The following is a 101,192-nucleotide window of genomic DNA, read 5'->3' as shown; positions in this document are numbered from 1 at the left end:
TATTAAAAGCAATAGGCTTGAAAATCCCTCCGAAAATTTTGCAGTAGCGAATGAAAATGTAGTGGCACAAACCACTACAGCTCTTGTTATTCGTCTAGCTATCAGTAACTATGGAATTTTATCTGTCAAACTCGGGAGGGTTGGTGGTGGAAAGTTTTTTATGTCTTTAGTTAAGAACGGCGCATAGTCGGCTCAAAATAGTGAGCATCTATTGGGTTTTACATTTCTACTGATGCATTAAGCAGATATTAGAGTCGATCGAAACTGAAGTTAATATGAGTAAAATATGAATTAAGCAACTCGCAATTGGGTAATTGTTATAATGCTGGATGGGAGGTAAATACTTAATTATAATAAAAGAGGCTCCAAGTAGGAGCCTCTATATTGTTTTAGTTTTTACAGCCACTACAGCATTTTTTCTTTTGCGAGCTACACTCCCCTTCTTTTAACTCTTCAGCTTTAAAGTCTAGTTTTTCAAATGCCTTTACTAAGTTTTCTTTGGTAGTTTTATCCTCACGATACTTTACAGTAACCGTTTGTCCTTCCATATCCACATTAAGATCTTTAACGCCTTTTTCGAATGGGATATTCTTCGTTATTTTATTGACACAACTCTGACAATCCATTTCTACTTTGTAAGTTACTTCACTTACTTTCTTCTTTTTTTCATCCGCAAATGTATTGACAACCAACATTGTCAACATTGCTACAACTAGTAATTTCTTCATGATATTATTTTTAAGATTATTATTTTATTCTCTATCTATTGAAAAACGCAATCCAAAATACACCCGACGCCCCATAATTGGACCCCAAATTAGTGAGCTATCAAAATAATCGCCAAAAGGATCATCGCCTGCTATAATTGGATTATCTTGTTTAAAGTTCCCCAGGTTTTCAACACCAAGGTATACGTTCCATTTACGGAAGTACTTTGTCACTTGTGAATTAACAATTTGATATGGATCAAATGCATCTTGCCTTTGATACTCAACCGGGTTAGTTGCTGTTGATGGCACCCTACCTTTTCCATTAAATTGCGTTGTAAAATCAAACTGCCACTTTTTTAATGGTGTTGAGTAAGACAAGTTCACTAAGCCTTTCGCTCTACTAATCAATGGACGATCCTTCAACTCACCACTATAAGTTGCTTTCACATCGTTTAAACGCCAGGCGGCTACCAGATCAAGCCCCCGTAATAACTCATATTTACCTTCTATCTGGAAGTTATTCGCATATGAATCTCCATCAAGATTATAAAAATAGACAGCATCAACACTTTGATCGGCATCAACAATCAATTGATTGGTAAAATCGGTTCGATAGAATTCGGCATTTAATGTCAACTCTCTTCCTGCAACATTAATATACTGTGTAATGTTAGCGCCATAGTTCCAAGCCTCTTCCTGATCGAGATTGTTAGCTATGTTGATTTGTCGCGAACTTGCCAACAAGTAACTATTTTCAGCTAAAACATTAGGTGTGTGATAGCCTTTCCCAGCTGATGCCCTCAGTATAGTATTAGGAGCAATGTTGTATTTGGCATGAATTCGTGGTGTAAAGAGAGTACCAAAATTATTATGGAAATCGACTCGACCACCCGCGATAAGCGTAAATCGGTTGGGCACATTATAAGTATACTGAAAAAAGGCACCCGGCACAATTTCTTCACGGTTTAGCAGTTGCCTCTGATCGGGCTGTTGAAAATCCATCGTTAATACCTCATCGAACTCATCTGATTGAAAGCTAAGTCCCGTACTATATTTATTATTTTCATTTCCTATGATGGATTGAAAAATTAAATTAGCGTAAAAAGACCGTTGCTCGGCATCGTATTGTTTTCGACCATAAAAAGAGTTCTGCTCATGATAAGCATAATTAGCTACCAAAGCCACACTGGACATTTCATCATCAAATAAGTATCCTGCTTTATAAAACCCTTCGTAGCGACGTGTGTCTATATTAATACCATATAACTGGTTGGGTAAACCAACATTCTGGTCCGATGGCTGACTGCCTTCAAACCCCCTTTGACCTCCAAGTCGATTTTCATCCAGCACTTTAATGCCTATCTGGGAAGTAAAACCTTTTTTATTATTGTAGTCCCAACGGTTAATAAAGTTTAATTGCTTCAACAATGGTTCATCGCGAAATCCATCATCATTATCATCGGTTGACTTTTGATCTTCGGAGTAATGGGCTAATATTGCCGTTGTCCATTTATCGTTAAGATGGATAGAGCCGTTAACATTACTTTCCCATCGTCCCGTATTATTAGCATACAGGTTAAGAAAGAACTTCTCTGAATTTACCGGCTTTTTATATTCGACATTAATCTGTCCGGTTAGCGCTTCATAACCATTTATAACGGTAGCAGTTCCCTTGGAAATTTGGATAGATTCCATCCAGGCCCCGGGAATGTAATTTAAACCATATAAAGTAGCCAGCCCTCTGAAGTTTGGAATATTCTCAGTCATCATCTGCACATAATTGCCTGACAAACCCAGCAATTGAATTTGCTTAGCACCTGTTGCAGCATCGGAATAAGACACATCGACTGATGCATTGGTTTCGAAACTTTCACTCAAATTACAACATGCTGCTTTACACAATTCTGCACCAGTGATATTCACCTTTGTCATTGGATCGAGACGCGACATATGAGAACCAGCTTTTTTACCAGCGACCAATACCTCATCCAACTCATCACTTTTAAGAACCACTTCGAAATGCTGCTTATCTGTTACATGGATGGTATCAGCTTGATAGCCGATATAACTTACTACTAATAATTGATTCCCACTGGTTTGTTCAATAACAAACTGGCCATTAAAATCTGTTACCGTACCTGTTTGCGTATTGGCCCAATACACATTAGCACCAACTAACTCGGTAATTTTATTTTTATCGTTGGCTTTAACTACACCAGTAATTTCTTTGTTTGCTTGCGCAAAACCCGAAAAACCGGTTAACAAGAATAGTATTGAAACTATAATAATTCGATTCATCCTGATATGATTAGCGATATTTGACGCACACAATAGCCAAACATCAACTTTAGGTTACTATACAACTAAGGTTGTTTGGTTAATCAATTACCTCAAGCAACTTATAGTTTAAAAGCTACTTAGGCATGGATGAATGGATCATAACAGAAAAACGCAATTCATCTCCGGCGAAGGCTCGTCGGGAATCTTCTGAATTACATCGTAATGAAGTCTTAATGGTTTATCTAATTCTGATAATACATCAGCATATAAATTGTTATTAAACAACAAATCAACAGCACTTGCTTCGAACTTTATTTTAGCGGCTGTTGTTTGCGCATCAAAAGACGCTTTTTTAAACTCATGCTTACATGCGCCATCTTCAGGCAGATGATGCACATGGTTACCGACCTCCTCGGCACAGCTTTGGCACGCATGTTCGCAGGTACAATCAGAGCAAGCATGCTCGTGGTCATGCATGGTGGTAATGATGCGGGTTATCGTTTCATCCTCATCGCAACCTGTGCAATGGTGTTGAAATATATGCACGCCAAGTATCGATGGCAAAATAGCCACTACCAAGGCAAAACTTATTGCTTTATATTTCAACTGAAGATTTCTCATCAGCTACAAAAGAACTAAATTCTGCAAACCCTTACAAAATTTTAACATCTGATTTACATCACTTCTCAATTGACAAGTGTGCCATCCCAACCACTAATCCGAGCCAATATCCACCACATGGCATATGCTTTTCGGTTAGAAGTGATATGCTGTGTTGTATGTGAACCAAGCTCTACGTCTCCTCCCGGTTTACTTTTATTTAAATAATAATCGATGCCTTCCTGATGGCTATTTTGCCAATCTTCATAATAGTTACCGCCATAGCTGCTCGACTTGCCATTATCACCAGCATCTTCCCAATAATGATCATTCATACAATGGGTATCAATACTATAATAATCGAGGCAGAGTAACTTGTTTTTATTACAGAAATCATTAATTAGAGTCGCTTGTTCGGCAGGATTGCCTTCTCCGGTGTTGCTTCCCCTATTGGCATGCCCAGTCATAAAAACGAAATAAACAGCTTGCTGACGCTTTCCTTCTCCCTCGCCAATTTTAGAACCTCCTACTCCATATTCATCAATGAGTGTTTGCATTCCGGGAAGGTAATTTCCTTCAACATCATGACCTGCAATATTGCACCAAGCCCACATCACCACATTTACTTTTTCGTTTTTCGAATCATCTAAGAAATTTCGCGTAGCCTGAATGAAAGCTGTTTCATCGCGACTTAAATCGACTGCTCTCCTCCCATCCTCAGCATAATCTTCAATTGCATAGTCAAGAAAGTCCAGAACTCCTGTTTTAAAATCATTTCGAACAATACCAAATAACGCATCATCACCTGCTTTATAGTCTGGCAAGCCATACAAACCACGACTCACATGCGTTCCGTGCGATGTGTGCTGATATGCAACACAAAGATTCTCTCGTGCACTATTAATGTATTCTTCCGGAATACTACGCAAAACCGACTCTTTGGCCACAGTATAATCAGCAATAAACTTATTCCCTTTTAACTCCTGAATGATAGAAGTTACTTCAGGCTCTTTAAGCTCTTCTTCTTTTTGAGTATTATCTGCACTGCATCCATTAAAAGATAATGTGCATCCTAGAAGTATCGTTATAAGTTTTGAATTCATATCCTTCATTTTTTTTGAGAAGATATTTAAGAAATAAGCATTAGTCAAGTCTAATGGCTTGTAATACCCCCAATTATTTATATTAAGCCATTACTTTTGTAGCCAATGGCCAACTTATTTATATACAATCCAACGTGTGACATGGCAGTTGAAAATGGCACTTTCAGTTTTATGCCATCCAAACTGTTATCTAAGTTTGAACACGACATTAGCCCTTTACTAGCTTTCATTGGAAAACCAGACGACTTTCTATTAAGTGAAATCGCCAATCATAGCTCATTTACTTCTTTTTGGACCAATTTGGGTTTTGAATTACCTCAGCTAATTTCAAACAAAAAGCTTGAGAACGTTAACATAGATGCTTTAAAACCCTGGGGATGGAGCCAACTAATTAAGCATAAATATGGGAAGTACATTAAGCACTTTAACGAAATGCCATCCTTTAAAACACCGGATTTGTTAAAAAGCTTTTATAGCCGAGAGACTAGCCTGAGATTAATCAATGAATTAAATACGCATAAGCTTCCTGATTTCGTTTCCATTCCGCAATTACCATTGCCTGTATCCAGCATGAAGTCAATTGTCGAGCTTTTTAAAAAAGAAAATGGCATTGTCTTAAAAACCCTATGGAGTTCATCGGGCAGAGGTTTAATGTTTATTAGAAATAAGAAGCAGTTAAATGATGCAAGCAACTGGATTAATGCTCAAATTAAAAAACACGGAGCGCTAATAGTTGAAACCATCTATAACAAAGTTCAAGATGCTTCATTACAATTCGAGATTGATGATGGCGGTACTGTTCGATTTTTAGGCCTTAATTTTTTTGATGCTGACAGACAAGGCCATTTTAGTAAAGAGTATTTTCATACGCCTAGCGCTATTAAAGACTTATTGCCCAATGATGATACCTGGATAGAACAAACAAGCAAAGCCATTATTAAAAGCATACAGTCACTTAGCATTCACAAACAATACACCGGTCCCATTGGTGTCGATACCTTATTCTTTAAGAATGTAAATAATGAATTAAAGTTTTATCCATTTGTTGAAGCCAACCTGCGGTGCAACATGGGCTTGGTGAACCTGCACCTCAAAGACTTATTGGCTCCTGACACGAAAGGAACCTGGCTGATCAGGCATTTTAAAACTGGCGAAGCGCCACTATTCTATCAAGAAAACATTAATAATTACCCGATAAAGGTCGAGAATGGAAAAATTGCTAAAGGTTTTTTCCCTCTTACCCCATTTAACACTGACACACAATTTGCGGCCTGGGGCCTTTCGTATTAAATAAAACAGCCTCCACTTAACTAAATGGAGGCTGCTAATTATATTTTTCTTAATTACTTTTTATAAAGCAGAAGCGCCGAATAGGTAGCTACGCCCTGATCGGAATGACCACTGAATTTAATATCAATTAAATTCTCGGAATTAATGCCTTCTTTTCCAATAAAATCATTTATTTGATCGTCTAAGGACTGGTCAAAATCATCTGTTCCTGTATATTGAAAATGTTTAGTTAAAATATTACTCATATCACCTTTTTTTTAAAAAATTCTACATCATTTTCTATCTCCTACGTTAGAGTCCTATTTAAGATACAAAAACCTTTTTATTTTTTAAGAATTATAAAATTATTCCTATTAAGCAATGGTATTTCGAGAGCCTATTTTCTTACTGCAATTCCATCCAGTTGATAAAGGCATTAAATGCCGACTGGTTATCACCAACCCATAATAACACTTCAGGGTTATATTTAGCACTGCATATAAAATAGGCAAATGATTCGCTATGCCCGGCTATTTGCATCTGATTGAAAAAATCGAGATACTGAATATCAAAAAAGTCCATTTCGCCAGTTTGCTCCTCGCTTAACATCGATAAAAGCGAAAGGGTTTGATTAACGAAACGATAAGGTTCATCTGGGTTATTCGCTTCAGCCTCACGAGCAATGGCATTGAGTTTTCCCTCAGCAATACGCAGCCCCGAAACAGAGGAGTGCTGACTTATGGGCTTACTACTTGCAGGTCTTTGAACTTTGGCTACATGCCAGCGCACTTGTAAATCCTCCAGTAATTCCTTTTTCTTTAATTCATCCACTTCAAGTAACAGCGAATAATAGATGGGCAGCATACTCTTTAGCACTTCGCCTTTTTTCTTCATCATCTCGGACAATAGCAAATGACTCGGAATATGATTCTTATTCATTCGCAAACAAGTAATCAAACACTGTTCGGCCCTGCTCACCTCATCAAGCACAAGGTAACTTTTAGCCATATTGTAGTGCAACAGGTACTCATCGGGATATTTCTTCAGTGCCTTTTTGAATTCACGAATAGATTGTTTGGCATTGCCTTTTTCATTTAACACAGCACAATAAATAAGTAGCGCATCGAGGTAAAACTCACTTTCTTCGCCTAATACATTTCGACTATAATGCAATGCTTCATCATAATCGTTTATGGTCAGATAGGTATAAGCCAACTCGTAATGTGCTTCCATACATTTCTTATCAAACGTGATGGCTTGCTTAAATTTACCAATGGCATCCTTGTATAAATCGTGGCTCAACAAGGTTTGTCCTTGCTTTATCAACTTCTCGGTTTCTGTTTGCTGGGCCTGAACGGTAAAAAAGCCCATCAATAACAACACTGCTAAATATCTCATGCTGTAATGATAGACTTTTATTCTTTATTCATCAAACTATTTCAACAAGTGGAAATGGTTTAACGCTTCTTAACAAGATATGAGCTTTGACATCTTATACCAAATGTATTACAAAACGCGCTTTAAGTCGTTTTGCTAATTACATTGGTTAATGCCGATATTAGATTAATTGAGTTTTATAAAGCGAAGTGAAATAAAGCTCATTTTAATGTTTAATCGGTATTATTCGCTATTCTCCTTTTCCGATCCGCTCATTTATCAGTTTTTCAATTTCTTCGAGCTGACCAAGCGGAATAGAATTAATGGTTTTTACCATGTCAACTTTTTGATCGGGGCGTTTAATTAAATTAAGTGGATGTTCTGCATCAATTCCGGTTGTATCCGAAGGCTTCCACTCCATAATATCGTTAGGCGTACACCTTAAAACCAGGCACAACTTCTCGAGGTGATGCAAATTAAGTCGTGATACCCGATTGTTTTTTAGCCTTGAGGCAAAATTATCTGAGAAACCATGTTTCTTTAAAAAACTAAAGGGGCGTGCTATTCCTCGTGCTTTAAAAATTCTGTCGAAACTATATTTAATCATAACAATGTAGAATATTTTCTCTAAGTTAATGATTACTTAGTTATTACTCCAATAAAAATGCGATGATTTATTACCTCCTAATCAATCATATTTGCCGTTACCAAATGATTAATTACTGCCATATCACTTGTTGCTATTGATATAACTTGGTAATTATTGCTACACTACTAATTACTTCTTATATCAAATGATTATTTATCTTTTAATTGACTTAACATTCTTTTAAGCACATTTATTCCCCTCTTAATAAAACTTTTTGTCGATATACATTTGTATTAGAACTATTTTATCTCCGGAGTTTCTAACACAGTTTCAACTTCATCATATATTATAGCGTTACTTTTCTTATTAGAACCAATCCTTTTTCTGTATCTTGAACAACATATTCTAATTTCTCTTTATTTTCAGTAGTAAGATGTAAAATTGCCATTCGTGTATAATCTTCAGATTCCTGAACCCAAAGTACCTCAAATTTTCCTTGAAGTTTATCGGCATATTCCTTGATTTTTGTCTGTTTTAAGCCCAGTTCTAAATCAGTAACGATGACTTTATCATACTTAAGATGGTAAAATAAACAAAAGCTTTGATCTTTATAAAGCTCAAGTCTAGCCGTGCATAGTTTATTGTTTTCTTTGAAAATTGTTATTGTATCTTGATTAAACGTTCCGAAATTTATATTGTCTGATGACAAGTAATATTTCTTTACTACTTCTTTTTGTGCGGTAGAATCAACTGGAATCATTGTGAATGCTACAAGCAACACTGAAAAGGTTATAATCCCAGATAAGAATGATATGTTTTTCATTGTATCTTTTTTAAATCAAATAAACTTAAATTCTTCACACGCCACAGGGCTATCGCTTTTAAAAATTTCATTGTACTTAGCTTATTTCCTCAAGCCGGAATGGCTTCTACTTTTTGCCTCCAGCCCAAAAAGTAGACAAAAATGTCGTCGACTAAAGCATTCGCTTACCCATTACGTCATTGTTGCGGGAAAAATTTAAAGATTTATAAATCATGCCTCAAATTTTTCTTCCCTCCACATACGACGATGGGGCCCAAGCTACATTGCTTAGGTCGATATTACTTAAAGCGATTTCCCTGTCACGCAACTTTGCTCCTCTTTTTTTTAGAAAAGCATTAAGTTTATGAGCTAAAATCTTTCATTAAATCAATTCACTTCCAATGTTTTCAACACGGCTTCCACTTCGCGCATATAAATAGCTTTCTTGGGTTTGGCAGGCGCATATACATAACCACTAAGCATTACGAGTTGATTATTCTCTTCATCTTCATAAAAATAATCGATAAAGGGGCCACCCATAAAATCACCACTTACTTTCCAGAGGCCACGTAATTCGGTCCACTGACGATCGGCAAACTTTGTTCGTTTAATCGAAACAGGGAAATGTTCCTCCGTCGTCATAAAGGAACCAATATTTTCACCCGGCACTTGATTACGAAGCAAGTTGTTACGAAAACTCAATAGAGTCTGCGCATTAAAATCTCTAAGCGAGTCGAGCGAACACTGGTATACAAAAATACCTAACTGGCTTCCGAGACGTTGTGCGTCGAACCACGAAAAATGCCCTTCAGACTTCTTCAAGTGAAAACCCTTAGGAAAATACATGGTAAAGGGATAATTGTTTTGAACATGCATAACCGCTTCTGGCTGATAAATTTTATGGTATGAATCGGCCATTGAGTTAATATCGCCCTGGTGAAAAAATCCTTTTATGCGAGGCCATTTCTGCTTCAGCAAGCTTGCCAGTTCTTCGGGTGAGCGTGCAATTACTTTCGCTACACTTTGGCCAATTGCCCACTCCTGTCGGCGATATTCAACACGGTTAGAGCTTTCATCTTCTTTAATTGAAACCAACAATACATTGCGATAAGTTCTAAAGTGACGCTCAAACTGCTTATAGGCAATTCGTGTTTTCTTGAAAATAGCTTCTTCCTGAGGTAAGGCCGGAAATTCATCCTTCAGTAAGGCTTTTAATTCTTGCCCGGCACAAGTATTCCAGTGGTCATCTTCCATCACTACGAGTAATTCACCCGGCGAACCAATGGCACGAGGTTTAAACCCCGATGGTTTATCAGTGCATGCAGCCACAACGATTATTGAAATAACAACGACTATAGCCAGTAACCAGACTTTACTATTTATATGATTTGTATAATTCTTCATAGGTTTAAGTTTAAAATGTTAACGGAAATAAGTTTCACTATTCCCTTTGGACAGAAGGGTGCATTCGGTTCTTTATTTGGCATACATAAGGCAAAACGACACTGATTGAGACTTTTATAATCGCTTAATCTTTAGGCACGGATGAAACAATACTATTACATCTCAACCAGCGTCGATTCTATATATAGATTGGTTTGAAGAGCTAATTCAAAACAAAGTTAACCGGGATGGTATAAGCAACCCTAACAGCTTTGTCTCTTTGCTTTCCTGGCGTCCATTGTGGCAAGCCGCTTATCACTCTTAATGCTTCTGTCGATAAATTAGCATCGGGGCTACGAACCACTTTTGCTTCAACAACATTACCTTTTTCATTCACTACAAACGATACGTACACTTTGCCTGTCACGCCTGCTTCGGCGCAAATAACCGGATACTTAACATGCTCTGCTATGTACTTTAATAAGGCGCTTGAGCCTCCAGGAAATTGAGGCATCTTCTGCACATTATAAAAAGTCATGGGCGTATCATCAATTTCCTCTGCCATCTCAGGAATTAAGACGGGTTCACCGGTATCTTCCGATGAAAAATCAGGCAAGTCATCCACTACTGGCGTGGTATTATCAACAATTATTATCTTCTCTAATGGAATAGGTTTTGGTAAAGCTGTCTTTGGTTCTTCAGGATGCGTAATTGGTATCATCTCCACATCCTCAACATATGGATCTTCATCTATAGGCTGGGCCAATATATTTGAATCGGAACCCCATTCGAAAGCTGCTAATGATGCTCCTAAAGCCACTATTAAACCTATCTGAAAAAAGATGCTTCGCTTATTCTCTAAATCGGCGTGTCTATGTTTTTTTACTTTCATGGCGGTATATTTATGAGGTTACTAATGTTAGTTGATAAGTATATCCCAATAGGCGTTCCACTTCTTCTTCCTTTGTTATAAAAAACAAACCACCCCACCAGTAACACCTGTATATGTGATGTTTACACGTGCATTTTTTTGATTATAATATTTTCATAGTCAAAATAAGCACTATAAACATTCGCCCTCCTGGGCGATTATGCGTCACCTCATCGCACAAAATCGCACACCAAAGCCGATGTTCCATTTATTCGTCTTTCAATTCGAAGTTGCAGGGTCATGCTGGACACATCGGCTTTAATTCTGAAAAATTTCTCGAGAACGTTTTCCCGATAAGGTGTTGTTAATTAAACTTTTTCTTCATAAAAATAATTTCTAATACAAATGTTAAACATGGCTGCTATTGCAGCTTAAATCTCACTGGTACCGAGTACGATACCTTTACAGCTTTTCCGCGTTGCTTACCGGGCTCCCACTTGGGCATCGATTTTACAACACGAATTGCTTCTCTTTCAAGATTTGGGTCAACGCCCCTAAAGGCCTTAACATTGGTTACATCTCCTTTTTCATCAATGACAAATGATACGCTCACCATTCCCTGAACGCCATTTTCCTGACAAATAACGGGGTACTTCACATTTTTGGCAATGTACTTTAGCAAAGCTCCAGTACCGCCAGGGAATTCTGGCATATCTTCTACAATCATAAAAATTTGATCCTCTGTTTCCTCCTCTTGCATTTCAAATTCCGATAAATCAATTTCTAAGTCCTGATCCATATCGGTATCTTCAATTTCCAACTCCTCGTCCAGCTCAACATCATTATCTACAATCTGCAATATATCGGCCGCTCTGGGTGGTGGCGGAGGTGGCGGAGGTTGAATTTCCTCTTGCCGTGTAATGGGCGGTGCTTCTTCTTCCAAAACTTCTTCATCGACCATGGTCAGGCTGTTTGATGAAACATCGGTACTGCTCCACTCAAACGCAACTAATACTACACCGAGTGTTACAATTAATCCAATTTGAAAGAACAAGGCACGTTTTCGCTCCAGGTCGGCTTTCTTACTCTTTTTCACTTCCATAGGCTTTTATTTTGAGGTTTAACATTAATATTGTTGGTAAGCTAAAGCCAAGTAACGTACCACAATAAGGAAGCCTTTATAAATCGCCTAATCACATCATCAATACACCGCTGACTCACTGCCCCTTACAAGCTTTAATTAATAATGTCAGAAATCATCTGTGTCATTTATTCCATATCGAATACGCGCCCATATGGGCGAAAACAGAGCTTTCTTAATTCACATATCATTTCAAAAGATTAATTTTACCAACTGTATCGAATAATTATCCAACCAGGTTACACCATGAGCTCAAGCAACACCAGTAAATCTCAAACAATCATTATCTCCGAGGCGTTGCAATCTTTTGTTACAAATATGGACAGTGCATCTTTTAAATTAGTTGTAACAGATGCTCAAGGCTTAATCGTTCAATTACATGGAAATCTCACCTTTTCAAAACGGTATCAATTAAGCAATGATCAAAACTGGCAAATTGTAGCAGACCGCATACAATGGGAGCAGAAGGAAGACTGTGGCATTATTCATTTGGGCAGTTCGGTTTATAACCTGGTAAAATACAAGAACAGCAAGAACAGCCGCATACCCTTTCAAATTTACCTTATATCTTCCATTGATATTGAATTTCCCTGGTTGCATATGGCCATGGCGGCCCTTGATACAAACATTAAAGCAAGGCTTAAGGATGTATGCATGCAAAAGCAGATGGATGACACACATCAATTTACTTTTGCCATGATGAATGCTTTAAAAATCGGAGTACTCTCTGTGAATATTACAGGAGAGATTAAATATGCCAATAATCTGGCTTGCCAATGGGTTAACATCAGAAGACGCGATCTACTAAAGATTCCGGTTAAAAACCTGATACCTGTCTGGAGTAACATTTATCAATTGGTAAGTTCAGGTGAGAAATTTATTAACGAAGAAATTGCCATTAATACAGCCGATAAAAAAGCTAAATTTAATGTGACGGTAACACCTATTTTAGATCAGGAGCAGGTTAAGCTGATTGGATTAGTTGTAGCCATTCGGGAGCTTGAGAATGTATATCACCTGGTAAATAAGTACACCGGCATGCAGGCACGTTTTACCTTCAAAGACATTATTGCCAAAAGCCAAAAAATGCGAAAGTTGGTAGATTATGCGAAAAACATATCAGACAGTCCGTCAACCATATTAATTGAAGCAGAGAGTGGCACCGGGAAAGAAGTGTTTGCACAAAGCATTCACAATGCCAGTAGCCGGCACGATAAAGGTTTCGTTGCCATTAACTGTGCTGCTATCAGCGATAACTTAATTGAAAGCGAGCTATTTGGTTATGACGATGGAGCTTTCACCGGCGCCAAGAAAGGTGGACATCCGGGTAAATTTGAACTAGCCAACGGCGGAACACTTTTTTTAGATGAAGTTGGCGATATGAAACCCGAAGTGCAGGTGAAGCTATTACGTGCCATTCAGGAAAGTGCCATTACACGTGTTGGTGGAGAAAAAACAATACCCGTTGATGTTCGCATTATTGCGGCCACCAATAAAAATCTGAAGGAAGAAGTAGACAAAGGGCGTTTCAGACTTGACTTATTTTACCGTCTGAGTGTTATTCCTTTGAAGATACCGGCACTACGAGAGCGCATGGAGGATTTACCATCATTAATACGCTTCTTCTTAAATAAAAAATCGGTTCGCTTGCAAAAAGACGTTCCACAAATCCGCTACTCAACACTTCAGCAATTTCTTGATTATGACTGGCCAGGCAATATTCGCGAGTTAGAAAATGCTATTGAACAATACGTCATTCTTGATGGGGACATCTCTTTTGAGAATCTTAAGAAAGAAGCATCAAACAACAATCAAGAACCTCTCACTGAAGTTACTCCACATCAGACTGTTCAAAATACACCATTAACTACCGTTCGCGAAATGGAACGTGAATTGATACTCAAAACGATTCATCATTTCAATAATAACATGACCCACTCTGCCAACTCTCTTGGCTTTAGCAGAAATACCTTATACCTCAAACTCAAAAAGTACAATTTAGTTTGATTACTCAGGCGTGTTGTTTTATGACACTGTATTGTTTTATGACATAATCATCTCGATGATGTACTATTTTATGACACTTTCGTTCTCCTCTTTGATAACACCATAAATACCAAAACTGCATCCACATAAACACCAATGACTTACACTCATTGGCACATTCTTCGATTTAGGCTATCACAAATAATTGAACAATGGATGCACGTGTTACTCACAAAATATTGATATGCCTTGGCAGCTCATGTCATTCGCGCGGCAATGCTGATAATTTAAAAATTATCAAGGATTTTTTAAAAGAAAGACAAATTGAGTCAAGAATTGATTTCAGAGGCCACTTATGCAACGAAATGTGTAAACGAGGCCCTGTTATTGAAATTGATGACATTGTGTTTGAAGGTATTACTCAGAGTAATATCAATTCTATTTTAAGTAACCACTTTGATAAAGCCGCATGCATTTAAAACCAATATATACAGAAACCAACGACTGTAAAGATTGCTATAAATGCATCAGGGAATGCCCCACCAAAGCCATTAAAGTGTGCGACAACAGGGCTTCTGTAATAGATTCTCATTGCATTTATTGTGGTCATTGCGTAGCCATCTGTCCGTCTGATGCTAAAAAAGTCCGTGACGGTATTTCCAGAGCTAAACAACTCATTAAAGAGAAGAAGCAGGTATACGTTTCATTGGCTCCGGCGTATGTTGCCGAGTATGGCACATCTCCACACTCCGTAATTGAAGCACTTACCTCCCTTGGCTTTAAGGGAGTATCAGAAACAGCATTGGGTGCCCAAGAAGTCTCCAAACAAATCAGCCAATATTTAAAAGTACGACAAACAGGCACGTATATATCGTCGGCTTGCCCTGTAGTTGTTGAGCTCATTAGAAAATACTACCCACAACACACCATGGCCATCACACCGTACATGTCACCCATGCTAACACATGCCCGCATGTTAAAGCAATGGTATGGCGATGATATTGGCATTGTTTTTATAGGCCCGTGTATCGGTAAAAAATCTGAAGCCGATGACTCAGACTTGGTTGATGTATCACTTACATTTAAAGAATTAAACGATTGGTTGGCAACCGAAAATATAAGCCTATCAACTACACAAACAGATAATAAGCCAGACTTTAAACCCCACCAGGCTCGTGAAGGTGTTATCTACCCACTTGATGGCGGCATGGTTGAAACTATCAAACGTGAAAACAATAGTGGCGAAAGCACTTTCATAAGTTTTACCGGCCAAAATATGGTGCGAAATGTGCTTGATAATCTGGAAGAATTTGGTAAAGATAAACCCTTGTTTTTGGAATTGTTAGCATGCGAAACAGGATGCCTTAACGGACCGGGCATGAGTGAAAGCAATAATATTGCAGGCAAGCACCTTAATATACGTCAATGCTATACATGTCGTTCTGAGAGTACAGGCGACGTAATTAAAGAAAGCCATACTTTTAATATTGAACGTGACTTTTTTAATATTGAATCAGTTCCCAACGAACAATTCAAAGCCGAACAAATTAAAGAAGCCCTGCACAGCATTGGAAAAAACAGTGTAGCCGATGAATTAAATTGTAGTGGTTGCGGTTATGACACGTGCCGCGACTTTGCACATGCGTTATTAACAGGCAATGCCGAAACAGCTATGTGTGTTTCATACATGCGAATGGTTGCTCATCACAAAGCCACTATTCTATTGCAAAAAATACCATCAGGCGTGGTTATTATCGATGATAATTGCAAAGTAGTTGAGATGAATGCCAGTTTTGCCCGCCTACTAGGGACTGAGACTGAATTATGCTACGAAGCCAATCCTGGCATGCGAGGTGCTGAAATGAACAAACTATGCTCGTTTGCCAAACTATTTAAAACCGCGCTGTTAACAGGAAAAGAATATTACAACTTACCAGCTGTAGAAAACGAGCAAAATCTTCAATTATCCATCTTTAATATACAAAAACACAAGCTAGTTACCGGTATAATCCAAAGCGCGCAACAACCCGAATTCAGAAAGGAAATTGTTGAAAAACGCACACGCGAAGTGATTAAGAAAAACATGGAGACAGTACAGAAGATTGCTTTTTTGTTAGGTGAAAATGCCTCATTTACTGACTCTTTACTCAACTCTATTTTAGATAGCCAAAAGCAGGAAAATGCATAATAAGTGTTTTTACATAGAAGCTGAATTATGCCAGGAACGAAAGGCACATGAGAATGTATGTGGCGACTCCTGCGAATCGAGAAAACTAAAAGAAGAAGATCGTCTTATAACCGTTTTATCAGACGGGTTAGGCTCGGGCGTCAAAGCCAATATATTAGCAACCATGACAACAAGCATGGCACTTCAGTTTACTGCGAAGAATGATTCCTTGGAGCATGCCGCTGATTTTATCATGAAAACACTACCTGTAGATTCAAAACGACAAATTAGTTATTCTACTTTTAGCATTCTTGATATCAACTGTTTTGGCGATGCCAGCATTGTTGAATATGACAATCCACCTGTTCTTATCTTTAGAGATGATCGATTTGTAAATTTAGAAACCGAGTCAAAATCTGTCAAACGTCCTGATTGCATCGCAGCTGAAGTACAATACTCACACCTTCATCTTCAGAAAGAAGATCGCATTATTATGGTTTCCGACGGTATTACGCAATCGGGAATGGGCACGGCAAAAACACCATTTGGCTGGGGTATAGATGGGTTAAAATCATTTATCAAACAAAGTATAAAAAACAATCCTGAACTATCGGCACGACAACTGGCTCTCAAGATTATGCAACGCGCTAAAGCCAATGATGCAGACAACTTTAAAGATGATGCCACGTGCCAGGTTATTTATTGTCGTGAGCCGCGAAAATTGGTACTTGCTTCTGGCCCACCGTATCATAAAAATTGCGACAGCATGTTAGCCGATCGCATTGATAGCTTTAATGGTAAGAAGATAATATGTGGCGGAACAACATCAAAAATTATTTCGCGTGAATTAAAGCGTAACATCCACATCGAACTAAACAATTACAATCCTGAATTACCACCAGTAGGTGAAATGCCTGGAATTGATCTGATTACAGAAGGTATACTTACACTTGGAGCTGTTTCATCAATACTGGAGCAATTGCAAAGCAACACCGTAAAAGGCACAGGACCAGCAGAACAGATGGTGAAACTATTCCTAAACAGTGATTCTATATTGATACTGGCAGGTACTCAAATTAATAATGCGCATCAGGATCCAAACCTGCCGGTAGAGCTGGAAATACGTCGTAATATCATTAAAAAGATTGCTTCAACACTCGAAGAAAAGTTTTTTAAAACCATTGAAATAGAATACTTATAGCCAACACTCAATGATTGATTCAATCAAATACAAAATTCAAATTTGCTGTGGCACGATGTGTTACATCATGGGAGGTGCCGAACTACATCTGCTTAACGATCATCTGCCCTCAAACCTAAAAGACAAAGTAAGCATCGAAGGCATTCCGTGTATTGGTAAGTGTGATACCAAAGAAAAGCATCACCCATGCGTAAAAATTAATGGTGAGGAATTAAACAACGCCACAAGTCAAAAAATCGTCAAACAACTTCTAACTCTCGAAAATAATGACCTATTATAACAATGCTGTTATAACCAAACACGAGCTACTTGTTCGTTTAATTCAATTGCTTGATACGAACAAGTTATTGGATGACATTGATCGTATACCATTGGAGATGAGGCCACGCACCAACTCACCAATCCGTTGCTGTGTTCACAAAGACAGAGCTGTAATCAAATATAAATTAATGGCATTACTTGGCTTTAATATTGCCGACGAGCAGCATGAGTTGACACCATTAAAAGAATATGCCGAGCAAGCTTTGGAAGGCTATACTCAAAATGGAAATTTCCTTACCGTAGTTGATGAAGCCTGCAGTTCGTGTGTGCAGGTTAATTATACAGTTAGCAACCTTTGCCAGGGCTGCGAAGGACGACCTTGTCAGGTTAATTGCCCTAAAGACGCCATAATGGTTCTTAATGGCAAAGCTAATATCGATCACCAAAAGTGTGTTAATTGTGGCATTTGCCAAAAAGCTTGTCCATTTCATGCTATTGCTTATCTACCGGTCCCTTGCGAGGAATCGTGCCCGGTAAAAGCCATCAGAAAAAATGCCGATGGTATTGAAGAAATTGATTTTGACAAATGCATCCATTGTGGTAAATGCATGACAGCCTGCCCCTTTGGTGCCATATCTGAAAAGTCACAGATTCTTAACCTCTTCAATAACATCAAACACAAAAAAGAAAAGACGGTGGCCATGGTGGCACCTGCCATTCTAAGTCAGTTTAAAGCATCATCGGCACAAATACTCAACAGCATTAAAGCCGTTGGTTTTGATGAAGTAATGGAAGTGGCCGAAGGCGCCAATATGACAACCGACCACGAAACCAATGAATTACTCGAGAGACTCAATAGTGGTGCCACTTTTATGACTACATCGTGCTGTCCATCGTACATTGAATTTTCAGAAAAACATGCACCAGAACTAAAACCCTTTATTAGTGACACGCCTTCGCCTATGGCCTATACTGCAATGCTGGCAAAAAAACGCTTTCCGGAACATAAAGCAGTATTCATTGGTCCATGCCTGGCCAAGCGAACTGAAGTCTATCAAAATCAGAACATCGATTATGTGATTACGACTGAAGAGTTAGGTGCTGTGTTTGCAGCTTTAAAATTTGATTTAGTAAAAACTGATGATTCGCCTATTGTTTCTAAGGTAGTCAGGCCAGAAAGTCGTGGCTATGCGGCATCGGGTGGAGTGACCAATGCTATAAAAACCATTCTTTCGAGCGAGCATAATATTACAACTGAATTAATAGACGGCATTGACAAAAAAAGCATTCGATTGCTTCGTTCATTACCAAATAAAAAAGTGACCGATGCGTCATTTTATGAGGTTATGGCTTGCGATGGCGGTTGTATCAATGGACCGGTAAACGTATCTCCATTAAAAGTAAGTCAGAACAAACTCAAAAAAGCCATACAGGAGATTCAGTCTGAGGAGGCAGCTGTTTAGATTACACACATAAGCGACTGGTTGTTTGCTAACGAGCAACAATTTAGCCACTCGATTATTTTTTATACATTCCTTTTGGTTATATAAACCCATCCGACTTCCACATGTCGGGTGGGTTTATTTTTTGATATAGAATACCATATTAGATAGGTAGATTATAGGCCTTAGTATCGACTTAATCTCAATCACCTAACATTCTAATCTCCTATACCTTTGATGATTTCTATTTCAAACTTTTTAATCTTGCGCTTTAAAGCATCACGGCTAACACCTAATAAAGTAGCTGCCTGAGTTTGATTAAACTCTGTTTCCTTAAGTGCAGCCTCGATTAATTGCTTTTCATTAACATCAATATTTAGATTCCCATTCGACACAAAAGCTTTGCTGTGACTATCTTCACCTCTGAGCGGAAAATCCTCGGGTAACAAGCTGTCATTATCAGATAGAATCATGGCTCGTTCAACCATGTTACGCAACTCCCTTACATTACCCGGAAAGTGATATTTCTGTAGTTTATTAACCAGCGATTTAGCTATACCGGGTGCTCTTTTGCCTTTTTTCTTAGCAATGCTCTTAATAAAATGCTCCAATAATGGCTGAATATCTTCGGGGCGTTCGCGCAATGGAGGAATATTAATCTCAATCGTATTAATTCGATGAAATAAATCAATGCGGAATTGCTGTTCACCTATCAGATCTTCAATGTTTTTATTGGTGGCGGAAATGATGCGGACATCCACTGGAATTTCATTGTTGCTACCAACACGTTTTATTCGATTTTCTTCGATTGCCCGCAGAAGCTTGGCCTGCAGAGCATATGGCATGTCTGCAATCTCATCTAAAAACAGTGTCCCTTTATTGGCCAATTCGAAATAACCTTTTTTCTCATCTCGCGCATCGGTAAATGCACCTTTAACATGACCAAAGAACTCACTTTCGAGCAAAGATTCAGGAATAGCCGAACTGTTAACCGGCGCAAACACCTGCTTTTTACGCGGGCTTCCAAAATGAATAATTCGCGAGATAATTTCTTTCCCTGTGCCATTCTCACCGGTCACCAACACATTCACATCACCATCTTCAGCAGCTTTCAGTGCCATTTTCAACACTTTCTTAATCTGCTCACTTTCACCAACAAAATCCTTCTCAATTATTCCCTCCAGTTCCTTTGACACCAGAACACCACGATTCTCGGCTGCTTCCAGTTTAGATTGCATCAGTAGAAATTTCTCAGTGCGCTCAATGGCCAATTGTATATCCATAATCTGAAATGGCTTTCGGATAAAATCAGACGCTCCCTGCCTCATCGCCTGAATGACCATGTCCATATCGCCATAACCGCTTATCATGATAATTTCCAGATTGGGATATTCTTTTTTCACTTTTTGCAGAATATCCAAACCATTCATCCCCGGCAACATTACATCCAATATCAACACACCCGGACGCTCTCTTTCGAGCAAATCAAAGCCTTCGTTTGGTGTATTGGCGGTATACACTTTAAACTTTCTTTTTTCCAGATGGTATTTAAGCTTTTCTGTAATTCTGGATTCATCATCCAGTATAAGTACTTTTAAATCATTCATTCAATACTCTTTCTATAAGTTTTCGGCCAAGGGCAAAATAACAACCATTGCCGTACCTTTATCTTTTTCACTCTCTACCTCAATATGTCCGCGCATTTCTTTAATTAGACTATAAGAAATAGATAAGCCTAATCCGGTACCTTTTCCCAATTGTTTGCTCGTAACAAAAGGCAAGAATATATCCGTTTTCCTATTTTGTGAAATACCCACACCGTTGTCGATTATACGAAGGTATACCTGCTCATTTTTGTTATACGTTTCGATTTTAACCTGCATTTTTAAATCGGACTGTAGAGCCTTTCGCTCCTCTACAGCATCTTTTGCATTTGATAGTAAGTTATGTATCACTTGCTCCAGTTTGTGCGGATTACCCAGCACACAAGGCAGATTATTTGACAATGTCATGCTTAGCTGAATATGATGATTGGCATATTGATTACCAATCATAGATGCCGCAGCCCTAACACATTCACTTACATCAAACTCCTCTTCCACCTCATCTTTTTGTCCGCTGCTAAAAATTCGAATGTGATCCACAATTTGTCGCACACGCACAATATCTTCGAATATTTCATTGACTGATTTGTTTAAAAAGCCATGGTCAACCTTTTCTTCTTCCAATTCATACTTGATACTTTCGGCCGACAAGGAGATATTTTGAACCGGCTGATTAATTTCGTGTGCAATACCAGCTGCCAGTTCACCCAAAGAGGTTAAACTACTCTGATGCATAATTATTTGTTGCTGTTCCTCCTGCTTTTTTAGTGCTTCAGCAATTCGTTGTTCCAGATTTTTATTTTCCTGTCCCTTCAGGTAATAACGATAATAAATAATAAAGACCGAGAGCGCCATGATAATAATTGTAAAACCAAATGACAAGCGCCATCTTACCAGGTTTTCTTTTTCTAGCTCAAGTAAAATATTCTTATTTTTTGTTTGAAGAATTTCATTTTCTCTTTGCTTTTCTTCTACAGCCTTTGCAGATAATACATTGGCAAAATTTGCAATATTTTCGTCCATTACCATTGCTTCAGATAAATCGGAATACTGAATCCGATAATGGTAAGCCTTTCGATAGTTTCCTAGAGCCTCATATGCTTCTGACAGCACCAGGTAATTATCTCGTAGTAATTCATTTGCTTCGGCTACTTTGGCCAAACGAACACTTTTATTGTAGTTTACAATAGCTAGTTCATATTTATTTCGTTGTGCTTCAATCATACCAATACGCATCAAGCTCATTGCCGCTTCCCAATGGCTATTGTGCTCAATTTGCATCTTAAGTGCTTTTTTATAAAATGCCTGTGCCTTTATGAAGTCACCCTTCGAATAATAGGAGTTAGCAATATTACTTAAGACAATGGACACATTCTGATTATCTCCCCTCTCTTCAAGCATCTGCTTCATACGGGTAAAATAAACGAGGGCTGTATCGTATTCATTCTGGAAAAAATAAATCTGTCCGATCTGATCCAACAACCGGATTACTTCGCCCTTTGAAGCATCACCACGTTCTCTTTCTACTATTTTCAGAGCTTCTCTATAATAATATAAGGCCTTTGAATAATCGGTAATATTCTTATAAACATCGGCCATATTCTTATACGTTTCTCCCATTTTCTCCCAGTTCTTTTCATCGATATAAAGCAGGAGTGATTGTTTGTAGTTTTTTAAAGCCTTTTCTGACTGGTTCAATCTAAAATATGTGGAAGATAAATTTGATATACTTTGATTATCACCAATGGAGCGATATTCAGATAATGATTTTCGATAATAATCACGTAATAACTCGTATTCATCAGCAAAATAATAACACAGTCCTAAATTATTGTATGCTTCGGCCTTCCCTCTTTTATCCTCCATTCGAACGGCGGCCTGGAGTGCTTTCTCCGCGTACTTGATGGCCATCTGAGGATCATCATACATTTTTAGCCTCGCTAACTTATTATTGAGTTTAATCTTTTCTTTATTATTAGCATTTTTTAATCTATCCAGCAACTCTCGCTCCGTTTCTTCTTGCGCGAAGGCAACTACAGCCATTAATAAACATATAACTAGAAGAATAACGCGGGTTAAAAACTGCTTAAAATAGTCCATCTGAGCACACGAAAGAGTAAGTGATTGTTGTTTAAAAGTAGAAAAGATTTTGTAATTAAAAGATGTGTTTGATCAAAAGTTTCCCAATGCGCGTCTTATCGTCGAACTCAACAATTTTTAACACAGCGATTTTTATCATGTTTTAAGCCTTATAATGTCATTGTTTTCAAGTAGTTCCCAAGCTATTTTTGCGGCGATTTTATCAAGTACAAGTTTAAAGGGAACAGAATGAAAAGGTTAGTATTAATAACGATAGGGGTTATTATTGCATTACAGCTCAACTCACAAAACAGCCTGAGTTTTGATTGGGGAAATACCACCAATTATATTGCGCATGGTCGTACATTGAGTGCTAATCAGGCGTGCTTTCAGCCAGGCATCTACTATGGCATTAATAAGGGCCCAACAATAATGGCATGGTTTAGTCTTCCATACGACCGTCAGTTTAGTGCTTTAGATGAGTGGGATATTATCATTGATCATAACATCAATCTTTTAGATACAGACAAGAAATGGAATGTAAATCTCCATGGCTATGTCAACTATTGGTATTTGCCGGTGAACAATGAATCAGATAAACAAGATTATTACCAAGGGATGAAGTATAATGCAGGAATACACTTTCCTTATTTCATCTCAGAAGATTCTGATTTTAAAATAACAACTGGATATGATTTTTATTTTTATCACCAACTAGGACGTGATATGAACATAAGAGCAGCTGGTATTCATGAATTTTTAATAAAATTTAACAAAACATATAAAAAGGTAAGTGTCGAAGCTAAGTCGGTGATTAGCAACAATCAAGGCGCTGTAAGCTATGCTATTGATCCAGGTTGGGGCTTCTTCTCGCAACATTTGTCATGTTCCATCCCTACTAAGCTGGTATCTTTGCGCACAGGTATTAATTACCAGCGCACGCTTGATGCACTTGAACCAACCGGAATGGATAAAAATTTGGTATGGTTTTCGCTTGGCATTAGTAAGAGTTTTAAAATGTAATTTCTTTTCATACCTAGCAAAGGTTAGGTTAATAATGGTGATAAAGGTGTAGAGTTGGTTCTGGCGAGCCAACTCTATTTTTTTGACCATACTTGAGCAACCAGTTTCTGTAGAAAATCTCGTGTGTAATAATCTTCGTCTGTTATTTCATTGTCATACACCACTATATCCAAGTCAATCTCACGAGGGCCAAACTTGGGTCTGGAACGATTGCGCCCCATTTTATCCTCTATCACTTTGAGCTTTATGTTTAAGATATCGAAATCATCATCTGTTTGAAGTAAAACTGCACTGTTAAAGAAATCATCCTGATTGGTAATTCCGATTGGTTTAGTGATTAATACTTCAGAAGATTTGAGTACTTCACCAATTTGTTTCAACTCTTCAATAGCTGCAGGTATGTTTTGTTCTGCATTTATATTGGAACCTAAACCAATTACAACATGAATTTTTCTCATTTTGTTGCTGCTAAACTTATTGAAACACTTTCAGAAAAACGCAAGGCATGTAGTTTATCAATCTCAACTTCAGCCGCCTGCACACGTTCATGTGCCATGATTGTATCCAATACCATTCGCGCCAAGGCCTCCAATAAATTAAATTGGCTATTTTCTACTTTGTCAATGATTTCTTTGGTGATCGTCCGGTAGTCGAGTGCGTCTTCTGGCTTATCACTCAATTCTTCCTCTCCTGAGCGATAGTCGATTGTAATATTGAACATCAAATCCTGACGCTTTCCTATTTCATGTGGATTAAATCCCACATAGCTTCTTAGTAACAAATTTTTTATCCTCAGTTTTCCCATCATCAATGATTTGGTCTAAGAATAAAACGAATTACTATAACAAATGTTGACCCGAATCGCAATTGATAATTTGCCCCGTTATGTTTTTATTACCCAGAATAAAGTCAATTGACTGAGCAATGCTGCTTAAGTCGATTTGCTTTTGTAGGGGTGTCTTTTCTACAACGCTTCTAAAAAATTCATCGCTCTTACCTTCAGGAGGTAATACCGGGCCTAATGCCAAGCCATTAACCCGAATGTCAGGTGCCCATTCGAGTGCTGCCATTTTGGTGTATTCAGCTAACGATTTTTTGGCAAGCAAATACATGGCGTGACTTGAGTGATTGCTTGTAATGGCCGTATCGAGTATGGATATGATATTCCCTTTTCCATTATGCTGCCGATATGCTTTATCAATTATCATGGGCGAAAAAAGGTGAATGCCCATCATGTTTTCCATATCATCAGCTTGTGTGCTAGCTAGATTTCCACTTAAATAATAACTCGCATTATGGATTATGACATCGGGCAAACCAAATTTCTCAAATACTTTATTTATAAAATCATCTAAGCTTCTCCACTCCTTAAAATCGTGTTTAATAAGGCTAAAATTCTGTCCAGGGTATTTTTTTTGAAGTTCAGCAACCAATCCTTCACCAACGGCCATACTGTTATTCACATGTATAAGCACATCGTAACCAATGCCGGCAAAATAATTAGATAAGCTATATCCTACTCTTTTGGCTCCCCCTGTTATCAGAACTTTTCTCTGCATCAGCTATAAATTAGTGCTACAATTTTTTCAAGACCCGTTTTATCGGCTTCGTCAAAAGAATCAAAATCCTTACTATCAACATCAAGTACAGCCACTACCTCTTTTTGCTTATTAAACACTGGCACTACAATCTCAGAATTACTTGCTGATGAGCAAGCAATATGCCCCGGGAAATCGTGCACATTTGGTACAATAACTGTTTCCTTTTGATTAATACCAGCCCAACAAACCCCCGTATCTTTCTTTAGTTTCAGACAGGCTACCGGGCCTTGGTAAGCACTCACTATTAAATCACCTTTTATCAGTTCATAAAAGCCTGTCCAATAATAATTATTGAATTTATGGTGTAAAATGGCGTTTATGGTTGCCATTCTGGAAACCGGGTTATCAGTTGCTTCAATTAATTGTTTAATCTGTTCGTATATACGTTCGTAGCGTTTGACCTTACTTTTCTCATTCATTGCACTAAAGAATTTGTCTTAATTCGACTTCTGAATACTCAATAACTTACATTTGATTCTTATAAAATAAAAACCGGTGTAATTTACAAAATTACACCGGTTACCATTATATCACATCACTACTATTTGTCCTTTAACATTTCCTGTAATTTCTTACGTGTAAAGAAAATACGGCTTTTAACAGTACCTATCGGCAAATCCATCTTCTCAGCAATCTCTTTATATTTAAAGCCTTGCGTATGCAATTTGAATGGTATTCTGAATTCATCATCTAGTTTCTCAACTTTTGAATTCATTTCCATTACTGCATATACATTTTCAGGCGTTTCGGATGCGTAATTCCTTTTATAAGCCACACGAATAGCATCGTCGGTACTATCAAATGTATTTCGTGTCTTTTGATCGCGACGATAATTATTTATAAAGGTATTCTTCATAATGGTGAATACCCAGGCTTTAAAGTTGGTATTATTAACAAACTGTTCGCGATACGTAAGTGCCTTTAAAGTTGTCTCCTGAAGCAAATCGCGTGCATCATCATCATTAGCCGTCAGGCTCAAAGCAAAGTACAGAAGCTTGTCCTGCATGCTTAATAATCGTTGGTCAAACTGAACTGCGGTCATATCGTTGTGTTTTATCTCGTTACGTAATTGTTGAACAAATATACATCAATTCACATGACTTTCCAATATTTTAAGATGCTTTTATCTTTTATTAACTCTTAATTCTAAATAATCTCTGATTTAACCCTTTAATTTTCAAATAAATTAAACAGCAAACATTGTTCATTCTAAATTATTTTTCAGACACTATCAGTTAAACAAAAAAGAGGCACCAATGGCGCCTCTTTAAAATATCTATTTAGGAAAGCTTAACGACAAATAATCTTTTTCTTATAAGTCTTTCCGTTAATGTTCAATGTAACAATTAATGCGCCTTTTCTTTGATTGTTAAAACTAATCCTATCACTCCATCTATCCATATCTTTATAGGCATCCTTAACAGCAACTAACCTACCTGACATATCGTAAACAGCTAAAGCAATATCACCACGTTCCTCTGAATCAATTACAACATCAATATAATTTGTTGCAGGGTTAGGACCAACGGTAAATGTTGCACCTGCTGTTTCATCAACATTAACTGAAGTGCCTGTTTCTTGGATAATGATATCATCTATCACCCATCCCCAACCAGTTGCATTAGCATCTGAGAATAATCTGAAACGAATTAATATAACATCACCTGCTTCAAATGTATCATGAAGATTTATAGTATGCTCTTCAAAAATAGTTGCCGAGCTTGGTGTTTTATTAATATTACTATAGTCATTATCTGCATCGGCAAAATCCTTCCACTTGTCCGAATAATTGACATCATAACCATCGGCTAATGGCAACCAGTTTATACCATCCTTGGTTCCTTCAACAATAACGTAATCCCAGTATTCATCATCACCAAAGCTTGTACCTGCCTCTCCTGATTCAATAAGCGCAATATCACGATATGACATGATAGCATTATCACGATTATCTAATACTGTAATTGGATAGCTCAATACATAAGTTGGATTAACACTTGCTTCATATACTTTATCACCATCATCATTTTCTTTTCGATCAATATGAATACCCCAATCATCAAACAATTCTTTTGAAATTCTGAAATCAGAACCTATAAAGTCATATCGTTCTGATGTAAAAGGATTCATGTACTTTTCGATTGGTTCTTTTAAATTGTAATTCTCCATGATGACATAGTTTGATATAACTACAACAATATCAGAAGACGCCTTAGCTTGAACTCCAAGTTTACTTTTAGTAATTTGGGTTTCAATTTCATCTGATAGAATTCCAGCAGTAGTATTGTTGTAAGTCGCTACGACTTCATCGTCTATGTACAAATCAACTTTGTCAAATGCTTGTTCAAGCTCCAATTTAAAAGCAATTTTCCCTGTTGGAGATTTACCTGAACTCAGAAATGGTTGTTTAATATTTGTAGGCAGCTCAGGCATATCAACTGTCCATACACCTCGACCATGTGTTCCAACAACTACTTGTTGTCCTACAATTTTCATATCCCAGATACAAACCGCCGGAAGACCATTATCAGCATACAACCAATTAGCTCCACCATCTATTGATTCAAACAAGCCAATTTCGGTACCTGCCCATATAACATTGGTGTTATGAGGCATAACGATTAAGCTATAAACTGCCACATTAGGAAATCCGTTAGAACTGCTTCCTGCAGTTCCAAAACCTGATAGTTCATTCCAGGTTTCTCCTAAATCACTTGTTACAAACACTTTTGGAGCACCATATAACGAAAACAGTACGTAAGCCGAATTCTCATCAGTTGGATGGGCTACAATTTTTGAAATATTAGCTGAATGTGTATCAAATGGCGTATTTACCAAGCCAAATGTTTCTCCTCCGTCTTTAGATAATGCTAAAGGATGATTCGCAGACACTTTTGTTCCTGCCCAAATATATTTTGAATTAACGGGACTTATAGCAGTATGTGGATTATAGCCACCATCACTCCATGCACTGGCCGGAACTGAAATTAATTTCCAACTTAATCCAAAATCTTCTGATTTTGAAATACCATTAGCATTTCCAACTAATAATAAATCCGGGTTACTTTTTGAATTCTCAATTCGTGTAATAAAAGGTGAGATTTCATCATCATTATAGCCATCAACCCCCTGTATACTTACCCAGTTTTCACCTCCATCGTATGAACCAAACAACGTATTATAATAGTAACATCCAACAATTTTATCAGCATCACTCTGGTTCCAGATAGTAGAGAATCCATCACCACCGGCAACCTCACTCCATACCGTTAATTTCTCTGGATTTTCTATTGACATCCATGTACCATTATCCTGCAAACCACCTGCATATTGATTTAATGTTGGGTGCTTGGCTACTCCATAAAATTGAGATGTATTGTAGCCATTATTAGGACTTGACCATGATGTACCTGCGTTATCAGAAAAGGCAACACCACCGTCGTTACAACTGATTACCCTAAAGGGTGCTCCTTGTGTATCATCAACCAAAAGGTTATGATGGTCGGCATGCACATAGTTAGAGGCGCTAGTGTTTGCACTCCAATCACTAAGCTTCTCATAAGTCATTGACTGTTCTTTAATCTCAACCTTGTTTAAGCTTAAGGTTACATTTACAAAACCCGTCGGATCCCAGCTAATACTTTCCTGCATTCTTGGATGTACATAAGCCACCTGTTCAGTAACAACTCCCCCATCAACTCCTATTATAGCAGAAGGATTATCACTGCTATAACTACTACTATGAACAATTATCTGCTCTATACTGGTATCTGTCAAATTAAAGGCTCCATTATCATCACTATCTCTAAATGAAACCATTAATTGTTGGTTATTTTCTGTGTCCCATACTTCAAAAGGCACATCTACATAGTCATTATATATAAATGTGCTTTCATCTACTACAGCCTCAGAACTACTCACTGTAAATCGATGAGCTTTTTGAGAATTCGTACCTCCAAAGCGCATTTCAACATTCCCGATGCCGGCAACGTTTCCATTAGTCATTTTAACACCACCGCCAAGGTATTGCCCTTCAACATCAGTATACTCAAAGTAAGCTGTTGTATTATCGTTTACATCGAAGCCAATTACTCCATTAGCAGCACCCACTTCGGTAGTAACTCTATACAAATCTACTCCTCCAATAAATAACTTTGTTTCATCATCAGGGTAGGCAACTAAGGTATTATTGTACCACCCCTGACCAGAAAGGTATTTTACTTCCGTTCCGGAAAAGCTAACATCAACCCAATTATCTCCACCATCTACCGACATAGATAGGTTAGATTCGGATGTTAGCGCGTACATTACATCCGTATTATATTCCGAAATTCCGACTTCAACACGACCTTGTGTTTTGGGGTTAACGAGCTTCCAGCTTTTACCTTTGTTAAATGATTGTATAACGCCATAATCATTAACACCTGCGATTAATATACTTGAATTATCGGGTGACATCTTTAAATCCTGCACCCTTCTGGCACTGCTTTCGTTATTATAAAGCTCTTGAAATACCTTATTCCAACTTGAGCCTCCATCTGCTGTTTTATAGATGCCCCAATTTGTAGCTGCATAAACAATATTCTCATCATCAGGATCAACAACCAAACGGTTGACAAAACGAAAGGCACCATTAGACTCGATTGAACTTAATAAGCTCCAGGTAGCTCCATGATCAGTTGATTTAAATATACCATTACCCATAATGGCATCAAGATTCCAGAAACCCTCACCGGTACCTGCATATAAGACATCGGAATTAGAAGGTGCCATAGCCATACTGCTAACCGCCAGGTTCGGCCAATTATCAGAAACAGTTGTCCAATTCTGACCAGCATCAGTGGTTTTCCATATACCACCACCAACTGAGCCGGCAAACCATGTATTCCCAGTGTTATCGGTAGGGTCAATTATAAAACCACGGGTTCGCCCTCCAACATTACCCGGACCTCGTTCGATCCAATTAAGGTCCTCTTTGGCCGATTTAAGCTGAGCTGATTTGAGCTTTGCACTTTTGAGTTCATTTAGATGATGATTGTGTGGATATTCCTTACTTGGATCGTTATTCGTCTTTAAATAATAGAGATAATTCAAATATTCATCTGGCTTATCTGGCTTAGCATAGCCAGCTTCACGACGTTTTAATTTCTTTTGAATCTCTTGTGCCCTTAACTCTTGCGCAGTATAAGTTTTTTGCCCTTTTAACGGCGACTTTGTTTCATTAGGAACAAAGTAAAACACAGTGGCTGAAAGCACCAGTGCTATTAAAATGGGAGTAAAGTAACGTTTCTTCATTCAAATTAGATTATAGGTTTAAATGTGGGTTTAGACTTTTATTTCTCGATACTATATACTTTCTCTAGCGTATTAACATTGATATAATACCTTGACATCTTCTTATTTTCTTCACGATTTATTGATTGTACTTCAGGTTTTGAATTGACAACAACATACTCAGCATTATGCCATTCAACGGAGCCGTCTCTTTTTTGTTCCTCAAATACGATCTTACTGTTTTTGACATCGTAAATCATGTACTTCAAAGGTGTCAATGGTCCTTCTGCCTTTTCATTTTTTGAGTAAATTAAGGCATAGGTTTTAGGAATATTGTATGTTACTGTAGCATCCGTTCCCAATTGCTCTAAAGCAACGTTTTCGGCACTCTGACTTGATGATCTTAAACACTGGCAACTTACCAGAATAACTGAAATGCAAATTAATAAGATATATCTCATAAGGCTTAATATTCTAACAACAAGCGCATAAAGGTAGGAAAATTTCACAAAGGTAAAAGTGATAAATGTTGGCAAAAAAAAGCTGCCAAAAGGCAGCTTTTTAATGATATCAAATCATCGAAATATTTTTCCCGACCACTTTCATATTTATGGAAAAACAAGTACTTCAGGCCAAGCTCCCCAAGAATGTACATCTGGAATATAATGCTCAAGGCTCATAGAAAAAACCTTTTTACCTTCACCATTAGTTGAAACCGTTCCGCTACCAACTACGAATACCTGATAACCCGCACTATGATACCACACCTTTTGATTTGGTATTGAAACTGTTCCAGCAGTTACATCTTCTATTACAAGAATATCAGATCCTTCTTCGTATAATCCAGGCAAGCTATAAATATCCAATCCATCAGCTTTAAGTATTTCCTGTGGCCAATCTCCAGGCCAAAAGTCTGAAGTAAAATGACCATCTCCCATGGAAACCAGAGTCAGCTCTAGCTGCCCACTAAATTCTGCCGTATTGTATAAAGGTGAAGCATTATCACCTGTAACTTTTAAGGTAAATGAATAAATAGTAGCTGGATCAATTAACGAGGCATCAGTTGGTTTTACAATGGCATATGCCATTCCTTCTCCATCTGTAAAACTAAGTTGTGCTGTCTCTAACTCAAAGACACCAGTACCCTCAGTAAGCTCAAGGTTTGCAACTGTTCCGGCTGCATTTTTATCTGTACGATGAATTGGAAACATGATGGAATATTCATTATCGCCATTTAAAGCATACGCTCCATCTACAAACGTAGTCCCTACAGCAACATAATCTACACCTTCCGCATCAAAAAGAGGCCCTTCAACGTCTTGATCACATCCAACCAAGACGCCCATTAATAACAATATTGGTAATATTATTTTCTTCATGTCAGTTTTTTTAGTCATACAACATTTTACCATGGATTCTGATCTTTGTCTTGGTCCATCGCTTCATTACCATCAAACTCAGCCTGAGGAATAGACATTACCCAATCAGGACATAATGGATTTTCAGTATCAATACCACTAATCTTGTTAGAATGATTACTTCCTGCAAAATCTCTGGTAAAACCAGTTTTCTTACGTTTCACATCGTAAATACGAGGATGTTCCCCCCATAATTCAATACGCTTTTGTAAGAAAATCTCATCCAGAAGAGTCAAACTTCCAACACTTGGTGTCGTTGGTCCGTTAGCATCACCCGTAGTAAGTATTTTAGAATCTGTTAATCCTGAAATGTCATATCCAGCCAATCTTTCATCCATCAAATCAGATAATATCTGACGGGCGGCAGCATAACGCTCAAGCATACACTCAGCCTCAGCCATGATTAACATCATTTCTTCATGACGCATAAAGATGTAATCACCTGCGCCAGTAGAAACATTTCCAAATTGAAACTTAAATTGATTATAACTCAAGTTGGTGCCAGAAGGTTCATCTTCGGCAAGAGCACCATTCCACCAACTTTTACGAACATCGCCATTATCAACTTGATCATATAACCAATTACTGATACAAACTCTCGATTTAAAAGCATAATAGTCATCAGCACTTGCATCCATATGCCCAAATATTCCAGCACGTCCTGCACCTGGCACCTGATCATCAATTACTTCGAACCCCCACAATACAGAATTACTTGAGATATCATTGAAAGCGAAACCACCACTGATATCAGACTCAGATAACATTGACGTTGAACCTGTTAAAGCTTCAGCTGCGGCATCATATGCCTCCTGCCAACGCTCTTGCTCAATCATTACCTGCGCTTTAATTCCATTTGCAGTGTAATAATCAATATTAGAAATATGAACCTTCTCAGCAGCTCTATCAGGATGTAAACGGTACAATGCACTATCAATATCTGCATTTACTTGTATATACACGTCTGCAAGCGTCCCACGTCCTTTACCTTCTGTTGCTATCGTTGTCGGTTCAGTATAAATAGGCACACCTGGTAAATTTTCATTACCAACATAAGTTTGCTGATAAAAACGTGCAAGGTTAAAATAACAGAACGAACGTAATGCAAATGCTTGTCCCATCAAAGAATTCACTTTACTAGGCGCACCTGACAAGGTCTCCTTTGAGGCTAATATTGAGTTTGCATTCGTTATTAAAGTATAATAGAAGTTCCAGGTAGAATATGGTCGTCCGGCAGTATGTGTATAATCCGACTTCACCTGATACTTATAATCATAGTAAAACCAGCCACTACCTTGTTCATTTTGCACCATATCTTCAGCCATTAAAGCACCACAGTGCATAAGGGCTACATGACCAAATTGCTCATGTTCCCATCCACCACCCCATCCGGTTTGGAACATAGCTCTATAAAGGCCATTAATGGTACTCATTGCTTTATCAACATCTGAAAAAAGCTCTGGTCCTGAGGCTTGATCGGTGGGAAATGTATCCAGATTATCCTCACAGGCTAAAAAGCCGGCAACCAGAAATATAGCTAATAATAATTTATATAATTTCATAATTTGAGCCATTTTAGAATTTAATATCAAGACCAATAAGCGTTGTACTTACAGGTGCATAAACAAAATCGGTTGAACCTGAGAAGTTGTACTGAGGATCCATTCCGTCAAGATGTGAGAATAAGGCCAGATTATCCATCGTTAAATAGATACGAACTTTTTCCATACCAATTCTTGCACCAATATCTTGAGGAAGTGTATAACCAACTGTGATATTCTTAATTGCAAAATAAGAAGCATCAATTAGGTCTGCATTAGTCTGAGCACGGTCAAAACCGGTACCATTTTCAATTCTTGGAACATCAGTTAAATCTCCTGGTTGTTTCCAAGCACGTTCAATATTTTTGTGGTAATTGGCACCAACATATGTTGGGTTCATTAAACCTCTGTATACGCCATCATAAACATCACCACCCATCGAGAATGTAGTTAAAAATGAAGCATCAAAGTTTTTAAATATCTTAAAATCACTTCCAAATGAACCATAGAAGTCAGGAATACGACTTCCCATAATTTTGCGAGAATTTACCGCTTCATTTTTACTATCAGAGATAGAGTAAGTACGATTACCATCTTCATCCTCTTCGTAAACGCGATATAACTGGGCTCCACTTGTTGGATCAACACCAGCACTTTCTGACAACCAGAAAGAATTAATAGCCTCGCCAACTTTGTTAATTCGTGTTCCATTTATTATCTGATCGGTTTCCCCATCAAGTTTGAGAATCTCGTTATGAACAGTCGATAAATTAACAATTGCAGACCATTGGAAATTTGAAGATTTAACCACATCTACCGTTGTACTAAACTCAATACCTCTATTTAGCATTTCACCAACATTATCCCAATAACTGGCAAACCCAGTTGAAAGAGGCATTGGTTTTTGCATTAGCATATCAATCGTCTTACGGTTGTAATATTCAACTGTAAAACTTGCTGTATTAAAAATACGAGCTTCAACACCTATATTAAAGTTAAGGTTCTCCTCCCATTTAATATTTTCATTACCAAGCGAAGCTAGTCGAGCGCCTCCCAGTGTTGCATTAGGCACATCCAAATTATACAATGACTGCCATGCATAATAATTGTTTGATGTTGAAGTGCTGATATTATCATTCCCTTGCAAACCATAACTGGCTTTTAATTTCAGGTTATCAACCCAAGATACACCATCCATAAAACTTTCTTCAGAAACTCGCCATGATGCACCAACTGACCAGAAGTTACCCCAACGATTATCTTTATGGAATCTTGAAGAAGCATCGGCGCGGAAACTTGCACTAAAATAATAACGGTCTCTAAAATCGTAAGTCAAATTAGTGAAATATGACTCAATCGCGTAATTGTCTTCATAAGATGTTAGATCAACCGTAGTTGTACCAGGTGCTAATTCAATAATACCAGGAAATGGAAAGCCAGTTTTAGTACCTGTCATGTAGTTATACTTATAGGCGTAATTTTCATGCCCAAGAAGTACATTAAGGTTGTGCTGTCCAAATTGCTTTTGATAGCGAACTAGTTGATTCCATGTATAGGCAAACTTACGGGTATTTAACTTTTCAAGTCGACCATTTGAACTTACATAGTTACCAAAATCAGGATTATAGTACTCATATTGATTGGCAGTAACATAATCGAAACCTAAATTAGTAACAACACTTAAGCCTTTTACTGAATTATGTATTCCGTCTCCTAAAATATCAATATGGAAACGTCCTGAAACGTTATCATACTTAACCTTACTCTCATCTTCGTATAAGGTTGCAACGGAGTTAAAGTTTGGTTGAGCTCCACTTGGGCGATTAATACCGTAGTCAAATTGCTTACTACCCGTTTCAGAAAGAACCAAACTACCATCACGATTACGAATATAAACAGGGTACAAAGGCGCCATAAATTGTGCCGAATACCAAACATTGGATGTTGATGTTCCGGTAGAGGCAAGAAAATCAGTAGTGGTTTGAGCAAAGTTAAGGCTACCTCCATACTTAAACCAGTCTTTGGCATCTACTTCGGCGCCAACTCTACCTGAGAACCTTTGAAAATTGGTATTCTTTAACAAACCTTCTTCATCTAAATAAGAGAATGAAGAAAACATTTTGGTTTTTTCAGTTCCGCCATTTACCAGGATCTGATATTCCTTTCGTACAGCATTCTGGTTAGTCACTTCATCCAGCCAATCACTTTCATTAGCAATGCTTGCGTTTGGATTGACTTGACCTGTCATCGGATCTATTAATTGAGCCACCGGTACATCATAGAAATTGTATTGCTCATCAACACCAAAAATACCAGCACTACTTCCCATCATATCAACAGCCATTTGACCTGCCAATGCCGGGTTGACGTTATCCTGATAGATGAATTGATTTTTATACCCTTGATAAACAGCTTCAATGTATTGCTCAGAATTTAATGTTTCGTAAGGTTTAATGGCACGATTAGCAAAACCATGAGAAACTTTTAACTCGACAGAAGTTTTACCTTCTTTACCTTTTTTGGTGGTGATTAAAACTACACCATTGGCTCCTCTTGAACCATAAAGTGCTCCGGCAGAAGCATCTTTTAACACAGTAACCGATTCAATATCACTGTTACTGATAGCATTAAGATTACCATCGTAAGGCACCCCATCTACAACATAAAGTGGTGCATTACTAGAGTTAATAGAACCAAAACCACGAATACGAATGGAAGCTCCTGAACCTGGTTGACCAGAACCAGATGTTGTTTGAACACCAGCAATCTGACCATCAATCGCTTTTGTTACGTTGGCTGCAACACGTCTCTCCAGTTTCTCAGCAGCAACAACTTCTGCTGAACCTGTAAAAGATTCTTTTTTCGCAGTTCCGTAGGCCACAACCATCACTTCACCAACATCAACAGCATCACTTTGCATGTTAACATCGATATTAGTTTGACCTGTGTACGCAATTTCTTGCGGAGTCATACCCACAAAGGAAAAAACTAAGGTGGTTGCATCATTAGGAACAGCCAAATTGTAGGTGCCATCAGGTGTAGTTACAGTACCAATGGTGGTTCCTTTTACGAATACTGACACTCCTGGTATAGGGTTACCATCACTGGCGTCAGTCACTTTTCCGGTTACATTTGTGGTTTGAGCTAAAACTTGCAAACCAACCATAACCATAATCGAAAGTGCAAATAGTACTTTCTTCATAGACTAAAGGTTTAAATTAATAAATAGGACAATTTAATTGTGTCAAAAATAACATTTTCTATTGTATTTTAAAATTTTTTAACATTAGATTCTAATATTTGTATGCTCTGGAAACATATTCAAATTGAAAAAGTGGGAAGAAAATCTGTGTAAGTATGGGTGTTTAATCATAATGCATTTACCTACCAACCATAAGGCACTATCAAATTGATTTCTCTGTAATCACTTATACATCTTCTCTTTTTCATTTGAAAGTACCTATTTGAAATTGTATAAAGGAAAAGGCGCCCTTTGGGGCGCCTTTTCCTTTATATGCTAGAATTTAAAATTCTATTAATATTTATTCTGATCATCTTCGGTTAAATTTGGATTGGAATCAATCTCTTCTTGAGGTATTCTCCAAACCCACTTAGGATTTTCAGAAGCTTTTGGCTGTTTAAATCCATCTTGATAAAGAACAGATGCGGCACCTGAACCTGTTTGATCCAATGCTTCATCCCATCTAATCTTATCATGAAAGCCAAATCCTTCACCCCAAAGCTCGACGTGACGTTGAAACTTTATCTGATCCATTAGCTTAGCTTGGTCATCAAATTGTGCTTCATCGAATGCACTATCTCGCTCATCACCAAGAAGAGCCAGAGCTGTTTGTGCTTCAGGTATCATGTTCTGCATTGCGTAAGCCTCTGCCTCAATTAGTATCATTTCAGAAGAACGCATGTATGGTACATCATCGGGATCGATTGTACCTCCATTTTTACCAAGAAACTTCACTGACATGTATGGGTGCGTATGGTGACCGGTTGTCATCTTATAAGTAGAAACAACATTAGACCATGCTGCCCAGAAATCATCATCATTGTCATAATTTGGATCTGTTGTAGAACTACCACCTTGCTCATTTGATGCTGATGCATTGGTATTAGGAGCTAGAGGTAACCACAACTTAGTACGATAGTCAGTCGCAGGTAATGCGTTATAAATAGCATTGTTAATCATTTTCGGATTACCTCTATTTTGACTACCATTAAAATTAGTTCCTAAATAATAAAAATATGCTGCGTAATAGTTCGTTTCTGAGTCGATAACACGACCACCCCAGATTACCTCAGATAAATCATATGTATTGAACCCGCTTGTATAAGCCGCTTCATCCATTAATGGATATCCCTGACGCGCTAATTCAGCACTTTCTGCAGCATCTGCCCAGTTTCCACTAGACAATGCGATACGAGCTTTAATACCGTAGGCTGCATTCAAAGAGATGTGAGATTTATTATTAGGTGAACTGGCATCCTTTAAGTATGTAATTGCCTGATCAATGTCTAATTCAATTTGATCATAAATAGCTTGCACAGATGCACGTGGCTCACTCGTATATGGCGCTTCAGTTTTGAACAACAACGGCACACCTGGTTGTGTTGAAGGATCAGCACTTACTAAGTATCCTTTTGCGTATGTCGTCACCAATTGATGATAAGCCCAAGCACGATAAGCATGTGCCTGACCAAGGATATTATTCATCAACTCATCTTTCACCATTCCAGCTTCCTCAACCTTATTGATAATAGAGTTTGCACTCGCAATAAAATGATAACGCTGATACCAAAGGTTCCGAGGCGTTGAGTAATCAGAACGAATGTGTGTTTGCCATTGCAAATCAGAACGCATCCAACCATTACCCGGTGATGTATGAATAACAATACCTCCCATGGCATCTAAAGATGGCATAAAATGACTCTGTCCTGTACGCGACCACGAAGCATCGGGAAGAGGAGACTGTGCATACATTTGACGATGCAATCCATTTAGGACTAACATCATGTTATCTGGAGATGACAATGCTGCTTCTGCAGAAATAGCATCAGTTGGTGTTCGATCTAAGAAGTCATCAGCACAACCAACAGTTAGCATCACCGATAAAACCAGTAATAATATATTAATATTTCGTTTCATATTGTTCTTGTTTTATCATTAAAAATTAGAAGGAAACATTTACACCCATTGAGAATACTCTCGCTGGATTGTAGTCATAACCGTCAGGTGTTCCTGCCAAATTGTACTGTGGATTTAAGCCTTTACGAGCACTTGACAAAAATAAGTTTTCTCCTACTACAAATACTTTTAAATGTCCAATGCCTGCATTTTTCACCCATGGCTGACGGAATGTGTATGATAAGTTCACATTCTTCAAAGCAATATACGATGCATCTGTTAAGAAACGCGTCGACATCGTCTGAAGTAATGTAGTTTCGCCATTTTCCATACGAGGAACATTTGTAACATCACCTGGTGCTTTCCATGCATTCATAATATCAGGATGTAATGACTCACCATATTCTCCTTCATGCATCATATTGGCGTACCCATAGTCCAAAATTTCTCCTCCAATTCCATAAGTAAACATGAAATTAAGATTAAAACCTTTATAAGAAAGGTCATTTCTTATTGAACCGAAAACCTCAGGCTGAGAGGTTGCACCTGTATATCCTTTACCAACATCGTTGTAATCGTTGTAAGTTACAAACTCACCATCCTCATCAACTTCACGTTCAAACTTGCCAGTTCCTATTCCATTTTCATCTTGAACTTCTTCCCAATTATAATATAATGCATCTCCATTATCTGCATCAACACCAGCGTAGTCATAAATAAAATATTCATAACGCGAACGACCTTCGGCCCAACGCTTAGAACCAGTAACAACAGGATCTGGTATTTCGGTAATTTCACTTTTTAAGGTAGAAATTTGTAGGCCTAGATTCCATTTCAAATCTGAGTTACGAAGAATCGCACCCGTTAATCCAATTTCAAAACCTTCGTTATGCATAGTCGCAATATTCTCTGGTTTCACACTTAAACCATTTGACAATGGAATAGGCACATTATACAATAAGTCAGAGTTTATCTTCTTCCAATACTCAATAGAACCATCAATACGACGATCTAGTATGGCGAATTCTAAGGCTACATCCCAGCTTTCAAGAACCTCCCATGTCAAGTTATTATTACCAAGATCTGACCAATAGATACCTGGTTCACCAGCATTAGGAAATAATGAGTAACGGGGTTGAGAAATATAATAATCACCTAGATTATCCATACCAACCTGACCAAAAGATGCTCTTAACTTTAATTTATCGATTACAGAAATGTTCTGAATGAACGTTTCCTGATCCATACGCCATGAGCCACCTAAAGAAAAGAAATTACCCCAACGAACATCTTTATCAAATACAGAAGTACCATCACGACGCGCAGAACCACTGAAATAGTACTTGTCATTAAAGTTGTAATTTGCTCTTAAGAAATAACCCTCCATTGCTTTATCTGTTGTTGAACCAGATAAATCAGAGACTTTTGAGAAATTATCGAATTCGAAAATACCAGTAGCCGTTTGAGTGTTTTTCATACCCGAATTATAGGTATATTCTCTCTCAAAACTTTCATGACCAAGCGTAACATCAAAGTTATGGCCATTCTCAAAGCGTTTGTTATAAGTTAAAATCTGATTGAAGTTTTCAACCGTTCTTCTATAACGTAGTTCACTGTATCGTCCTCCAGGTGCTCCATCACCTACAACATTATTCTCATATTCTTTATTCATGTAATCTTGAACATCTGCTCCGTAATTAACAGATAACTTCAACCCATCAACAATCTGAAAATCTGCATAGTAGCGTGTTATAAAACTATTTTGTCTTGTAACATCACTGTTCCAATTGGTTTCAGCAATCGTATGGCGACCAACCAATGTAGGACGAGCTTTAATTCCATACTCTGGGTAACCTTCTCCAAGATCATATTGTTTGTTACCACCTTCATCTAAAATATAATCACCAGTAGATGGGTCAACAACATGCACAGGATATATTGAGCCAATTGATTTAGCAAAAAAGAATGGGTTAGCATAGGCTGTACCACGTGACATAGGTCCTGCCTGTTCAGACATTGACAAATTTAATGAACCTCCAACCTTTAACCATTTCTTTGGCTGAAAATTCGCTTTTAAGAAAGTTGTTAAACGATCATATTCACTGGTAATTACATATCCTTTTTCATCAAGGTAAGATGTCGAGAAGTATACATCATACTTCTCGTTTCCTCCAGCTAAATTAATAGAATACTGCTCACGCTTACCTTTTTGAGTCAATGCATCGTACCAATCCAAACTCTTAGCAATCACCTGGGCATTTGGATTTAATACACCATTTACATCAACAATTTGATCATTAGGCACATTAAATGGATTATAAGCTAAGCGATCGGCAATCTTTAAAGAAGCTTCCAAAGCAGGATCCCCGGTAAATTCATCATCAGCTGCCAAAGCATTTTTGTACCCTTGAAACATTGCTTCATAATACTGACCAGGGCTAACTTCATCATAGTTAGGTACAGCCTGTGAAATTGTTCCATAGCTTGCACTTACATTTACTTTGAGGCCTCCATCACCTTTTTTACCACTCTTAGTAGTAATTACAACTACGCCATTAGCAGCACGTGCTCCATACAAAGCAGTTGAGTTGGCATCTTTCAATACGGTCATGGACTCAATATCTTCCGGATTAATATTGCTTAACCCACCTTCATATTGCACACCATCCACAATGAACAACGGATCAGACACACCATTAAGTGTTCCAACACCTCTAATAACGATTTGCGGAGAAGAACCTGGTTGACCAGAAGATGACAGCACCTGCACACCAGTCGCAGAACCCTCAATAGCCTGAACTGCAGAAGTTACTGCTCGAGTTTCCAAATCTTTTGCTCCAACAACGGAAGCAGAACCTGTAAATGCTTCTTTGGTAGTAGTACCATATGCAACTACCATTACTTCTCCAACATCAACGGCATCACTTTGCATAACCGCATTAATAGTTGTTTGTCCAGTATAAGCAACTTCTTGAGTTGTCATACCAACAAATGAGAATACGATTGCTGTTGCGTCATTTGGAACTGCTAAATTGTAGGTACCATCAGGCGTAGTAACCGTACCAATTGTTGTTCCTTTTACAAATACTGAAACGCCAGGAATCGGACTACCATCCGCTGCGTCAGTCACTGTACCGGTTACATTTGCGGTCTGGGCAATAGCCTGCAGACCAACCATAACCATAATCGAAAGTGCAAATAGTACTTTCTTCATAGACTAAAAGGTTTAAAATTAATAAATAGGACAATTGTTATTTTCAAAGGTCCAAAAATAACACAATGAATTTAATTTTAAAATATTTTAACATTTAAATTTAATGACAAAAGTCAGAACCACCAAGAGAAATAACAATTTATTAGCAACGAGACATTATTCTCTTTTTATTTTCCCATATTTCAATCCAATTATTTTCCATTTATTACAATGTGCTCGAAATAGCTTTTACATGTTAGTCAACATGTTTTAACATTCTAACTCTAAAGGGTTATATTTTTATATCTACAACCTTGCAATTACATTACAATAACGTAATCAATTCGTTTATAGACACATTATGAACAATTACTTGATTTAATCTCATTCCATATACATATCATGAGATGTATGAATACAAAAGGAACAGTATCGATTAATATTGATGATGCAAAACCAGCAGGTCGAAAACAGAAAAAGGTATAAATAACTTTCTTCGGAAATTCAATGGATAAATTTTACTTTTGATGCCAAAGAAAATGACTATCCATTTTGGTCGTTTTCGCTTTTGTCATCGAACTCACTTAAAGCAAATACATTGGCTAAAACAAAGAAAGCTCCAGTCCAAACACCATTAATGAAACAGTACTATAGTATTAAGGATAAATATCCGGATGCCATATTGCTATTTAGAGTTGGAGATTTTTACGAAACCTTTTCAGATGATGCCATTAAAGCATCTCAAATACTGGGCATTACTTTAACCCGACGAGCCAATGGTGCCGCTTCGTATGTAGAACTTGCTGGTTTTCCGCATCATGCTTTAGACACTTACCTGCCAAAATTAGTGCGAGCCGGCGAACGTGTGGCTGTTTGTGATCAATTGGAAGATCCCAAAATGACCAAGAAGATTGTGAAGCGTGGCGTAACGGAGTTAGTGACGCCCGGTGTAGCCATCAATGACAATATACTTGAGCATAAAGAGAATAATTTCTTAGCAAGCGTTCACCTCGAAAAGAAAATAGCTGGTGTAGCCTTTCTAGATATATCTACCGGTGAATTTTTGACAGCTGAAGGATCATTTGAATACATCGAAAAGCTACTAACAAACTTCAAACCTAAAGAAGTTTTGTTTGAAAAGGGTAAACGAAACGAGTTTGAAAACCACTTTGGCGATAAGTATTACACCTATGCTTTTGATGATTGGGCTTTTGCTCCTGATTCGGCTCACGATCGCTTATTAAAACATTTTGAAACCAATTCTCTAAAAGGTTTTGGCGTTCATAATCTAACATACGGCATAACTGCAGCAGGTGCCATACTGCACTACCTGGACTTAACACAACACCATAAAGTGCAACACATTACTGCACTTGGGCGAATTGATGAAGATAAATATGTGTGGTTAGACAAATTCACAATTCGTAACCTCGAATTATTTGGCTCACTTAATGACGGCGGCAAATCGCTTAGTGATGTCATTGACTGTACAATAAGTCCAATGGGATCGCGCATGCTAAAAAGATGGGTAGCCTTACCGCTAAAAGATGTGAAACCCATTGAAGATCGTTTGAGTGTTGTAGAGCATTTTTTTAAGGAACCTGCTCTAAAAAGCGAAATTGTAGAAGAACTACATGCCGTTGGTGATGTTGAACGATTAGTTGCTAAAGTAGCTGCCGGCCGTATTACGCCACGAGAAATCATCCAGCTAAAAACGGCTTTATTTGCCATTGAGCCCATTAAGGAAAGTTGTTTAAATAGTACGAATGAGCATTTGCGACATATAGGTGATCAGCTTAATGCCTGTACAACCATTCGTGAACGCATTCATCGCGAAGTAGAAAACGAACCTCCAACTCTCGTTGCTAAAGGAGGTGTCATTCAATCTGGCATTAACACAGAACTTGATGAATTGCGAAAAATCGCCTACTCAGGCAAAGATTACCTTAACAATTTACAACAGCGCTTAAGCGAAGAAACCAACATACCAAGTATTAAAATTGCCTTTAATAATGTTTTTGGATACTACATAGAGGTCAGAAATACCCATAAGGATAAAGTACCTGAAGAGTGGATTCGTAAACAAACACTCGTGAATGCTGAACGATACATCACCGAGGAATTAAAAGATTACGAATCAAAAATATTGGGTGCCGAAGAGAAAATACAGTCCATTGAGGCCAAATTATACAATGAATTGGTGCTGGCTCTCTCAGAATTCATTCCGGCTATTCAGCTCGACGCGGTTCTATTGGCAAAAATTGATGTATTAATATCGTTCAACAATTTGGCTACAATTAATAAGTATGTGCGCCCTGTTGTTAATGACGAGTTAGAATTAAGTATATCAGCTGGTCGTCATCCTGTAATCGAAAAGCAATTGCCCGCTGGTGAAGAGTATGTTCCAAATGATGTTTCGCTAGATAATGACAAACAACAAATCATCATCATAACCGGGCCTAACATGGCCGGTAAATCAGCCTTACTTCGCCAAACGGCATTAATTACACTAATGGCACAAATAGGTTGTTATGTGCCAGCTGAGGCTGCAACCATTGGTGTTGTTGATAAAATATTTACGCGGGTTGGTGCATCTGACAATATCAGTTTGGGTGAATCAACCTTTATGGTAGAGATGAATGAGGCGGCCAGCATTCTGAACAACCTGACTCCCCGAAGTCTGGTACTATTTGATGAGCTCGGCCGAGGCACCAGCACCTACGATGGTATCTCTATAGCCTGGTCAATAGTTGAATATATTCATGAGAATAAGCGCGCCGGAGCCAAAACACTTTTCGCCACTCACTACCATGAGCTAAATGAAATGGAGAAGACGCATAAGCGCTGTAAGAATTATAATGTATCGGTAAAGGAAGTAGATAACAAGGTGATTTTCCTTCGCAAACTGGTTCCAGGGGGCAGTAATCATAGCTTTGGTATTCATGTAGCCAAAATGGCCGGCATGCCTAAAAGTGTTGTTAAAAGAGCCAACGATATATTGGGTGAATTAGAGAAATCGAACCGACAAGGCGAACTTAATAAGCCAATGGATGATATTGCCAATAATCGTGATGGTATGCAATTAAGTTTTTTCCAGCTAGACGATCCGGTTTTAACCCAAATACGTGACGAGATACAAACATTGGATGTTAACAACCTAACGCCAGTAGAAGCATTAAACAAATTGAACGACATAAAAAGGTGGGTTGGCGGCAAATGAAATAGTGGTGAACGATAAGAAATGAGAAATGCGCTTTAATATGCTATTAAAATAGTATTAAAATTTCAATTCCCAAACATACTGAGGACAAATGAAATATAGAGCACATCGCATTTTTCTGTAAAAAACGGCACTTTTTTTATTTGCCATTATTGAAAAAGCACTATATTTGCATCCGCATTTGAGAAACAACTCTGATACGCAGAGGGGCAAATGATACTGAAAGTAGGAAGCCCAAAAGGATTGGCGGAATACAAATTGCGAAAATAGCTCAGTTGGTAGAGCACGACCTTGCCAAGGTCGGGGTCGCGGGTTCGAGTCCCGTTTTTCGCTCCAAGGATGCTCGAGTGGTGGAATTGGTAGACACGCAAGACTTAAAATCTTGTGTCCATCTGGACGTGCGGGTTCAAGTCCCGCCTCGAGTACCAATCTAGATTTATCTAGAACCCAAAGCGCTTAAAACTTATATTTTAGGCGCTTTTTATTTTCAATTTCTGATACGCAGAGATGACAATATTATTGAAAGTAGGAAACTAAGAAGATTAGTGAAATACAAATTGCGAAAATAGCTCAGTTGGTAGAGCACGACCTTGCCAAGGTCGGGGTCGCGGGTTCGAGTCCCGTTTTTCGCTCCAAGGATGCTCGAGTGGTGGAATTGGTAGACACGCAAGACTTAAAATCTTGTGTCCATCTGGACGTGCGGGTTCAAGTCCCGCCTCGAGTACCAATCTAGATTCATCTAGAACTAAAAGCGCTTAAAACGTAAGTTTTAGGCGCTTTTTTTATTTTCAGAAAACTTCAAAAAAAGTGGTTAAAATGGGTGTTTAAAGACATCAATTTCTATCCCTAATCTCCTGTCAATACCCTTGAAGCAAGTAGGTACTTTTTGCTATCATCTTCACTTCTCCCTTCCTTAATGCACAGCTAACATATTAGCTATATCGAAATATTTTTAATATATTAGCTAATATTTTAGCCGTATGTATACTATTTCATCTACTCCAGATAGTGTCAGTAAAGAATTGGCCAGCCGCCATAAAGCTTTGCGCAAACAACTTAAACTGACACAAACTGATTTGGCTGATCGAGCCGGTGTATCTCTTGGTAGTTTAAAACGATTTGAAACCTCTGGACAGATTTCTTTAGAGTCTCTATTGAAACTGGCCAACCTACTTAATCGCTTATCTGATTTTGATAGTATATTCGTTCCACGAGAGGACAAAAAAGAGCTGGAACGATTATTTACAACTAAACCCTAAGTGATGGATCAAATAAGCAACATACTGGTCTCACTGAATATCGAAGGTAAGACATATGAAGTTGGGGAGTTGGCCATCAACAATCAAACTATTTACTTTCGCTATCATCTTGATTTTTTTAGAAGCGGCTTAAATATTTCCCCAATCCGACTGCCCTTTAATAATGAGATTAATACTACCAGCAAAGAACCATTCGATGGCCTCTATGGTGTATTTAACGATTCACTGCCAGATGGTTGGGGACGTTTACTTTTAGACCGAACACTTAGTTCTAAAGGTATTGATATTCATGGATTAACCCCTTTAGACAGATTGGCCTATGTGGGAGACAAAGGCATGGGAGCTCTAAGCTACCAACCTCAATTCGAGGATAAAGAGTACCAGAAAAAGCTGGAATTAGATATTGTTGCTCGGGAAATGTCACATATATTAAAAGGTGAAAGTACAGAACTATTGGATGAGCTATTTGCAATCGGAGGTTCTTCTGGTGGTGCTCGTCCTAAAATACTGGTTGGGTACAATAAGAATTCTTCAGAGCTCATTCATGGAGTAAATGATTTGCCGGAAGAATTTGAAGATTGGATCATTAAATTTCCATCTTCTTCGGATAATCAGGAGATAGCCAATATTGAATATACCTATTATAAAATGGCATTGGCTGCCGGAATTGAAATGAGTGAATGCCAGATATTCCATGGTCAATCAGGGCAGGCCTATTTTGGCACAAGGCGCTTTGATCGCATCCAGGGACAACGTTTGCATATGCATACGGCTTGTGGCATCATGCACGATAACTTTCGGATGAGTACCATGGATTATGGCCACCTGATGGATTGTGCTTTTCAATTGGAACGCCATGTTAATGCTTACCAAAAAGTCCTTCGGCTAGCTGCCTTTAATGTGTTTGCGCACAACCACGATGACCACAGTAAGAATTTTGCTTTTTTAATGAACGGTGAAGGACAGTGGCGCTTTGCACCGGCTTATGACCTGACTTTTTCTAATTCAGCTTATGGCTTTCATAGCACAATGGTTGCCGGTGAAAGTAAAAATCCTGGCAAAGAACACTTGTTTAAACTGGCCGAAACATTCAAAGTTAAAAAAGCGAACCAAATTATCGAAGAAGTACTTGAAGCTATTTGCCACTGGGATTCAATTGCTAATGATAGTGGTGTTTCAAAACGGGTAAGGGAGGAAATTCAGCAACGGCTGAATTTAATCCGATAAGACATCTACCATCCTCGGGTACCAATCAAAAAAAGCTCTTAAAACATTTGTTTTAAGAGCTTTTTTGATGATCTATTTTTTTAGAACAGCCTCCTTTTCTTTAATTAATACGTTTTTTCAAAACGTCATGAAAACCTTTAGATTTTCTAACTTTCCTCTGTTACGACCCAAGGTAAGTCTCAAGGAATTCTATTGATTAAATCGGGCAAATAGTCTAAACTCATCATCAATACGTAGCAAATTCCTTCGAATCCGAAGGAATCTCTTCGACAATAGCCTTTCGTTTACTCATCAGTCTATTTTGAGTTTCTTCGCATTTATTCGTACTTACTTTATGTCTTCTTCACACCAACTTCAGGTCTTCATCGTACCACCTTCGCCTTAACTACGCTCCCAGCGAGGTTGATCCATTGCAGGCACGAAGCAGATACGTTGGTGATACCAATATTCACTCTTGCTAAAACCTTGTTATTTAGAACAAGCCAGATATATAATTGGCTTAGGAATTAAAATTGAAGCTATAGGCCATAAATAGACCATTTTCGTGAAAAAATATGGATTATTAAAACAGCAATAAATGTAAATATACAAAAATAAGACTCATTTATTTTTAATTACAAACACCTAGTCTTATTCAACCCTCAATTCGTCAATTTCGGTGATTCGCCTTACGTATGAATCTTCAAACTTGCCTAATTTCAAAATTTGGTTTCGTCTTATTTTTGCAGCTTTATAATCTGGAAAGGCTCCATATATATAACGCGAATACCCATCTTTACATTTAACAACCTGAATATCGTCAACATCGAGACCTTTTAAATATAATGATGCGAACAAGGGCCTGCGTTTTAATGCCAATATTTGAATCGTATAATATGGTGCGCGTTCAATTTTTTGAATTTCATGCTCGATAGCTGCTACAGCGGCTTCATTTTGCTCCTCTAGCGTAAGAGTAATAATTGTCCGCTTGAGTGGTGGTGTCATCTTAATCTCTTCAAACGAAAAAACACTTTTCTCTGTTTGATAGGCCATTTCAGACTCAATATTAAGCATCGATTCTCCAACCTTTTGAGTCTCGATCATTTCTTCAATGGCATATTCATGCCCCGTTTCCAGAAACATGGTATACTTACCACTATTATTATCGGGGCGATAATCACCAATAAGGCGCTTGTCAGTCATTCGGGTTACCATTATTCGCACCGACCCCTTATTTAAATCATCCTCACTTACCTGCCCTTCAATTACCGCAAGTTCTCCTTCGAAAGCCGAATCAAACTCCACCCGATAAATATCAGAACCACCATGATTATCATTAAATCGTGCCGATGCATAATAAGCATGGCTTTTATCTAAGGTAGGCAAAAAGAAAAAATCATCGTCAGGCGTGTTTATCGGATACCCAAGATTTACAGGCAGAGACCAGGTACTATCAGCATTCATTTGCGTATAAAACACATCCATGCGCCCCATAGAATTATGCCCTTCAGAGGCAAAATACAAAGTATATCCATCTGGATGAATCATTGAGGTTTCTTCATCAAAGCGTGTATTAACAGAAGGCCCCAAATTTCTGGCTTCACCCCAACGGCCATAAGCATCTTTCTTACACATATAAATATCGATACCGCCATAACCACCTTCTCTATCACTTGTAAAAAACAGCGTACTACGGTCACTTGATATTGATGCATGTGTTTCACTGGCTATACTATTTATAGGGTGCGGCATTTTAACCGGCTCGGTCCACTCATTGTTTTCGAGGTAGCTAACGTATATACTCTTCCCTTCATTATCGTTTCGGTAAATGAATAAACTATTACCATCGGCCGATAAAGATAAACCAGACTCGTGCTCCTGATTTTTAAAAAACACATTAAGTAATTCTGCTTTCTCCCAGGCTGCCGTATCCCTTTCGGTATAATATACTTTCTCGGGGTATTGCCCATCTACTAACTCAGGAAGCTTACCTCCCTTGCGACGCGAGGTAAACAGCAATAAATCGTCATAAACATTAACCAGCGGACTATGATCATCGTACCGACTATTGACTTCTTCCCCCAGGTTGGTAATAGTTAATTGAATCGGGTTGGCTAAAAAAACCTTTGCGTTTTCACAGTTTTGCATCTCCAACTCTATCTCCTTCTTAAACCCCTTGTCTTTTTCTGTTAATCGCGATAACAATTCATCATAAACAAGCAACGCTGAATCGGGCTGCAAAGAAACCTGATAAGCCTTACCCAAGGCCATGAAGAAATCCTGACCCAGTATTTGCGATTGCTCATTGGCACTTAATAAACCCATGCCATTTTGCAGTACAACAATTGCGGAATCAGCCCCGGTATTCGTATTCAAGTAACATAGTCCTAACTGCAAATAGGCTTCTACAAAAGCCGGTGAATCACTAACTATATTTTTGAATGCTACAATTGCCTTATCATAATCATCTGTCTCAACATAATTTAAAGCTTTAAAATATGCTTTACTCTCCTGCCTCTGTGCTTTCTTATCTTGTGCCGATACCATTAGCACTATTACAAAAGTGATAACTGACAGGATAAATCTGTTTCCAAAATTTATCATATAGATATCCCAAATCTCGATTCTCTGCACAAAATAAGTCAAATTTTACTAAATCACTCAATATCAAATCAAATAATGTTAATTTTTGTATAAATCAAATTTTACCAACCTCATCAACAACCCCATTAAACTAAACATCAACCACATACAACACCCATTCTTATCTGCGAATTTTTCGACCAAAACACAGGAAAGAATAACATTCGACGTCCTACTCAAAATGTTAAACAAAAAACATGAACAAAATGGGTAATAAATTAGTTGTAATAGCGTTATTAATGATGAGTTTGATAGCTTGTAACACCAACGGTCAACAACGCAAACGTGCATCGGCAGAAGACATGGCTAAACATCAGACTGAAATGATGGAGAAGAGTCTAGATCTTTCTTCTGAACAGTCAAAAACCGTAAGTGAATTAAACCTCAAATACGCTGAAAAATTTAAAAAATTAAAAGAGGAAGCGGGCGGAGATAGAGAAAAAATGCGTACATTGAGAGGTGAATTATTAAACAAAAAAAACGATGAGCTCAAAGAAGTATTAAGCGAAGAGCAATTCGAAAAATATATAAAGCTCGAAGAGGAAAGAGCAAAAGAAATGAGAAATGGGCGAAGAGGAGGAAGAGGCGAAAGATAACCCATGTTTTTTCATAATTGGTAAAAGTTTTGGTTTGAGAGCCTGCAATTCAAAGGAGTTGCAGGTTTTTTTATTTAAAAAAGACACAGCGACTTATCTCTAGCTATGATTTATCCGGTGAAAAAGCGTAATTTTGCGAGTTGACAATAGATGACTTGTAGACAATACATAGTTTGGTAAAAGATTGAGTAAAAAACAATATGGATTCAACACGACAAAAAAAAATATCGCGCCTTTTGCAAAGAGAGATTAGTGAAATATTCCAACGTGAGATGCGACAGCTTTGTTTGGGTACAATGGTATCTGTAACAGCAGTTAGAATATCTCCTGATTTAGGCCAGGCCAAAGCCTATTTGAGCATTTTCCCTACGGGAAACATAAAAGAGGTAATGAAAGAGATTAACGATCAAACGTCACAGGTTCGATTCGCACTTGGCAAAAGAGTGGGCAAGCAAATGCGTATTATACCAGATTTACGATTCTTTGTTGACGACAGCCTCGATTACCTGGATAATATTGATCGCCTTTTAAAAGAATAAACATGCAATACGATCCTATTAAACGATCGCTTGGCAAAGTGTTTAATCAAACACCTGCTTTGCGAATCTTTTTTTACCGCTTACTCGATTTACTACTATTACGTGCCTGGTACATTCGCCGCGAATTAAGGAAAGTAAGTAAACTGAAACAGGCTACTCTTAACATTCTGGATGCAGGTAGCGGTTTTGGGCAATATGATTATTACATGTCAAGCCTTGGCAAAAACTGGACAATAACCGGAGCCGATGTAAAAGAGGAACAAATTGCTGATTGCAATCAGTTCTTCAAAAAAATAAAACGTAGCGACAGAGTACATTTTAAATATGCCGACTTAACGAAGTACATTGAAGAAGATACGTACGACTTGATTCTATCGGTTGACGTTATGGAGCACATACTGGAAGACGAATTAGTTTTTGCGAATTTTTATAAGTCAATGAAAGAAGGCGGACGTTTAATTATCTCAACCCCATCCGATCAAGGTGGTTCAGATGCACACCACGAACATGAAGAAGATGGCGTCCATGGATTTATCGATGAGCATGTGCGCGACGGCTACAATGCAGAAGACATTAAAACGAAGCTCAAACGAGCTGGCTTCAAAAACATTCAGACATCATACACTTATGGTAAGGCCGGAAACATTTCATGGCGATTATCTATGAAGTTTCCAATCAAAGCACTTAATACTACTAAGCTATTCTTTATTGTCTTACCAGCTTATTACATCCTAACCTATCCTTTGGCCTATTTACTTAATTGGATAGACATCAGCCAAACACATAAAACAGGAACAGGACTAATGGTTGTTGCTCAAAAATAACAATATGAAACTCGCCTTTGACATTGCTCGCAGGTATTTATACGCCAAAAAATCGCAGAACATCATCAATATTATTTCGATGATTTCAATTTTTGGGGTTTTAACAGGCAGCATGGCATTGGTAATTGTGCTATCAGTATTTAATGGGGTTCATAATTTTATGGGCGATTTGTACACGGCCTTTGATCCTGACTTCAAACTGGTACCCACATCCGGAAAAGTCATCTCAACTGACTCATTAAACTACCAGCAACTCAAATCATCAGATGACATTCTATTCCTGTCGGAAACCTTAGAACATCAGGCCTTACTTAAATTTAGAGATCGCAAGATTCCGGGCGTTGTACTAGGTGTCGATTCTAATTTCAACAAAGTAAGCTCCATCGATTCAATCATTATTGATGGCAAATATGAGTTAAAGTTTAAATCAGAATTTCGGGGAGTTATTGGCAAACGCCTGGCCGATCAATTGGCCATCAGACTCAATTTTGTAACACCTTTGAGCATGTACGTTCCCAAACGAAAAGGAAATATCAACATGATGGCTCCTCAAAATGCTTTCAAACAAGAGTACCTTAGTCCATCAGGCTTCTTTGCCGTCAATCAGGAAGAATATGACGGACAATATCTCATTATTGATATTGAGCAGGCTCGTAGACTTTTACAATATGATGATAAAACCATCTCGTCACTTGCCATAAAGGTTGACGACAATAAAGATATAACCAAGGCCGAAAACAGAATTCAGGAAATTGTTGGCAATAAAATGAACGTACTTAACCAACAGGAACAACATGCTGAATTCTACAAAGTAATGAAGGTTGAAAAACTGTTTGCCTATTTAATCCTCAGCTTCATCATTGCCATTGCCGCCTTTAATATTGTCGCTAATCTGGCAATGCTAATCTTCGAAAAAAAAGAAAGCATCTTTACCTTAAAAAGCATGGGTGCCGATAAGAAGTTGATAACTCGTATTTTTATGATGGAAGGCTGGCTCATTTCGGTTGCTGGCATTATACTAGGTTCATTTCTGGGCGTTATAATAGTATTGATACAAGAGCACTTCGGTATAATCAAATTCATGGGTGATGGTCATTACATTACCGATGCCTACCCAATTGCCTTAATATGGACCGATGTAATCGTGGTAGTTATTACTGTATCAATTATAAGCGCCTTGGCTGCCTGGTATCCCGTGCGAGTAATCGTTGACAAGTATTACTCCAGTTCAGACATGGGGTAACTGGCGTACTTTTCTCCAATCTCTTTCAACACATTCGAAATACCTGAAACTGATTTCTCTCGCAGTAGTTGAATTCGTAACGGACGAATATCTGGTAAACTCCTAAATGGTATCGCTAAATGACGTCGGGCATGCAAGATTCCTCTTCGCTCACCAATCATTGCACACGACTTCTTAACAATGTCATCCATCAAATCGGCCTGTTCTTTAATTGTTAAAGGCGGCAACAGCACACCCGTTTGCAAAAAGTGCTTTATCTCTCTAAAAATCCATGGCTTTCCGATAGAAGCCCTTCCAATCATTAAAGCATCAACACCGTACTTATCTATAAACATTTTTGCCCGCTGTGGACTATCCACATCTCCATTACCAATAATAGGTATCTTCATCCGCGGATTCGCCTTCACCTTGCCTATTAAAGTCCAGTCGGCCTCACCATTATACATCTGCTCGCGCGTACGGCCATGAATACACAATGCCTGCACTCCTACATCCTGCAACTGTTCAGCAACACTTTCGATTACTAATGAATCACTATCCCAGCCCAAACGCGTTTTGGCTGTTACAGGCACATCAACAGCTTTAACAACCGCCTTTGTTATGGCTAGCATTTTAGGAATATCCAGCAACAAACCGGAACCACTTCCTTTACCAGCAATCTTTTTTACCGGACATCCAAAGTTCAGATCTATTAATTCTGGCTTAGCTTCAGCTGCCATTTGAGCAGCCACAACCATTTTATCAACATCCTTACCGTATATTTGTATACCAACAGGTCTTTCCTCCTCTACCAATTCGAGTTTTCGCAATGAACGGTTGACGTTACGTACCAATGCTTCAGCTGATACAAACTCAGTGTACATCATATCAGCACCTTGCTCTTTACAAAATACTCTAAATGAAGGATCTGTCACATCTTCCATCGGCGCCAATAACAATGGCTTTTCTCCTAAATCAAGCTCTCCAATCTTCACAATATCCTTTATTAAACTTTTTTGCAAAGATAGATTTTTAATAAAACCAAGTACCCGCCTGTTAATAACTCTGTTGATAACTTCCGAAACAAAAAGCTTTTAACCACTCTAAATTTTCATAATTTGTATGAAGCAATAGCTATACACCACGGGAAGAGTTCAAATCAAGACAGTTAGAGTGAGAAATACAATCGTCATATTATCTATTATAATTTTATGTGGATGCAATAAGCAAAAAACATCAAAACCAACTGTACAACCATTGATTGTTCATAGTGAGGACTCTTTAATGGTTGAACAACTTATCGCCCAATCGAAAGAAACGTATGCCGACAAACTAAATCACAGCAATCCATTTGACCAGTATTTAAAAGAGGCTGAAGACATGGCCATAAAAAGCCAAAATAGTGGTCAATTATTTAACATCTACACGTTAGTAGGGCAACGCTACCGGAATAAATCATACTATTCTGATGCCATGATGATGCTCCAAAAAGCTTTGGATATTGCCGAATCATCTGATAACATCCACTTTCAAACAAGGGCCTACAATCAGATTGGTGTTATCTACAGAAGAATTGATGAAAATCCACAGGCTCTGGATATGCACATGAAAGCTTTGCAATTAGCCGAAGAATGTAATGATTCTTTAAGTCTGAGCAAAGCCATTAACGGAATGGGCAACGTGAGCATTGCAATGGAGCGACATCATTCAGCCATTGAGTATTTCCGCCGTGGTTTAATCATTTCACGAAAGATGAATAATATCTTAGGAATGGCCATCAATACCAATAATATTGGGGAAGCGTACTTCAAGCTGAACCAGTTAGATTCTGCCATGCACTATTACTTTCGTTCGCTCGATTACAACACACAAATTAACAGTCGGGTAGGTCAATCAATTTGTTACAACAGCATTGGCAGTGCCTACATTGAGAAACAACAGAACAGATTGGCACTTGATTATTTGATGAAAGCCCTGGAAATAAACCTGGAGTTGGAGGATCGAATGCTTACATCGGTTAGTTACACACAAATTGGTAAAACATATTTGAATGATAACCTACCTGAACAAGCCATCTATTATTTAGACAAAGGCTTAATGATGGCAACCGATATTGGCTCCAAATACACGGCCGAAGAAGCCGCATCACTCCTTTCAATGGCTTATGAAGAAAAGCAATTCTTTAGGCTCTCTCTCGAATACTTTAAGAAAGCGACATCTTTTAAAGACAGCATTCTTAATGAAAAGAATATTTTTCACATGGCCTCCATTGAAGCTAAATATAACAATACACTTCAAAAACTTCAGATTGACGAATTAAACAAGGAAGCTCTGCTCCAAAAAACATTACTTTCGAAACAGCGCTCTTTACTGGCTGCAGTTGTCACATTAGTAATTGTTCTGGTGGTAATAGCTGTTTTAATCATCTTTCAGGGACGGCTACGTAGTCGATATCGAAACCTAAGATTTCAGCAACGCTTATTGCGCTCGCAAATGAATCCGCATTTTATCTTTAATGCCTTAAGTGCTATTCAGGTGTTTATTCTTGAAAATGACATGGATAAATCGAGTCGATTTCTTGCTCATTTCTCCAAACTCATGAGGCATGTTTTACGGAGCAGCAACTACGAATTCATTCCTATTCATGAGGAAATAGAAATGCTTCAATACTATTTAAAAATCCAGCAATTACGATTCTCTCCACCTTTTGCTTTTGACATTTTCATTAGTGATGAAATTAAAAACAATAAGGTTGTCATTCCTCCAATGCTCATTCAACCATTTGTTGAGAATGCCATTGAACATGGCTTAAGACCACTTGGTGAAGGTGGTAAATTAATCATCCGCATAGTAAAGGATGGAAAAAATATGGTATTGGAAGTTGAAGACAACGGGCTAGGCATTGACTATTCTGATCAATTAAGCAAAATAGAGAAGAAACATGAGTCAATGGCCATTAAAATCACTCAGGAACGCCTCAATATATTAAGCCGAGATACTCGTAAGAAGACTCATCTGGAAATCTTTGACAAGAAAAGAAAAGATCCTTTCGAACGAGGTACGATTGCCCGCATCATACTACCATTAACCATGCAAGAAGCCACAAAACTACCCTCTGATGAATAAGATAAGAACCATAATAGTAGAAGATGATAATTTCAATATCATGGCCGTTTCCAAGATCATTGAAAATCATTTCCCCGAAATAACAATTGTTGACACGGCGTCACTTGTTAATGAATCTATTAATAAAATTAAGCTTCATCAGCCAGATTTACTATTAATGGATATCCATCTTATCGACGGTACTTCTTTTGATGTTATCAGACAGTGTCGCGATTTAGATTTTAAGATCGTATTCATGTCGGCTTACCACGAATATGTTATTAAAGCAGTGCAGTATGCTGCTGTAGACTTTGTTTTTAAACCATTTGACATTAACGAAATGGTAGTAGCTATTGACAAAGCCATTGACCAGTTGCAAGACAAGGACTACCAATTGAAACTCGAAACCTTATTCAACAATATAGAACAAGATCAGAATCAAATAATATTACAAGGTCGCGATAATTTAAAAGCATGTAATGTGAATGAAATTGTTTGGGGTAAAGCAATTCAGGGGGGCGCCAATTTTTACATGAAAGACAACAGTTACTTTTTTGTAGCCAAGCCATTGCGTCGCTACGAGGCCATGCTCACCGATCATTATTTTTTTCGATGCCATCCTCATTATTTAATTAACCTACAGCATGTCATAGACATCAAAGCCGAACATCAGCGAGTTAAAATGAGAACGGGCGATGAGGTAGCCTATGAAAATCGACGCTATTACCAATTATTAGACTTACTCGAGCACAATAAGGAATACGCTTAAACGTTCTAAACTAACCCTTTCTCGAAAAAAATCCACAAATACTATAACTTTTTTTCTCAATTATAGTATTAGTCATTGAGTGTTTAATTTTTGGGAATACAATTAATAAGGGTGTTAGAATGCTACGTTGGATCGTTGTGCTTTGCTGTATAGCAATGTGGTGGAATATTGGAGTTGCTCAGGTTGATCAAACCTGGCGTTATTACTATCCTGAGTTTAAAGAGAACGCAGATAACAACCTCTATTTCAGATTGGAAAATAACAATTTCGTTAAAAACAACGAATACTTTGGTGACTACATCGAAGGGTTTACCATGATGGGATACACGGCACAACCATCGTTAGTTTATTATGCCGGCTCACGCCTTCGAATTAAAGCCGGCGTACACCTCGTTCAATTTAGTGGCATGAGCGATTTCACAGAGGTTCTTCCTACATTTTCAATTCACACAAAACTGACCGACAATCTCGATTTGATAATGGGGGGTTTACAAGGCGATGTGCACCATAAACTCATTGAACCCATTTTCAATCCTGAAAATCAATATACTCGTCCAATTGAAAATGGCTTCCAGTTTATTTATAACTCTAATAAGCTTTGGCTCGACGCCTGGGTTGATTGGGAGCAGTTTATATTTCTTGGCGACACAAAGCCTGAGAAGTTTACAGCAGGAGTAAGTACAGAATATCAAATTACAAATGACGAAAATGACTTTCAAATAAGTATTCCCGGACAAATGGTGGCCACGCACCTGGGCGGACAAATAAGCAACTACTCAGAACGCATGCAGTCATTAGCCAACTTAGTAACTGGTGTAAAATTAAGTTATAATATTGGTGATGGATTTATTAAGGATGTAGGTATTGCAACCTACTACGCTACTTTTCATGATTTAACAGGTCATACCGGTTGGGATTTTACAAGTGGCAATGCCCTTTATCCGGTTGGAGAAATCAATTACAAATACGGAACTTTTATGGCCGGTTATTGGCGTGCGCACAATTTCTTAGCGCCCAAGGGTAGCTCAATATTTCAATCAACATCAAATTACAAGCCCGGTTATTACACCGAATATCGTAATTTATTAACCACTAAACTAAGTTTCACTAAAACCTTTATGAAACAGATAAAATTTAGTGCAATGGTAGAAACCTATTATGATATTCCGGCCAGTCAGTTTGACTATTCTTATGGTATCAACCTGGTTTTCACACCTAACTTTTATATTTCAAAGATAAAATTTGATTAAAAGTCTTTTAAAACGAATCGCCATTTCTTAGAACGCCACTTATACGGCGCATAATCAATACCTATACGTTCTGTTGATTCAAAAGCAATCTTACTCTTTACAACAGGCTCTTCAATCCATAATCGATTTGATTCACTAAGCGAATCGCCGTAAAAGCTTTTATCAAGCTTTAAATATCGACCAAGGCGACCAGGACCACTTATCTTCTTCACCCCTCTTATAAGTACAGCCTGAGGCTCACATTCAGACCCAGTGACAATATTAAGGTTCCAATACATACCATATATTAGGTAAACATAGACTTTTCCTCCTGCATGATACATAATTTCGGTGCGAGAGGTTCGACCCTTGTGTGCATGACAAGCAGCGTCTTCCTCTCCTCGGTAGGCCTCCACTTCAGATATTACGAACCGCTCTTCACCACGACCTTCGAATCGCCGAACAAGTACTTTCCCGAGTAGCTCTTTTGCTACTATGAGAACATCTCGTTGATAAAATTCTTTGCCAAGTCGCCATTCTTTAATCATACTATTTTATTAACCATCATTAGTGCTATCAGTTAAATTATGGTGATATTATTGAAAACCACAAACTTTAGTGCTTTTTTAATCAAATAATTAGCACAATAAAAATAAATGCAGTACTTTTGCGGCCGATTATTATCCGAGCCGAAAGGTACAGGCGTCTGTTTTAATATAATTGGGGTGGGACCTAATTATGGCAAAGTGGATGTTTTTTGCCTTTGCAAACTGTTAATTAATAAGTCGAATTTTAAAAAGGAAGACTGTGGATACGTTAAGTTACAAAACGATTTCAGCCAACAAAGCGACTGCCAACAAAGAGTGGGTTGTGGTAGATGCTGCTGATATGGTATTAGGTCGTTTGGCATCTAAAGTTGCTAAACTACTTAGAGGTAAGTATAAGCCAAATTATACACCTCACGTGGATTGCGGAGATAACGTGATTATCTTAAACGCAGACAAAATTAAAATGACTGGTAACAAGTGGGACCAGCGTGTATTCTTCTATCATAGTGGTTACCCTGGTGGACAAAAGGAGGTTACTCCAGCTGATATGTTCGCTAAGAAGCCAGAGAGATTAGTTGAAAGAGCTATCAAAGGTATGTTACCTAAGAGCCGTCTTGGACGTGATCTTTTCAGAAACTTATATGTTTATACTGGAACAGAACACAAGCACGAAGCTCAACAACCTAAAGTAATCGATATTAACGCCATTAAATAAGTATTATGGAAGTAATTAATGCTATTGGTAGAAGAAAAGAAGCAGTTGCTCGTATTTACCTGAGCGAAGGAAATGGTAACATCACCATTAACAAGCGCGAATTAGCGCAGTATTTTCCTGCTGCAACATTACAATACATTGTAAAACAACCTTTAAACACCATCGGTGTTGCTGAAAACTACGACATTAAAGTAAATCTTTATGGTGGTGGTTTCAAGGGACAGGCTGAAGCAGTTCGTTTAGCTATTTCCCGTGCACTTGTAAAAATTGATGCTGAAAATAAGCCGGCCCTTAAAGCTGAAGGTTTCATGACGCGTGACTCACGTGTTGTTGAACGTAAGAAGCCAGGTCGTCCTAAAGCACGTAAGAGATTCCAGTTCTCTAAACGTTAATATTTATCAGGTGTGTTTAGTATCTAAATCTTTAAGACTCCTTTTAGACATTAGACTATTAGACATGAGACAGCTAGATAAGAATTGAGAAATCGTTCTAACAATCTAAAAGTCTATTATCTATAAATCTAATTGAAGAACTACTTAAAGATTGGTTTAAACAGAAAGTAAACAACTTTAAAAAAATTAAAATGCCAAGAGTTAATTTCGAGGAATTATTGGAAGCAGGTGTACACTTTGGACACCTTAAAAGAAAGTGGAACCCAGCCATGGCACCATATATTTTTATGGAGCGTAATGGAATCCACATTTTAGACCTTCACAAAACAGCTGTGAAGATTGACGAAGCTGCTGAAGCACTTAAACAGATTGCAAAATCGGGTCGGAAAGTGTTATTCGTAGCAACTAAGAAGCAAGCCAAAGAAATCATCGCTGATAAAGTTGGTGGTGTAAACATGCCTTATGTTACTGAGCGTTGGCCAGGTGGTATGTTAACCAACTTCCCCACTATTCGTAAAGCGGTGAAGAAAATGACTTCTATTGATAAGATGATGGCTGACCCAAGCCAGTGGAAAAACTTATCAAAGAGAGAGCGTCTTCAGATTACTCGTCAACGCGCTAAGCTTGACAAGACTTTAGGTTCTATTGCTGACTTAACTCGTCTTCCTGCAGCCATGTTCGTTATTGATGTAATGAAAGAACACATTGCTGTTAAAGAAGCTATCCGTTTGAATATTCCTGTGTTTGGTATCGTTGATACTAACTCTGATCCTTCACCAATCAATTATGTAATTCCAGCTAACGATGACGCCACTAAGTCTATCGAGTTGATTACTGATGTGATGACAAAAGCGATTCAGGAAGGATTAAGCGAGCGCAAAGTGGAGAAAGACAACGAAGGATCGAAAGAGAAGAAAGCTCGTGCTAAGAAGTCTGAGCCTGCAAAAGCTCAAGCTAAAAAAGAAGAAGCTCCTGCAGCTGAAAAACCAGCAGAAGAAGCTCCATCTAAAGAAGCATCAAAAGAGTAATTCGGTAATTTTTGTCTAACAACTTTAAATATATATATCATGGCTATTACTGCTGCTGACGTAAGCAAACTAAGAAAAAGTACCGGTGCCGGTATGATGGATTGTAAAAAAGCATTAACAGAAGCTGAAGGCGATTTCGACAAAGCGGTTGATATCATCCGTAAAAAAGGTCAGGCTATTGCTAGCAAGCGTGCCGATCGCGAAGCAACTGAAGGTGTTGTTTTAGCTAAAGTTACTGCTGACAAGAAAAGAGGTGCGTTAATCGTACTTAATTGCGAAACTGACTTCGTTGCTAAAAACGAAAGCTATGTTGACTTCGCAATGTCAATTCTTGATTTAGCTGTTGCTGAAAATCCAGCTGACTTAGAAGCTTTAAAAGCGTTAGAATTAAACGGTCGTCCAGTTTCTGAGGTTGTTTCTGAGCAGAGTGGTGTAATTGGTGAAAAGCTTGATTTAGCTGCTTTCGAAGCTATTTCTGCTGATTCAGTTGTTGCATACATTCACGCTGGTAACAAATTAGCTACAATGGTTGGTTTCAACCAGGAGGGTGTTGATGAGCAAGTTGCTAAAGACGTAGCTATGCAAGCTGCTGCTATGGCACCTGTAGCAATCGACGCTGATAGCGTACCTGCTGACGTTAAAGAAAAAGAGCTAGAAATTGGTAAAGAAAAAGCTCGCGAAGAAGGTAAGCCTGAGGCAATGTTGGAAAAGATCGCAATGGGTCGTTTGAACAAATTCTTCAAAGAAAGCACTTTGATGGAACAAGCGTTTGTTAAAGACAACAAAATGACTATCAAACAATACCTTGATGGAGCAAGCAAAGGTTTGAAAGCAGTTGACTTCAAACGTTACGGATTAAGCTAGTAGATATCTACTTTATATAAAAAGGGGAGCCAAACGGCTCCCCTTTTTCTTTGCAATTCTATCCTAATGAGTTATCTCTTCACTCAATTCTGGTGTCCATGTGACAACTTAACTCAAGGTCACCAGCCTCAATTCACACCAGCTTCTGTTATGAAAAGAGTTATTAAATAACTCACCAACTAAAGCACTTCTTACATAATCTGAGTTTTAGTCTACACCATAAAGAGAACAAAGAATACTTGCGCCAAACCCATTTATTATTACCTAAAACAGCAGGCTATTTAATTAAAACGTCCGGCAGCTTGCTTCCTTAATTATATTAGTTGCGCTAATCTGCATGCTAATCATATTTAATGATTCTAAAATTCCTTCCGTTGATGTTTTTATTGCGTATAACAACCTGATAGCAACTCATTTCTTCAGTACAATTGCTTCTATATCATTTTTTGTTGTGTACATCAATCAACTACTTGCGTACAACACAAACTTTTATGAAGAGATAAGCCCTATTTAAAATACTATTGATGAATTTACACTAGACCCAGAAATTGGAACTGCTCCTCTTTAATTGACACCCAACATGAGAATTTTGAGCATAAAAAAACCTCCCAATATATTGAGAGGTTCTTCGGGTGTTGTCTCACCAGGATTCGAACCCGGACTAACTGGACCAAAACCAGTTGTGCTACCATTACACCATGAGACAATCAAGACAAAAAACAAACCCCCTTCTTTTAAGGAGGTTAAGTCGTTGTCTCACCAGGATTCGAACCCGGACTAACTGGACCAAAACCAGTTGTGCTACCATTACACCATGAGACAATACCCATGCTTTTATTTCAAAAGCGATGCAAAGATAGAGAGTTTTTTTTTCAATGCAAGAAATTTAATTAAAATTATTGCGCTATCCTTTTTAGGCTGTCTGTTTCAGGTATTTCGATTATTAGAAATAATCCAATCCTGTCAATCTACACAACCTGGCTGCAATTATCAAAGCTAAAACATGTGTTCTACGATTCATAAAACTATCTTTAGGTGCTAATCATACTAATAAACCATGGCTACATCAAAGAAAATCAACCTACTTGTTGGCTGGACACTATTTATACTATCTACAATACTATACTGGAGCACTATGGCTCCTAACGTAAGCCTTTGGGATTGTGGCGAATTCATAGCCTGCATGGCCAAAATGGAAGTAGGACACCCTCCAGGTGCTCCTTTTTACCTGTTACTCGGACGGCTCCTTAACTTGTTTGCTCTTGACGCCTCACAAATCGCCTACACCGCGAATCTGCTATCAGTATTTTCTTCGGCAGGCACGGTAATGTTATTATACTTTTCTGCCGAACACATTTTGCGAAGCACTTATCAAAAATACACTGAGTCAACAAAGTCATACTTGCTAATTGTAGCAACTAGTGCTATTGGCGCATTAACATTTGCTGTTTCTGATACCTTTTGGTTTTCTGCCGTGGAAGCTGAAGTGTATGCTTTATCAGTATTCTTCACAGCCTTGTGCTTTTGGCTATTTCTTAAATGGGATGAAGCCAAACAACAATCTGATTCTGGTTTGAAATGGCTAATTTTAATTGCCTACCTCACCGGCCTTTCTGTTGGTGTTCATTTGCTAAACTTATTAATCATTCCTGTATTAATATTACTTATTGCTTTACGAAAAAGGTCATTCTCATGGACCATTCTCGTCAAATCATTAGTGATTGGTGCTACGATATTAGCCATACTACTGTTCGGGTTAATTCAAAATGGACTATGGCTGGCAGGTAAGCTTGAGGTATTGTTTGTAAACACGTTTAACTTACCGGTTAATTCAGGCTTACTTCTTTTTGTTATCATCGTATTCGGCGGATTGTTTTATGCTGTTTTCAAAACAAGAACAAAAAACAATTGGCAACACCTGATTGCGGTGATCTCGCTGGTTTTTATGATTGGCTACTCATCGTATGCGATGATTATTATCAGAGCTGATGCCAATACCCCTATTAACTTAAACGATCCATCGGATGTTTTTTCGCTTGATAGCTTTTTAAATCGCGAGCAGTATGCTCAAAACCCACTGATTTATGGTCAGTATTACAATACGCAAACCGGCGATTTACAATACAAAGATGCCTACCGTAGAAATGGCGACCAATACGAGTTATACAAAAAATCGGACAACTACGAGTATGACGATGATGGCTGCGGCATATTCCCGAGGATGCACAGCAGTAGTCAAACGCATAAGTATGGCTATCAGCAATGGGCAGGTGCCGATGCTACCAGCACCGAAAAGCCCTCATTTATTACAAATCTGCGCTTCCTCTTTAACTACCAAATAAACCACATGTACATTCGATATTTCATGTGGAATTTCTCAGGTCGACAGAATGATGAACAAAGCCATGGCGAAATACATAAAGGCAATTGGATAACCGGTTTTTCGTTTCTCGATAAGCGCATTGAAGGCTCACATAAGCATGGCCTTGCTGACAATAACCCTTCGCGCAATACTTATTTCTTATTACCTTTTTTATTGGGTCTGATAGGCATTTTATTCATCCTGAAATCGGGTAATACTGGCAAAAAATACCTCGCCGTTATCGGACTGCTATTTTTGATGACAGGTCCAATAATAATTCTATATCTCAATCAAACACCTTTTGAACCTCGCGAACGTGATTATGCATTTGTAGGCTCCTTCTATACTTATGCCATTTTTATCGCTATTGGTGCATTTGGCATAGCCGAATACATTTACAGAAAATCTCAAAGCTACATAACAACAGGCCTTGGCATTGGTTTGATAACGGTGGCTGTGCCATTATTAATGCTGAGTCAGAATTATGATGACCATAATCGCTCACAACGAGAATTTGCATTGAACCAAGCTCGTAGTTACTTAAACTCTTGCGACCCTAATGCCATCTTATTTACTTACGGCGATAACGATACGTATCCACTGTGGTATGTTCAGGAAGTTGAAGGGTATAGAACCGATGTACGTGTAGTTAACTATGGCTTAATGGGAGCTGATTGGTGCATTAAACAATTAGAAAAGGCCGTTAATAAAACCAGTGGCCTGACATTGAGCATTGAGCAAGAGCGATACAAAACCGGCAATCTGGACTATGCTTTATTACTGGAGCAAAGCAAAGAATATGCACCCCTAAACAGTGTTGTTCGTTTTATAGGCGACACCAAGGAATCATCTAAACTTCCATTGCAAAATGGAATGAAAGTTGATTTTTCGCCTGTCAATCGTTTTTTACTACCTTTTGATGAGCAAGACACACTGAAATGGCAGTGTACCAAGCGAGTGCTTTATAAAAATGACATTGCCTTACTTGATATAATTGCCAACAACAATTGGCAGCGCCCCATCTATTTTACGATTGGTGCCGACCCGGAAATTTTCCTAGGCTTACAGAAACACTTACGATACGATGGTTTCGTTTATAAACTAATGCCATATAGCCAAAGTACTGAGATGCCCATCTTTTTTGAAACAGACATCCTTCTGGATACTTATTTAAATAAAATCGATTTGGGCGATGGCAGTAACAGTTATTACGACCACTACTGTCGACGTACCTTTGACGTCATTAAGTATCGTCAAATTGGCAATTTATTGGCAGCCGAACTGCTTGAAACGGGCCGAGCGGAGGAAGCTAAAAAAGTGATTGAGAAAAGCCTCAGAGAGCTTCCTATTGATGTAGCACCTGATGTAAGTGGCAACTTACCTTTGGTTCATCTGGCATACACTTGTGGATTTGAAGAAGATGCCAAACATCTGGCAAACTTTCTGCTGCAACGCCACTTAAATAACCTGCTATGGTATGCCTCATTAGATCGAAAAAGCCAACAAGCCGCGGCAAGCACCTTTCAACGCGAGGTTGAAAAAGGCCACCTGGTTAAAATGGTGTTGGATACAATCAACAATCCGGCTATGAGTGATCAATTAAAAATTGTGTACGAACAATTAGGCTTAGAGGCCTAATACAGTCATAAATAAGGTGTCATATTCGAATCGAAAATGGCACCTTATTTTTTAAATATTGTAGTCTTCACCAAACTCTTGTTCCAAACAAGAAGCCTTTTTTCCAATACTCATCATCGAGCCTTGAAATTGTACAACCTTTAGAAGATGAAACGTGGATAAACTCCATGCCTCCCAAATAAAAGCCAACATGATTAACCAACTGTTTTCGATTCCAATTCATATGGAAAAACACCATATCGCCATATTGTAATCGGTTAATAGACGGTATAAACTTCCCTACTCGCCCTTGCTTCGTTGAAGTACGCGGAACTTGTATCCCATGTTTTTCAAAACTAACATAGATCAATCCGGAACAATCGAGGCCATCATGCCCTGTTCCGCCCATTTTATACTGAACGCCTAAAAAATAGCGAGCAGAGGTCATCACCTCTTCGGGCTTTACTTCATTGGTATTAATAGGGTTTTCAATACCTGCTTTCTTATATTTCTTAACCTGTCGTTTATATCTTTTCTTTTGTGCCTCAGATGAAACGGAAATAAGAAACAGACCAATAAACAGTATTATAAAGTATCTAATAATCATATCAGTTAATGTAAAGGATAATTTATTAGAAAAATACAGCAATTAGGCTTAATTAACAATAGCACCTTTTATCTGGCACATTTATTGGCTTCTCCACAACACAACAATTAACACATATTACCATGAAACGAGTTACAATAGCTTTATTTACAATCTTAATTACGATTGGTGCCTCAGCTCAAATAAACATATCAAAATACGGTGCCATTGATGGAATTAACGAAACAGGCCAAACAAGAGTCATTGTTGGTGAAGATTATTATTTCACTTCAGAATTGAACGAAGACGGTGAAGTTTATCGCCTAGAAGGCGTTCCTGCTGAAGGCGATCACATAAGAAGCATCACTGAAGATGAATTTCAAAAGGTAAAAACAGCCTTTGAAGAAAAGTTCGATATGGAACTTCGTCATCAATCGAATTCAGGTCAGTCAATAAATGAAGGAACCTGGAGCTCAACACGTGACAATATTGAATTTGAAATAGTGGTTGATGAATACGATAGTGCAGATTATCATCCGTATGAAATAAAGATGAGCATTACTCACACCGATTAATCAAATTCAGTTACAATATTTGAATGAAAGCCTGCAAATTTTGCAGGCTTTTTTCGTTTTTACATTTTATCTGAAAAGTTATTTAGGCAATACGCGTTATCTTGCAATTATTGTAAAGGCCAAACAAACAAAAAATTGTATTTTTGGAACTTGTCAAAAAAGATGTTCACTATTATCACACAAAAGGTGAACTTATTATATTGAAACAATGTAATTATGAAGCAATATACGCGTTTGAACCTTATACTCGGATGGCTAACTTTTTTTATCTCGGCCACCGTTTATACAATGACTATTGAGCCAACAGCATCGTTCTGGGATTGTGGCGAATTCATCTCAACTTCATACAAACTATTAGTGGGTCACCCTCCGGGAGCACCTTTCTTTATGATAATGGGACGTTTCTTCTCGCTATTTGCCCCTGACCCATCATCCGTTGCTTTTATGATTAATATGATGTCGGCAATTGCCAGTGCACTCACCATTATGTTTTTGTTCTGGACAATTACACATCTTGCTAAAAAAATATTTATTACAGAAGAAGAGCCTCCAATTTGGAGAACATGGGCTGTAATGGGCGCCGGCCTAGTTGGTGCTTTGACCTATACTTTTTCAGATACATTCTGGTTTTCAGCTGTTGAAGGTGAGGTTTATGCCATGTCATCCTTATTTACGGCAGTGGTTTTCTGGGCTATACTTAAATGGGAAAATGTAGCCGGACAAGCTTACTCTAACAGATGGCTGATTCTGATTGCTTACCTAATGGGCTTGTCAATTGGTGTTCACCTCCTTAACTTATTGGCTATTCCGGCCATTGTAATGGTTTACTATTTTAAAATGTATGAAGTAAACCGTAACAATACCCTTAAAGCACTGGCTATCTCAGCTGTTATCTTGGGTGGAATATTATATGGTATTATCCCTGGTGTGGTTAAAGTAGCGAGTTGGTTTGAACTAGCATTTGTAAATGGTTTTGGCTTACCATATAACTCGGGAGCTATCTTTTACATGTTACTACTTTTAGGTGCATTAGTAGCTGGAATCTGGATTACATATAAAAAGAAACTCGTAATTGCCAATACTATCATTCTGGCCGTTACAGTTATCATGATAGGTTACTCATCATTCGCGATGATTGTGATTCGTTCATTTGCCAACCCGCCAATGGATCAGAATTCACCTGAGGATGTTTTCTCATTGATGTCATATTTGAATCGTGAGCAATACGGCGATCGTCCTTTGTTCTTTGGACAAAACTTTAATTCGCCACTCGATCGTGAAGCGATGCGAAATAAAAAAGGAACGCCTGTACGCATTAAAAAAGATGGTGAATATAAAACAGTTGATCATCGTCCTGAATATGTTTTTGACGATCGAACCACCACTTTATTTCCTCGAATGTATAGCCGTGAAGGCAGACATATTAGCGAGTATAAGCGTTGGACAAACTTTAACGGAAAACGTGTAACAGTGGAGGATGAAACTGGCAGACCAAGCACCCTTGAAATTCCAACAATGTGGGAAAACTTTAAATTCTTCATGAATTACCAGGTAAACCACATGTACTTCCGTTATTTCATGTGGAATTTTGCCGGACGCCAGAACGACATCCAGGGACATGGTGAAATACATAAAGGAAATTGGATAACAGGAATTAAATTCATTGATGAATCGCGATTAGGCAAAGAAGAACTTTTGCCAGATGTGTATGCCAATAATCCAGCCCGCAACAAATACTACCTATTACCGCTAATACTTGGGATTGCAGGTCTGCTATTCCAATACAATGCTGGAAAAAATGGCAAACAGGGTTTTTGGATAGTGATGTTACTGTTTTTCCTAACCGGATTAGCCATTGTATTGTACTTGAATCAATCGCCACTACAACCGCGTGAGCGAGATTATGCTTACGCCGGCTCATTCTATGCCTTCACCATTTGGATTGGCTTGGGAGTGCTAGCCATTGTAGACGGCATTAAACGATTCGTTCCCGGATCGGTTGCCGCCAGCATCGCAACAGGTGTATCTCTTGTATTGGTTCCTGGCATCATGGCCAACGAAAACTGGGATGACCACAATCGTTCTGAACGTTATGTTGCACGCGACTTGGCCCACAATTACCTGAATAGTTGTGCCGATAACGCCATCTTATTTACAAATGGCGATAACGACACCTTCCCACTGTGGTATGCACAAGAGGTGGAAGGTATTCGCACAGATGTTCGTGTTTGTAACCTGAGTTATTTACAAACTGAATGGTACATCGACCAGATGAAGCGAAAAGCATATAAATCAGATCCGATGCCATTCTCACTTGAGCACGATCAATATGTAACTGGTAGTCGTGATGTGGTATACCTACTCGATCGTATTAAAGGCTCAATCGATCTAAAGGAGGCGATTGATTTTGTGGCTAGTGATAATCCAAAAACGAAACAAGTTCCTGAATATGCAGGTTATTTGGAATATCTGCCATCTAAACAATTTACGATCCCGGCCGATAGCTTAAAAGTGCTACAGAGGGGTATCGTATCTGAAGAGGCTGCCCACTTACTAACAAACAAGGTAGAAGTTAACCTACAGAAAGACATGATCCTAAAGAATGAATTAATGATTCTGGATTTAATGTCAAACAACGATTGGGAGCGTCCTGTTTATTTTGCAGTTACAGTAGGTACCGATAACTATGTGAGTCTTGAAGACTATTTCCAACTTGAAGGTTTTGCTTATCAGGTGGTGCCTATTAAGACCACAAATATGGATGGTCAGTTTGGTCGGGTTGATACTGAGCGTATGTACCAGAATGTGATGGAAGACTTTAAGTGGGGTGGTTTTGATAATCCTAATGTGTACCTTGATGAGAATCATCTGCGCATGGCTACGAATATCAGAAACAATCTATCGAGACTGGCCAATGCTTTAATTGATGAAGGTGATGCTGACAGAGCTGAAAATATACTGGATAAAAGCATGGAGGTACTTAGTGGAGAGCGTGTGCCTCACAACTATTTCAGCATATTCCTGGCCGAAGGTTATTTCCGAATTAATGAGTTTGAAAAGGGTGAAGAGATTTTAAAAGAATTAGCCAACGACCGACTAAAGGAGATGGACTATTTTAACTCACTGCCCGACTATAAAAGAGCTACTGCAGGACGCGATCCTGAAACAGCAATGGCCATTTACATGGAAATTGTTAAGACCGCTCAAAGATATAATCGTGAGGATTTAATAAAATTCCTGGAGAAGGATTACGAGAAAAACATCAGACGTATGGGTTTCTTTGGTGAATAAATTATGAGTTGGAAGGTTCAACCACCAGAAGTTTTAAGAAAGCTCTTCCCTCATACATTGTGGAGAGCTAAGGGCGAAGGCAAGACTCTTTACCTGACTTTTGATGACGGCCCGGTTGAAAAAGAAACCACTTGGGTAATGAACCTTCTTGACGACTATAAAATTAAAGCCAGCTTTTTTTGTGTAGGCGAAAATGCTGATAATAACACTCACTTAATGCAAGAGCTTTTGAAGCGAGGGCACAGTGTGGGTAATCATGCCTACAACCATTTACCTGCGTGGAAATGTTCGCGCAAAGAGTATTTTGATAATATTGAAAAAGCAAAGCCATTTATTCCTGGCGGATTGTTTCGTCCGCCACACGGGCAGCTATATCCGTGGTATATGACTGAACTTAAGCATCAGTTTAAACACATTGTTATGTGGGATGTATTGTCAATGGACTATGATGCACGCCTGAGTCAGCACGATGTATTGAATAATGTTTTAAACAATACACGCGAAGGTTCTATATTGCTTTTTCATGATTCGAAAAAAGCGTGGAAACGAATGCACTATGCACTTCCAGCCGCTTTGGATCAATTATTAAAAGAAGGGTATCAGTTTAAGAAATTAGAGATGTAAATTTTATTGATTGAAATTACATTAACAACCAATACATAGAAATCAGCAAGGATTAGAAATAGCCTTTCTACTACCTTGCTAATAACAGATTTGACATGAATATTTTACTATTAGGTTCCGGAGGACGTGAGCATGCCTTAGCTTGGAAAATGGCACAAAGTGAAAAATTAGCACAATTATACATTGCTCCTGGCAATGCGGGTACTGCCACTGTTGGAACAAATGTTGACATGAATCCAAACGACTTTGAGGCGCTTAAGGCCTTTGTTCTGGACAAGCAAATCAATATGATAGTTGTTGGTCCCGAAGAACCATTAGTAAGAGGTGTGAAGGATTTCGTGCTTAATGATCCTCAAATAGCTCATGTTCCTGTTATTGGACCAGGAAAAGAAGGTGCAAAACTTGAAGGCAGTAAAGAATTTGCAAAGGCCTTCATGATACGTCATAACATTCCTACTGCTGGTTATCTATCCGTTACCCAATCTAACCTCGAAGAAGGTTTAGCTTTTTTGAAAACACTAAAAGCTCCTTACGTTTTAAAAGCTGATGGTCTGGCTGCCGGTAAAGGTGTACTTATTTTAGACGATTTATCTGAAGCCGAAATTGAATTGAAAGAAATGCTGGAAGGCAAATTTGGTGATGCATCGAGCACTGTTGTCATTGAAGAATTCCTTAGTGGTATTGAGCTATCTGTTTTTGTTTTGACTGACGGACACGGCTACGTGGTATTACCTGAAGCCAAAGATTACAAACGCATTGGCGAAGGGGATACAGGATTAAATACGGGAGGCATGGGTGCTGTTTCACCAGTTCCATTTGCCGATAGTGTATTTATGAAAAAAGTTAATGATCGCATTGTTAAACCTACTGTTGAAGGATTAGCAAAAGACAACATTCCCTACAAAGGTTTTGTTTTTATCGGCTTAATGAGTGTCGAAGGCGAACCGCAAGTTATCGAGTACAATGTACGTATGGGCGATCCGGAAACAGAAGTTGTTATTCCGCGTTTAAAATCTGATTTGGTTGATTTATTTGAAGCTGTTGCCGCTGGCGAATTGCGCAAAAAAACCATTGAAGTTGATGAGCGCAGCGCCACAACCGTCATGTGTGTTTCTGGCGGATATCCTGGTTCTTATGAGAAGGGAAAAGAGATTACAGGCCTGGAGGCAATTAAGGAAGGACTTGTTTTTCATGCCGGAACAACAGAAAAAGATGGCAAAGTAGTAACGGCCGGAGGACGTGTTATTGCCCTAACTGCATACGGCAGCGATAAAGATGAAGCATTAAAGCAATCATTTAACAATGCTCAATCTTTAGATTTTGAAGGCAAATATTTCCGTTCTGATATCGGATTTGACTTATAAAAACATTAAACGTTAGTGGTTATTAGCTCGACTGCTACTGACCACTAACAATTAGCTATTATTTGATTATGCTTTTTAGAGTATTCAATAGAAATGACATTGTTGCCCTGGCACTTATGCCTTTGTTGCTAATTGTTTTTTGGACCAATACATTTTTATTTGATCAAGCTCCAAGCTTCCCTTATGATAATAACCCTATGCCACTTTGGGAATTGGTTATTAATACTTTAAAGGGTAATCATTTTCTGGCATCAATTATTAGCATGTTAATTGCGCTAATTATGATGTTTAGCGTTAATCGAATCGTTAATCGCTATACCCTTTTTAACGGGCAAACCAACTTACCAGGATTTGTTTACATACTTTTGGTTAGTGGCTATTTAATGACTCAAAAGCTACATCCTGTCTGGTTTTATACGCCGCTACTAATGCTTTCTATAGAGCGATTATTTGTAGCTTCAGGAGAGCGAAAACCAATGACATGGTGTTTCGAAGCCACCTTTTGGTTGTCATTAGGAAGCCTGTTTTATGCTAAAGGCATCTATTTTATTATCCTATTGTGGATGATAATGTTTATTCTGCGCCTTATGAATATGCGGTCCTTTATCGCATCTGTTTTAGGTTTAATATTGCCTTATCTGTTTTCATTTGCTTACTTTTTTTGGTTTGATGATTCAAGTTGGTTTACCGATACAGCATATGAAAATTTCATTTCGCCCATTGCCTTTTTTGAACACACACTCTACTCGCAATTATACAATGGTTTAATCATGTTTCTGGTATTTATCTCCATCCTGTCGGTTGTGAGAATACTGCCGGCCATTAAAATCATTACACGCAAGCATTACCGCATTTTCATTTGGCTCATTACCTTATGTATTGTGGCCGCTATTACACCATATTACTCGTTAGAAGTTATGCCCATTTGGGCAATAGGAACCGCCATCATCGTTGGTCGATTCCTTTCCCTTATCCGCCGTCGCTTTATTCAGGAGTTACTTCTTTTGATTTTAATGGTGTGTACCATTGCAGCCCAATTTCTTATTTAATTAACATGGATACCAGTAAGCCAACCCTGGCCATTTATGGCATACAGGATCGTATCAATAGTGAAACACCTTTTTATGTGCACGATCATGCCATAACTTTAATGGATAAGGGCAAAGTCATTAAACACCTCTCACTTGAACGCTTAACACGTAAGAAGCACGATAACACCCTTCACGAACAGCTCTATGACATTCTTAAAAAGGAAGGTTTATTAAAAAATACAGATTACGATTTAGCATTTACAGACAATGTGGTCGGACGAACATTTTTATCGTCGTGCGGCCGCTTCCGTTTTGAAGCACCACTGCACAACAGCTTATTGGCAAGCCCAGAAAAAGGGCGATGCTGGTGGCTCGATAAAGAAAAAGAAGCTTATGCCATCAATCACGAGCTGGCACATATGGGTGCGTGCCTGCCTTTTTACGGCAATTTTAATAACAATAGCTTATTAGTCCATTTCGATGGTGGCGGTAGCTTAAGCAACTTTTCGGCATTTAGCTATGTTAATAAGCAATTAAAACCGATTGAACACCACTGGGATTTTAAATATTTATCAGGATTATTTAACGCCAATGCGCTTGTATTTGGCATCATCGGCGCCAAATTTAAAGAGCAAAACAGTGTGCCAGGAAAAATGATGGGACTGGCAGCCTATGGTACTTACCGCCGTGAAATAGAAGACTGGCTGGTAACTCATAATTACTTCACAGATATTTGGGGTAGTAAAAAGAATTTTTTTAAAGCCGCTAAAACTGACTTCAATATAGACATCAAACACCTTAATCAGGATAATGATTTCTTGCAGGACATTGTGGCAACCATGCAAGGCATCTTTCAGCGAGAGATATTAACCAAACTGCAACAACTAAGGCAGATAGGACAATTCGATTATTTGTATTACTCTGGTGGTTCAGCACTTAATATTGTGGCTAACACCGAGATTGTAGAATCAGGCTTGTTTAAGGATGTTTATATTCCACCGTGCACCGAAGATAGTGGTCTATCGCTTGGAGGGGCTGCAATGCTCGAATGGTATAAACATGGTCATATCGAAACCCATTCACCTTATCTGAACAATTGGCAATTAGCCCAGGAAACATGCGAATTTACAACGCAGGATATCGAAGCATGTGCTGAAGCTCTCATCCAAAACAAAGTGGTGGCCATTTGCAATAACGTAGGTGAAATTGGCCCACGTGCTTTAGGTAATCGCTCAATTATTGCATTAGCCAATAGTAAAAAACTAGCCGATAAAGTAAGCATGGCGCACAAAAAGCGAGAATGGTATAGACCTGTTGCTCCCATTATGCTGACTAAAAATGCATGCTATTTCACTGGTATAAAGTCAATCCATCATCTTGCAAAATACATGCTACTCGATTTTAGGATTGAGAAAGCCAAACAAGCCGAAATTGAGGGAGTAGTTCATGTTGATGGAACATCGCGCATTCAAACAATCGAACAGAACGACAATGCCTATATATTTGCATTACTATCTCACCTGGATAGTAAATACAACGTTAAAGCACTAATTAACACCTCATTTAACGTACGTGGAGAACCAATCGTTCATAATTCTGAGGGTGCAATAAAATCGGCAAAAAACATGAAATTAGATGGCCTTGTTATTAACGGGAAATTTCAGAAATTATAACCACTTATCAATAATGGCTTCCAAATCATCCATCTTTACCGGCTTACCTATATAATCGTTCATACCAGCTTCAATACATACTTCACGATCACCCTTAAGAGCATTGGCAGTCATAGCTATAATTGGTAGTTCAACCTTCTCCTCCCTTAGTTTACGGGTTGCATCCAGGCCATTTAATACAGGCATTTGAACGTCCATAAAAACAAGGTCAATTTTGTCGCTTTCGTCGCCTGTGAGAATATCAACAGCCTCTTGCCCATTGTTGGCTATATTAGTTTGCAAACCTAGTCGTGATAACATCTTTTCCGCAATTTTTTGGTTTATGATGTTGTCCTCAACCAATAATATCTGTTTATCTTTAATACGCTCTTTCAACTCAGCCACCTGAGCATCAGCGCTGCTTACTTCGCCCTTTCCTTCAACCAATAGCTTCTCAATACTACTGAATAAATCGGTATGCTTTACCGGCTTTTGCAGCACAGTATTAACCCCTTTAAATTCTTCTGGGTTCTTCCACCTGTTTTCAGATGAAAACAAGATGATTTTAATATTCTTTTGCTTACGCTTTACTGTCTTTAAAAAATTATCATCTGCCTTACTAAACACATGGCTATCAATAATCATTAAGTTGTACTTCGAATCTTTTTCGAGCACATTTAATGCTGACTTTTCATCATTAACCGTATCCGATTTTATCTGCCAATTATTAAGCGTTTTCTTCAGCAATAATAAGTTCGTTTTATGATTATCAACAATTAATGCATTAATGTGTGAAAATTGCTGAGTATTCAACTCCAGAGTTTTATGGTTCTTGTCGATCACAAATGGTAAGGTAAAATGAAATACCGAACCCGGATTCTCTTTAGACCACATAAAATTTGGATTCGGACTTTCGACCCATATTTTACCCCCCATTAGTTCAACCAGCATTTTAGAAATACTGGTTCCTAAGCCAGTACCACCAAACTTACGTGTGGTTGAACCATCGGCTTGAGTAAACGATTCAAATATCTTCTCAAGCTTATTTTTAGGGATGCCAATACCTGAATCCTCAACTGAGAAATGCAACACAACATTGGTACCTTTTTGCTGTTCTATTTCGACTTTAAGTACCACTTCACCTTCTGACGTAAACTTAACGGCATTACCCATTAAATTAACCAAAACCTGTATCAGTCTACTTTCATCTCCAATAAGCACGGGAGAGATGGTATCTTCAACATCATTTAATATCTCAATGCCTTTTTCTAAAGAACGGAAAGACATCTGATCCATCAAATAATCAACGGTCGAACGTAAATTAAAAGCATAAGATTCTATCTTCATCTTTCCTGCCTCAATCTTAGAGAAATCTAAAATGTCGTTGATAATGTTCAGAAGGTTATCACACGAACGCCCGATGATTGACACCACATTTTTCTGCTCTTTGCTTAAACGTGTTTTTGCCAATAACTCAGTTGCGCCGATTATCCCATTCATAGGTGTTCGAATTTCGTGACTCATATTGGCCAGAAATTCAGATTTTGCCTTATTGGATTCGGCCTCTTTCTTTTGAATTTCCTTTTGAGCACTAATATCCATAAAGGCTTCAAGAAATACTTCTTTTTGCTCTAGTGAAATTGGTATAATATTCTTTAGAATCTCTCGTGATACATTGTTTTCTTTTATCTCCAAAAGCTCTTCAAGAGAGGCTACATTTACACCGGTTTGCGCATCAGTATACTCTTCTTTTTTATTGGTATGAAATAAATCTTCGTACGACGAGTTGGTTAAGTGCTTTAGAGCTTCATCGCCGCTGGAGAAGCCCATTATTTTTGAGGCCGTTTTATTAATCTGAATTATCTGTCGGTCTTTATCTACAATCATCACACCTACCGGAAGATTATCCGTAATGGTTGATAGCGCCTTGTTCGATTCCTTTAAGGATTCGGTTAATAGTTTTTTCTCGGTCGTATCTTCCTTAATTGCCACATAATTCGAGATAGTTTTGTCTTTACTCAACACCGGAGATATCAATACTTTTTCCCAATAGACATTACCATCTTCTTTAGTACTTGATATTTCGCCTTGCCACACATTGCCTTCCTGAATGGTTTGCCATAACACGTCAGCTAGTTCATTCTTTTCATTCTGGAGCTTAAAAAAGTTTGTATTGCCACTTTCAAGTTCACTTTTCGAATAACTATCTAAGGACTTAAAACCTTTATTAACGTATTCAACATTGCCCTGTGTATCAGTTATCATTATTGAAATGGGGCTTTGCTCTACTGCCTGAATCAGTTTTTTGTTATTTTCCTCTGCCTTTTTACGGTACAGAATAACACTTCTTATTTGTGAGAATAAAAAATAAGAAAGAAAAATAACGAATAAAGTAAAGAATATCAGCGAAGTATACTTCAGATTATTATACTTATTTAAAACTGTAACACCCTTGTTATTAAGACTCACCAATCGTTTATTAATCTCGTAAGCAATGGTATTTTCAATTTCCAACATGCGATCAAATTCGGGAGTGGCTCCCTTAATTAACTGCTCAACATTACTCTTTAAATGCTCATTTTCTCCCTTATGTACCGTAATATTCTTTAATACTTGATCCGATATTCGTGTAGACTGATTATATAAATCGTCGATAATCGGTATAAGCTCACTCACCTCTGTTATAGTACCGGTATATTCATCTTCCAAATAGTGTATCCTAATTGTAATTGAATCTTTGGAATAATCTTTTACCGGCCTTACATCCTCGATAACTCCACCCTGATCGATCACATTCAAAATTGCCTTACTCTTGGTAGTTAGCTGTTCAATTTCGATATCGTTATTTTCTAAGGCCTTCGTAAGATTGACTGATGAGTATGATTTAAATGCCAAATTAAGCTTTAACAAGCTCTGATTGAGTAGATTTTCTAGCTTTAATAATTTTTCCTGATTTTCAATTGAACTCCTATACCGTGAACTATATGACTGATCAAAGTAATTTTCAATGATAAGAATTGTGGCAATGGTCAATAGAAATATAGCCAACAATAAGTATAACTTATTTATGATTGGCTCTTTAAAATATGATAGCTTGAGGTTCTTATTTCGCTTGCTCACAGAAATGAATTTTCCTAAAAATAGAATTTTACCTCTAATTTAAAAAATAATAGAAGGCCTTTTCGAAAATCCATAGTGACTTAATTTCGCTTCACTCAGTTCTTCGGAGGCCAGATGAAGAAACGCTTTTGCTAATGATGGTTCAGTACTCGATGATATAACGGCAGCGTACATTGGTATAGCATTATTATATGGTGATTGAGGATGAATCACCTGTATATGATCACTATTGCCATTAACATTAATATTACTTTTCCAATTAAGAGCCACATCAGCCTGATCACCTTTTAATCCCTTAACCAAGCCTTTTGAATCTGAAGTTAAAGCAACAACACTCTCGAAAACTTTATTGTAAGCACGCTGTTTTTCAAGGAACAATTTTGTTTCATGCCCCAGTGAACTGGTTTCAGGATTAGCTATAATTACTGCATATTTACCTTTGAGCATCAAAGGGGCAGTATTTCCGCTAAACTTTTTAGGATTACCTTTTTTCACCATATAAACCAAATGATTATATCCCAGAAATAAAGAATCACTCAAATGGAAGCCAGTGTTTTTATAGAAGTCTTTAAAGCTATGTCCGGACGAAGGAATATAAATATCACCTTTTGATGAGTAATTGATGCTGCCCATTAAGTTTTTTGAACAATCATTCTGAATTATCACTTTACAGTTATTCTCTTGCTCAAAGGTGTATTTTAGGTCAACCACCATATTCAGCATTGTATTCTCACAATAAATAATGAGTTCTTTTGGCGCATCAACCAGTTTCTTAACTTTTTTGGGGCGATTATTACGACATCCACCGCTAAAAATTAACAAACCAATAGAAAGAGTGAGAAAATATTTGGTTAGAGGCATAGTTCTTCATTTAATGACAAGCAAGTTAGTGAATAGCAGTACCGCTTAACAGTCATTTGTCACTAAAAACTATGTGTTTATCAAATCCAATCAGGCACTAATGAAGTGTTTCCGTATCCATTTGGGCACTACAAATGCTCCAATAACCAAATATGGGTAGTAACTAACCAATCGCCACATAAATGCCATCGCCATTCCCGTACCTACTGGAACCATATTAGAAAGGAACTCTTTAAATACCCACTCGGCAAAACCACTGCCACCAGGCGTAGGGCTAACCAGCATCATAATCCACATAACCAGCTGTTTGCCAAATATTAGGATATGTTCATTCCAGCCAAGTAGTTGAAAACCAAAAAATGCAAGTATTAATGTATTTACTATCCAATATCGGGCAGTCCAACTAAGTGCTGTTGCTGCAAAAGCTTTTAACCAGCTAATAAATGGCCAGCGTTTAAACTCATCTGATGCAGAAATCAGATCGGATCCAGATTCATTGGCTTGTGGACGCCACCGCCTGATGATGGGTAGTTTAAAAATCCAGAGCAGTAACCACTTTAAACCGCGCGGGTTAATGAACAGACCATAACTAATTACAATAGTATAAGCTAGTTTTAATAAATATCCGGTAAATGCGAACATGAAAAACTGATTCTTGTACCACGGAAGTCCTTCCATCATGCTATCACCGAAAGCAAAAATATCGGTACGCCCAATGAACAAAAGAATTAATGGAAAAGTAATGATGAAATATAATTCATCGAGAAATGAAGTCACCATAACTACAGCGGTACTTCTACCTAACTTAACACCTTCTTTATTGATGAAAAAAATAGCAACGCTGGTTCCTCCAATAGCCGACGGTGTAATGGCTGAAGTAAATTCCCACAACATAATAGTATTAAATGCCTTTTTCCAGGTAAGAATATTATTAGTGAGTAAACGAATACGAATAATATAACCAACATCACGAATGGCCATCATCAAAAAGGAAATAAAAAACCAAAATAATGATTGCATTGTGAATGAAAAATAATTCAATACCGACGGATCAAATTCTTGATAAAGGAAATAGCCAGTCACAGCCAAACCTATAATAATAGGTAGCGTAATCTTACCGGGCTGTATACTTTTTAATATTTTACCAGAGTTATCGGCCATAGTTGACAAAGTTATGCTAATCAATTCATCTGATGAAATACCTATACATTAAAAAGAGCATTCAATGTATTTTTTTATTTTTTCTTAAATATTTCATAAACATAAAAGGTCGCTTAACGTTTTCTGAGTAAACAATTTTAACATGAAAGAAGTACAATCACCATGCATAAGCGTATGTCAATATGATAGTAAAGGCATATGCTTCGGATGCAGACGAACAATTGATGAGGCAGGAAACTGGTCGAAATACACAAATGAAGAAAAAGAAGTCATCATCAAAGAATTATCTATCAGGCGCAATGTTGAAGGTGAAGAGCCAAATATCTTTTTGAGATAATACTCATTGTTTTTACCCAAACCTACCTAGTCAATAATGTCTCAACTGGTTAAAACACTTTTAAATGGTCAAAAAATTGTCTTTGATAAAGGTAAATTTGATGATTGGTGTGTTTACATCGTAAACCATGAATGAAGAAATGCCACCTAAGACACCGAACATCTATATATTAATATAATTTAAGGATCTCTTTTTATCTGTTAGAGTAGAATTAGAGTAAGAACAAATTGTTCTTTATTTGGATTGAGCACATTTGGCAATTGAGTATTTTAGAAAAGAAAACCATAGGAAATTACCCCTACATAAAAGGGTGAAAATTAAACTACCGTATGATTCTGAACCGGGAGTTTTTTTAGTAGCGTAAATGGCTGCACTTTTGCTATTTTTTTAAGTCAGAAATGATAAAATAATTTTAAATCGCTTAGCAATATAAAAATGCCATAAACATTACTCATAGGTTTAATCCCTAGGCAATATAACCATAAAATCAGTCCCTTTTCCTACTTCACTGCTGACTTTAAGTTCACCCTTATGTTTGTTTATAAACTCTTTGCATAAAATCAGTCCTAATCCGGTTCCTTTTTCATTATCCGTACCTAAGGTTGATAGATTCTCACTTTCATTAAACAATTTGTCAATATTTTCCCTACTAATTCCGACTCCTGAATCTGATACCTTTATCACATCCATGCCTGCAACCGTTTCGTGAGACACCAATACTTTGCCTCCAGAAGAGGTATATTTAATGGCATTGGATAGCAAGTTACGTAGAACTGTATTTAACATATTGACGTCACCGAACAACTCAGTGTCTTCATCAATAAAAGCTTCAATCTCTATCTTTTTTATAGTTGCACTATCACTTAATATATTAATGTTATCGGTATACATTTTTTTTATATTAAAATATTGCGGAGTAAACGAAGTTTTATTAATACGAGTGCATGACCATTCTAAAAGATTTTCGAGCAATTTAAAACTGTTTGAAGCCGATGTATTAACAAGCGTTGCAAGTTCCTGAACTTGTTTTTTTTCCATATCATCAGCACTAATCTTTAGTAATTGACTCAATCCAAGAATACTATTAAAGTTATTTTTTAAATCATGAGAAATTATTGAAAATAGTTTATCTTTTGAAGCACTAACCTCTTTAAGAGTATTATAGCTTTTAGCCAACATTAAAGCTGAATTAACCCTGGCTAATAGTTCAATTTTATCAATGGGTTTGCGCACATAATCTAGAGCTCCGGCTTCTAATGCTTTTTGTAGATTCTCAGACTCTACCATCACCCCGGTACACATTATAACAGGTATTTCGGCAGTAGCAGGATTATTTTTCAATGTTATAATAAACTCAATGCCATTCATACCCGGCATTTCCCAATCTGTAATGATAAGATCTGGCCTTTTTGACTCTAATATTTTTAAAGCTATTTGTGCCTCTGGTACTTTTATAGTAGTATAAGGAGGGTTACATTCCGATAAACAATCAGCAATAATTTGTAAGTTCTCCAATTGGTCATCGACAACCAATATAGTTATGTTTTCTTTTTTTCCCATTTAATATTTAATATCAATCAGTTGTGCATATTTTTTTTCATTGAGTGTAAAAAGCACTTCTTTCATTTCTTCTTTCCAGTCTCTTATATTTTCACTTTCATCAATATTAATATCATTCAGTATTTTTTCTATTTCTGAATTCTCATATACCATCAACGACCTTAAACTTGTTGTGTAGGGTTTAAGTTTCATTTTTTCGGCTTTAGTTAACCTACCCGCAATAACATTATACCTTTTTAAGTCGGCCATGGGTTTCTCAGGTGAAATAAGCCAATCAGCAGCATTTATAGTAAACCAAAAACTTGCCCCTTTTCCAGCTTCGCTATCCACCCCTATTTTTCCTCCATGTGCTTCAATAGCTATTTTACAAAATGTAAGTCCTATACCGGTCGATCGGGCTGAACCCGATTTTTTAGCATCTATCTGCATATAAGCATCAAACACCTTATGAATTTGATCCTCGGGTATGCCTGGCCCGGAATCAGTAATAAATACTTTATGGTTAAACGCCTTATTGCCCAATGCATTCATACTACCAGAATCCCCTTCCACATGCTCATTTCGCAACGCTACAATACCGTTAACGGGTGTGTACTTGATGGCATTTACCAAAATATTTACAAATACTCTTTCCATTAGATCTGAATCCACCAGGGCATAGGCTCTGTCATTAATATTATTTTTTAATTCAATATGCTTTTGATCTGCTAGATATTCTACCTGCACAATGGCATGATTAGCAATTGCCAAGAGTTGATGACTCGATGCATTAATTTGTAAACTTTCTTCTTTATACTTGTGTACATCAAGAATATTTGTCACCATATTTAACATGTGCTGACCAGTTTGTCTTAAGCGTTGTTGAAAAAACGGAATATTATTTTCAGAGCCATTAATGATAATATTGAGCGGATTTTTCAGATCGTGTACTATGGTATCAGTCATAAGCTGCTTAAACCTGTTAAGGCTAATAAGTTTGTTATTTTGATCTTCTATCTTTTCAAAGGACACTGCATTTTCTATGGCAGTGGCAACAAAGATGGCTAGGTTTTTAAGAATATTAATTTGGTTTTGTGTATAAGTATTTTTCTTGCTTCCCTGAATAGATATGACTCCAATTTTCTTATCTCCGGCAATTAAGGGTATATAAACTATAGACTTTGAAAATTCACCACACTTTGCCCCGGTTCCATCAAAAAGACATGTGTGTCCATTCATGTGAAAATCTTGTATGACAACCTCCTTTGAGGCATTAAAACATGTAGCCGCAAAGCAGTGACTTTTGGTTATATCAACCTTATGCGTGGAAGTAGCATTAGCACAGTTTTTAGGAGTTTTAAATTCAAGTAAGCCTGTTTGTTGATTAAGGATTCCTATTGAGAAGAATGAAACATCCATTAAAGCATAAATATTAAGATAAACCTTTTCAATTATTTCATCCATTTCGAGACTCGATGTTATCTCCAAGCCCATCTCAGAAAGCATTTTAACATTCTTAAATGAAGCTTCTATTTCCTCCTTTTGCTCTATAATGCGTTCCTTTTGTTGAAATATCTCCACATTGCTTTCTTCCAATATTTTATTCTTTGTAGCAATTTCCTTTGTTCTGTCCTTTACCGTATTCTCAAGAACTCTTTTTTGCTTTATAAGTCGGCGGGTATATATTTTTACAATGAGCCAAACTGCCAGAATGCATAAAATTAAATATACTATATAAGCCCACCACCTGAGCCACAACGGAGGCCGAATAGTGAATTTGTACTCAATTACCTCACTCCACTTTTCTGCAGCACCTTTTGCCCTAACTTTAAACGTATAGAACCCATGAGGTATATTTCTATATTCAGCTTTATTTTCGCTTGTTAGCAAGTTCCATTCCTTATCCAACCCTTCTAATTGATATTGGTATTGTATTTTATGGGAAGCACTCCAATCTATTGCCGAAAATTTAAAAACAAGATGATCTAGATGGTAGGGTAATGATAATCCCAAGGGATAGTGGTGGAAATCAGCCATACTTGTAAAGCGAATACCTTTGTGTTTTTTACACGTCGCTTCACTCATAGACCAATCAAAATTCAACTTCTCGCCCATTAAATCTATACCTTCGAATTGAATCTTAGGAGAACCTGCTGGCAAATAGAATTTATTTCGATCCAGCATCACAAGAGCTTTTCCACTTCCCCACCAGATACGATTTTGACTATCTATACAACCTGAAGTTCGAAAAAAATCCGATACTTTCAATCCATCCCTCACCCCAAAATCTACAATTTTATACTGACGTATTTTGGCTCCTTCAACCAAGTAGTTATTTAAATTTTTCGTAGGAGTCTTTGTTTCTTTTGTATGGCTACTTATGGTAGTAGGAGCTGCTTCTCCTGCTTCACCATCAAACACGATACAGTTCAAGCCATTCTCTGTCGAAACCCAAATGTTTTTTTCATTGTCTTCTATAATCGTATATACACGATTATTTGATAATCCGCATTCTTCATCTATTGTAGAGAAGGTATTTCCATCATAAAAACTTAAGCCGTTATCATAGGTGCCAAACCATAGGTTTCCGTTATTGTCTTCCATTATTGTGCTCACATAATTGCCTGCGAGCCCCTCTCCTTGGCTATGAACAGCAAACTCCTTCCCGTTAAACCTAATGGCTCCTTTTTCATTTGTACCTAACCATAAATTACCATGCTTATCTTCAAGCATACTTATAATATTCTTGGCTTGCAAGCCTTGTTCTTCACCATAAGAAATGACTTGTGTGCCATCATAATAAAAAACCCCTTTAGCGTACGTACCAAACCACATATTCCCCTTAGAGTCCTGGGTAATCGACATAATCTGATCTGAAGGAAAGCCATTTTCTTTTGTGAAGTTTCTGTATGCAGTACCATTGTATTGGAATACCCCATCATCTCCAGTTCCAATCCATATAATACCGTCATCATCTTCGTAAATGGATTTAATAGCCGATCCTGCAATTTTAACTTTTTCAAATGTTTTTCCATTGTATTTAATGAGCTCACTGCCATAAGTTCCAAACCATAAATTACGCTTCCGGTCTTCGCACATGGCCATGATAACATCATCAGTCAAGCCCTCTTTTTCTCTATAATTTGTAAAAGAGTATTCATTAAAACAGCACACACCTCCGCCATCAAGACCTAACCAGATATTACCGCTAATATCCTCAACTATTTTTCGCACATAGTTATCCCGCAAACCATCTATTTCGCTATAATTAATATAGTAGTTAGCTTCATTCAAACTATCGTCTATCAATAATTTCATTACGCCTCCACCATAGGTTCCTATCCAAATATTTCCAGCTTTATCCTGACATAACGCATACACATCGTTATTAGGCAATCCGTGCTTATCGGTATAACTTTTAAATACCTTACCATCATAGCAGCTTACTCCTCCTAATACTGTTCCAAACCAAAGCTTGTTTTTATCGTCTACTAAAATGGTCCATATATAATCACTTGAAAGCCCTTCCTTTTTACCAATTGAGGCGAATGTCTTACCATCGAAATGACTTAACCCCTCTTTGGTTCCAATCCACAAATCACCATTATTATCTTCTGCTATACATTTGGTATCATTACATACTAAACCTTGTTTTTCAGTATAATTGACGAAAGACTTTCCATCAAAACAGCTTATTCCTGCATTATCTGTGGCAATCCAAATACGACCATTTTTATCTTCTATAATTTCACAGACATATGTACCTGCTAAACCCTGTTTAATATCATACTGAATAAAATCTTTCCCATTAAAAACACAAACCCCATCTCCATAAAAACCAAACCAGATATTACCTTTTTTATCTTGTAATATGGATCTCACATGATTACTGGGTAATCCGTTTTTTTTATTATAAATCGTAAATGTCTCACCATTATATCTACATACACCTCCGCCGTTTGTGCCCAACCAAAGGTTACCACGTTTATCGGTTATCATTGATAATATATACGAAGAAGTTAAACCCTGCTCAACATCAAGGTTCTTCATATTTAATGCAGCATTATCGCTATACTTAAATGGTAATGCTTTTACAGAACTTGCTCGAATATCTGTAATTCTGCGAGGAGCAAAAATCGTATCTCCATTCTGCAATAAAAAACCTGTATCAGGAATAGAAAACTTAAGTGGTAATTCAAAATTATTTACACCTGAACAATTCCTTTTTACCTGAGCTAGGTTGACAGGTATACTTTTTGGTTCTTTAAGTTTCTTGGGATTTAAACGGTCGGAGCGAATAATTGAATTAGCTATACTAACCTTCTTGGGTAAGGTAACTATGTTGCCATTCGGAATATTAATTAATGAAGAATCTGTGTATGGCTTTTCCAAACCATTGGCAATACTCTGATGGTCTTTTATTGTTTTCGCTCTGTCCTTCCCGGATTTGTTTGGATGATTGCAACTCAATAACAAAAGAAATATCACTAATGCGTAGATACCAGAAATATTCTTTCTTTTATCCATAATCGTCTATTATAAATTAAATAACACCTTTTACCCTAAAAGCAAGATATGCAAGGTTTCAAAAGTAACTAAATGCCTTGATTCTTCAAGCAATTTTCAATAGCAATCAATAATACAATAATTCGTTAAAGTTTTAAGCCGGAATAGTGGCGTGAAATGTAGGGCACAAAAAAAAGCGCCCAGAGTGGAAGCCTCCGAACGCCTTTATTTTCAATGTGGAGAATAGCGGAATCGAACCGCTGACCTTTTGACTGCCAGTCAAACGCTCTAGCCAACTGAGCTAATCCCCCATCATTCTTGCAAAATTATTGACCCTTGCCAATTGCGATGCAAATATATATGTTTTTTTAAATTCCACAAGCTGTTTTTTCAATTCACAATAGTGATAATAATCACCAAACAACTTTTTATGCCGATACACTTGACACAAGTATCAAAAACTATGGAAATTTGAATGGAATTTGATTTTAAAATTCTATTTTTATGCACTCAAAATTTGGGTGAGGCCTTTTAGGTCCTCTTTTGAATTGAGAAAAACTGGTAATAATAGCTATCTTTAGGCACCAAAACTTTGATCTATTATGGAAGTAAAAAAGTCGCCGAAGGCAGATCTTGAAAACAAGAAAAGCGTCTTCATGCAGATCGGGTTGGTTGTTACATTAGCAATTGTATTAATTGCTTTTGAATGGACCACTACCGATATGGATGCATCTCAGTTTGAGATGGTAGAAGAGCTTGAAGCCGAGGAGGAAATCATGCCTATTACTAGGCAGGAAGAAGTAAAACCACCGCCACCACCGCCACCACCAAAGGTTGCTGACGTGTTAAACATCGTAGAAGATGATGTGGAGTTGGATGAAGAGTTAGACATCGAAGACACTGAAATGGATGATGATACTGAGATTGACTTCTCAGACTTAGCCATGGAAGAAGAAGAGTCAGACGATGCACCAGTCTTCTTTATTGTAGAAGACATGCCTGAATTCCCTGGAGGTGAAGAGGCATTACGTAAGTACATTGCACAGTCGGTGAAGTATCCTGTAATTGCTCAGGAAAATGGTATCCAGGGGCGTGTTTATGTATCTTTCGTTGTTAACACAAAAGGTAAAGTAACTGATGTGAAAATTGCCCGTGGTGTTGACCCTAACCTGGACAAAGAAGCAATTCGTGTGGTTAATGCCATGCCAGCTTGGAAACCAGGAAAACAAAGAGGTAAAGCGGTAAAAGTATCTTATACTGTGCCTATCAACTTTGTATTGCAGTAGTAACTACTACAGTAACAATATAAAAAACCCCGCTGATGCGGGGTTTTTTGTTGCCCTAAAATTGAGTTATATTTGTCGTTCTAATTAAGAAAGACTTAAAAGAGGTAGTAAATGATTGAAAATCCTTCATCGAAAAAGGAACTGGAGAAAGTTGTATTGGTAGCCGTTAAAACACCGGAAGTATCAATACAGCAAGTGAACGAATATTTGGATGAATTAGCTTTCTTGGCCGAAACAGCAGGTGCTATTCCTTTTGAACGCTTTACTCAAAACCTGACCATGCCCGATCCAAAGACTTTTGTTGGACGTGGCAAACTTCAGGAAATAATTGATTTTATGAAGGTTCATGAGGTGAAAACAATCATTTTTGATGATGAATTATCACCATCGCAACTTCGTAACCTCGAACGTGAATTGAAAGTTTTGGTACTCGATCGTACCAATCTCATACTCGATATTTTTGCCCGTCGTGCACAAACGGCTCATGCTAAAACTCAAGTTGAATTAGCTCAATATCAATACCTCTTGCCCCGACTAACGCGCATGTGGACTCACCTGGAGCGACAACGAGGCGGTATTGGCATGCGTGGACCCGGTGAAAAAGAAATTGAAACCGACCGTCGTATCATCCGGGATAAAATTGCTAAACTAAAGAAAGACCTTGAAAAGATTGATCGACAAATGGCCACCCAGCGCCAAAACCGCGGCAAGCTGGTTCGGGTTGCTTTAGTAGGATACACCAATGTAGGCAAAAGCACTTTGATGAATGTCTTGAGCAAATCAGAAGTTTTCGCTGAGAATAAGCTATTTGCTACACTGGACACAACTGTTCGCAAAGTAGTCGTTGATAACATCCCATTCTTACTCGCTGATACAGTTGGGTTTATCCGAAAACTCCCTCACCATTTGGTGGAGTCATTTAAATCGACCCTCGACGAGGTAAGAGAAGCTGATATATTATTGCATGTAGTGGATGTCTCTCATCCGGGTTTTGAACAGCAAATTGAAACCGTTAACAGAACATTGAGTGAAATTGATGAAAAAGTAAAACCTCACGTACTCGTCTTTAATAAAGTGGATGCATACGAATACACACCTAAAGACGAAGATGACTTAACACCTAAGAAGCGCGAAAACTACTCCTTGGGTGACTTAAAAGAAACGTGGATGGGACAGCAAGAAGACTGTATCTTTATTTCTGCGCTCAATAAAGTGAATTTTATTGAATTCAAACAACTCATTTACGACAAGGTAAAAACGATTCATGCACAACGCTTTCCATTTAATGATTATCTGTATAATTCATATAATCAGGATGGACAAGTAGAGTAATAAATTATAGAAAGGGTGTCGATAGACATCCTTTTTTTCACATCAATACTATTTATTGGGTAGCTTGACTTTGTAAACCTGAACACCTCGTGATTTCCCTTTTAATTTCAGATTACCAACTTCTTTTGTATTGAACTTCTTGATATGCGGAAGGCTTTCATAAAGTATCCCGGAAATTAATAAATCTTGCTTGTATTCATTACACATAGATTCGATGCGAGCAGTTGTGTTAAGCGTATCGCCGTTATATGAAATATCTCTTTTTAGACGACCAACCTGCAACACCATAATATCACCTACATGCAGCCCGGCCTTAAACTCAGGCACTAGCCCATACCTTTTATTGTACCAAAATCGGTTACGTTTAATTACTTTCTGAAATGCAAAAAAAGCCTTAAGACAATTATTATTACGTATACCTTTTTTCAAACTCCATGAAATAATGGCCCCATCGCCAAGGTATTGATAGATTGCTCCGCCATAGTTTTCAACCACAGCCAGGTCATTGAATACATCCTGCACCAGGTAACTAAACTTTTTATGCTGTAGCTTTTCGGCGATTGTTACCGATGAACGCATATCAACAAACATGAAAATACGCTTTTCAACTTGTGGTTTATTTAAAGTGCCCATAAGCCATTGAAGCACATTCGAAAGGCCTATTTTACGGAGTATGCCCCTAATAAGCGTACTAAAAATACATGAATGGTAGAACCAAAGCGTAAATCGCAATGAACGAATACCTAATTCGGGCATTCTGTCAAAATAGATATCATAATCCCTTAATTCTTCAAAAGTCAGGTTTTGATTAGCTGACAAAAAGATAATTAACAAAGCCAGTAACACATATAGCACATGACGAAAAAAAGCAATAATACGAATGGGTAGTTTGCGTACGACCCATCCAATAAATATAGCGTCCAGGAATGTAAAAAACGATGCTGCGAAAAAAGACAATAATACCGTATTGCCATATATATCATTCTTTTCGAGCAGATTCAGGTAATTAACAAACAAGCGCTCGTCCTGCGTGAAAAATGCATACCCGGCCAAAGCCAATAACCAAAATATCTGATGATACAGATACGATCTAAAGAATATGCTAAACCAGATTTTTATTTTTTCAACTGAAAACATTGCATTGATGTGTGAGACAAAATCATCTGTTTTTACCGCTTGACAAGCCGAATGGTTACATTTATTTATCAACAAAAAAGGGTAGCCAATCATTATTTGACTACCCCCTTTTTAATACATTTTGTATATGATTACTTTATCAAACCTTCTTTAATCATGTATTCAGCAATCTGAACAGCGTTTAAGGCAGCTCCTTTTTTAATCTGATCTGAAACACACCAAAAAGTTAAACCATTTGGATTCGCTAGATCCTGACGAACACGCCCTACAAAAACTTCATCTTTACCAGCTAAGAACAACGGCATTGGATACGCCTTATTGGCAGGATCGTCCATTAGTACTACGCCATCAGCTTTTGAAAATGCATCCTTTGCCTCAACGGGCGTAACAGGAGCTTCTGTCTCCACCCAAATTGACTCAGAATGAGCACGAAGAATAGGCACACGTACACACATAGCGCTAACACTAATGTCGCTATGCATAATCTTACGCGTTTCATTAAACATCTTCATCTCTTCCTTGGTGTAATCATTATCGGTAAAAACATCAACTTGTGGAATCAGATTCATGGCCAGTTGATATTGAAAAGCATCAACCGTAGTTTCCTCACCATTAACAATCGCTTTCGTCTGGTCTTCCAACTCTTGCATGCCACTTGCACCGGCACCACTTGATGCCTGGTAAGTTGAAACATGCACACGTTTAATGTGCGATAGCTCTTCTATAGGCTTTAAAGCCACCACCATCTGAATGGTAGTACAATTCGGATTAGCAATAATATTACGAGGAGCGTTTTTACAATCAACGGCATTTACCTCAGGTACAACCAACGGCACATCATCATCCATACGGAAAGCACTTGAATTATCAATCATCATAGTGCCATGCTTGGTAATGGTCTCGGCATAAGCCTTAGAAGTACCCCCACCAGCTGATGTTAAGGCAATATCAATATCCTTAAAATCATCATTATGCTGAAGTTCCTTTACGGTTAACTCCTGTCCTTTAAACGTAATCTTTTTACCTGCACTTCTTTTTGAACCAAATAAAACTAACTCATCCATAGGAAAGTTACGTTCTTCCAATACTTTTAGGAATTCTTGTCCTACAGCGCCACTAGCACCAACGATTGCTACTTTCATTTTTGAATAAATTTAAAATTGCTTAGGCATATTCTTTATACTGATTTAAAAAATACAACCTCAACGGTGAAATAACTTTACTTAGTAAGCAAATTGTATTAAATTGATTTGTGTTGGTGGATTGTTAAGTTGCTTACATTCCGATACAAAAATAGAAATAAATACTTTAACCCTTAACTCAATGCGACTAATTTTTATTCTTTTGGTATGTCTGCCCCTGACAAGCCATTCCCAAATTCATGAATCCTTTAACGATGACGAAATAAATACCAACCCTACATGGAACGGTGATGTTAGTAACTTCATTGTTAATGCAAATACCGAACTACAGTTAAGCATGACGGATGAAGGTGATTCCTACCTCTCCACTCCCAGTACTAGCATTGAAGAAGCGACCTCACAACTTAAAGTAAGGATGGCTTTTAATCCTTCTTCAAGCAATTATGCCAGAGTTTATTTGGCAAGTGATAAAGAGCAGCTAACTGATGCCGACAATGCTATTTTTATTGAAATAGGTAGCAGTAACGATAATATTTGCCTCTATAAAATTGAGAATGGCACAAAGCAACAAATGATTGAAGGTCCATTCGATCAACTCAACACATCGGTAGTTGATGTGATGATAAAAATAACGCACAATGCCAATGACTGGAGTCTGCAGGCTGACTTTGGAAATGGTTGGGAAAAGCTTGGCACATCTAATTTTGAGTTTAATTACCCATCTGCCTATTTTGGTTTGTATTGCAAATACACTAAAACACGTGCTGACAAATTCTTTTTTGATGACATTATTGTTGATGGCTTACCTTATACCGATACAAATCCTCCAACTTTAACACACTTTAATTTACTTAATGGCAGTCAAATAATGCTTACGTTTAACGAAGCTATTGATGAATCAAGCATACAGCCATCCGATTTCATTTTGGCAAACAGCAAACAACATCCGACAATTATAAATTATGATAATACAAGCCATCAGATATTATTAAACTTCGACCCAATAATAGGCGATACTGACGATGACCAGCTACTCATTTCGAACTTCGCTGATATAGATGGTAACGTCATCGAGAGCACTTCGTTCTCCTTTAGCTATTACAGAATCAAAATCAGAACGATTAAATTACTTGATTTAGAAACACTGTTTCTCTCCTTTTCAAAACCGGTAAGCAAGGAGAAATTACTCGAAGCATCTATTACAATTGACAATGTCCCTATTTTAATCAACCGTATTTCAACAGAGAATGAGCATGATTATATCATCGAACTAGGTGATTCATTGCTGAACAAGCAATCATACACATTAAAAATCAGCCAACTTTACGATTCCATTGAAGATCTGGCACCTGAAAGCTCTACACAAATCATGTACTTCATGGCAAATCGTTTTGATGTAGTTTTCAATGAGTGGATGGCCGATCCAACACCTTCTATGGGCCTGCCTGAAGTTGAATACATTGAGATTTTCAACAATACCGATTACGACATTTCCCTGAGAGATTGGTGTTTGATGATTAATGATAAGGCTGTTGAATTACCCGATTCTACCATTAGTACCAAAGCTTATGCTTGCCTTGTAGCCAGAAGCCAAATGAGCTATTGGCCAAACAATAAAAACACGATTTTTGTTGATGCGATGCCAGCATTAAATAATTCAGGTTTCGACATGGTACTACTTAATAAGCAAATGCACATTATTGATGCTTGCAAGTATCTACCAACTAACATACCAGGCGAAGGCTTTAAAAAAGATGGCGGCTGGTCGGTTGAACGCATTGATGCCACCAACCTGAGTGGCACGAATTCCAACTATAACTGGTGCATGGACTTAAACGGAGGTACGCCGACAAGTACCAACTCAGTAATGGCCATAAATACAGACGATTCTTCACCATTCATTACGCATACACAACTGCTCAACACAAAAACGCTTCAGCTTACGTTTAGCGAAACCATGCTCTTTACAAACATTGACATGGATTTAACGCCAATGAGTGAGATAAATGAAATTACATACGACACTACATTTCTGAATTACCTCAATATAGAATTTAATGAAACACTTCAAACCAACGAAATCCACAATATAGAACAACTATCAATGAAGGACCTGGCAGGCAATCAATTAATCATGGATAAAGCCATTCCTTTTGGCATACCCGATACTCTGGTGCATGGTGATATTATTATAAATGAAGTACTCTTTAACCCTTATCCTGATGCTGCTGATTTTGTTGAAATATATAACATGAGTGATAAAATCATTGATGTATCAGACATCTACTTTGCAGCCATAAAAAACAATTCGATTGATAAACTGCATCAGGCAAGTACTACGAATCATTTATTTCTACCTCAATCATACAAGGTTATTACTACCGATAAAGAAAGTCTGCTAACAAATTACAAATGTAATAACCCTGATGCCATTATTGAAACACCATCACTTCCTTCCTATCCTGATGATGAAGGTCTCGTAGCTATCGCTAATCAGAAAGGTATCATGCTCGATAAATTTGACTACAGCGAAAAGATGCATTTTGAGCTTCTGAAAAACAAGGAAGGTATTAGTTTGGAACGTTTATCATTTGACCATCCTACAAATGAAGCCAACAATTGGCACTCGGCCGCCTCAACGGCAGGATTTGCCACACCAGCATATGCTAATTCGCAGAACCTTTCGGAGACTAAAGCCACTAAAGATTTTGTTAGCATATCACCTGAAGTTTTTACTCCAAATGGAGATGGTATCGACGACCAATTGTATATCCATTTCAACAGTAAAGAAGCAGGCGCCATGGTGACCATCCGTATTTTCAATTCCAAAGGACACGAAGTAAGGTACCTTGTCAATAACCAGAGCCTGGCCGACACAGGCTATTTTATGTGGAATGGCCTCAGTGAAGAACACACTACACTAGCACCTGGCATATATGTTACTTATATCCAATGCGTTTATCCATCTGGCAAAACTATGGAGGAGAAAGTGAGTTGCGTTATTAGCATTGGCAATAATAATTAATTCAAAAAGCGTAGAACCTAATTCATCATTAATACGTACATTGTTTGAACAGAATTTTCTAACCAATCAAATATGAACAGACAGGAACGACTAAGGTATTGTAAAGCTTGTACACACCAGAAGTTTGACACACACAAAGGAATCATTTGTAGCTTAACTAACAATCCGGCAGAGTTTGAGGTATCGTGCACAACGTATAAAGAAGACCCTGAACTAAAGCACAAAGCAGAGATGGACGCCATTCGCAATCAACTCTACGTGCAGGAAGTAGATAAAGGTAAGCGCTTTGTCAATTACATCATTGACACAATATTTATGTATCTAATGATATTGTTCTTTGCCACGATATATGGAATTTACTTAGCCGCCGTAAACCCAAATGCCCTTGATGGATTAGAAGAAAATGGGGGCCTAATCGAGAACCTTGTATTTATTTTACTTTCGATCATCTACTATACCTTAATGGAATCTTTAACTGGTAGAACTATCGGCAAGCTATTAACCAAAACAAAAGTTGTTGACGAAGATGGTAATAAGCCAAGTTTTGGTACTGCTTTTATACGTTCGCTTTGTCGTATTGTACCATTCGATGGTTTATCTTTTTTATTTGCCGGCAAAGGCTGGCACGATGCCTGGAGCAATACCACGGTAGTAGAAGTCAAATAATCCAAACATATACGATAATTAAGAGCGATTCGAAAGAGTCGCTCTTTTTTTTCATTTCCGTAGACCTGTTTTCATGTTCCGTAGGTTTAAAAATGGCTTCCGTAGACCTTAAATGAACTTCCGTAGCTTCAATTTTGTGTTCCGTAAGCATTTTCTTGAATTTTAAGGGCCTACAGAACCCTACATTAACACTTTGGTTTAAAAATGAATGATTCTATTTAAACAAAACACCCTCCAACAAAGTTAGTTGACTAAAAAGCATACAATATGAGAATCTGGTCAATTCACCCAAAATATCTGGATACAAAAGGACTGGTTGCCTTATGGCGCGAAACCCTTCTTGCACGTAAAGTACTGAATGGCAAAACCAAAGGCTATACGAATCATCCACAACTGGAGCGATTCAAACACACTAACAATCCGCTTAAATACATCGACAAATACCTTGAATTTGTTTTTGATGAGGCCAACAAGCGAGGATATCATTTTGATGAAACAAAATTTATCCCAAGGGATGAACACCTTACTTTGACTGTGAACAAAGAGCAAATGCAATACGAATTAAAGCATCTTCTTGTTAAATTAAACTTTAGGGAACCCAAATTATACAAGCAAGTCTCTCTAGTGAAGCAGCCCGCTCCACACCCATTATTTAAGGTTATCGATGGTCAAATAGAAAATTGGGAAGTAGTGAAGTCAATTTAACTGCCAATATCTAAGACATGATGTGATTGTGTCAGACAACCCATCTTACCAAACCGTGTGAAACTTTACCACTTCTCCCAATGCACATTTGATTCCACCCACTTGTCTTTGGGCTTATCTTCGCCTGTTGGGTAGCCTACTACTATCACATTTAAAGGAATAACATTCTCTGGTGCATTTAGCACTCTTCGCACTACCTCTTCCCGTTCTTTAATAGGATGAACACCTGTCCACACGGCGCCTAAACCCATGCTTTCGGCTGCCAGCAATATATTTTGTGAAGCAGCTGAACAATCCTGAATCCAATAAGGCTGTCCCTTCCCTTCTAGAGCCTTATTCATATCACCAAACACTACAATGGCTGCTGTAGCCTCTTTTAGCATTTTGGTATAAGGTGATATGCCAGATAAACTATCGAGTATACTGCGATCACTAATTGCCACAAAAGCCCACGGTTGCCTATTTGCAGCAGTTGGAGCAGCCATACCTGCTTTTACCAATTCTCTTAGTTGCTCTCTGCTTACTTTTTGATCAGTATAATGCCGAACACTTTTTCGATTATAAATACTCGCCAGCGTAGGATTCTCATGCGCTAAAGGTTGATAAGTGGGAGCCTCTCCTTCTTTAAACAACTTACCAATATCCCATGGTTGACCCAAGCGCTGACCAAATCCATAGTAATAATCGCCTCCGAATATAATTGGGTTAATACGTTCTATATCCACCTCATTGTTTGCCTTGAGGTATTTACTATCAACCTTGGTGTCGATAACTTTTCCAATAAACTGCACATGCGAACCAAGGTCAATCATATCGGTTACTTCACACTCTATAGCAATTGGAAACTCACCAATGTACGGAGCATTTACAAAATCACCCTTCACAGGTGTCAGGCCCATTGTTTTAAATTTGTCATCGTCGTAACCCGACACATTACCCGCATAGTCCATATGCGCCACAAATTGAGGCGACGGCACATTCACTGTAAATGCCTTGGTGGCTATGATATTGTCATAACTTTTTCGCGAAGGACGAATAGAAACACCAATGCTCATGGGCGTTGAGTTAACCACACCAGCCCAGGCAGCTGTCATAATGTTTGGTTCGCCTTCGGTACTATACGAGCCAACCACAACCGCAGGTTTTGGGTGAATATGTCCCTTTGGGCCAACAGACACCATCTTTGACGGAATGCTATCAGGAATATTCGTTACAGTCTGACTTTGTATTGTTTCAGTTTTTGGTGCCCTTTCTTGTGTAACAAGTTGATAAACCAAAACCACCACTACGGTGGCTAATAACACGTTTAATAAGCTGGCTTTATTTCGCATGACGATAATTATTTACATTTTTAAAAGATGGCATACTATCGAGTAAACAGCCAGTTGGGCACAACTGACACCATGGGCGATTGAAAAACAGCGATAGCAGTATGATTATTCCTCCAACCCCAAGCATTATCCACGATGCCACTTTATAGGAGAAAGCCAGAAATGGTTCCATATTAGCGAGTGGCAGTGTAAAGCCAAGTATAAGGCTCACCCAAATGAAACTTAGATAAATATCTTGTAGGCTGAGAACTGAAATCTTAAGCTTAAACGGACGCTTTTTAAAAGGAGATACTTTTGACACAAGCATCTGCAAAGCTCCCATGGGGCACATATAGGTACAATAGTATTTTTTATGACCTAAAATGGTTAGTGCAAGCGAAATTATTAAAATAGCAATCAGCTCCCAATTACTCTGCCAGGGCAATCCTTTAGTCAACCAATTATTGAATAATTCAATGGACAACATCTTTTTAAGCCAAAGCCCCATCACTAAAAATAGGGTCACCAGATAATAAACGTAGAACTTTTTAAAGCGCTTTCCTATCTGCATGCTTAAGGACAGAAATAGTAGAATGGCCATCAGCAATAGCTGGATAATTCGCAATAAAGAAATACCTGCATGCTGGTGTTTGGCATCTAAGTAATTTCCAATGGTATAATGCACTGTACGTATAATGGCCTTACTACTCTTTGTTGCTCCTGAAACAGCATCAACCTCAACGGATAGAAGCAGCGTATCCATGGGCATGTTATCCCATGTGCTTAGTAATTTAGTATCGTTAACATGATCGAGAAACTCACCAGTTTCATCATTTTTCAATAAGGTAGTTGAAATAACTTCTTTATCGATATTCAGGGCAATTAATACTGGTATCGGGCCCGCATACCCAGAATATCGCGCATCCAACTCTTCAGAAACTAAAGCATATCCCAACAGCTTATTATTGGCATCAAATACTGCCAAACTATTATCGGCCTGCTTTTTAATACTATTCGCATCTTTATAAATGGCCTTCATATCTTCCAGTGAATACACCAGTTGGTCAGATGATTTGAGCCAATCGAAATTAGCCCCTCCCCTGATGGCCACGGCCAGCAAAAGTAAAATGATAACGAGATAGTTATAAATACTATTCGTTTTTAGTGTGTGAGTCATGCTTATGCAATTTTACAGGCGACAAAAATAGCAGAATGGAACATCCCAGACAATGTTACAGTTGTTAATTAGATGTGAAAAATGAATCCGCATCTATTAATTATAACTATTGTGAATAACAATAAAAACACTAATGAGCTAATACTTACGTTATTTAATAACCTAAGCTTAAAAATATTTATCATGACCAACCTGAAAAAACATCTTAAACAACTTCCGGAATACATTCTTATTGCTTATACAATATTTTATTGGTTATCAGCAGGCATTATAGTTAACCCAATAGCAATTGTGCTTATTGGCATATTGACACTTCAGATAATCTTTCAAAATCGTATTACAGGCATTCTCATACCAACAATAATTATTTTTGTATGCTTCTATATGTTGCTGGCTCTTATATCTGAGGTCAAAGAATTTCCAACATTTAGTAGCGATGCGCAACAATTACTATTCATTGGTCTTTTATTCTTTATTTTAACAATGATTATATCCGTCGTTATGCTTGTTAAATATGCCTCAATGGAGAAACGAAAAACAAGGTGAATCATAAAATAAACTAAGCAACTATCTTTACCCTACTATATTACAGCACTGCCAAACTTGTTACCATGAAACACAAACGTAATCTTATTGCATTCTTGTTAATTGCTATAGCGATAACACCGTTAGGCTATCTGCTCGACAATGATCTTCCGTATGAACACTGGCACCAAACAGCACTTGAATTTGTAGTGCTTACAATTGTTATTTTTGCTGTTATAAGTGCGTTTTACGGCATCGTTTTATTTCTTAAATCACTATTATCAAACAAATAACATGCACATTCACATTATTATGCACGAAGCTTTTGAAGGCCCGGGAGCTTTCTTAAGCTGGATTGAAAAGCATCAGCATTCAAGTTCATACACACGATTATATCTGGGTGATTCACTTCCAAAAACCTGTAGCCATTTTGACTTACTACTGATAATGGGCGGTCCGCAATCGCCCAGTACAACTTCAGATGAATGTTCTTATTTTAACTCTGAAGCTGAACAGCAATTAATTCGGCTGGCGGTTGAAAACAATAAGTTGGTATTGGGAGTTTGCCTGGGTTCGCAGCTGATAAGCAATGCCATGGGTGGTACTACAATAGCCAGTCCGAACAAAGAAATAGGTTTGTTTCCGGTTACATTAACCGAGGCCGGAAAAAATGATCCTTTATTTGCTGATTTTCCCGAAACATTTGCCTGTGGCCATTGGCATGGCGATATGCCAGGTTTAACTGATGAGGCGGTTATTATTGCACAAAGCACAGCCTGCCCTCGCCAGATTATTCGTTTTGCACCTAATGTTTATGCATTCCAGTGCCACTTCGAGTTTAACCCAAGTACCATTAGCGCTATGATTGAAAATTGCCACAGCGAATTGGAACAGGAAAAAGGCAAGCCCTTTGTACAATCGATAGAGCAACTACGCACTAACGGCTACAATATGGCCAATAAGCTCCTGTATAAGTTTTTGGATGGTTTTGTGAAATAAAGATATTGCATAAAGACCTTAAGGCTGCGAAACCTTAAGGTCTACGATAGCTTATTCTTTTAATGGATTCGTGTTGATGGCCTCAACTACTTTCCAGTTGCCATCAATGTTACGCCAAACGGTAGTGAAGTTGCCTTTTACACCCCAGGTTTCACCTTCTATAGGAGTACCTGAATAACTAAAAACCTGCGAAACGACAGCAATGTTTTCAGCAGGAATCTGAATGGTTTCATCTAACACTTCAACTTTCCATTCTTTGTACTTTTCACGATTATCAAAAACTGATTTTGTAAAGTCACTGTACGACTCTGTTGTCTTGCCATTCAATACAAAACAAAATTCGGGTCCTCTAAAATAGTGCTTTGTGTATTTTGCCATGTCCATAGAATTGTAATCAGCCACTAATTGGTCTGCCAGCACTTTTACTTCTGATGCCACTTTTTCACGCTTCATCATCCACTTGGCTTCCTTGGCTTTAGTTTTCGACATGGTAAATTCATCATTTATCTCACACGCTTTTTTGTAACTTTTTGCTGCCTCATTATAGGCATTAACAGCCATGAAATAATCGCCTTTTGAATCATAAGGATTGGCTTTGTCTGGTGCCATTTCAATGTATTTGTCAAAGGCCACTTTAGCTTTGTCAAATTCTTTGTCGCTTAGTAACAAATAGCCTTTAATATTGTGAATAGAAGCCACATTGGGATTCAATTTGGCGCATTCATCCAATATACTTAATGCCTCAGGTCTTGTCTCTTTTTCACCTCCAAGGTTGTATGCCAGCATTGTTTTGGCAAAAATGTTCTTAGGATACAATTTAACCAATTGACGCATCTCAGGTATTGCATTGTATTTTTTGTCGGCTTTAACGTTGACGGCAAATTGTTTAAGTACTTTTTCTCCTTTGTTCATTTTGCCGGAGTAATTGGCCATTTTATCCAAAGCAGCTTTCCGGCTTTCTTTATCAACACTAACCTGAATTATTCATAAAAAAGGGATAAGTGTTCCTTGAATCTTCTGAAATATCAGTATTTTCAAGGTGTCCAAACAC

General features: G+C 37.9%; 79 protein-coding genes and 7 tRNA genes. 44 read left to right on the top strand and 42 right to left on the bottom strand.

The features are described 5' to 3' along the window. Positions 1-187: hypothetical protein (locus tag JIV24_RS22400; RefSeq protein WP_234445762.1), on the top strand; the 187-nt coding region annotated here is incomplete at its 5' end. Positions 188-389: 202 nt separating this feature from the next. On the opposite strand, the gene JIV24_RS08710 is transcribed toward JIV24_RS22400, so the two are convergent. From JIV24_RS08710 to JIV24_RS08695, 4 genes are all read right to left on the bottom strand, one after another. Beyond that, positions 390-728, bottom strand: a complete 339-nt coding sequence (locus JIV24_RS08710; protein ID WP_200464642.1) for a heavy-metal-associated domain-containing protein — start codon at positions 726-728, stop codon at positions 390-392. Between the two features lie 24 nt (positions 729-752). Beyond that, complete coding sequence (locus JIV24_RS08705) at positions 753-3,008, bottom strand: TonB-dependent receptor (protein ID WP_200464641.1); 2,256 nt, start codon at positions 3,006-3,008, stop codon at positions 753-755. Positions 3,009-3,146: 138 nt separating this feature from the next. Further along, complete coding sequence (locus JIV24_RS08700) at positions 3,147-3,596, bottom strand: hypothetical protein (RefSeq protein WP_234445761.1); 450 nt, start codon at positions 3,594-3,596, stop codon at positions 3,147-3,149. Positions 3,597-3,676: 80 nt separating this feature from the next. Further along, positions 3,677-4,693 carry a hypothetical protein gene (locus JIV24_RS08695; protein WP_200464639.1) on the bottom strand — a complete coding sequence of 339 codons (1,017 nt, stop codon included), beginning with the start codon at positions 4,691-4,693 and terminating at the stop codon, positions 3,677-3,679. Between the two features lie 105 nt (positions 4,694-4,798). Here JIV24_RS08695 and JIV24_RS08690 point away from each other — a divergent pair, with 105 nt between their 5' ends. Then, on the top strand, positions 4,799-5,983 hold the full coding sequence (locus JIV24_RS08690; RefSeq protein WP_200464638.1) for a hypothetical protein: 1,185 nt from the start codon (positions 4,799-4,801) through the stop codon (positions 5,981-5,983). Between the two features lie 53 nt (positions 5,984-6,036). On the opposite strand, the gene JIV24_RS08685 is transcribed toward JIV24_RS08690, so the two are convergent. The 7 genes from JIV24_RS08685 to JIV24_RS08655 all read right to left on the bottom strand — a co-directional run bounded on the left by JIV24_RS08685 (position 6,037) and on the right by JIV24_RS08655 (position 12,086). After that, positions 6,037-6,228 (bottom strand): sporulation protein Cse60, encoded by a 192-nt coding sequence (locus JIV24_RS08685; RefSeq protein WP_200464637.1) that lies wholly within the window; start codon positions 6,226-6,228, stop codon positions 6,037-6,039. Positions 6,229-6,367: 139 nt separating this feature from the next. Further along, complete coding sequence (locus tag JIV24_RS08680) at positions 6,368-7,360, bottom strand: tetratricopeptide repeat protein (RefSeq protein ID WP_200464636.1); 993 nt, start codon at positions 7,358-7,360, stop codon at positions 6,368-6,370. A 229-nt stretch (positions 7,361-7,589) separates the two neighbouring features. Next, positions 7,590-7,946, bottom strand: a complete 357-nt coding sequence (locus JIV24_RS08675; RefSeq protein ID WP_200464635.1) for a helix-turn-helix domain-containing protein — start codon at positions 7,944-7,946, stop codon at positions 7,590-7,592. A 328-nt stretch (positions 7,947-8,274) separates the two neighbouring features. Next, entirely contained in the window at positions 8,275-8,751 is a 477-nt protein-coding gene (locus JIV24_RS08670; RefSeq protein ID WP_200464634.1) for a hypothetical protein, read from the bottom strand. Positions 8,752-9,117: 366 nt separating this feature from the next. Continuing rightward, complete coding sequence (locus tag JIV24_RS08665; RefSeq protein ID WP_200464633.1) at positions 9,118-10,134, bottom strand: DUF4837 family protein; 1,017 nt, start codon at positions 10,132-10,134, stop codon at positions 9,118-9,120. Between the two features lie 202 nt (positions 10,135-10,336). Then, complete coding sequence (locus JIV24_RS08660; protein ID WP_200464632.1) at positions 10,337-11,005, bottom strand: energy transducer TonB; 669 nt, start codon at positions 11,003-11,005, stop codon at positions 10,337-10,339. A gap of 400 nt (positions 11,006-11,405) precedes the next feature. Continuing rightward, positions 11,406-12,086, bottom strand: a complete 681-nt coding sequence (locus JIV24_RS08655; protein WP_200464631.1) for an energy transducer TonB — start codon at positions 12,084-12,086, stop codon at positions 11,406-11,408. Between the two features lie 285 nt (positions 12,087-12,371). On the opposite strand from JIV24_RS08655, the gene JIV24_RS08650 reads away from it, so the two are divergent. From JIV24_RS08650 to JIV24_RS08625, 6 genes are all read left to right on the top strand, one after another. Further along, a complete protein-coding gene (locus tag JIV24_RS08650) occupies positions 12,372-14,132 on the top strand; it encodes a sigma-54 interaction domain-containing protein (protein ID WP_200464630.1) in 1,761 nt (586 codons plus the stop codon). A gap of 191 nt (positions 14,133-14,323) precedes the next feature. Next, positions 14,324-14,590, top strand: a complete 267-nt coding sequence (locus JIV24_RS08645; RefSeq protein WP_200464629.1) for a (2Fe-2S) ferredoxin domain-containing protein — start codon at positions 14,324-14,326, stop codon at positions 14,588-14,590. After that, positions 14,581-16,299, top strand: coding sequence for a [Fe-Fe] hydrogenase large subunit C-terminal domain-containing protein (locus tag JIV24_RS08640; RefSeq protein WP_200464628.1), 1,719 nt, complete (start codon positions 14,581-14,583; stop codon positions 16,297-16,299). Before JIV24_RS08645 ends, JIV24_RS08640 begins: the two co-directional genes overlap by 10 nt. Further along, positions 16,292-17,479 (top strand): SpoIIE family protein phosphatase, encoded by a 1,188-nt coding sequence (locus tag JIV24_RS08635; protein ID WP_200464627.1) that lies wholly within the window; start codon positions 16,292-16,294, stop codon positions 17,477-17,479. Before JIV24_RS08640 ends, JIV24_RS08635 begins: the two co-directional genes overlap by 8 nt. 10 nt (positions 17,480-17,489) lie before the next feature. Beyond that, a complete protein-coding gene (locus JIV24_RS08630; RefSeq protein WP_200464626.1) occupies positions 17,490-17,759 on the top strand; it encodes an NAD(P)H-dependent oxidoreductase subunit E in 270 nt (89 codons plus the stop codon). Beyond that, entirely contained in the window at positions 17,746-19,203 is a 1,458-nt protein-coding gene (locus JIV24_RS08625; RefSeq protein WP_200464625.1) for a monomeric [FeFe] hydrogenase, read from the top strand. Before JIV24_RS08630 ends, JIV24_RS08625 begins: the two co-directional genes overlap by 14 nt. Before the next feature lie 197 nt (positions 19,204-19,400). Here the strand turns inward: JIV24_RS08625 and JIV24_RS08620 are convergent, their stop codons facing one another. After that, entirely contained in the window at positions 19,401-20,789 is a 1,389-nt protein-coding gene (locus tag JIV24_RS08620) for a sigma-54-dependent transcriptional regulator (protein WP_200464624.1), read from the bottom strand. Positions 20,790-20,801: 12 nt separating this feature from the next. Further along, positions 20,802-22,829: a tetratricopeptide repeat-containing sensor histidine kinase gene (locus JIV24_RS08615; protein ID WP_200464623.1), complete on the bottom strand. Its 2,028-nt coding sequence runs from the start codon at positions 22,827-22,829 to the stop codon at positions 20,802-20,804. A 285-nt stretch (positions 22,830-23,114) separates the two neighbouring features. On the opposite strand from JIV24_RS08615, the gene JIV24_RS08610 reads away from it, so the two are divergent. Then, positions 23,115-23,888: a hypothetical protein gene (locus JIV24_RS08610; protein WP_200464622.1), complete on the top strand. Its 774-nt coding sequence runs from the start codon at positions 23,115-23,117 to the stop codon at positions 23,886-23,888. Between the two features lie 74 nt (positions 23,889-23,962). Here JIV24_RS08610 and folK read toward each other — a convergent pair whose 3' ends face one another. The 12 genes from folK to JIV24_RS08550 all read right to left on the bottom strand — a co-directional run bounded on the left by folK (position 23,963) and on the right by JIV24_RS08550 (position 42,073). Beyond that, entirely contained in the window at positions 23,963-24,346 is a 384-nt protein-coding gene (folK, locus tag JIV24_RS08605; RefSeq protein ID WP_200464621.1) for a 2-amino-4-hydroxy-6-hydroxymethyldihydropteridine diphosphokinase, read from the bottom strand. Next, on the bottom strand, positions 24,343-24,693 hold the full coding sequence (locus JIV24_RS08600) for a FolB domain-containing protein (RefSeq protein WP_200464620.1): 351 nt from the start codon (positions 24,691-24,693) through the stop codon (positions 24,343-24,345). Before JIV24_RS08600 ends, folK begins: the two co-directional genes overlap by 4 nt. A 34-nt stretch (positions 24,694-24,727) precedes the next feature. Beyond that, positions 24,728-25,447, bottom strand: coding sequence for an SDR family oxidoreductase (locus tag JIV24_RS08595; protein ID WP_200464619.1), 720 nt, complete (start codon positions 25,445-25,447; stop codon positions 24,728-24,730). After that, positions 25,447-25,908 carry a GAF domain-containing protein gene (locus JIV24_RS08590; RefSeq protein ID WP_200464618.1) on the bottom strand — a complete coding sequence of 154 codons (462 nt, stop codon included), beginning with the start codon at positions 25,906-25,908 and terminating at the stop codon, positions 25,447-25,449. Before JIV24_RS08590 ends, JIV24_RS08595 begins: the two co-directional genes overlap by 1 nt. A 122-nt stretch (positions 25,909-26,030) precedes the next feature. After that, positions 26,031-26,531 (bottom strand): sigma-70 family RNA polymerase sigma factor, encoded by a 501-nt coding sequence (locus tag JIV24_RS08585; protein ID WP_200464617.1) that lies wholly within the window; start codon positions 26,529-26,531, stop codon positions 26,031-26,033. A gap of 248 nt (positions 26,532-26,779) precedes the next feature. Further along, positions 26,780-30,784: a T9SS type A sorting domain-containing protein gene (locus JIV24_RS08580; protein WP_200464616.1), complete on the bottom strand. Its 4,005-nt coding sequence runs from the start codon at positions 30,782-30,784 to the stop codon at positions 26,780-26,782. A 38-nt stretch (positions 30,785-30,822) separates the two neighbouring features. After that, a complete protein-coding gene (locus JIV24_RS08575; RefSeq protein WP_200464615.1) occupies positions 30,823-31,224 on the bottom strand; it encodes a hypothetical protein in 402 nt (133 codons plus the stop codon). A gap of 147 nt (positions 31,225-31,371) precedes the next feature. Further along, a complete protein-coding gene (locus tag JIV24_RS08570; RefSeq protein WP_200464614.1) occupies positions 31,372-32,142 on the bottom strand; it encodes a hypothetical protein in 771 nt (256 codons plus the stop codon). A gap of 26 nt (positions 32,143-32,168) precedes the next feature. After that, the gene (locus tag JIV24_RS08565; protein WP_200464613.1) at positions 32,169-33,743 is read right to left on the bottom strand and encodes a RagB/SusD family nutrient uptake outer membrane protein; all 1,575 of its coding nucleotides are present in this window, start codon (positions 33,741-33,743) and stop codon (positions 32,169-32,171) included. A 13-nt stretch (positions 33,744-33,756) separates the two neighbouring features. Next, entirely contained in the window at positions 33,757-36,924 is a 3,168-nt protein-coding gene (locus JIV24_RS08560) for a SusC/RagA family TonB-linked outer membrane protein (RefSeq protein WP_200464612.1), read from the bottom strand. A gap of 333 nt (positions 36,925-37,257) precedes the next feature. Next, positions 37,258-38,880: a RagB/SusD family nutrient uptake outer membrane protein gene (locus JIV24_RS08555; protein ID WP_200464611.1), complete on the bottom strand. Its 1,623-nt coding sequence runs from the start codon at positions 38,878-38,880 to the stop codon at positions 37,258-37,260. Positions 38,881-38,905: 25 nt separating this feature from the next. Then, positions 38,906-42,073 carry a SusC/RagA family TonB-linked outer membrane protein gene (locus JIV24_RS08550; RefSeq protein WP_200464610.1) on the bottom strand — a complete coding sequence of 1,056 codons (3,168 nt, stop codon included), beginning with the start codon at positions 42,071-42,073 and terminating at the stop codon, positions 38,906-38,908. Between the two features lie 616 nt (positions 42,074-42,689). Here JIV24_RS08550 and mutS point away from each other — a divergent pair. The 7 genes from mutS to JIV24_RS08515 all read left to right on the top strand — a co-directional run bounded on the left by mutS (position 42,690) and on the right by JIV24_RS08515 (position 47,758). Continuing rightward, on the top strand, positions 42,690-45,272 hold the full coding sequence (gene mutS / locus JIV24_RS08545) for a DNA mismatch repair protein MutS (protein WP_234445760.1): 2,583 nt from the start codon (positions 42,690-42,692) through the stop codon (positions 45,270-45,272). A 260-nt stretch (positions 45,273-45,532) separates the two neighbouring features. Further along, positions 45,533-45,608: transfer RNA gene (locus JIV24_RS08540), tRNA-Gly, on the top strand. Between the two features lie 5 nt (positions 45,609-45,613). After that, positions 45,614-45,700: transfer RNA gene (locus JIV24_RS08535), tRNA-Leu, on the top strand. 131 nt (positions 45,701-45,831) lie between these two features. After that, positions 45,832-45,907, top strand: a tRNA-Gly gene (locus JIV24_RS08530). Positions 45,908-45,912: 5 nt separating this feature from the next. Next, positions 45,913-45,999: transfer RNA gene (locus JIV24_RS08525), tRNA-Leu, on the top strand. A gap of 253 nt (positions 46,000-46,252) precedes the next feature. Then, positions 46,253-46,531 (top strand): helix-turn-helix domain-containing protein, encoded by a 279-nt coding sequence (locus tag JIV24_RS08520; RefSeq protein WP_200464608.1) that lies wholly within the window; start codon positions 46,253-46,255, stop codon positions 46,529-46,531. A gap of 3 nt (positions 46,532-46,534) precedes the next feature. Continuing rightward, positions 46,535-47,758, top strand: coding sequence for a type II toxin-antitoxin system HipA family toxin (locus JIV24_RS08515; RefSeq protein ID WP_200464607.1), 1,224 nt, complete (start codon positions 46,535-46,537; stop codon positions 47,756-47,758). Between the two features lie 630 nt (positions 47,759-48,388). Here JIV24_RS08515 and JIV24_RS08510 read toward each other — a convergent pair. Further along, a complete protein-coding gene (locus JIV24_RS08510; RefSeq protein ID WP_200464606.1) occupies positions 48,389-50,371 on the bottom strand; it encodes a PD40 domain-containing protein in 1,983 nt (660 codons plus the stop codon). A gap of 215 nt (positions 50,372-50,586) precedes the next feature. Between JIV24_RS08510 and JIV24_RS08505 the strand changes: the two genes are divergently transcribed. The 4 genes from JIV24_RS08505 to JIV24_RS08490 all read left to right on the top strand — a co-directional run bounded on the left by JIV24_RS08505 (position 50,587) and on the right by JIV24_RS08490 (position 53,582). Next, positions 50,587-50,976 (top strand): hypothetical protein, encoded by a 390-nt coding sequence (locus tag JIV24_RS08505; protein ID WP_200464605.1) that lies wholly within the window; start codon positions 50,587-50,589, stop codon positions 50,974-50,976. A gap of 200 nt (positions 50,977-51,176) precedes the next feature. Continuing rightward, positions 51,177-51,515 carry a 30S ribosome-binding factor RbfA gene (gene rbfA, locus JIV24_RS08500; protein WP_200464604.1) on the top strand — a complete coding sequence of 113 codons (339 nt, stop codon included), beginning with the start codon at positions 51,177-51,179 and terminating at the stop codon, positions 51,513-51,515. A gap of 2 nt (positions 51,516-51,517) precedes the next feature. Beyond that, positions 51,518-52,339, top strand: a complete 822-nt coding sequence (locus tag JIV24_RS08495) for a class I SAM-dependent methyltransferase (RefSeq protein ID WP_200464603.1) — start codon at positions 51,518-51,520, stop codon at positions 52,337-52,339. Between the two features lie 4 nt (positions 52,340-52,343). Beyond that, positions 52,344-53,582 carry an FtsX-like permease family protein gene (locus tag JIV24_RS08490; RefSeq protein WP_200464602.1) on the top strand — a complete coding sequence of 413 codons (1,239 nt, stop codon included), beginning with the start codon at positions 52,344-52,346 and terminating at the stop codon, positions 53,580-53,582. Here JIV24_RS08490 and dusB read toward each other — a convergent pair. Next, the gene (gene dusB, locus JIV24_RS08485) at positions 53,558-54,583 is read right to left on the bottom strand and encodes a tRNA dihydrouridine synthase DusB (RefSeq protein ID WP_234445758.1); all 1,026 of its coding nucleotides are present in this window, start codon (positions 54,581-54,583) and stop codon (positions 53,558-53,560) included. The two genes, JIV24_RS08490 and dusB, sit on opposite strands and share 25 nt — an antisense overlap. A gap of 151 nt (positions 54,584-54,734) precedes the next feature. Between dusB and JIV24_RS08480 the strand changes: the two genes are divergently transcribed. The 3 genes from JIV24_RS08480 (at position 54,735) to JIV24_RS08470 (ending at position 58,685) form a co-directional block, all read left to right on the top strand. Continuing rightward, positions 54,735-56,687 carry a tetratricopeptide repeat-containing sensor histidine kinase gene (locus JIV24_RS08480; RefSeq protein WP_200464601.1) on the top strand — a complete coding sequence of 651 codons (1,953 nt, stop codon included), beginning with the start codon at positions 54,735-54,737 and terminating at the stop codon, positions 56,685-56,687. After that, positions 56,680-57,435, top strand: a complete 756-nt coding sequence (locus JIV24_RS08475; RefSeq protein ID WP_200464600.1) for a LytR/AlgR family response regulator transcription factor — start codon at positions 56,680-56,682, stop codon at positions 57,433-57,435. The genes JIV24_RS08480 and JIV24_RS08475 overlap by 8 nt, the downstream gene beginning before the upstream one ends. A 119-nt stretch (positions 57,436-57,554) precedes the next feature. Next, positions 57,555-58,685, top strand: a complete 1,131-nt coding sequence (locus tag JIV24_RS08470) for a hypothetical protein (protein ID WP_200464599.1) — start codon at positions 57,555-57,557, stop codon at positions 58,683-58,685. On the opposite strand, the gene JIV24_RS08465 is transcribed toward JIV24_RS08470, so the two are convergent. Further along, positions 58,682-59,212 carry a DNA-3-methyladenine glycosylase gene (locus JIV24_RS08465; protein WP_200464598.1) on the bottom strand — a complete coding sequence of 177 codons (531 nt, stop codon included), beginning with the start codon at positions 59,210-59,212 and terminating at the stop codon, positions 58,682-58,684. The genes JIV24_RS08470 and JIV24_RS08465 overlap by 4 nt on opposite strands. A 259-nt stretch (positions 59,213-59,471) precedes the next feature. On the opposite strand from JIV24_RS08465, the gene rplM reads away from it, so the two are divergent. From rplM to tsf, 4 genes are all read left to right on the top strand, one after another. Next, on the top strand, positions 59,472-59,927 hold the full coding sequence (rplM, locus tag JIV24_RS08460; protein WP_200464597.1) for a 50S ribosomal protein L13: 456 nt from the start codon (positions 59,472-59,474) through the stop codon (positions 59,925-59,927). Between the two features lie 5 nt (positions 59,928-59,932). Beyond that, positions 59,933-60,319 carry a 30S ribosomal protein S9 gene (gene rpsI, locus JIV24_RS08455; RefSeq protein WP_200464596.1) on the top strand — a complete coding sequence of 129 codons (387 nt, stop codon included), beginning with the start codon at positions 59,933-59,935 and terminating at the stop codon, positions 60,317-60,319. A 191-nt stretch (positions 60,320-60,510) separates the two neighbouring features. Further along, complete coding sequence (gene rpsB, locus JIV24_RS08450; RefSeq protein WP_200464595.1) at positions 60,511-61,347, top strand: 30S ribosomal protein S2; 837 nt, start codon at positions 60,511-60,513, stop codon at positions 61,345-61,347. 39 nt (positions 61,348-61,386) lie between these two features. Beyond that, complete coding sequence (gene tsf / locus JIV24_RS08445) at positions 61,387-62,211, top strand: translation elongation factor Ts (RefSeq protein ID WP_200464594.1); 825 nt, start codon at positions 61,387-61,389, stop codon at positions 62,209-62,211. 635 nt (positions 62,212-62,846) lie between these two features. On the opposite strand, the gene JIV24_RS08440 is transcribed toward tsf, so the two are convergent. Together JIV24_RS08440 and JIV24_RS08435 are read right to left on the bottom strand one after the other, a co-directional pair. Further along, positions 62,847-62,917: transfer RNA gene (locus JIV24_RS08440), tRNA-Gln, on the bottom strand. Between the two features lie 45 nt (positions 62,918-62,962). After that, positions 62,963-63,033, bottom strand: a tRNA-Gln gene (locus tag JIV24_RS08435). A gap of 235 nt (positions 63,034-63,268) precedes the next feature. Here JIV24_RS08435 and JIV24_RS08430 point away from each other — a divergent pair. After that, positions 63,269-66,211 carry a glycosyltransferase family 117 protein gene (locus tag JIV24_RS08430; protein ID WP_200464593.1) on the top strand — a complete coding sequence of 981 codons (2,943 nt, stop codon included), beginning with the start codon at positions 63,269-63,271 and terminating at the stop codon, positions 66,209-66,211. A gap of 67 nt (positions 66,212-66,278) precedes the next feature. Here JIV24_RS08430 and JIV24_RS08425 read toward each other — a convergent pair whose 3' ends face one another. Beyond that, entirely contained in the window at positions 66,279-66,797 is a 519-nt protein-coding gene (locus tag JIV24_RS08425; protein ID WP_200464592.1) for a C40 family peptidase, read from the bottom strand. A gap of 122 nt (positions 66,798-66,919) precedes the next feature. On the opposite strand from JIV24_RS08425, the gene JIV24_RS08420 reads away from it, so the two are divergent. From JIV24_RS08420 to JIV24_RS08395, 6 genes are all read left to right on the top strand, one after another. Continuing rightward, positions 66,920-67,351 carry a hypothetical protein gene (locus tag JIV24_RS08420; protein ID WP_200464591.1) on the top strand — a complete coding sequence of 144 codons (432 nt, stop codon included), beginning with the start codon at positions 66,920-66,922 and terminating at the stop codon, positions 67,349-67,351. Positions 67,352-67,567: 216 nt separating this feature from the next. Then, on the top strand, positions 67,568-70,642 hold the full coding sequence (locus JIV24_RS08415) for a glycosyltransferase family 117 protein (protein ID WP_200464590.1): 3,075 nt from the start codon (positions 67,568-67,570) through the stop codon (positions 70,640-70,642). A gap of 3 nt (positions 70,643-70,645) precedes the next feature. Continuing rightward, the gene (locus JIV24_RS08410; protein ID WP_200464589.1) at positions 70,646-71,266 is read left to right on the top strand and encodes a polysaccharide deacetylase family protein; all 621 of its coding nucleotides are present in this window, start codon (positions 70,646-70,648) and stop codon (positions 71,264-71,266) included. Positions 71,267-71,361: 95 nt separating this feature from the next. Continuing rightward, positions 71,362-72,630, top strand: coding sequence for a phosphoribosylamine--glycine ligase (gene purD, locus JIV24_RS08405; protein WP_200464588.1), 1,269 nt, complete (start codon positions 71,362-71,364; stop codon positions 72,628-72,630). A gap of 68 nt (positions 72,631-72,698) precedes the next feature. Continuing rightward, positions 72,699-73,679 carry a DUF6427 family protein gene (locus JIV24_RS08400; protein ID WP_200464587.1) on the top strand — a complete coding sequence of 327 codons (981 nt, stop codon included), beginning with the start codon at positions 72,699-72,701 and terminating at the stop codon, positions 73,677-73,679. Between the two features lie 5 nt (positions 73,680-73,684). Continuing rightward, positions 73,685-75,334 carry a carbamoyltransferase C-terminal domain-containing protein gene (locus tag JIV24_RS08395; protein ID WP_200464586.1) on the top strand — a complete coding sequence of 550 codons (1,650 nt, stop codon included), beginning with the start codon at positions 73,685-73,687 and terminating at the stop codon, positions 75,332-75,334. Here the strand turns inward: JIV24_RS08395 and JIV24_RS08390 are convergent. The 3 genes from JIV24_RS08390 to JIV24_RS08380 form a co-directional block, all read right to left on the bottom strand. Further along, positions 75,329-78,433, bottom strand: a complete 3,105-nt coding sequence (locus tag JIV24_RS08390; protein WP_200464585.1) for a PAS domain-containing hybrid sensor histidine kinase/response regulator — start codon at positions 78,431-78,433, stop codon at positions 75,329-75,331. The two genes, JIV24_RS08395 and JIV24_RS08390, sit on opposite strands and share 6 nt — an antisense overlap. Before the next feature lie 39 nt (positions 78,434-78,472). Next, the gene (locus tag JIV24_RS08385) at positions 78,473-79,294 is read right to left on the bottom strand and encodes a substrate-binding domain-containing protein (RefSeq protein WP_200464584.1); all 822 of its coding nucleotides are present in this window, start codon (positions 79,292-79,294) and stop codon (positions 78,473-78,475) included. A 90-nt stretch (positions 79,295-79,384) separates the two neighbouring features. Further along, a complete protein-coding gene (locus JIV24_RS08380; protein ID WP_200464583.1) occupies positions 79,385-80,455 on the bottom strand; it encodes a lysylphosphatidylglycerol synthase transmembrane domain-containing protein in 1,071 nt (356 codons plus the stop codon). 142 nt (positions 80,456-80,597) lie between these two features. Here JIV24_RS08380 and JIV24_RS08375 point away from each other — a divergent pair, with 142 nt between their 5' ends. After that, on the top strand, positions 80,598-80,792 hold the full coding sequence (locus tag JIV24_RS08375) for a DUF1289 domain-containing protein (RefSeq protein ID WP_200464582.1): 195 nt from the start codon (positions 80,598-80,600) through the stop codon (positions 80,790-80,792). 36 nt (positions 80,793-80,828) lie between these two features. Further along, positions 80,829-80,927: a DUF7004 family protein gene (locus JIV24_RS22870; RefSeq protein ID WP_394369133.1), complete on the top strand. Its 99-nt coding sequence runs from the start codon at positions 80,829-80,831 to the stop codon at positions 80,925-80,927. Positions 80,928-81,251: 324 nt separating this feature from the next. Here the strand turns inward: JIV24_RS22870 and JIV24_RS08370 are convergent, their stop codons facing one another. The 3 genes from JIV24_RS08370 to JIV24_RS08360 all read right to left on the bottom strand — a co-directional run bounded on the left by JIV24_RS08370 (position 81,252) and on the right by JIV24_RS08360 (position 87,148). Beyond that, on the bottom strand, positions 81,252-82,352 hold the full coding sequence (locus JIV24_RS08370) for a hybrid sensor histidine kinase/response regulator (RefSeq protein ID WP_200464581.1): 1,101 nt from the start codon (positions 82,350-82,352) through the stop codon (positions 81,252-81,254). Further along, a complete protein-coding gene (locus tag JIV24_RS08365; RefSeq protein WP_200464580.1) occupies positions 82,353-86,858 on the bottom strand; it encodes a sensor histidine kinase in 4,506 nt (1,501 codons plus the stop codon). 216 nt (positions 86,859-87,074) lie between these two features. Next, a tRNA-Ala gene (locus JIV24_RS08360) sits at positions 87,075-87,148 on the bottom strand. A 291-nt stretch (positions 87,149-87,439) separates the two neighbouring features. On the opposite strand from JIV24_RS08360, the gene JIV24_RS08355 reads away from it, so the two are divergent. Continuing rightward, positions 87,440-88,123 carry an energy transducer TonB gene (locus tag JIV24_RS08355; RefSeq protein ID WP_200464579.1) on the top strand — a complete coding sequence of 228 codons (684 nt, stop codon included), beginning with the start codon at positions 87,440-87,442 and terminating at the stop codon, positions 88,121-88,123. A 111-nt stretch (positions 88,124-88,234) separates the two neighbouring features. Beyond that, positions 88,235-89,455, top strand: a complete 1,221-nt coding sequence (gene hflX, locus JIV24_RS08350) for a GTPase HflX (RefSeq protein WP_200464578.1) — start codon at positions 88,235-88,237, stop codon at positions 89,453-89,455. Between the two features lie 48 nt (positions 89,456-89,503). Here hflX and JIV24_RS08345 read toward each other — a convergent pair whose 3' ends face one another. Together JIV24_RS08345 and JIV24_RS08340 are read right to left on the bottom strand one after the other, a co-directional pair. Beyond that, a complete protein-coding gene (locus JIV24_RS08345) occupies positions 89,504-90,592 on the bottom strand; it encodes an adenylate/guanylate cyclase domain-containing protein (RefSeq protein ID WP_200464577.1) in 1,089 nt (362 codons plus the stop codon). Between the two features lie 131 nt (positions 90,593-90,723). Continuing rightward, positions 90,724-91,734, bottom strand: a complete 1,011-nt coding sequence (locus JIV24_RS08340; RefSeq protein WP_200464576.1) for an aspartate-semialdehyde dehydrogenase — start codon at positions 91,732-91,734, stop codon at positions 90,724-90,726. A gap of 181 nt (positions 91,735-91,915) precedes the next feature. Here JIV24_RS08340 and JIV24_RS08335 point away from each other — a divergent pair, with 181 nt between their 5' ends. The 3 genes from JIV24_RS08335 to JIV24_RS08325 all read left to right on the top strand — a co-directional run bounded on the left by JIV24_RS08335 (position 91,916) and on the right by JIV24_RS08325 (position 96,130). Continuing rightward, entirely contained in the window at positions 91,916-94,759 is a 2,844-nt protein-coding gene (locus JIV24_RS08335) for a lamin tail domain-containing protein (protein ID WP_200464575.1), read from the top strand. A 72-nt stretch (positions 94,760-94,831) separates the two neighbouring features. Beyond that, a complete protein-coding gene (locus JIV24_RS08330) occupies positions 94,832-95,425 on the top strand; it encodes an RDD family protein (protein WP_200464574.1) in 594 nt (197 codons plus the stop codon). 267 nt (positions 95,426-95,692) lie between these two features. Continuing rightward, entirely contained in the window at positions 95,693-96,130 is a 438-nt protein-coding gene (locus JIV24_RS08325) for a pyrimidine dimer DNA glycosylase/endonuclease V (RefSeq protein WP_200464573.1), read from the top strand. Positions 96,131-96,195: 65 nt separating this feature from the next. On the opposite strand, the gene JIV24_RS08320 is transcribed toward JIV24_RS08325, so the two are convergent. Both JIV24_RS08320 and JIV24_RS08315 read right to left on the bottom strand, forming a co-directional pair. Continuing rightward, entirely contained in the window at positions 96,196-97,461 is a 1,266-nt protein-coding gene (locus JIV24_RS08320) for a flavin reductase (protein ID WP_200464572.1), read from the bottom strand. Next, positions 97,451-98,617 (bottom strand): FMN-binding protein, encoded by a 1,167-nt coding sequence (locus JIV24_RS08315; RefSeq protein ID WP_200464571.1) that lies wholly within the window; start codon positions 98,615-98,617, stop codon positions 97,451-97,453. The genes JIV24_RS08320 and JIV24_RS08315 overlap by 11 nt, the downstream gene beginning before the upstream one ends. 183 nt (positions 98,618-98,800) lie before the next feature. Between JIV24_RS08315 and JIV24_RS08310 the strand changes: the two genes are divergently transcribed. The 3 genes from JIV24_RS08310 to JIV24_RS08300 all read left to right on the top strand — a co-directional run bounded on the left by JIV24_RS08310 (position 98,801) and on the right by JIV24_RS08300 (position 100,141). Beyond that, complete coding sequence (locus tag JIV24_RS08310) at positions 98,801-99,163, top strand: hypothetical protein (protein WP_200464570.1); 363 nt, start codon at positions 98,801-98,803, stop codon at positions 99,161-99,163. A 65-nt stretch (positions 99,164-99,228) separates the two neighbouring features. Then, complete coding sequence (locus JIV24_RS08305; RefSeq protein WP_200464569.1) at positions 99,229-99,435, top strand: hypothetical protein; 207 nt, start codon at positions 99,229-99,231, stop codon at positions 99,433-99,435. Position 99,436: 1 nt separating this feature from the next. After that, complete coding sequence (locus JIV24_RS08300) at positions 99,437-100,141, top strand: glutamine amidotransferase-related protein (RefSeq protein WP_200464568.1); 705 nt, start codon at positions 99,437-99,439, stop codon at positions 100,139-100,141. 51 nt (positions 100,142-100,192) lie between these two features. Here the strand turns inward: JIV24_RS08300 and JIV24_RS08295 are convergent, their stop codons facing one another. Next, entirely contained in the window at positions 100,193-101,053 is an 861-nt protein-coding gene (locus JIV24_RS08295) for a nuclear transport factor 2 family protein (protein WP_200464567.1), read from the bottom strand. Between the last annotated feature and the right edge of the window lie 139 nt (positions 101,054-101,192).

It is taken from the genome of Carboxylicivirga marina (assembly GCF_016612505.1).
GTDB classification, from domain to species: Bacteria; Bacteroidota; Bacteroidia; order Bacteroidales; family Marinilabiliaceae; genus Carboxylicivirga; species Carboxylicivirga marina.
This window is presented reverse-complemented; position numbering and strand designations above follow the sequence as displayed.

Excerpts from the sequence above, each read along its gene's own strand:
- JIV24_RS08710 (WP_200464642.1), bottom strand. The coding sequence starts at position 728 with ATGAAGAAATTACTAGTTGTAGCAATGTTGACAATGTTGGTTGTCAAT.
- JIV24_RS08705 (WP_200464641.1), bottom strand. The coding sequence starts at position 3,008 with ATGAATCGAATTATTATAGTTTCAATACTATTCTTGTTAACCGGTTTT.
- JIV24_RS08695 (WP_200464639.1), bottom strand. The coding sequence starts at position 4,693 with ATGAATTCAAAACTTATAACGATACTTCTAGGATGCACATTATCTTTT.
- JIV24_RS08690 (WP_200464638.1), top strand. The coding sequence starts at position 4,799 with ATGGCCAACTTATTTATATACAATCCAACGTGTGACATGGCAGTTGAA.
- JIV24_RS08685 (WP_200464637.1), bottom strand. The coding sequence starts at position 6,228 with ATGAGTAATATTTTAACTAAACATTTTCAATATACAGGAACAGATGAT.
- JIV24_RS08680 (WP_200464636.1), bottom strand. The coding sequence starts at position 7,360 with ATGAGATATTTAGCAGTGTTGTTATTGATGGGCTTTTTTACCGTTCAG.
- JIV24_RS08675 (WP_200464635.1), bottom strand. The coding sequence starts at position 7,946 with ATGATTAAATATAGTTTCGACAGAATTTTTAAAGCACGAGGAATAGCA.
- JIV24_RS08670 (WP_200464634.1), bottom strand. The coding sequence starts at position 8,751 with ATGAAAAACATATCATTCTTATCTGGGATTATAACCTTTTCAGTGTTG.
- JIV24_RS08665 (WP_200464633.1), bottom strand. The coding sequence starts at position 10,134 with ATGAAGAATTATACAAATCATATAAATAGTAAAGTCTGGTTACTGGCT.
- JIV24_RS08660 (WP_200464632.1), bottom strand. The coding sequence starts at position 11,005 with ATGAAAGTAAAAAAACATAGACACGCCGATTTAGAGAATAAGCGAAGC.
- JIV24_RS08655 (WP_200464631.1), bottom strand. The coding sequence starts at position 12,086 with ATGGAAGTGAAAAAGAGTAAGAAAGCCGACCTGGAGCGAAAACGTGCC.
- JIV24_RS08650 (WP_200464630.1), top strand. The coding sequence starts at position 12,372 with ATGAGCTCAAGCAACACCAGTAAATCTCAAACAATCATTATCTCCGAG.
- JIV24_RS08645 (WP_200464629.1), top strand. The coding sequence starts at position 14,324 with ATGGATGCACGTGTTACTCACAAAATATTGATATGCCTTGGCAGCTCA.
- JIV24_RS08640 (WP_200464628.1), top strand. The coding sequence starts at position 14,581 with ATGCATTTAAAACCAATATATACAGAAACCAACGACTGTAAAGATTGC.
- JIV24_RS08635 (WP_200464627.1), top strand. The coding sequence starts at position 16,292 with ATGCATAATAAGTGTTTTTACATAGAAGCTGAATTATGCCAGGAACGA.
- JIV24_RS08630 (WP_200464626.1), top strand. The coding sequence starts at position 17,490 with ATGATTGATTCAATCAAATACAAAATTCAAATTTGCTGTGGCACGATG.
- JIV24_RS08625 (WP_200464625.1), top strand. The coding sequence starts at position 17,746 with ATGACCTATTATAACAATGCTGTTATAACCAAACACGAGCTACTTGTT.
- JIV24_RS08620 (WP_200464624.1), bottom strand. The coding sequence starts at position 20,789 with ATGAATGATTTAAAAGTACTTATACTGGATGATGAATCCAGAATTACA.
- JIV24_RS08615 (WP_200464623.1), bottom strand. The coding sequence starts at position 22,829 with ATGGCTGTAGTTGCCTTCGCGCAAGAAGAAACGGAGCGAGAGTTGCTG.
- JIV24_RS08610 (WP_200464622.1), top strand. The coding sequence starts at position 23,115 with ATGAAAAGGTTAGTATTAATAACGATAGGGGTTATTATTGCATTACAG.
- folK (WP_200464621.1), bottom strand. The coding sequence starts at position 24,346 with ATGAGAAAAATTCATGTTGTAATTGGTTTAGGTTCCAATATAAATGCA.
- JIV24_RS08600 (WP_200464620.1), bottom strand. The coding sequence starts at position 24,693 with ATGGGAAAACTGAGGATAAAAAATTTGTTACTAAGAAGCTATGTGGGA.
- JIV24_RS08595 (WP_200464619.1), bottom strand. The coding sequence starts at position 25,447 with ATGCAGAGAAAAGTTCTGATAACAGGGGGAGCCAAAAGAGTAGGATAT.
- JIV24_RS08590 (WP_200464618.1), bottom strand. The coding sequence starts at position 25,908 with ATGAATGAGAAAAGTAAGGTCAAACGCTACGAACGTATATACGAACAG.
- JIV24_RS08585 (WP_200464617.1), bottom strand. The coding sequence starts at position 26,531 with ATGACCGCAGTTCAGTTTGACCAACGATTATTAAGCATGCAGGACAAG.
- JIV24_RS08580 (WP_200464616.1), bottom strand. The coding sequence starts at position 30,784 with ATGAAGAAACGTTACTTTACTCCCATTTTAATAGCACTGGTGCTTTCA.
- JIV24_RS08575 (WP_200464615.1), bottom strand. The coding sequence starts at position 31,224 with ATGAGATATATCTTATTAATTTGCATTTCAGTTATTCTGGTAAGTTGC.
- JIV24_RS08570 (WP_200464614.1), bottom strand. The coding sequence starts at position 32,142 with ATGAAGAAAATAATATTACCAATATTGTTATTAATGGGCGTCTTGGTT.
- JIV24_RS08565 (WP_200464613.1), bottom strand. The coding sequence starts at position 33,743 with ATGAAATTATATAAATTATTATTAGCTATATTTCTGGTTGCCGGCTTT.
- JIV24_RS08560 (WP_200464612.1), bottom strand. The coding sequence starts at position 36,924 with ATGAAGAAAGTACTATTTGCACTTTCGATTATGGTTATGGTTGGTTTG.
- JIV24_RS08555 (WP_200464611.1), bottom strand. The coding sequence starts at position 38,880 with ATGAAACGAAATATTAATATATTATTACTGGTTTTATCGGTGATGCTA.
- JIV24_RS08550 (WP_200464610.1), bottom strand. The coding sequence starts at position 42,073 with ATGAAGAAAGTACTATTTGCACTTTCGATTATGGTTATGGTTGGTCTG.
- mutS (WP_234445760.1), top strand. The coding sequence starts at position 42,690 with ATGAAACAGTACTATAGTATTAAGGATAAATATCCGGATGCCATATTG.
- JIV24_RS08520 (WP_200464608.1), top strand. The coding sequence starts at position 46,253 with ATGTATACTATTTCATCTACTCCAGATAGTGTCAGTAAAGAATTGGCC.
- JIV24_RS08515 (WP_200464607.1), top strand. The coding sequence starts at position 46,535 with ATGGATCAAATAAGCAACATACTGGTCTCACTGAATATCGAAGGTAAG.
- JIV24_RS08505 (WP_200464605.1), top strand. The coding sequence starts at position 50,587 with ATGGGTAATAAATTAGTTGTAATAGCGTTATTAATGATGAGTTTGATA.
- rbfA (WP_200464604.1), top strand. The coding sequence starts at position 51,177 with ATGGATTCAACACGACAAAAAAAAATATCGCGCCTTTTGCAAAGAGAG.
- JIV24_RS08495 (WP_200464603.1), top strand. The coding sequence starts at position 51,518 with ATGCAATACGATCCTATTAAACGATCGCTTGGCAAAGTGTTTAATCAA.
- JIV24_RS08490 (WP_200464602.1), top strand. The coding sequence starts at position 52,344 with ATGAAACTCGCCTTTGACATTGCTCGCAGGTATTTATACGCCAAAAAA.
- JIV24_RS08475 (WP_200464600.1), top strand. The coding sequence starts at position 56,680 with ATGAATAAGATAAGAACCATAATAGTAGAAGATGATAATTTCAATATC.
- JIV24_RS08470 (WP_200464599.1), top strand. The coding sequence starts at position 57,555 with ATGCTACGTTGGATCGTTGTGCTTTGCTGTATAGCAATGTGGTGGAAT.
- JIV24_RS08465 (WP_200464598.1), bottom strand. The coding sequence starts at position 59,212 with ATGATTAAAGAATGGCGACTTGGCAAAGAATTTTATCAACGAGATGTT.
- rpsI (WP_200464596.1), top strand. The coding sequence starts at position 59,933 with ATGGAAGTAATTAATGCTATTGGTAGAAGAAAAGAAGCAGTTGCTCGT.
- rpsB (WP_200464595.1), top strand. The coding sequence starts at position 60,511 with ATGCCAAGAGTTAATTTCGAGGAATTATTGGAAGCAGGTGTACACTTT.
- tsf (WP_200464594.1), top strand. The coding sequence starts at position 61,387 with ATGGCTATTACTGCTGCTGACGTAAGCAAACTAAGAAAAAGTACCGGT.
- JIV24_RS08430 (WP_200464593.1), top strand. The coding sequence starts at position 63,269 with ATGGCTACATCAAAGAAAATCAACCTACTTGTTGGCTGGACACTATTT.
- JIV24_RS08425 (WP_200464592.1), bottom strand. The coding sequence starts at position 66,797 with ATGATTATTAGATACTTTATAATACTGTTTATTGGTCTGTTTCTTATT.
- JIV24_RS08420 (WP_200464591.1), top strand. The coding sequence starts at position 66,920 with ATGAAACGAGTTACAATAGCTTTATTTACAATCTTAATTACGATTGGT.
- JIV24_RS08415 (WP_200464590.1), top strand. The coding sequence starts at position 67,568 with ATGAAGCAATATACGCGTTTGAACCTTATACTCGGATGGCTAACTTTT.
- JIV24_RS08410 (WP_200464589.1), top strand. The coding sequence starts at position 70,646 with ATGAGTTGGAAGGTTCAACCACCAGAAGTTTTAAGAAAGCTCTTCCCT.
- purD (WP_200464588.1), top strand. The coding sequence starts at position 71,362 with ATGAATATTTTACTATTAGGTTCCGGAGGACGTGAGCATGCCTTAGCT.
- JIV24_RS08400 (WP_200464587.1), top strand. The coding sequence starts at position 72,699 with ATGCTTTTTAGAGTATTCAATAGAAATGACATTGTTGCCCTGGCACTT.
- JIV24_RS08395 (WP_200464586.1), top strand. The coding sequence starts at position 73,685 with ATGGATACCAGTAAGCCAACCCTGGCCATTTATGGCATACAGGATCGT.
- JIV24_RS08385 (WP_200464584.1), bottom strand. The coding sequence starts at position 79,294 with ATGCCTCTAACCAAATATTTTCTCACTCTTTCTATTGGTTTGTTAATT.
- JIV24_RS08380 (WP_200464583.1), bottom strand. The coding sequence starts at position 80,455 with ATGGCCGATAACTCTGGTAAAATATTAAAAAGTATACAGCCCGGTAAG.
- JIV24_RS08375 (WP_200464582.1), top strand. The coding sequence starts at position 80,598 with ATGAAAGAAGTACAATCACCATGCATAAGCGTATGTCAATATGATAGT.
- JIV24_RS22870 (WP_394369133.1), top strand. The coding sequence starts at position 80,829 with ATGTCTCAACTGGTTAAAACACTTTTAAATGGTCAAAAAATTGTCTTT.
- JIV24_RS08370 (WP_200464581.1), bottom strand. The coding sequence starts at position 82,352 with ATGGGAAAAAAAGAAAACATAACTATATTGGTTGTCGATGACCAATTG.
- JIV24_RS08365 (WP_200464580.1), bottom strand. The coding sequence starts at position 86,858 with ATGGATAAAAGAAAGAATATTTCTGGTATCTACGCATTAGTGATATTT.
- JIV24_RS08355 (WP_200464579.1), top strand. The coding sequence starts at position 87,440 with ATGGAAGTAAAAAAGTCGCCGAAGGCAGATCTTGAAAACAAGAAAAGC.
- hflX (WP_200464578.1), top strand. The coding sequence starts at position 88,235 with ATGATTGAAAATCCTTCATCGAAAAAGGAACTGGAGAAAGTTGTATTG.
- JIV24_RS08345 (WP_200464577.1), bottom strand. The coding sequence starts at position 90,592 with ATGTTTTCAGTTGAAAAAATAAAAATCTGGTTTAGCATATTCTTTAGA.
- JIV24_RS08340 (WP_200464576.1), bottom strand. The coding sequence starts at position 91,734 with ATGAAAGTAGCAATCGTTGGTGCTAGTGGCGCTGTAGGACAAGAATTC.
- JIV24_RS08335 (WP_200464575.1), top strand. The coding sequence starts at position 91,916 with ATGCGACTAATTTTTATTCTTTTGGTATGTCTGCCCCTGACAAGCCAT.
- JIV24_RS08330 (WP_200464574.1), top strand. The coding sequence starts at position 94,832 with ATGAACAGACAGGAACGACTAAGGTATTGTAAAGCTTGTACACACCAG.
- JIV24_RS08325 (WP_200464573.1), top strand. The coding sequence starts at position 95,693 with ATGAGAATCTGGTCAATTCACCCAAAATATCTGGATACAAAAGGACTG.
- JIV24_RS08320 (WP_200464572.1), bottom strand. The coding sequence starts at position 97,461 with ATGCGAAATAAAGCCAGCTTATTAAACGTGTTATTAGCCACCGTAGTG.
- JIV24_RS08315 (WP_200464571.1), bottom strand. The coding sequence starts at position 98,617 with ATGACTCACACACTAAAAACGAATAGTATTTATAACTATCTCGTTATC.
- JIV24_RS08310 (WP_200464570.1), top strand. The coding sequence starts at position 98,801 with ATGACCAACCTGAAAAAACATCTTAAACAACTTCCGGAATACATTCTT.
- JIV24_RS08305 (WP_200464569.1), top strand. The coding sequence starts at position 99,229 with ATGAAACACAAACGTAATCTTATTGCATTCTTGTTAATTGCTATAGCG.
- JIV24_RS08300 (WP_200464568.1), top strand. The coding sequence starts at position 99,437 with ATGCACATTCACATTATTATGCACGAAGCTTTTGAAGGCCCGGGAGCT.
- JIV24_RS08295 (WP_200464567.1), bottom strand. The coding sequence starts at position 101,053 with ATGAACAAAGGAGAAAAAGTACTTAAACAATTTGCCGTCAACGTTAAA.